Origin of the sequence: Facklamia hominis CCUG 36813, from assembly GCF_000301035.1 — a bacterium.
GTDB lineage: Bacteria > Bacillota > Bacilli > Lactobacillales > Aerococcaceae > Facklamia > Facklamia hominis.
In genome coordinates this window covers 1,609,708-1,692,043 of sequence record NZ_JH932292.1, presented here as the reverse complement: position 1 = coordinate 1,692,043, position 82,336 = coordinate 1,609,708, and the positions used below count along the sequence as shown (strand labels likewise).

The following is an 82,336-nucleotide window of genomic DNA, read 5'->3' as shown; positions in this document are numbered from 1 at the left end:
CTAAATTCTTATTTATTTCATTATTAAGTTCTATCTTTTCGTCAATTTCAGATAAAATTGATGCTATCTTTCTTTGTTCATCCAACGAAGGGATATCTACTTCAATTCCGCTAAATGTATCTCTTGTAATCGTATCAAAAACAGATCCATGCGTATTCTTCTTCAGAATGTAAACATTGTGCTTTATCAGGTAATACAAATAATCCGAAGTGACTACCTCTTCCTTTGCACGGAGTCCGTAGCAAGATTGATTAAATGCCATAGGAAATGGAATTGTTGCTATTTCCCCTACCGTTCCTCTTGCAGATATGATGATATCGCCTTCTTTAAGCAGTTTAGTTGAAGAATTATTTAATCCCAACTCTGTAATGCTTTTTTCAGTCTCATAAACATATCTAAAATCGTTATTAAAATCCTTTACGGAAAGCCATGGGATTTCGCCATTCCAGTATTCAACTTTCGATGTTTTAGGCGTTCCGCCTCCAATCAATTCCATTACATCAGACAATTTAAATTTCATATCCAATCGCCCCCAGCTTTCTTCTGATTTCATCTTCGAGTTCATGAGATTTTTCGAACATATCTGAAAGCTCTGATGTCAATCTTGCCATCTTTTCTTCGAATGGTTCTCCATCATCTTCTTGTTCTTCAATTCCCACATAGCGTCCAGGGGTAAGGATATAATCTTGTTTTGCAATATCCTCAAGTGATGCCACGGCACAGAAACCTTTGACATCTTCAAGTGTTCCATTTTGGAAAGCTGTGAAAGTATCTGCTAACTTTTGGATATCTTCTTCTTCAAAATCTCTATGCTTACGGTCAACCATGTGTCCCATCTTGCGAGCGTCAATGAAGAGGGTCTTTCCTTTTTGCTTCTTATTCTTTGAAATGAACCACAGAGTAACCGGAATTGTTACGCTATAGAACAGTTGGGTAGGCATCGCTACGATACCTTCAATTAAGTCATCCTCTATAATTTTCTTTCTAATTGCACCTTCACCTCTTGTCTGAGTTGATAAAGCACCATTAGCAAGCACCAGACCAATCTTTCCATTCGGTGCAAGGTGATGAATCATATGTTGAATCCATGCGTAGTTTGCATTACTTGCAGGTGGCAAGCCATACTTCCAACGTTTATCTTCCTGTAAAGCTTGTTGTCCCCATGGATGATAATTGAATGGTGGATTTGCAAGGATGAAATCCGCCTTTAAAGTTGGATGCAAATCATTTGAAAATGTATCCGCATTATAAGGACCAAAGTCTGCATCAATACCACGAATAGCCATGTTCATCTTGGCCATCTTCCAAGTATCCGGATTTGCTTCCTGACCATATACAGAGATAGCCCCTCTCTTAGCTCCATGTGATTCAAGGAACTTCTCACTTTGTACAAACATACCACCTGAACCACAGCAACAATCATATACTCGACAATTTTCAAAAGGTTTTAAAATAGATACAAGTGTTTTAACAACGCTTGATGGCGTATAGAATTCTCCACCACCTACACCTTCTTTTTCTGCAAACTGTGCAATGCAATATTCATATGTACGGCCAAGTAAATCTTCGCTTGCTTCTGTATCTGACATATCAATGTTATTGGTAAAGATATCAACAACATCTCCTAATACTTTTTTATCAAGATCAGGACTTCCATAATTTTTAGGAAGAACATTTTTAAGATTTTTGTTTTCAGCTTCGATTGCTCTCATAGCAGTGTCGATAACCGTTCCAATCTCAGGGCTATGAGCTGCAGCTGCAATTGTGCTCCATCTTGCTTCTTTTGGAACGAAGAATATATTCTCCATTGTATAAGCATCGCGATCATCTTCAAATCCATCGCCTTCTTCTACAAGCTCTTTATATCTATGCTCAAAAGCAGTAGAAATGTATCTTAAAAAGATAAGACCAATAATTACTTTTCTATATTCTGCTGCCGGAATATGTCCCCAAAGGACGCACGCTGCATCCCAGATTTGTTTTTCAAAGCCAATATTGGCATTTGTTTTATCTGCCATTTTTTCTCCTCCGATCAGTTATTCTTTCAGTATTTTTATTTTCATTATTAACCAGCACATGCTGTACATTATCTTATTTTAATGCTTCATATATACGAAGCAAAATATCAGTTGTAACATTTTCACATCTTCTCATAATAGACGGTGTAATATAATGACGTTTAATATCTTCTTCAGTCATTTGTTTTTTGTTTAATATTTTACCCATTTCATCACCACCATTAATCTTTGATTTGTGCAATTTATGTTAAATGTATACTTATATTATATAGCATACCTACTTGAATAAGATAGCCCTTGTAAAATAATTCAAAAACTAAGGGACTTTAATTGAGGTGCGCCCCAAAGTTAGACTTTTTTATTCCTAAATACTTTCTTATCTATGATTTGCCAAATAGTGTCTGTTAAATTACAAGTCTATGAGCCTATTTGATAAAATTTTCACAACAACAACTTATCATAAGTAAGATAGTCAATGTACTTATTTCACTGATATATACTTACCACAAGGATCTTAGATATGAATATTATTTTATTTCCTCGATTATTTCCTTATAGTTTTTTAATTGTAAAGATGTATAGATCGTAAAAATCTATCATTTTTATAATGCTACTTATATAAATCCGACTGTGAGCCAGTTCTTACTTGAGATAATATTAAAGCTCTTCTATTTTTTCATAGATCAACAAAAAATCGGGCTCTGTTGATAATTCTTTCAAAATCTTTGACAACCATATTATTTCCATTTCTCAATGATTCTTATAGGAGACTTTTCCGAGTAAAAATTGGGTACACAAAAAGGACAGGGCCTCTAAGCAACTGTCTGCGTACACACTAAGCCTTTTAAAAAGGCAGCCTGCTCAGATGTTAGTTAGAAATGACCCTGTCCTTTAGCTCGACTTTCTTATAGCAAGGGAATCATTCGATGCGAACCTCCTAGTGTCGAGAAAGGTTCTTCGTATTTTATGTTAAGTTATATCATTAATTTAAGGTATCTTACTTCCTCTTGCACATCATTAGACTTTCTATTATTTTTCTTTGATATGAATGGTGAATGAACAATCCCTTGCTATTCTGAAAGGAACTCTCCACTAATTTCTGATAGCTTTCAAAGGGATCCTATCGGCAGAAGTGGTCAATGGCCTTATTAACAAATACCGCTGTTCCTTCTCCTGCAAAATCATACCAAAAAGAGTGGCTTAGAAAGATACCATCTCTATTCTAAACTACGAATAAAATCGATCTGCAAGCATAACAAAAAAAGCAGAACCGATATTCTGCTTTGATGATGACATCTTTTATGATCAATGGTGAAAGAACAATCCCTTGCTATTCTGAGAGGTACTCTCCACTAATTTTTCGATAACTTTCAAAGGAATGCTATTGACAGAAGTGGTCCTGATTGGCTTTAGAAAACGCTCTGCCACATTTTTAACGAGGTTAGCTGATAGACTTTCCCCTTTTAAGTTTTTGGATGAATCAGAAAATTTTATTATTTCCACTCAAATGCCTGATAGTCGAAGGCGACCGAATAGCCAAACTTTTTGGAAAAGTCTCGTGAGATAGCTGTATGGGCATCCCAGGACGGGTACCATTCACGATCTAAACAGGCATTGATTAAATAACTCACCCCTATACTGGCTAATCCCTGCCCCTGGTAGCGAGGATGCGTGTCTACTTCAATCTCGATGCCATTTGCTAAGGGAAAGAAAGTACTGGCCCCAGAAATGATTTTTCCTTGATTAAGTATAACAAATCCCAACGCCTGCTGACAGAAATCCGAATAATTATCAAAATTACTGACTAAATCTTTAGACCAGGTCTCTTCTAAACATTGATTAAACAGCTGTTGATTGATGACAGAAATCGAATAGGAATCCGCTAAAGATTGCTTCATTTGATTAATTCTCTGCCCATTAAATTTTTGCGGTGCTTCCATAGCATAACGAATAAATGGTCTGACTTCGTGTTGCTTGATCGTCATTAAATAATTAGACCAGGCGGAACTTTGTGGCACCATGATCAAGTCGCCTTTCGGGAGATGCATCCATAAGTCCTCATTCACCTGTCCCCCCAAAAAAGCAAAGGGAGCCCCCTTTCCGACAATAGCAAGCGCCGATTGGGGTGAAGTCAACCGGTCTACCAAAACTCTACCTTGAAAACCACTTAAAACCGAATCTAAAATATGATTCCAAGGGGGATTAAATAAATTCTTGCACGCTTCATTTATGTCACTGGATTCCTGATAAATCATCTTTCCACCTCCTCAATAATTAATCATTTCCTTACAAACTTATTCCATCAATTACGTATTCGCTAAAGGCTTTCCTTCTACATCAAATCCATATATTTTAGTTGGGCTGAATCAGTGCATTTTTTCTTGTAACACATTCTTTAGTAGCATCTCTTGCTAAGATATATGTTCCCACTTACTGCTATTTTCTCTCAAATAATAAGGCTTACTCTAAGCTAACAATAAATTTTAACGATGGCCTATAAATAAGCCTTTATTATCTACATTTTATTTACTTCGTGGGTGCAACTCTTGTCATCAACACCACACGCTCAACATGTGTCGTGGATAAAGAATGGATTGATTTTGGTATAGTGGGTAGGGAAAATGGTTGTTTAATCATAAAGCGGATCTGCCCCAAACCACGTTTCTACATCTCTGTCTTCTCCATCAATAATCGGGTCATGAGCACCAACGTCGTCAATCCAAGCAACCGCAAATAAATATTCTGAAGTCTTAGTATCAGGAAAGATTCCAAATGCTAATCCATTATCCATATAGACATCATCATAATCATATGCACTGTAGCGTTTCCCATTGCTATAGTCTGTTTCACCTTCCAAACCTATCGATAGTTTTATTCGATTGTCACCGTAAAAGCTAATACAAGCCAATCGTTCGCCAGATTCATGATAGCCTCTTCCTAAACGTTCATCATTAATGGTACAAGATATCTGATGCTCCTTACCATCAGGAATATATTTGATGCGAATATGACACCTTCCTAAAAGAGGAAAGTGTCTTCCCCCAATTGGTCCCATCTCCTTATAATCATAAGGAACAGACTGGCCATCAATTTTAATGTCTATATCACCCAATGGCGTGCTTAATTTTTTTATCTTTTTCATTTTCTGATAATCATTCCGAAGTAATTTTTTGATTTTCAATAGGCACCCTAAGCGTCGCAATAAATGCGACAATTATTAAAACATGCAGTATAATATGCCATAAATCCGGCACATATCTTCCCGGTATGTTTATGAATTGGATACAATTTTCAAAATAAGCAATCTTGCCTTCAACGCTACCCATCAGTCCTTTTCCGAAAATGGTATACCATTCATGGGCAAGGAATTGTAATATAAACCAACCCAATAACCAACCCAATTGAATATATTTACCTAGCTTCCTAGTTAACAGAAAAATACAAAATACTACGGTTGAAATGACCATAAACATTCCATCTTCGTTCAAAGCCCCTTCAACTAAATACTTATCACCGATTTTTACTCCAAACATATCCAGTGAAAACCATACAAGTAATAAAAGATTAGCTACAATTGCAATTTGCCTTTTACTCATTATCTCTGCTCCTCTACTTTAAAACTAGGTTAATTTTCATTTTCAACTTACGAAAAGAAGTGGGCATTTTTATTGGTGCTTAGTTTGTACCTTCTTCCTAAAATCATCGATCAATTTCCCCATACACACACCTTCATTCTAACAGATTTATCCCATTTTCTCCTCTAAAAATCAAAAAGCGAGGTCCCTCTGAGCTTACATCTCAAGGAAACTCCGCTATTACCGCTTCTATTCATTGCTTCACTTTTCGTAAGGAATACCAGGGAATCGGCAGCCCATTGCATCCAGTCATTTCCTAGTTTCGCTCGTCGTTCTTGGGCAATCCGTGAGTGGGCAGGACAGCTGTTTCTTCAATCGCTAACGCGCCTTCAAAAGCAGTGTCACTTCCTCAATATGGCTTGAGTGGTCAATATGGATAAAACTTGGTAATTTTCAAAAGTCTCGTATATGGGAATATGTCAATTAGTTTAAATATTGGACAGATTAAATTGATCTTTTTTTCTATATATTAATCCAATACCTTCTTGTTGTAACATTTCCTCTTGGTAATCTATTTTTTACTTTATTTTCCAAAATTCCACCATTATTTTCTATCACTTTTATTGATCCGATATTGTCATCATCACATGTAATCAAAACCTTATGAAGGTTCAATGTCTCTTTACAATACATTAGTGCCATAGAGAGCATTTTTGTTCCATAGCCCTTCCTACATTCAGACTGTCTAATTTCGTACCCTATGTGACCATCATAGTTAATTAAAAAAGAATTTAATTCATGCCTAATACTAATTTCACCAATAAATTTTTCATTATCTATCAACCAAAATGTAGTCGCTCTAACATAATTTATTGGCAAATTTATACCATGTTCAAAATTATAAGCACGTTCTATAATTGTCTCAGGGTTATTAAAACGTCTTTCTACATGAGGCCTAAACATTTCATCTTCTTCATTTGCTTCAATATAACTTTGGATATACTTCCTATCTGGTCTAATTAGTTTCATAAGTTCTCCTATAATATAAATGTCTTTTTCAATGTAATGTACAATGCTTATAACTTAAATATGCTGTAACACTCTTTGCTCATTTATTTTTGAATAGATCCATAATAAATTATTAGCTGCGGTTATCATAATTATCTTTGTTTTCTATAAGTCATGACTCAGCTGCTCTCTTTTTTTTTTTTTAATCTTTACTCTATTTTCTTAACATCAATGCTACCGTCTCCACATGTGTCGACCTTAAGCTATGGATTAATTATAATATTATATTACCATCTCCTAAAGTCCGTTATAGAAAAAGCGCCTAAAATAATAGGCACTTTAAAAAAATTTGACTCAATCTTTTTATTCATATATGAATAATTCATCTATAGTGGTCTCAAGAGCAAGAGCTAGTTTAAAAGCAAGCTCGAGCGTCGGATCGTACTTATTGTTTTCAATTGCATTAACAGTTTGTCTACTATCTTCGCATATATCAGCTAATTCTTGTTGAAATAATCCTTTCTCGGTTCTAAGTTCTTTAATATGGTTTTTCATTTCTATTACCTATATTTCCTCATATTGATTAAGTAAGAAATATTAAAAGCTATTGATATGATACCGACATAAATAATCGGATTATCTTCAAATCCAATACTAGAATTTTGTTCAAAGAAAATATTCCAAATTATGTTTATAATTAAAAATATTATCCCTACTACTAATGCAGTTAATCCAGATTTTTTTACAATATATCCCTTTCTTTCATCTCCTTTTTTAATCAAGGTTACAATCATTATTAAGGTGCATATTAATGATGCGACAAGAAATAACCAGAGTAAACCTAAACCAAACATTTGATTTGTCTCAATAAATTTTGTTGTATTCATACTTACCTCCTAATGTCAAATACTTTTGACATAGGATGATGACATTAATTTATATAATCAGAAGTCCTCTATCGTCATAGACAAATTCACTTGTATTCTTTCTTAAAATAAAAAACGACTAGATTTTTATCTCTAATCGTTTTTAATTCAAACACATTGACTTTCTCTATTGCAATTTTACTTTATTTATTTTTCTCTTTATTATATTTACTTCCACACCCTATTCCAAAAAGCATAGAGCCAATTATCCATGCATACTCTGTTTTTCCTGTCTTATACGACATATATATTGATAATATGAGTGTAATAAATGCGATTATTGCCAATATAAGCCATAAGTTCTTTTTAACCATATAATTCCATCCTTATTTTTTTCATGTATTGTTATTACTTAAATAAATCAGAGTGTGAGCCAGTTCTTACTAGTGATAATACTAAAACTTCTTCTATTTTTTCATATATCAACAAAAAATCTGGCTCTATATGACATTCTCGAGTTCCTTTGTAATTCCCAACTAATGAATGATCTCTGTATATTTCATCAAGAGCTTCATCTTTTGCTATTTTTTCAATAACATCGAAGAGTTTTTCAATATCTTTTCCTTGTTTTTTAGCTTGCTTTAGATCTTTTTTAAATCTCTTTGTAAACTTTATTTTATACTTCAAGGGCTTTCCTCAAGTCATCCATATTGTCATAGGATTTCACATTCGTATCTTTAGCTATCATTCTTCCTTCTTCAATCGCTTTTATAGTTTCATCACTTGGAACATTAAGTTTTAAATCAAAAGGAATGCCGCTTTCTCTAATACTTGCCCTTAAAAACATATTAATTGCAGTCGTCATATTTAAACCTAAACTGGAGTAGATTTTTTCTGCGGCTTCTTTTATTTCCTTATCTGTTCTTATATTCAAATTTGTTGTAGCCATTTCCTCATCCCCTTTAATATAATTATATAGGCTTATTCGTGCAACGTCAATACATCGTCATTATTAAATACTTTTGCCTATTTTATATTTTATAAAAACATTTTAATACAATATTTACAGAACTTCTTGCGACTTTAGATTCTTCTTCTCTGCCAAATTTCTTATCTTGCGCTTTATACTCTCGATATTAATTACGATAATAACTCCATATATTTCCTAATTTCATCTTCTATTTTAAATAGTCTACTGTATTTTATGAGTCGTCTTAGATTTTTATTTTTTGGATGTAACGAATCCTTACTACATTCAATAAAAAAAGAGCAGCTTTTTAAGCTACTCCTATAGAAAGTACAAAATGAGTTAATTATATTTTTTGTGTTTCCTCATACTAGTTTTAAAACTAATCTTATGTCATGGATTTTTTTGAGTCTTTTTGACATATCCTTCTTCATCTTTTTCACATATAAAATGCTTATAAAACTGCTTAAAATGCAAGATTTATAAGATTGTATCTTTTGTATCAACGCCACCGTCTCCACATGGCTTGAGTGGTCAGTATGGATAAAATATGACTTATTTTTAACATATTACACAATTCTTGCTTCTTATATTTCTTGAGACAGATAAGATAATTCTAAATAAACAAAAAAGACCTACCAAAGATTTCCTTTAATAGGTCCTAAAATATAAAAATAGACTCTTAACTCGTGATTAGGGATATGAAATAAGTAATCGTTCCATTTTCAATCATTATATAGAGACCGAGTCCAATAAACACGACTGGTACAATTATTTTTTCGTACTTTTCTACAATCTCTCCGATAGCAGAAATTGAGGCGAGATTTTGAGATAATTTGCATAGAATCAATATCCCTAACGCAAATATTACTAAACTTATACCAATCTCAATCAAACTCTGTCCTGTAAAATAGGGAATATAAATTCCTAAATTATCTCCACCCATTGCTACTGTTAAACTTGTAAATGCTAATATTTTTGATCCATCTGCGGTAATTTTTCCCTCGATGTCTTCTTCATCAATATCTTCATCCACAAAGATTGCCCTTATACCAAGACCTAGTGGGATTAGACCAAGAAGTCCGATAATCCAATCTTGTGGGATAAAATTTAAAAAGTAAGCGGCAATTAGACTAATCAGTACAAGCAATCCTGTACCTAAATACTGTCCTGCATAAATTGATTTCAAGGCTTTCTTGCCTTGACTGGCGAATAAAATAGTCAAAACAACTAAGTAATCAATCGATGTAGAGACAAAAACTAATAAAGCGGATACTATTGTTTCCATTATTTCTCCTTTCAAAATGTTTAATTTTTTAGACAATCAAAAATTGACTGCAAATACATTGTGCTTTGGAAGTTGCCATTGGAGACATTTGAAGAAATAACTTCACAATTTTCCCACCTTTCCTTTAAATATTACTTAAACTTTAGTTAAATTGTCAGATTTTGTCAAGTTTGCTGATAGATATCCACTCAAACTACGAAGATTATATATACATAAGATTTGATAGAACAAACATTATTTATCTAATATTGAATCCTCTCATTCACTATTTTCAAAGCTGCGTAGTCTTGTAATAAAATATTAGTCAGATAATTATCTAGTTCAAACTTCATAAACTTATTAATTTCAAGCTGTTTCGAACCCTTAGACATCTATTCCCTTGGCCGTAGAATTCACTAATCGGTCCTCTTTTCACTTTTATCTTATCAACGAAACTTGATTCTATCACTTTTTCTTACATTGATATTTCAAGCTTTATAGTTATTGTGTGAAGATTTCTCCTATAACCTTTATATTTTAAATTTATTACTATATAATCTTCGAAACTTGCACAATAACCAATTGACATAAAATCACTTTTTAATTTTAGTCCTTGATTCCTAAAACCATCTCAAAGTTTTAGCCCATTAAATCCATTGGATAAGAGTACAGAATAAAAATCGGTTGTAAACCTTACATAGTCACTAATTTTTAAACAATAGCCCCTATATTCTTGTGAAAAACTTCTCCAGATTTTTCTTAATAAGATGAATCAATTGCACAACTTTCATTTAAATAAATCGACAAATTTTGAGTAAAGTTCCTAAAGTGAATTAAACAAACTATCACGAAAAATGAAAGGTAGAATTTGTGAAATTTATGACTATATATTTAGCCAAACAATAAATTCAGAAAAGATATCATCGTATTTATCATATTTGGAACATATTATTAAAAATAAGGAATTAAAAAAGCGATAAATGTAAATCAATGATAACCTTATAAATCGTACTGGGAATAAATTGAAAAACAAACGCATTAATCGTTGCTTACATTTATTAAAAAAACTTGACATATTTCGTTTACAATAGTAGACTTATTTTGAGCATGATTGTTTACATCTGTAAACGAAAAGGAGGGAAAGAAAATGGATGCAATAGTAAATAATACTCATATCACAGATGCTGAATGGGAAGTCATGCGTGTAGTTTGGGCAAATGATCGAGTAACTAGTAAAAAAGTCATCTCCATATTGAAAGAAAAAATGGACTGGACACAATCCACTATCAAAACGATCTTAGGTCGATTAGTTGAAAAAGGCGTACTAAATACAGAGCAAGAAGGTAGAAAGTTTATTTACACTGCAAATATTGAAGAAAAAGAAGCTGTAAGGGATTATGCAGAGGATATTTTTAACCGTATTTGCAAAAAGAAAGTCGGAAATGTAATAGGAAGCATCATTGAAGACCATGTCTTAAGCTTCGATGATATAGATCGACTAGAAAAAATATTAGAGATGAAAAAATCTTTCGCAGTAGAAGAAGTAGAATGCAATTGTCCAAAAGGACAATGCGAGTGTCATTTACATCATCATTAAGCATAAGGAGGAATTTAAAATGAAGAATAACAACAAACATATGTCTCACCGTCACCATAATCACGGCGAAATGGATCACTTGAAACACAACAATAGCAAAACGGAACAACATAGAGACCATAAACATCATGATCATCATGCTGGTCATGAACACGGCGGACACGGAGGGCATGAGCATCATCATCACGGTAACTTTAAGGAACTATTCTTAAAGTCATTACCACTAGGAATCATTATTATGCTCTTATCCCCTATGGCTGGGTTTGACCTACCATTCCAGTTTACTTTTCCATATTCTGATATTGTAGTAGTTATTTTATCTACTATATTAATTATTTATGGTGGACGTCCATTCTATCAAGGGGCAGTTGACGAATTTAAACAAAAAGAACCTGGAATGATGGCTCTCGTTTCTTTAGGTTTAAGTGTTTCATATTTATATAGTATTTATACTGTAATAGCAAACTACGTAACAGGTGAACAAATTATGGATTTTTTCTTTGAATTTGCTTCATTACTATTAATCATGTTATTAGGTCACTGGATTGAGATGAAAGCTATTGGAGAAGCAGGAGATGCACAAGAAGAACTGGCTAAGCTAGTACCAAAAGATGCTCATGTAGTATTAGATGACGATTCAATAGAAACACGACCAGTTGCTGACTTAAAGGTAGGTGATTTAATTCGTGTTCAAGCTGGAGAAAATGTGCCGGCAGATGGAACTATCGAGCGCGGAGAATCACGACTAAATGAAGCTCTTTTGACTGGGGAATCTAAATCAATTAAAAAAGGTCCTGGCGATGAAGTGATCGGGGGCTCAACAAATGGAGAAGGGGTTCTTTATATTAAAGTGCTTGAGACAGGTGATCAATCCTTCATCTCTCAAGTTCAGAATTTAATCAGCCAAGCTCAAAGTCAACCTTCTCGTGCAGAAAATATTGCTCAAAAAGTTGCGGGATGGCTGTTCTATATTGCGGTAACTGTCGCACTAATAGCTTTTATAGTATGGACGCTTATAGCGGATATCCCAACGGCAGTAAAATTTGCTATCACAACATTAGTTATAGCTTGTCCTCACGCTTTGGGTCTAGCTATTCCATTGGTCACCGCTCGTAGCACAAGCTTAGGGGCAAGTCGTGGCTTACTAGTAAAAGACCGAGAATCTTTAGAAATAGCTCAAGATGCAGATGTGATGATTTTAGATAAGACAGGTACTTTAACAACAGGTGAATTTAAAGTATTAGACGTTGAACTTTTTAATAACAAATATAATAAAGAGGAAATTATTGCCTTACTGGCAGGTATTGAAGGAGGATCTAGCCACCCGATAGCTCAATCAATTATAAGCTTCGCCGACCAAGAAGGTGTAAGTCCAGTATCCTTTGATTCCATTGATGTAATTTCCGGTGCTGGCGTAGAAGGTAAAGCCAATGGGCACCAATACCAATTAATCAGTCAAAAAGCATACGGACGTAATCTAGATATGGATATTCCAAAAGGAGCAACCCTCAGTGTCTTAGTAGAAAATGATGAAGCTATTGGTGCTGTAGCCTTAGGAGACGAATTAAAAGCAACCAGTAAAGAGTTAATAGAAGCTCTTAAAAAGAACAATATAGAGCCAATTATGGCAACAGGTGATAATGAAAAAGCGGCTCAAGGAGCGGCAGAAGATTTAGGGATTGAATATAGATCAAATCAATCTCCACAAGACAAATATGAGTTAGTTAAAACACTTAAAGATGAAGGAAAGAAAGTTATCATGGTAGGTGACGGTGTCAATGATGCTCCTTCTCTTGCCTTAGCAGATGTTGGTATAGCTGTAGGTGCTGGAACTCAAGTGGCGTTGGATTCAGCTGATGTCATATTGACTCAATCCGATCCAGGAGATATTGAATCATTCATTGAATTAGCACACAAAACAACTCGCAAAATGAAACAGAACCTCTTTTGGGGAGCTGGTTATAACTTTATAGCTATCCCTCTAGCTGCAGGAATTTTGGCTCCTATTGGCATCACATTAAGCCCTGCATTAGGAGCAATTCTAATGTCTGTATCAACAGTCATCGTCGCCATTAATGCTATTTTATTAAGTTTAGATTCAAAAAATAACGGTTAACAGATCGAATGATTGAAACTCCTTAAAGTATCAAGATACAATAGTTTTACAGGAGAAAAAGAGATGTAAGTACTGGCTCTTTGTAAAATCGTGTTGGTAGAAGTAAACGATTTTTCTACCAACACGATTTTTAATTTATTATAGAACTGATTTCTTTTAAAATCCTAAAAGCCACTTGTTTCAACAGCTTTATAACATATAATCTTATTTTCTCCCATCGACTTTTTACTAATTAAAGTAGTATACGTTTCCTTCTCCATCCACATTATCAAAATCTTTGTTGTATTTTAAACCTAATGATTCAGCAGTTTTTCTTGAAGGAATATTTTTATCTAAAGTTAAAGCGACTACTTTATATTCATTATTTAATTCATTAGTTACAATATCGATTATTTTGCTAGCTGCTTCTTTTACAAAACCTTTTCTCATTTTAGAAGGATCTATTCTATAATACAGATTTAAATAATTTTTATCTTTTATTGATGTAAACCTTAAACCACATAAACCAAAAACTCTATTGTCTGCTTTATCTATTAAAGAATAATATCCAAATCCATGCTTTTTATGATGTTCTATGATTTTATTTAAAGTATTTATAAACTCTTCCTTACTTGGCTTTTCCCATCCTGGATTAAAAATATTAGTTTCAGGATTTGCATGAACTGAATATAACTCATCAAAATCATCAAAAGTAGGAACTCTAAGTATTAAACGTTCTGTTTCTATTATTTTCATATTTAACTCCTTGGTAAAATTTAATTTATCTTACAACTTACTCAATCCGTACCTATGAATATGGCGCTCTAACTATACTTTACCGTTCATAAAGAATAGGAAAATATTAGTAAGTCTCATGTCACAAGTCTTCTTTTGAAATTATTCTTCGAATGACTTCACAAGCAAAGCAACTGCTTCTGCATGTGTCGACCTTTAGCTATGGATTGATTTTGGTAGGGTGGTAGGGTGGTTTTACTGATATTAACTACTCTCATCAGTCTACTGAAAAGTCACTCCAAACCGCTCTGAAGAATACATAAGATTCCAATTAAAAGTATTATAAATCCTTACTCTCATAGACCTTAACAGTCCAGAACAATAATAAAGCAGATACCACTAGAACGATTAAAGCAGAAGATAGGATTAGAGTGGCTGGTTTTATTGATGATAGCCACCTTAATGCTCCTTGAATAAATGCGCTATTTGCTAATGTCCACCCAAACGTTATCAACACTAGGAAAATTATGATTGTAACATAACTCATGAATACAGGACCAAAAATAATGTACAACAATTGATAACCTAAAATTAACAGGATAGCCATGGCTATAGTTAAGAAAATTTCTTTGATGCTATTGCCTTTTAAACTTGGAAGTATGCTGTTTAACAATATTATAAGTGATAAGTTAATACCGACTTGTAAGAAATGAAAAATAGTTTTACTTACTACTACTTCAAAGCGGCTCACTGGCATACTTTGAACGAGGGCGTGATATTCATTTTTGTCTTCCAGACCATCGATATTTCGCATATTAAACATGGACAGCAGTAAGCCTAAAATTAAAGGTAATTGATCATTACTCACTACAAAGGAGACTAAGATAAGAATAATCAATGATAAAATTAATAGTTTTCGACTTACTATCCAATCTTTAACTAGTAATGCTCGCATTTAATTATCTCCCTTCAAGTGATAAATCATAATATCTTCCAATGACGCTGGTTCAATTAAAACCTTGTCACCATAAATTTCTTGAAAAATTTTTGCATCTTCGCTCAAACCAGCAAAGCCAGACTCTCTCTCTGTATAACCTATTAATAAGTTTCGCATCTCTGAATCCAGCAATTGAAGTGGACCCTTGATTAGATTGTAATTTTCAAGCAAATAATTTTTAGAATCCTGAATTAATAATCTTCCATCATTAATAAAAATAATATAATCCGCAATTTTTTCCAAATCGGCTAGGATATGGGTGGAGAATAATATCGTCTTTTCTTGATCTTGGATAATATCATACAGTAAGTCTAGAATCTCCAACCTTACGACTGGATCTAATCCAGATGTTGGCTCATCCAAGATGATCAGATCCGCATTATGGCTTAAAGCAACGGCTAATGAAAGTTTAACCTTCATACCTGTAGATAAATCTTTTACTTTTTTCTGCAAAGGCAGCTTAAAATCTCGACAGAGAGAGTCGAATTTATCTTTATCCCATTTAGGATAAAAACTGTTAACTAAGTTGCCAATAGAACAAACATTCAAATTTTCATAATAAATATTTTCAGCATAAACAAAACCTATTCGCTCACGTGCGGCTTTTCCTTCATTTTCATGATCATAGCCTAAAAGATCTATTTGTCCTGTATCCGCCTTAATCAAATCCATTATCAATTTAATGGTTGTTGATTTCCCAGCTCCATTGGGCCCTATAAATCCCGTAATATAGCCTTTTGGTATCCGTAAATTCTTTAAATCAATTTTAAAGTCACCAAGTGATTTGGTAACATCTTTCATTTTTATCGCATATTGCATTTTTTATTCCTCCACTTTTTCACTGAACCGTTGAACTATTTCTTCAGAACTTAGGCCTATACTTTTTGCCTTTATAATAACTTGTTCGATACCCGCATCTATTTCTGCTAGAATTTTTCTTTCAATCAAATCAATATCCAAATCGGCTACATACGTTCCTTGACTTGGGATGGACATCAGAAATTTTTCTTGTTCTAAATTTTCGTATGCTTTTTTAACAGTAATAACACTGACTTCTAAATCTTTAGCCAACTGTCTAATAGATGGTAAACGTTCTTTTTCCTTTAATTCACCAGATATAATGTTACGCTTAATTTCTTTTATTATCTGTTCGTACAATGGGACTTTAGAAAATTTCGAAAGATTAATATTAATCATTTAACTTCTTTCCTTCACACTTTGTATATACACTATATACACAAAGTGTACAGGCTTGAGTTTCTTGTGTCAAGCATTTTATTAACAAATAACAGAATCAGAGGGCACCTTCCGCCTGAAAGAAAATTTACTAAAAGGTTAATACCTATTTGTCCTCGAATTACACAAATGATTTTATTATTTTTGTTCAATCTATTCATATAAGAAAAACTCGCTGTAGGTTTACACCAAATAAATTCAAAAAAGACTATTTCTGCATATCATAAAAAGAGAGACACAGAACTACACCATTCCCATTCTACGCATAGTTCTATGTCTCTTTTATTTTTCTATTGTATTGATTTCACCTGTCTTAAGTTTCACTTCAAGGCTATCTTCCTTAACACGCACTTCCTCCATCAACCGATTAACCAAGCTTTCATCATATTCCTCCAGCTTAATGTGCTGCCCTTTGAGGAAGGCTTTGATATCTGTTAATCTCCTACGCTTGTCTTCATTGGTCGCATTGGCAATTAACAAGACTTGTTTCTTCTCTCTTAAGTCATAGATTTGTTCCGCTAATCGTTCGTATTCATCTTTTTCGTTTCCATTTATGTACAGTTGCTTCTGCAATTCATGTAGCTAATCATCCACGTTCTCGACCGTTTCATCGTATTTTTGATTCAAGACTTCTTTGATGTTCTCTTCTAATGTATCTAAGTAGTCACTATCATCGATTAAGGAATTAATGACTTCAACAATCACTTCATGTAACAAATCTTCCTTTACTGTTCGAGCCTGGCACTTAGAGGGGCTATCCATTCGAGTGATGCATCGCCAGACCACTGATTTACTCCCTCGACTATTCCACTTGTGTTGAGGATAAGGGTTGGATTGATTTTGGTATGATGGATAGGGAATATGACTAGCAAAATTATTATTTACCTTCATTTTTGACCTCTTGCTCCAGCGCTTTAATCGTCTGCAAGTAGTCCTCTTCCACTGGAGACAAAGTATTCTTTTGATACTCACGATACTCTTTCTTCACTTTATCCATGGCCTGTTGGTGACTGATCTTACCTGCAGATTGCAGAACAGGTCGTCCAGTCACACTGAGGACACGATCCAAATGGTCAACGTAATCACTCATATGCATAGGATTATGTTGTATGGCTTGAACTTCAGCAAAATCAAAGTACCCAGAAACTAAGTTGTTCAAAATTTTTAATTCATCTTCCTTTAAGTAGTTCTTAGCCACTTGGATATCTTTCAGAGTTGGCATAGCCCCTGAAAAAGTAGTTAGTCCCATAAAAGGTTGGCTTGCATCTGCTCTTTGATAAATCACTTCAGCTGCCGTGTGTCCATGAGCTGCAAAATGCAATTTGTTTTGAACCATCTTGAAGAAAGCGATAGATTCTTGGCTCTAAGGTATACCTTAACTTATGAAATTATTCTAAAATTTTCGTATATATTTTTCTGTCTGTCCATAAATTATCTTCTTTTATAAAATTCTTTCTTATGCATTCAAATTCGAAACCACATTTTTCCAACAAATTAATGGATGCATGATTGTCAATTTTAACGTGAGCTTCACATCTATGAAAATCTAATTCATATTTTAATTTATGTAATAATATTTTTAACGATTTATAAGCATAGCCTTTTCTCCAATATTGATTATGAATAAAATATCCTATTTCACACCATTGAAAATTAGCCCTCTCTAAAGTTACAACATCAAAAAAGCCTAAATTCTCTCCCCGTCCGTTAAATACTCCGTAAATATACTGATAGTCATCCTTCATCATAATTTGATGTTTATCTACAAGCTCTTTAAACCATTCAAAAGTACAAATAGACATATCTAATTTTCCGTCATCAAATTTATTCTGAGAATCTCTTCTATTATTAAATCCTTTTAACCATGATTCGTAATCCTCATAATTTAATGGTCTGAGTATTATTTCGTTAATATTTATCTCCATTTTTCCCCTCATAAATTCAATTCTATCTTATCTAATACACCCTCTATACCGTTGACATAACTTACCAAAATATCTAAAGTGTTGCTACGACCTTTTCAGAATATTCATAGCGTTGCTACAAGTCAGTATTTGGGAGATATTATTGAACACTAATTCTAAAAATTAATCACACAATTATCTAGTTCACAATTCATAAATCTATTGATTTCAAACCTTACTCATTTCCCCTTGACATCAATACTACACACTCCACATGCAATTTTTTGGCTATTTTTCGTAAAGATAAATACTATTATCTCAACATTTCGTCTACAGTATAGTCTTGATAGATAATTAGGCTAATCTATCACTAAGAACTTTCCTAAAATCTAGTAACTTTCTAGACTTTATAATGATTCCTAGTCCATTAGGGATCCCTGTTAATATATTAGTAGAGGTCTCGACTAATTGTCCATCTGCTCTATGAATAAAAACTGCACTATTTATCCCCAATAATTTTACTTGAGGAGAACTATAAAATGTATATCTCCCAAAACCATCTGAAACCATTCCTTCAGAAGCTAAAAATACTGGTGATCCGCTAGATCCTGGAAATATTGCACAATCTATAATGAATTTTGGCTCACCCTTGAAATCAATTTTATAATCTGTAGCAGTTATACCTCTTCTCACCACAGGCCTATTATTTACATTATCCCAAATTCCATTTGGATACCCCACAACCAAAATATCCTCAATTGTTTTTATTTTCTTTATTTCTTCATCGGTTGGTATTAAGCCTTCATCAATACATACAATCTGTGGACGTGTTTGAATATTATTAATCACCTGTTCCCATAGATCTGCTATTGGCACAATTGCTAAATCAATACTAGTTTCTGGATGAAATATTACTGCTTCCTCAAGATTTTGGACTATAAAAGTAAAATTTTCAATTTCTTCCTCTATTCCAGGCTTTATATATGGTATTACTAATTTTAAAAATTTCGCCCCTTGAAGAACATGCCTATTTGTTACTAATACAGGAACAAAATTATTCTTAATATCAAACGAAAATACAAAGCCTGATCCAGTATTTTTCTCTGTTTCTATTCTCAAAGAATTAAGCACCAGTTGTTTTCCCATATCCATTTCAGTTGAATCCATACTAATCACTCCTTTTGTTACTTATTTTTAGAACAATATTTTTTGACAGATCGTTTTGCTTCACCATCCTGTCAGACAACATTGCTCCGTCTTGTTTTTTCTTCTTATACTGCTTTAAATTGCTCTCGCTATATGATACCTGAATGATTATCCTCGATCTTGCTATTCATTCCAGGCATGACCTCAATTTCTAGGATGACATCACCTATGTACTTTTCATTACTAAGCACGGTACAATAGTTCGCTTAGACCATGTATCTTTGCCTCTGGGGGAAAGTATTTGCTGATCCTGCAGCAGCTTTACATTCCCTATGACACTTTCTCCAGCCGAATACCATTCAAAAATTTGTCGAACCACTTCAGCTTGTATAGGATGAGGAATTAATTTTCCGTCCTTATCATGAGTCTAGCCATAGCACATATGGTCGTATAACTTAGAGGTCCACTCCAGTGCACGTTTCTGATGTCCTAACTTAATTATTTTCACTTCGAGATTTTTTTCAGCTTGAGCAATAAAAACAATCGTTGCAATCATGAATTCATCCGTTACTATGTCAGAATCCAAACCATCCATTTCGAAGATAACACGAACGCCTGCGTTTTTAATAGACCGATAGGCTTCAAGTATTTCCTAAGTATCTCGCCCTAGACGTGTCATATCTTTAATTAACACAATATCTAATTGATCATTCTGGCAATCACGAATCAGGCGGTCCAGCTCAAAACGTTTCGTACCACCTTTAGCAGATAGATATCTGCGATTCTCCAACCAGGAATATGAAATGTTTTTCGACATAACCCCAATAGCTGATTGGATAGACTATAAAGCTGTTCATACTTGCTTGTAGAGACACGGCAATACAAACCCACACGCTAAAAATGTTCAGGAAGAAAGGAATGGAAAAGATACGGAGATCAGTATCCATAGAAACTCCCTTCTTTAGAATACACATCTATTCTTTGACTTTGCAATATTTAAGTAGACTAATGAAGACAGAGGGAAAATCGATCCGATGTGTAAAAATCAAACATAGCATCCTATCAGTCTTTCAACAGTCGACCAGTTTCCCCATAGGCACACCTTTATTCTAGCAGATCTCACCCATTTTCTCCTCTAAAAACCCAAAAGCGAGGTTCCTAAGAAGTCACAACTTCTCAAGAACCTCGCTGTTATACAATTTAGAGCTTTTCTTTTCAATCACCTACGCTATCGCTACAGATCTGACGCTGTAACTCACTTCGTTCGAACAGCCTCAAGCAATACTACCGCCTCAGCAGCCGATTGCATCCAATCATTTTCTCGCTTCGCTCGTCATTCTTGAGCAATCCGTGCACGGGCAGGACAGCAGTTTCTTCAGTCGTTAACGTGCCTTCACAAGCAACGTCACTGCCTCGACATGGATTGAGTTGTCATTATGGATAAATTTCCAAGTTTTTCAAAATCCTCGTATGTGGGAATATATCAATCAAAGCTAATATTATTAAGGTTTTAAAGCCGTAATAGGTATTACGTAAACAGCATCATCTCTTTTATAAGCAAAAGGTGCTTGTCTTGTTTTAATTCAAGCATTTGGTCAATCAATGTTCTATACTTTTATCTTTACAATATAATATTTAATGAACAAGCCCTTGCCATACTGAACTGACCCCCTTAAGTTAGTTTCTAGATCTAACTTTTGGGGGTCACATTAAATTTTTATAGTCGCACTTTTTTCTAATGTCTTAACTTTATTTACTTCTTTCAAAGCTCGGGAAGGAGCTTTTTGTATTATTGACTATCCTTACTAAAAGTAGCATTACGGGAACTTCTGTAAGAACCCCGACAGTTGATGCAAGAACAACAGGAGAATCTACACCAAATAGGGCTATGCCTACAGCCACTGAAAGTTCAAAAAAGTCAGATGCTGCTATTAAAGAACATGGCGCTGCTATCTCATGAGGTAGTTTTCTTAATTTACTTACAAAATATGTTAGAGAGAATGAAATCACATTTTGAAGTATTAGTGGAACTGCTATTAAAGCTACATAAAGTGGATGTTCTACTATCATATCTCCTTGGAAAGTAAATATAATAATGAGGGTCAGAAGAAGTCCTATAGTAGTTACTCCGTCAAACTTTTTAATAAAGTTATTTTCCAGGTAATCTTCTCCCTTGTTTTTTATTATAAAGTACCTTGATAAAAACCCGCCCACTAAAGGAATAAGAACAAAAAGTACTAATGACATTAAGAGAACATCTGCTGGTAGACTTATTCCCTTTAAACCTAAAAGGATCTGTACAAGTGGTACAAATAGGAAGAGTATCAAGATGTCATTTACCGATACCTGTACAAGAGTTTGCGCTGGGTCTCCATTGGTAAGACTACTCCACACAAAGACCATGGCTGTACATGGGGCCGTACCTAAGAGTACTGCACCTATAACAAAATCATTGGCAAGATCAACGGGTATTAACTGGCTAAATACATAATGGAAGAAAAGAGTAGCCAGACCAAACATTAAAAATGGTTTGATTGCCCAGCTTGCTATTGTAGAAATAATTATACCTTGGGGATGTTTTCCAACATTTTTTAGTGAATTAAAGTCTATTCTAACCATCATAGGGTATATCATAAGCCACATTAAAACTGTTAAGACTATGTTTTGACCCTTAAATTCCAATGACTGTAAGAATGATTGGACAGATGGCATAAATCTAGCAATCAAAATACCGGCAGCCATGCAGAGTAAAACCCATATACTTAAATATCTTTCAAAAAAACTAATCTTTTCGTTTGTTTCTTTCACCAATTTCACCTCTTTTTTATCTGCTTATTCTTATAATAAGTCTTTTAAATTGTCTTCTTTTAAATCTTCTGGAATCCACTCAACAAGGGCTGTGTTAGATTGAAATGTTTCATCTATTGTCTTGATCCACTCTTTTTCTTGCTCGGCTCTAGCTTTTAAAATCTCGTTTTGGCTGCCACTTGCAAAGTAGCTTGAGTTGATAATCCACCATTTATTAAAGATTTCTGCCCTATCTAGGTCTTCCTTAAGTCTTTTTGCTTCATAGTAAGGAGTTGCTTCTGCTAGGGCTATAATTAGAACCTCTGTATAATCCTTGTCCTTAAGCCTTGGAAGTAGCTTCTTTACTGATTCAGGTACATCTCCCTGGCTTCTTGAAATTTCCCTATTATAGCTTTCAGTTGATTCTAAAAGAAGGATAGTATGACCAGTTGGAGCTGTGTCTATTACTACTATTTCATCTTCTGACTTGTCTACTATATCAGCAAATGCACGAAAAACTGCAATTTCTTGGGTACATGGACTTCTTAAATCTTCTTCGATATAGTCAATGTCTTCCTCACTTGCTCCATCTTCCTTTGCCTTTCCTAGGACTTCCTCTCTATAAGATTCAAGCTCCTTATCTTCATCTATATAGGAAATAGTCAAATTTTCTCTTTCGCTTATTATATATTTTAGATGGTCGGCTGGGTCTGTTGTTGCAAGATGAACTTTTTGACCTTTTTCATTAAGGGCTAGGGCAATAGCTGCTGCTATAGTTGTTTTTCCTACTCCTCCCTTACCCATGGTAAGGATAACTTTTTTATTGTTCTTATATAGGTCGTCAACAACATCTTCTAGCCTTGATATCTTGCTAGTGTCTATGGTAACTGAAGACTCCATTTTTTCTTCTATATCATCCGAGAAAAATTTTCTAAGATTTTCAATACTAGATGTGTTGTATGGTTTAAGTGGAATATAATAAGTTTCAAGGTCTTTTAGACCTTCTGGCATTGCTTCCAAATCTCTTTTTTGCATATTGTATATAGCTGTTGAAAGATCATCATCATAGGAAGCAAGCATACCATTTATTATGTGAATTTGGTTGTCTACGCCAATTTCGTGGAGTTCATTTGATGTCCTTGCCGCTTCCTCTAGGGCTGTTTCTATAGGTCTAGAAACTAGTATAAGGCTAGTTAGCTCACTGTCAGCTAGGTTTTCAACAGCTTTTTTATAAATACCTCTTTCTTCATCTAGCCCTGATAACTGCCCTAGACAAGATGCTCCATACTTGTTGTTATCTAAAAAGTTTGTCCACGCTGAAGGTAGTTCTAACATTCTTAGTGTATGACCTGTTGGAGCAGTATCAAATATTATGTGGTCATATTCAGCTGCAAGCTCTTCATCAGCTATAAAGCTTGTGAACTCCTTAAAAGCTGCCACTTCAGTTGTACATGATCCCGAAAGCTGCTCTTCCATGGCTTCTATAACCTCATCTGGAAGCTTTCCTCTTTGGGGTCCAACTACGCTTTCCTTATAGTCTTCTAGGGCTTTCTCTGGTTCAAAGTTAGCTAGCTTTAAATTCTTTACCTTATCTATATCTCTTATTTTATTGTCTAAGTCTGTGTCAAAAATATCCTGTAAGTTTGATGCTGGGTCAGTACTAACAAGGATAACTTTTTTACCTTGGTCTGCTAAGTTTATAGCAAGACTTGAAGCTATAGAAGTTTTACCTACACCACCCTTACCTGTAAAGAAAAGATACTTATTTAGCTTAATATTTTCTGGATTGAATATTGTATACACATTGATCTCCTATCTTATCTATTTGTTCTCTTCATTCTTTTTCATTTTTCGAATTGCTAAACCAGACATTATATATTCTTTTGGTATATCCAAAAATTCAACAAATTCATCATTTGTAGGGTATTCTCTTGTTTTGACTACTTCATCGTCAACCATTGTTATAGGAAGTACATCGACTCCTTCTTCATTTAACAGCTTGCTTACTTTATCATTTTCAGCGTATAGTTGTGGTTCTTCTTTTAGGTTGTGTCTTATTACTTCTATATTGTTTTTACTTAACCTAATAATCGCTGTGGATACCCTTAATAAGTTCTTGTCTACTGACGGTCCACATACACCTGTTGAGCAACACATTGCTGGGTCATAAATTACCATTTTTTTCATACTAACACTCCTTTAGCATTTACTTTTCCTTACGTTTTTTACAAATACAGTCTTCTTTATCTTCAGTAATATAATCTAGGAAGTCTTTAATCTCTCCTATTCTTTCAAGGTTTAGAGTATATCTCATCCAAGCCCCATCCCTTCTTGCGTTAACAAGGCCTGAATCCGTTAAATTTTTCATGTGATAACTTAGGGTTGATTGAGAAATACTCAAATCATCCAAAATATCACAGGCACAAATCTCGCCACATGAGAGCATATCAATTATTTTTAGCCTGGTTTCATCAGACAAAACCTTGAATATAGGTGCAAACTCTGCGTATGATTTTTTCATAATTACCCCTTTCTTCATTTGATATATCGATACACTTCAATGATATCGATAAGTTTCGATTTCATATTTATTATATACTCCATATCGATGATTGTCAATGTTGTTAAAAAACTAATTAGAGTTATTTTTAAGCTTCTAAAAACTAATCTTAAATCTAATGCTCAGAATTAAATACTTATTATTTAAATTTGCTTAATTTACTTAGGCTTGTTTTCCATACCTATTTTTATTTAATTGTCATTTGTTATTTTACTGTTGACTTCATATAGTTAGTCTATTACATTTAGCTAATCTGCAAACTTATTTATGTTTTTCAACTTATTAATCGATGTTTCAAGTCGTAATATCCATCCTGTTCACTCCACCTAAAATATCCATATGTCTACACATCCCTACGAATTTTACTATTAATATGTTCTCACAAGGTACTTTTTCAATAAAAAATAGCTTTTAGGATTTCTTCTAAAATCCTAAAAGCTATTGATTTCAGCACTTTTATAGCTTGTTATTCTATTTTCTTGACATCAATACTACACTCTCAGCAGCCGATTGCATCCAATCATTTTCTCGCTTCGCTCGTCATTCTTGGGCAATCCGTGCACGGACAGGACAGGTGCTTCTTCAGTCGCTAACGCGCCTTCACAAGCAGTGTCACTGCCTCGACACGGCTTGAGTGGTCAGTATGAATAAATTTTGAAACTTTTCAAAAGCTTCGCATGTGGGAATATATCCATAACGAATAAGTTAAGCTATTCATTATAAGTCTAAACTTTCCTTGTTTAACAAATTTGGAACTTAATCTAAGTATATTATGAAGAATAAAGTCATATAATTCAAATCTATTTAGAAATAATTCCATATCGAACATATTTATAAATTAGCGTTTTAACATTCCCATTATCATTTTACTTTACTAGTAAAACTTCAATTTCCTGTTTTCTTGTCGAACCCACAACAATTTTAATATTTATTAAGACTAACCTGATGATAGCATACATCGAAAAGTTGATTTTAACACTCCTTGCATGGTAGAAAATGCAAAAAAATATGTCCTAGGAGGTGTAAGTTAAAGTTCAATATCAACTAAATTTCGTCATCCTTTAAGTGACTTTAAATATTCTTTTTGTTTCGATGTAATGCGCTTACTTTCACGTGCTTTCTGTATTGCCTTATTATGAGCCCATGTGTCTAGGCGCTGATCTTCAATGTGTTTTATGGTTGCATCCCATTGCTTTGCCAAAGCCGTTGCAAAGAACCATGCAATCATCATCTTAACGTAATACTCATCGTTATTAACAGAAAGAGGTATCTCCAAATACTCAGGTTTAAAGTCATCATCAAGAAAGTGAGACATTAACATCTCAAGACCAAAACGGCAAGTATATTCTTCTTCCGATTTGGACCATTCTTTAATTTTTTCCAAAAGTGCTTTTTTATTTTTTTTGAAAATCTTTGGAGACATAATATCGCAAACAGCCCAATTATCTACATAAGGCAGAAATTCATCGACTGCCTCAATACAGGCATCATAGTCTTTCATTTCAGAAATTAGGAGTCCGTGAAGCATATTTTCATCATAATATTTATGGGGTAAATCTCTTAGAAATTTAAATGTTTCCGGCTCCCCTATAATTCTTTTAGCAAGCTTCCTAGCCTCCGGAACTCTAACCCCTATAAATAGGTCTCTCGGAATATTTGGTGTCAATTTCGCTTGAAAATCAGCATATGAAATATCCTGTAATGCCAATAATTCTTCTTTAATGTTCACCTCTTTCACTCTCCCTATAATTCTAATTTGTCGCTCTACTATGAATCTTTGTCATTAACGCTATAGTCTCCACATGGCTTGAGTGGTCAGTATGGATAAAATTGTAACTTTTTCAAAAGCCTTGTATGTGGGAACATATCTATCTCTGATTATACATCATAAAAAATTATTTCTTACAATCCTTGACTTTAAGTATAATTCTGCTATAATTTAGCTAAGGAACAAGCCCTTGCCATACGTGGCGGGGCGTTTTTTTATGAGGTGTGTATATGAGTAAACCGTTTAAAACTTATGATGAACAAATTGAAATACTCTCAAATAGAGGTTTAAACATTAATAATCCAGAATATGCTAAAATTATTTTATCACAAGTTAATTATTATAACCTTATCAATGGCTATAAAAATCCATTTTTAGACAATACATCTTCTAATGAGGTAGAAGATGTATATAAAGCTGGTAGTAGTTTTGAAGAAATTTATGCTCTTCATGAAATGGATCGTAAATTAAAAGAAGTGATTTTTTCTTCTCTACTCCGTTTTGAGAAACTTCTAAAAACATCCTGTGCTTATCATTTTTCAGACTTATACAGAGATGGACTATATCCTTACTTACAAATTGAAAATTATTCTGCATCAAAGCATCAGCTAAATTATGTTTTGAAAAATATAGGGACATTATCCAATGCCATAAGTAGAGAAAATAAAAATTCAAATGGCAAGAAACCTATTAAGCATTATATAAAAAAGCATGACCACATCCCTCTTTGGGTTCTTGTAAATTTCCTTACTTTAGGAAATATATCTTATTTTTATAATTCCCTAGATGAATCTCTTCAAAATAAAATTGCTAAAGATTTTGGTGAGAGATATAAAGAGAGTTACCAGTCTAAAGAAAAAATTAGTAAGACTGAACTTATAGATATAATTAAAATCTGTAATTTTTTCAGAAATGTTTGTGCCCATGATGAAGTCATGTATTCATTCTCATTGAATAAAGCTGGTCAAACCGCTATATTTGAAAAGTTTTTTGATGAGAATTATACTGGAAAAAATTTACATGATTTAATATTGGTCCTTAAACTAGTTATTCCTGAAAAAGAATACCAATCTTTAATCTCATCAATTAGCTCCATCAAAAATAAATATGAAGATAAATTTACTAGTATATCAATTGATTCCATATTTGCAATTTCAGGATTTCCTAATAAGTAGTTATTAACTTAACTACTTATTTTTTATTTGCTCACGATTATCCTCAATTGCTTATGATAATATTATACTAAATATATTTAAGCCTATTAAGTAAAATCAAAAGACCCGACTTGGTCCGCGTTGTTAAGAGGCGTGTCGGGTACTGTTAAGTATTATAATACACATTTATATCTATTTTTCAAATCTTCTATTTATCATATAAATTTTCCAAACTAATTATATATAATTAGTTCTCTATTTCGACGTCCTCAAAAATTAATAGATAGACAAAGGAGGAGGCATTTATTTAATGATTATCATGTAAATCCCAATTAAAATAAAGATAATGCCAATGATAAGTTCTACCAATCCTACCTTTTTAGCATAGTATTCTGTCTTTCTTCCAGATTTATAATCCGCCTCAAAACCGTTAATCAAATTATATTTTTCTTTAAAATAGATCAAATATCCAAATGTAGTAAAAACGACTCCCACTACTATAAGTATTATCTTTAGTAAATTCATTAAGTACCTCTCTCAAAACTTCCTATGTTAATAAATCTTATTATCACTTCTCAAAAATCAAATTGTAATTTACTTATATTTTGAAGATCTTTATTTTTCCCGATCTATATCCATAAAAATTTTACTGATTATTAGTTATATCCTATAAACTAACTATTCTATCACCCTAATCAACACCTATACTATTTTCTTAACAACAATACTATACACTCACAATGTATCAAGACTACCCTGATGATAACCATGAATCAAGAAGCCTGTCTGTACGCTCATTGCAGGAGGTAGGCCGGCAAGAGGAGTATCGCTGGAGAGTATGTGTCCAAGTGCGCTGCGAACTTGGATTTGTTAAGCTCTTTCATCTGTAATGATATGTTTAACTCCGATATGATCTAATTGGAGTTATTCTTGCATAAAAGATTGAAAAGCTTTGTAATTATAAAGTTCATCAATAGGTATCCAGTGCATAGTCTCTTATACGCTGCCCATAGTAACGCTCTGGCTGATAAGATTCTTATTGCCCTTCGGTTTCATCATGTAATAGAAGGCAATCTCATGGCAGTCGTAGCCCTTTAAGTCGGAACTTCCAGCAAAGAAATTATCGTGTACCACAGCAAGATAATCTACCTCATATTTGACCCCGGTTTCTTCAAATACTTTCCTTTTTACGTCCTCCTCAGATGTTTCCCCTAAAAGAACTCCTCCGCCTATGGAGTAGTAATAGTCATTGACTTTATTTCCTGCAAACAAGACGCAATTATCTTCGACTATAATTGCTGCTGCTCTATATCTAAACCACTTATCTCAATCTCTAAAACAACAGTCATGTTGCATCGCTATATTCCTTTAAATTCAAATAATTGTTCATACATAGGCTTTTGCAGTTTCAGCACATCCCATTTCGTTAAAAGTATACTTTTGAAACATCTTAATTACCGGATTATCGATAGCAATATCGTCATAAAGAACATCTACACCATTCTAGCGGTCTTCCAAAGACGGCGTATTATGCGTAATGAAGCCTGCCCATTCCTCTCTCGTCATCATATTGACGTGTCCCTTACGAAGTCCATCCATCTGCGGCACAGGTACTTCCTCGGTTGTCCATTGATACTTGAATCCAAGCTTCTCCTGCACACGTTTCGATTTCTCGTTGCCATCATAGTAGCCACACCACACCCGGGAAAGTTTCATATCTTCAAAGGCGTAGCGCAACAGTTCCCTTGCTGCTTCCGTAACAAGACCCTGGCCCCAGTAGGGTACACCCATCCAATATCCAAGCTCCGCCTCGTCATCCTTTTCAGCAAGGTCACTGTGAAAATGCAGACCAATGCTGCCAACAGGTAGTCCTGTCTCCTTCAGCGCGATGGCGTAAGTCTCGGGCACCATCAGCACATCCAGGATAACCTGACGACTGTTTTCCACGCTTGTATGCACCGGCCATCCGGCAATAGGACCTACACGTGGATCTTTTGCGTATTTATAACACTCTTCCGCATCCGCTTCTTTCCAAGGACGGAGAATCAGCCGCTCTGTCTGGAGCGGCTGTATAGGGCGAAGCTCAATGCCGACCACGCCGTACTTTTGCTGCTCGCCTTTTGTATAAAAAATGTCCATATCAGCCGGTGACGCCGTGCCGATATTCTGAGCTGTGTAGCCGCATTTCAGCAGAGGCAGCTCGTGATAAAGCTCTTCAAAAGACTTAAACACATGCAGGTCTGTCACCTGTGCATTCAAACGCTCTGAGGAGTTTCCCATCAAGACGAATTCGATCATGTCTCCGATTTTGACCGTTCTCCTTTTTTCGTCATACAGGCGAAGCTCTATCGTCTTTTCTCCGCTTTTTATCATCCGAAACGGAGCATCGTTAAGATTCATTCTATGCTTCATGTTTTTTATCCTCTCTCGTGGTTTATTCCTCCATGGACATCGAAACTACAGTTACAGTACTATTTGACAACAATCTGAGCGTTTCAAGCCGTTCATCCTGATTTCCTCGACATCAATACCACCGTCTCAACATGTGTTGTCTTTTGATTGGGACCATAATTTTTTATCCTCGTCATTCTTGTAGGAGCACAATTTATTAATATCATTATCTTTAGCATTTTTTCTTTTATCTTTGAAATTATTAGAATTTTGACTATCTTTAACTCCTGTTTTGAAATAGAATGTTAAGTCATAAGGATGAACTGTTCCGTCTTTATCAATTCTACCCACCACGACTTTATCAACTATGCTTTCAAATACTATTCTGTTAAATTCCTCTATAATTTCTCTATTCTCTAAGATCTTTTCAAATTGCTTTAATCTTTCTTTGATAGAGTTTTCATCTTTTATTGTTAGTTCCAGTGTTTTCTTTTCATCAAGTAATTCTTCTTTTTGCTTTGTAAGTTTTTTATACTTTTTAGCATAAACTTCTTCGTCTATACTATCTTCTAAATGAAGATCAACTAACTTTTTTCTTGACTAATGATTCTATTTAATTAGTTTTCTATCTTTTTCAGATCTTTAAATAAAGTGTTATCATTAATTTCTTCTTCAACAATTTTAAAAAGTCATCTATTATCGTTGAATCTGCATGGCATAATTGCCTATAGCTTTCAACAAAAGCTTTTTCTATTGCTGCTTCTTTTATTCCTTTCTTTCAAATTTTATTTTATAATCCAAGTAGAATCACTAGCCACGCTTCTACTATGGATGCGATTGGAATTAATAAAAATGGCACCAAGATAAAATGTTCCTTAATGGCCAAATGTTTCATCCAATTTCCAAATTCGTAGTCCTCATGTCCTTCTGTGCCCGGTATGACTATCCTATCCTTGTACTTTCCTTGGAACAAAAGTACATCCAATAAAAAGAAATCTCCCAAGTTTAATATTATCCACTGAATATAGCTCATCCAGAAAAGATCTCTAAGCTCTCTTATTCCCGTATGTAAAAGAGAGGTCACTCCATATATAAATACGATTCCTGAAATTATAATCGTAAGTATTGCATTTATTCTTTTTTCTTCTTTCGTCATCTTTTCTGGAGCCGAATTTTGTATTTCTTTTGGATAGGAATCGAAGAAAAACCTCGGGTTAATCAATACAAAAGCTGCCACTGCACCATTAAAGATAGCAGCCATTGCAATTCCATCTAATATTGCTCGTGTTATATCCATAATATGCTCCTTATTTGTTTTCCAAAAAGATCTTTAGCTTCTCAGCGTATTCTTTTGGATGTTCGTGGAGAAATTGTCCGTGGCCCATTCCTTCGAACACCTCTGTCTTCATTTGCGGAAGATACTCTCTTAAAATCTTTTCACTTTTTCCAGGGATAGGCTCTTCACTTCCTCGCCAAAACATTACCGGATTTGAAAAGTTGGTTAAAGTTTTTGGAACTTTGTAATGATAGATAAACTTGCAGACATTTTTAATCGTCTTTTTTGAAATTTGCGGATACATCATTTCTATTACGCTTAGATTATCCTTGCCCATAAGCTTATCTAATAAAAATTTAGGTAGAGGCTTTTTATTTTTAATTCTACTTGTCCCAATAATAAAAGCACAGGTAAATGGCCTTGCCATCAAGCCCAAGTCGGCAGTAATCGCCCCATCTAATAGGACTCTCAAAGCAGAAATATTTCCTCTTCCAATGAGTTCAACTGCGATGGTCGCTCCCATAGAAAATCCACATAGTCCATAGAGACTCCCGCTCATTTCATTTAATATGTAGCTCTCTATGGAATCTATGGTTTCTTTCATTGAAGTTAAATCTTTTGGATTACTTCCATAATGTCCGTCCAATTCACAGAAAATTACAAAATAATCTTGCAAATAAGGAAGCAACGGTTTGAAACATCGATCTGCAGTTGAAGCAAGGCCATGAATAAATAATATTGACTTATTATTTCTATTTCCATAGGTAATGATATTCATTTCTTTTCCCTTAATTAAAATTTTTTAAATCAAATAGACTAAAAATAATAAATTATCTATTACTCTTTGTCTCCTAGAATGAAGAAATCGCAGTAGTCTCCTCCCTTAGCGATGGTTTCTTTTCTATGTAAAACTCCATGTTGAAGTTTTATCATGACTTCATCTAGTTCACAAAAAAGAGGCATTAGTTCAAAAACTCCAAGCTTTTTTGTGTAAGCACAAATCGGACAACGGGTAATTCTATAATAACAAGCTCCATCATAAGGCTGGTCAACAAAGTCCACTTTAAAAGAAGTTGGATATTGTTTTTCCTTTTTTTCTGTGTACCACTTGTAATACTTAAGAATATTTTTCTTATTGGCCTCTTTTCCTCTCTTAGTATTTAGATTAATTAAGGAAAAAAACCATTTGACAGAATAAAGAGATTTGCGCATCATTTCTCGGATGGTTTCTGGCGGAATTTTTTTCTCACTTGCTAAATATGGAGATACAAATACTAGAGCAAACATTTCATTGTAAACCATTGGGTTATCAGCACCGATGTCATCCATATTCTCAACCAAATCTCTATAGACACCTTTGCTCTTTCTAATAATATCCGAAGCATATACTTTACCATACTTTTCTATAAGAACTTTTTTCATCGGACCTTTAAATAATAAGAAATAAAAACCCTTATATTTCATCTTACATACCCCATCAATTTTCCAAATTTTTATAGTAATTTATATACTATTTTATTTTTTTCCAATAATAAGAGTTGAGCCGTAAAGTCCTAACAATAAAGCTTCTTTGTGACCCATAAAAAGACCCTTTGTTGTATCAATTAATTGCACATCTTCGTAGCCATCTTTTTTAAGCCTTTCGATAAATTTATCCATATCTCCGTATCTTGATTTATTTGTCAAATCATGAATAACAAAAACGCCACCTTTTTTAAGTACACGAAATGTTTCTAGTAAAAGTTCTTGCTTATTATGTCCCATTATATTGTGATAAACGTAGTTGCTTGTCACCACATCGAAGCATTCATCTTCAAATGGAAGATTCACTGCATTGCCCTCTTCAAATCTCACATTAGAAACACCTTCAGCCTTTGCATTGTCCTCACAAATCTTTTTAGAAAACTCCCCTTTATATGAACCGCTCCAAATATCACAGCCCACCATGGTCGCTTTTGGATTTCTTTTTGCGCAAGCAATGGTAAGTGCACCGCTACCGCATCCTACATCTAGTCCAACGCCGCCGTCCGGGATCTTTACATAGTCAGCAGTCCCATCTATTATGACTTTAGCAAGCTTCCTCTTGCCCTTGTAATCAAAGGTTCGATACATAAAGGAAAGCATCATTGAAAAAAATAGAAGGATTAAGACTGCAATTCCTAAAATAATTCCACAGATAATCCTAGGAGTTCCACTGAGAACAAGGTCTGTCCCTGCGAAAATTATAAAGAGAATAAAAGTAATTATAGTCCCTCCGATGAAATTCCTAAGTAAACTTGCAGGAACCCAGTTTCTATAATCAGGTTTTGTACTCTTATCAATAAAATTTGACTGTTTCATAAAAAATTCTCCTTTAAATAATAAATTTTATAAAATTCCCCTGTATCAACTAAAATAATGATTCTAACCCTTTACTTTATAAGCTTATAAATTCATATTAGTATAGTTTATCAATAAAGATAAGTAGTAAACAAAATAAATTATGTTAAGCCAACCACCGCGAATAATCATATGCAGTCCCTTTGGCAATCTTCCAACAATTGGAGTAAAAATCAAAAGAAATATCGGTGTAAATAAGGCCTGCCATCTTGGAAATACGGTGAATCCAAATAAAATTAACACTGCTATTGCTATATTTGCTATAGCCATAATCCCAAAAACTATTTTTGCTTGAAGTTTTAAAAATTTTAAAAACTCATCAAAAACTTCTTTGTTTTCGTACCTAGATAATAAGCCTAAGTAGGCACATTGAATATGATAAGCTCCACCAAGTATCATTCCCAAGATATTTATTAAAAATACAAACCAAGCAAGATTTAAATAATTTTCCTGACATGATAAAACAATATGATAAAATCCAATGCAATATATAAAGGCAGCTATTGGACCTAAAAGACCACCAATGTATAATCTTTTTATGCTAACATTTTTCATTATGCCAATAATATTATTTATAGTATCCTTGCCATCGTAATCATTTGGATCATAATATAGGGTCATGTCTCCCAAAAACATTAGAAATGAACCCAAAATACCAATTAATATACTCTTGTATAAAGTCATAATTAAACGCCTCCTTACACTTGGATGATATTAATTATCAATTTAATTATAGCGTATAACGCTGATTTCTTTCAATTATATGATTTGCTGCGTTAAACTAAGCAAAAAGTTAAAGGTCATCCGAAGACTGCCGATATTTTTATCATATTGGAATAATCCATAACACTTTTGGGTTCTTCGAAATAGACAAACGGAGAATACTTCCACATAACAGATGCTATTGCAAGTCTTTGCTTCTGTCCTCCTAATAAATAAATTCTTCTGCCATTTTTGTTTTTTCTATTAAGTTCCTATAAACTTTTGATTTTTGTAAAAGCTCTTCATGTTTGCCTTCACTTTCTAATTTTCCGTTTTCAAGAACTACAATCTTGTCTGCATTTTCTATGGATTTCATTCTGTGTGAAATGATGACAACAGTTTTATCTTTAATTAGATTATTTAAAGACTCTTGAATTTTTTTCTCATTGTCAACATCAAGGCTTGCTGCTATCTCGTCTAAGATCAATATCGGTGCATCTTTTAAGAAGGCTCTGGCTATTGATAATCTTTGTCTTTCTCCGCCTGATAGTTCAGCACCGTTTTCACCAATAACTGTATCGAAACCCTTATCCAATTTTTCTATAAAATCTGTGCAATTTGCAAGTTTTGCTGCTCTTTTAACTTCTTCGTCACTTGCATCTTGCTTTCCGATCCTAACATTTTCCATAACGCTTTGATTAAATAGAACTACATCTTGGAAAACAATAGACACCTTATCAAAAAGGGATTCTGTTGATATTTCTTTTATATCTTTGCCATCGATTAAGATTTGTCCCTCGTCGTAATCATAAAGTCTTGATATAAGTTTCAATATAGTTGTTTTGCCGCAACCACTTGCTCCTACTAAAGCAGTTACCTCTCCCTGCTTAGCTTTAAAGCTTACACCATTTAAAACTTTTGTGTCTTTATTGTAGGCAAATTCAACATCTTTTAAATCAATGTCAAATTTTTTTAGTTCATAGTCATCGCCTTCTTGTAAATCTTGATTTTGAATTTCTTTTAATCTTTCAATTTTAGGCGATAAATAAAATATCTCCATCATTCCCTCTTTAGATGCATCAAGAGCGTCTTTTATCTTCATAGCCGCTAGTAAATATCCTATAAGGTAGAGGGCGCTTATCTCTTTATTAATAATTAGATTTACGCCAACAAATATTACAACTGCAAGGGAAATAAAGCTAAATATTGAAGATATAGACATAGTTAAAATAAGTCCTATTTCTGTCTTTAAGTGGACTTTTTCACTTTTCTCCATTTTTTCATACAGCTTTTCCTTCATTTCCTCTGATAAGCCATAGGCTTTAATCTCCATTTGCATTTCGATATTTTCCTGAAAACTTTCTGAGTTTTCTCTTAGAATATCATAATGTCTTTTTTGTCCCTTAACCTGATGTTTTTTAGATAGTGGTATAAATATAAAACTTAATATCGTTGGAATAATTACAGCTAAACCCATCTTTACATTGCCAACTAACATCATGATGGATATAAGTGGGAAGAAGAGTGCCATACCGCCCACTTTTGGTATCGAGTGGCTCATTGCATGCTCTATTCCTTCAATGTCAGCCATGATTGTTTGGGCTAGATCTGAAATATCATGTTTAGAAAAGTATGATAGAGGTAGTTTTGATAAATTCTCCGCTGTCCTTATTCTTAAGTCTGCACTTTCTTGATAGGTTGTGCTATATAATTTATCGTATTCGACTGAAAGCAAAATATACATTGCTATCAAGGTCAAGGCTGAGAATACTATATAAAATCCCTTGCTTTTATCCATATTTTCCAAAACTTCCTGAGCAAAAATCATTAGTAATATGGCAGGAAGCATGTTTATACAATAAACGAAAAATGAGGATAGTGTTGCTTTACTTAAATTTCTTGCTCCTTTATCTGTAAGAGCAAATCTTTTTTTATAAAACTCCTTCATTTGAAACCCTCCATTCATTCGCACTGTTAAACATCTCTTGCAGTCTCTTATAATTTGAATCTTTTGATATTAACTCTTGATCTGATCCTCTTTCTATTATCTTGCCATTATCCATTACAAGAATTTCATCAAGGTCTTTAATTGTAGAAAGCCTGTGAGCAATCATAATAACTGTTTTATCCTTCATAAGATTTTTGAAAGCTTTTTGTAATTCAAATTCGTTATCTGGGTCAATTGATGCCGATGCTTCATCCATAATAATAATTTTGGAATCCTTTAAAATTGCTCTGGCAATGGCAATTCTTTGTTTTTCGCCGCCAGATAAATAAACTCCCTTTGAGCCTATGATTGTATTTTCTCTTTCTGGGAATTTGTCTAATATCAAATCGCATCCTGCTAATTTTAAGGCTCTCATAACGTCATCTCTTGTCGCTTCTTTATTAGCTAAGGCTACATTTTCATAAATGCTTTTCTTGAATAATTTTGAATCTTGAAAGACAAAGGAAATGGCTTTAATTAAGGCTTCGTCAGAATATTCACTTATTGCTATCCCGCCTATCTTTATGTTTCCTTCATTAACATTGTAAAAACCTGATATAAGTTTTGCCACTGTTGATTTACCTGATCCAGATGAACCGACTAGTGCATAGGACTTTCCCTCTTCTAATTTAAAGGATAAATTTTCAATGACAGCTTTATCGTTATAAGCAAAGCTAACATTCTCAAAGTCTATATTATAGTTTTTAAAATTATTGACATTACCATGCACTAATTTGTCTTTTTGCATATCTTCATAAAGCGCCTCTAAAGTATCCACTGCATAATTGCCTTGAGAAATGTACATAGAGTACCACATCATTCTCATAAATGAAACAAAGAGAACTCCTGATAAAAATAAAATCATGATAAGTTCAAGTAAAATCACCTTGGTACTACCTAAGCTAGCCATAAAATAAATTATAGGAATAATTAAAATCGCAATCAGTCCAAAAAATAAGCATTGGTACAAAACATAAGGCTTTTTACAAGATAGGGAATAATCATAAGCGTATTTCGAGTAATCTTTTATCGCCTTGTAAAAACTTTTAAAGGACTCTACATTTGCTCTAAATATTTTTACAACTTGCATCCCTCTAACGTATTCAACAGTCTCAGCACTTAGTTTAGATAGGGCTTCTTGGTATATTTTCATAAATTCTTGCTCGCCCATCATCGCCCCTAAAATTAAGCCACCAATTATTGTAAGAGCAAGCAAGGTTATGCCAACTCTTATACTTACTATAAAGCCTAGTACAAGGACAAGTATGGGTGTAACTATTGCCTGAGAACTATCTGGAATCATGTGAGCTACTACCTGATGAGTTTGTGCGGCATTGTCATCTATGATTTTTCTAATTTGACCAGAAGGGTTCAAGTCAAAAAACCTAAAACTAGCTTTCTCTAAACCATCGATCCCTCTTTTTCTTAAATTTGTTTCAAGTCTAAATCCCAGGATGTGTGAAAACATTTCTGAAACAAAATAAAATATTGCTCCACTGGTTAGTGTAATAACAGATTTTAATGCTAAACTCTCTGCACCAGATAAATTTGAATTAATTATTAACTTATCTAGAAATTTGTAGATTATATAATATCCATATACCGTAAGTGCAGCAGATATAGCAGAAAAAACTATAGCTAAAACCCCAAGATATTTTTTATCCTGTACATAAGCAAATAGTTTTTTGTAAATCTTCATAATCATATCTCCTTTATTTAATATCCCTTTTAGATATAAATTTCCTTGTTTGATAATAAGTAACATTGCTTTCATATTATATAATATAGGTTATAATTGCTAATACAATAGTTTTGGATTAATAAAGCTAATTGGAATATTGTATAAAAGGGATAGGTGTATTATGTCATATTATGATTCTGTAAAAGAATATATGAAAGTAGATGAATGTAAAAACAATAAGAAGTATTCAAGTGCAGGGCACACTTTTTGTTGGAATAAAGAGGACTCTACTTCTGCAGAAGGGCTTTATTGGTTCTATGAAGGAGATGGATTTATTATTGATGTCCATGATTTTTATATCAGAGAAGAAGTAATTCAAAATAGCACTTATAGCATGACAGATTATGTTTCAATTTATTCAAGCTACATTGTCAGTGCAAACGGAGAAAAATTTAATCCCTATCAAACACTTACCGCAAATTCATTATGTACTTTTGACTTTAACAACATAAGAGATAATTTCGTTTTTTTATTACACGAGAATTGTTGTTATCTTGCTGTTTCCATTGGTTTTAAAAAAGAACTAATAGAAAAACATTTAGCATATATTAACATTAATCCAGAATCATTTTATTCAGCTTTACTTCAACCGAATCAAATAATTCTTACAAAATCCTTAGAAAAAGTGGCAATGGAAATATTAAATTGTAAGATGGACTCTCCTGCCGCTGATTTTTTCTTTAAAGCCAAAGCAAATGAATGGGTAAGCATTGTTATAGATACCTACTTAAATAGAAATAAATATAAAATTAAGTCCGATGATAATAAAGCACTTGAAGATGTAGCAAGATTTTTAGATGATCATTTCACTATGAATGTAAATCAAGAAACCCTTGAAAAAATATCTAAAATGAGCGGAACAAAATTAAAAAATTTGTTCAAAGAAAAATATGGTCAAAGCATTACAGAATACACCCAAAGAAAAAGAATGAATGTAGCTGAAACTCTTCTCTTAAATACCGAACTACCTATAAAGGAAATAGCAGAGTCTGTTGGATACACATCCCATAGCAAATTTTCCATTTATTACAAAAGATACAAGGGGAAACTTCCTAGTGAAGTTCGTAATTTAGCTTGCAAGGATCACAATTTAAAATGCGATTTTTGTGATTAAACTAATTTTTATATTTATACATCTTTATCTTATATGAGCTTATAGATGTTTGTATAGGTATATATAAATTTGATAAAAAGCAAAAAAAGAGCAGCCTTTTAAGCTACTCTTGTAGAAAGTACAAAACGAGTTAATTATATTTTTGTGTTTCCTCATACCAGCCCAAAAACTACTCTCACGTCCATATAGTTTTTTTGAGTCTTTTTGACGTATCCTTCTTCATCTTTTTCAAAGACAAAATGCTTATAAAACTACTTAAAATGCAAGATTTCTAAATTTACATCTTTTGTATCAACGCTATGGCTTCCACATGCACCGTCTGTGGGAATTGGTCAATGGGCTGGCATGAGACTAGCTCATAACCAAAGTCCTTCAACCATTGGAGGTCTTGGACCAGAGTCGCTGGGTTGCAGGAGACATAGATGATCTTGTCGGTTCCCAATCGGCCAATCCGGCGCATGACCTTACCACCGGCACCGCTACGAGGAGGATCCAATAGAACTAGATCTGGTTGCCCCCATTCTGCTTCAATGGTCTTCATACCACTACGGGCATCGGCCGTTAAGAAGTAGGTATTATCGATCCCATTATCCGCCGCATTCCGTCTAGCGGATTGAATCGAGCTGTCAACAATCTCAATACCGGCTAATTCCTTGGCCGCTTGAGCTAGCGGTAGAGAGAAGGTTCCCACGCCACAGAAGAGATCCATCACCCGCATGTCAGCATCGATCTGCGCTAAGTTCAAAGCAGTCTCGACCATTTTTTCTGCTTGTTGAGGGTTGGGTTGGAAGAAGGTATCGAACCAGATCCGATAACGAAAGCCAGCTAACTGGTCATAAATAAAATCACGCCCCGCTAGGACAGTCACTGCTTGAGCCTGAGTCCGATCGGCAATATCCGTATTCTCAATCCATAAAAGACTGGCTAATTGGGGACAAGCAGCTTGAAGTCGTTGAACCAGGTCTTTAGCTGCTTGGGTATAAGCGTCACTAGACTCGGTCGCAAAAACCGCCACCATCAATTCCTGGGTCGCAAAGCTCTGCCGCATCATCAAATGTCGCAAGAGTCCTTGTCGGCTCTCCTTATCATAAGTTGATAAATGATGGGCTTGCTGCCAGCTAGCGACAGTCTCCTTAACGGTCATCATGATTTCGGGGGCCAGCACATTATCCTGCCAATCATTGATCACCCGGAAATTCCCTGCTTGGTGCATCCCGATCGCTCCCGCTTTACCAAAAGTTAATTCCATCTTATTGCGGTAATGGTAAGGATTGTCCATCCCCAGGATAGGCTTTACGGCTTGCGGGTCAAAGCCTGCCTGACTAAAGAGGTCGCGCACTTTATTCTCCTTATAGGCCAACTGAGCTGAATAGTCCATATAGCGAAGAGGAGCCCCCGCTTCAGGAACTTGCCCTGGGGCTGCTTGACCGGTCCGATCAGGCGAAGGAGTCAAGATACTATCATAATTAACGGTGGCTCGGCGGCGTCCCTTAGCATTGGGAACAGTGACTTGGACCACATCCCCCGGATAGGCAAATGGAATCGTGAGCCTCAATTTTCGAGCCAGTTGACCGGCTTGGTCAACTGGGTGGTAATAGACGGCCATCCCCTGTCCCTTATCATTTAAATCTTGAATCTGGACCTGGAGGACCTCCGTTGGATACGTGTTTTTTGCCATAGTTAGTGTCCCTTCTAATGGATTTTTCGTAAGTGTTGATGAACAAATTGATAAAGTGCTTGCTTTTCCAAGCGTTTGACATAGTAATAGATCACGGTGACCGCCTCTAGCCAAAGCCCTATTCCTAATAGAATGGCTGGACCGAAAATACCAGAGGCTTGGGTTAGATTTTGCCAGGCTAAGATCGCTTGGGCAATCCCCAAGATCAAGCTGTTCCATGAGAATAAGCCTTCAGTATGGGCATAGTAGGCATTACGAGCTAGCCACCAAGCACTCGCCAGGGCTAGAAGGAGGCTCAAGAAGTGAGTATCTAACAATTTCCCTTGAATCAAAGTGATGAAGCCACAGCTTCCTACTAGCAGGAAGCCCAGCTGTAGGAAATGACGTCGGTAAGACCTGTCTTGCTGGACGGGTTGATTAGGTAGATAGTTCAGACCGCCTTTTAATAGAAAAAGCAGGGTTAAAACGGCTTGGCTTATCCACTGGCTACCGGGCTGAAAATAAAGCAGGCCGATTCCAGAAAGAGCTAAAAGACTTGTTAAAATAAGATGGAAGCTTGGATGAATGGAGGCCATTCGCTGCCAATACCAACGCGTCCGCCACCATAGGGGTTGACGCTTTTGATCGTGAGCCAAGTATTGACAGCTCACTTGTTCCTTAATTAAGAACAAATCCTCCACCATGGATAGAAGAAAACGACGATCTTTGACCTCCAACTGACGAATCTCTTGACTTAAAGCCGTTAAAAAAGTCCCTAGATCCATGGACACCTCTTCCCAACGATCAAAGCCTGTCTGATAGATCAAGGCAAAGACCTGTTCAAAAAACTGCTGGATCGCCTGCGGGGATTGCCAGGCTAACCACAAGTCAAGGGCCTGAGCACTAACCTGACTAGCCAAGGTCAAAGAGGAGACTCGCACAAACTGCTGGTCGGCAACTTCCCACAGTGAAAGCAAATGCTGCAAATACGAAAAGCCGGAGCTCTTAACAACTTGAACGGCTTCCCAGTCTCCCAGAATAATGCCCACCCGGCTATCTTGCGGCATATAAACTCGAATCCGGTCCTTAATTCGCTGATAACCAGGATCCTTCAAGGATTCTTCAATCAAGCCAGGACCATCAAAAGAATAGATCTGGTCAATCCGGTCCTGTAAGCTTGAAGGCTGGTGCAAAGCAGCTTCAATGACCAGATTGCCTCCTTTGGAATGACCGATCAAGGTATAGTTATAAGGATTAGCCTGCAAGAGATCTTTTAGGTAGCTGACGCCCAAGCCTTGCGAGGGCATGGCTTCCTGGGCGGCTAAGTTAAAATCTTCTTGCCAACCGACAATCTGTCCATCCGTTCCCCGCATCACGACCAGATGATGGCCTTCCCATTCCATGGCATAGGCGGCGAATTGTAGCCGTTGGCTCTGGCTACTCTCCCCGGTAAATGCATAAAATAATAGACTTTGGTAGCGTGGGGCCGTCATGACCTCTCGGAAAAGATCCTCGCGCGTCTTTTGAATCAGGTCTAAGTTACCAATCTCTTTAACGTGGTAGGCCTTAGTTAGACCCGGCAATGACAAAGCCTGGTTCACTTCTTTACTTTGAGGGATTAAGTCATCCACCGGCAAGTAGGATAGCTCGATTAAAACTGCCAAGTCCACTTCATTAAGGGGTAGCTGGCTTAGCTCTTTATCTTGGTTGGTTTTTACATAGTCCATTAATCGCATCAAAAATCCCTCCTTCATACTTATTGTATTAAAGGAGGGAAGCAACTGGCAAGCCTTAAATGATTAAATTATTATTTTTGCGAGGAAACTAAGGAACAGCCTGCTTCAAAGGTCGGAACTGGCAAGAGTACCCGGCCTTGGGATAGGTCCAACTGATCAAAGGTCAGATGATATAAGGAAGGATTAGTGTCCGTCCGTAAGAGCAGGTGTTGGTCATAGCTATCATAGGCCACGATGTATTGCGTAAAGGTGTAATCTTGATAGCGATCATTGGCAATAAAACCACGAGGTAGCGAGATGGCCTGCAAGGACTGGAAGAGATAGGCCATGGCTTCTTGATGGGTCTTAATCTCAGGTGTTAGTCGACTTTGATAATAAGCCTTCACAAAGCGCGACTTAGGATCGTAGGCTCCAGGTAGGTCTCTAGCTCCATTAAAAGCCCTTAACTGATCCAGGTCCATCTGTCTTTTCAGATGACGCAAGTGGGAGGGAAACTTGGGGGCATTGGTCATCACCCCATAGGGATTATCATAGGCTATGAGCTTACCCTTACTTGGTTCAATCACCACACACCGCCCTGTCTTATCCGCTAGCATCCAATGAAATAAAGGACTGATCACCTTGTGGCCTTGATGACTATGACGAGCTAGATGAAATTGATCTAAGTCCGCCAAGACCTCCGCCACACTGGCATAATGACTTAAGACATAATTCAAAAAATGAAAGCTCGACACATTGATCTTCCCATCTTGAACCTGGTCTGGAAATAAGTGATAACCAGAAAAATCATTGGTCACCCCAATCAAGCCCTGGTCATTCATCCCATCCTTGAGCGGATCCCATTCCCTAAAGCAGACTCCCAACATGGGATAAGGCCCCTCAAAATGGCCACCCATCAAATTCTCGCTAGTGGGATAACCACCCGCAAAAGCCAGCACATCAAAATCTACCTGAGCTTCCAAGTCCATAGTCCGCCCCATCACAATGCCTTGGGGGGAATCAATCTTTATACTGGTACACATAAATTCACCTATTCCTCAGTTTGACGATCGACGATCTCTTGGACTTGTTCTAGGATCTGTTGATTATCTGCCTTGGAGTCTTTCACTAATTGCTTGAGATTCTTAACATCCCGCCGAACCATGGTCTGATCAGGATCTTGCCGCTTGGTCAATAGATGGTAGACGGACTGGCGAATCTCTTCTTCCAGACTCATGGCTTGACGGTCTTTCCACCAAGCAATGATAATTAGCCCCACCAACACGATTCCGATATAACCTAAGATAGGATACATAATGGATACTAATTCACTAAACCCAGCAAAGGACAAGATAAAAGCCAAAGTACAAATAAGCGGCATCACCCAGGTCTTAAAGCGGCGTTCATTATCGCCAGCAATCCGCTTACCTAAGGCGTAAGCAACCGAAATCCCCGTATTAAAAATCATACCAAAAATTAACACAAACATGATAAAACCAAGAGCCGGATGGATCGCCTGCATCAAGGACTGCATCGGAACCGCCTCATAGCCTACCAGATCGACCTTAGTATATAAAAGAATCCCCACTAATAAAGAGACGAAACCAGCTAAGAAGCCGCCAATCGCTCCACCATACTTGGCATTTTCTAGCCCCATAACCTGTCCTCCTAAGACGAAGAACATGGAGATGGCTGTCACCAGACAGAGGGCAAAATAATTCAGGATGGATAACCAAATATTCGGAATCGCTGAGTGAAGCTCACGGGCCATCGCAAAGTTACTCGACCAATCAATGCCTCCTTGGAAAAGTGTCACGATCAATCCGAGACTGATCATCACCAACAAGATTGGCGTAAAAAACCCCAAGGCCGCAGTCACCTTATCAAAATCCAAATAAGATATACCTAGAATTAAAAGCGCACAGATCAAGGAACCCACCCAAGCCGGTGTTCCAAATTGTTGCTGAAAAGTGGATCCAGCTCCTGCGACCAAGACAAAACACATCACAAAGCAGGAAAAGCTCAAGATCCAATCCAGAACTTTAGCTAACCAAGGACTAGCAATCGACTCCAAACCTTCCACGTGGTTACTGGTTTGATGATAGGAAGCTAGGGATAATACCCAAGAACCGATCACCATATGAAGAATACTAATACAAACCAATCCGATTATACCGATTCTCCCGAAAGATACAAAATACTGTAAGATCTCCTGGCCAGTCGCTAAGCCTGCACCGGTAATAATACCGACATAGGCGAAAGCAATGGCCAGGGTTTTTTCTTTTGAAAATAAACTTTTTCTTTTCACAATAATCTCCTTTGCATTTGAATAGAATTTCCTTTACCTTATAATAGTAATGCTTCTGAATGAAAATGAAAAGTCTTAGCCCCTCGTTTCCAAAACTGGAAAGGTCCAAGGGGGCGTAGTATGAGAAATCAATGGACAAATAAATTAATAGGAATGATAACATGATCAAAAACAAATCGTCTTATAAGACAGCCCTGAAGATGGCTTGGCCTTCCGTCTTAGAGAGCTTTTTTATTGCTCTAGCCGCCATTATCGATACGATCATGGTGGGAAATCTCGGGGAATATGCCATTGCCGCTGTCGGCTTAACCAACCAACCGCGTTTAATTGGCTTGTCCCTCTTTTTTGCCATCAATATCGCCGTCTCCTCTTTGATAGCTAGACGACGGGGCCAAAATCAACAAGATGGAGCGAATGAAGTCTTTGTCACAGCCATGACCTTGAGTCTCATCCTCTGTGCGATCATTTCTGGCTTAATGATCTATTTCTCCCAAGATATTCTAAGACTGGCAGGCGCTCAGTCCGATACCCTCCAGCCTGCTACCCAATATTTCCGAATTATTATGGGGGGAATGATCTTTAATGTCATCGCCATGTGTATCAATGCTGCTCAAAGAGGTTCAGGGAACACCCGAATTGCCTTTAATACCAACTTGACCTCCTCCATCGTCAATATCTGCTTTAACTACTTATTGATTGATGGCCATTTTGGTTTTCCTGCATTGGGGATTCAGGGGGCTGCCCTTGCTACCGTCTTAGGGACGATCGTGGCGATGCTGATGAGCTTCCGGTCCCTCTTTTATGGCCATTCTTATATCCGCTTCAAACGCATCCTACAGAAAAAAATCCGTCTTCAATGGGATACCGCTAAAATCATCAGCCAACTCTCAGCCAATCTCTTTGTCGAGAACTTAGCTATGCGAATTGGTTTCCTTGCTACCGCTGTCACGGCTGCCGGCTTGGGAACACAAGTCTTTGCGGTTCATAATGCCGGTATGAACATCCTAAGCCTGGGCTTCTCCTTTGCGGATGGGATGCAAGTTGCCGCCGTTGCTCTTGCCGGACGTTCACTCGGTCAAAACGACCGTAAAGCTGCCATCAACTATGGTCAAGTCTGCCAACGCATCGGCTTCATCATGTCGATCTCTCTAGCGGTCATCCTCTTCCTATTTGGAACCCAGATCATGTCGATCTACTTCACCGACCCTTCATCCATTCAAATGGGTAAGATGATTATGGACTTTTCTAGCGTGATTGTCCTACTACAAATCTCACAACTCATTTATGCAGGTTGCCTTCGAGCTGGCGGTGACGTTCGCTACACCCTCTTTGCCGGAATCCTATCCGTGGCAATCATCCGAACCGCCGTCACCCTGATTGCCGTCCACACCTTCCACCTAGGACTCGCCGGAATCTGGATCGGAATCTTCTCCGACCAACTCACCCGCTTCATCCTAATGCACCACCGCTTCAAAAAAGGCTACTGGACAACCATTAGAATATAGAGTGCGAGCAATTGCGCCTAGCGCCGCAGCGGTAAGTGAGCCTCCGAAACACTCATAGAGTGTTCGAGAAGGGTCGCTTAACGTCCAGGCGCTGCAATTGCGAGCACGTTTTGATAGAGTGCGACAAAAGTTGTTACCTAACGGATGTGAGACTGTAAGTTGCTAAAGCAACAACAGTCTCAGCAAGCCCCATAGAGCTAAGCAAAAACACGAACATTTTCGCAGAAAATATTGAGGGTTTTAGCTTAGAGTCTAGGATCTGACTTTTGGAGCACGTTTTAACAGAGTGCGACAACTTGCGTTTATCCCCTGTAGGCTAAGCAAAGCATGGACAGGGCGATTAAAAATCGCACAGGACGTGATTTGCTTAGAACTCAGGGGATGCTCATCGGAGCACGTTTTAATAGAGTGCGAGCAGGCGCGGTTATCCCCTGAAGGCTAAGTAAGAAATCTTCCAAGTGACATCAGTCACGCGGAAGATTTTTGCTTAGACACAAGGGGATGCGACTGCGAACACATTTTAATAGAGTGCGACCACCTCTTAATAGAGCGCACCCCCTCTCCATACGATAGACACAAAAAGTGCGACACAGCTATTTTAGCTGTGTCGCACTTTTAATGTTTAATTAATCATTCGTATAATTATCAAAGTAACCTTGAATTAAAATAATCGGCGTTCCCTTATCACCAGAACCAGACGTTAAGTCACAAAGCGAACCTAACAAGTCTGTCAATTGTCTTGGAGTGGTTCCTTCCGACTCCATCTTACCAACTAGGCTTTGGTCTTTAGATTTGATCCGACTAGCGATAGCTTCTTTTAAAGCATCTCCAGAAAGATCTGAGAAATCATTATCAGCCAAGTATTTTAATTTCAATTCATTCGGAGTTCCTTCCAAGCCAGAAGTGTAGGCTGGTGAGACCACCGGATCTGCCAACTCCCAAATCTTACCTGCTGGGTCCTTAAAGGCACCATCCCCATACACCATCACTTCAATATGTTTACCCGTCTTTTCTTTTAAGACTGCTTGGATGGCATTCACCATTTCATTGGCATCGTGTGGGAATAACTTGACAGAATCTTCCGTTGATTTATTGGATCCTAATAGACCATATTCTGAATTATAACCCGATCCATCCACTGATTTGGCAAGGATTTGATCCAAGCTATAAACAGTCGCTCCTTTAGCTTCCAAGATCCGTTTGGTCCGTTTCCGACTATGTATATCACAATTTAATACATGGTCGGTATAGTCTAAGATAGCTTTAGCTTGGTTGGCAAAAATAATTTCCACTTCTGCCCCAGCTTCTTCAATAATCTCTTGATAGTAAGCGACATAGTCCACATCCGTGAAAGGATGACGGTTTTCACCAAACTTAGCCCGGTATTCTTCTAAACTTAAGACTTGTGCATAAGGATCGATTCCGGCTTCATCCAATTGATCTAAGGTAAGAAGTTCATTTCCCACCTCATCGCGTGGATAAGACAGCATCAAAACAATCTTCTTAGCCCCTTTAGCAATCCCTCTTAAGCAAACCGCAAAACGATTCCGTGAAAGGATAGGGAAAATCACACCAATGGTATGATCACCAAACTTTTCCTTAATATCTTGGCTAATGGCATCTGTACTAGCATAATTCCCTTGACTGCGAGCAACGATGGATTCAGTAATGCCCACCACATCGCGGTCATTAAAGTCAAAACCATCTGTCTGGCTTGCCTCCAATAAACTTTCAACAACAATGCTGGCTAAATCGTCACCTTGACGAATAATAGGACAACGCACACCGCGTGATACCGTTCCGATATTTCTTGCCATCTGTTATTCCCCACACTTTCTTTTTTTAAAATTTAAGTGGGATCTTCACCCAACGTTCCGATCCCTTGACCATCTTACTACAAAATACCCGCCTAGAAAAGCATCGATTTCAATTTTTTTATTAAAATCAAAAAAAATCTTTTCACTTAATTATAGCATCAATTTTAAGAAGATGGGCTATACTCCCCCCTTCTTTCGTTAAATGTTCGTGTTTTTGGGTAAAACCGAACGAAAGACCCTCCACTTCCGGCTTTTTTGCCTCAGTCCCCTTGCGGACTTTTTCCAAGCGTGCTATATTGGCAGATAAAATCACCAGAAAGTTGAGGGATGCACATGAATGCTTGGGACACTAAATTCGCCAAAGAAGGTTACACTTTTGACGATGTCCTTTTATTACCAGCTGCTTCAGACGTTGTACCAGACCAGGTGGAGTTACAAACTCAGTTAACACCCACCCTTAAATTGAACATTCCAATTATTTCTGCCGGTATGGATACCGTGACAGAATCCGCTATGGCAATTGCGATGGCCCAAAATGGCGGACTTGGCGTCATTCATAAGAATATGTCGATTGAAGCTCAAGCGCAAGAAGTTCTCCGAGTTAAGCGGTCAGAGAATGGCATTGTCCATGATCCTTACTTCTTAACACCCGACCAGTCGATCCAAGACGCTCAAAAAATGATGGCCCAGTACGATATTTCTGGTCTTCCTGTGGTCAAAAGCCAAGACGACCCTACCTTAGTAGGCATTATCACTGCTCGTGATGTCCGCTATACCAAAAATAAGGACAAACAAGTCAGCCAAGTTATGACTGGCAATGATATGATCGTCGGAAAGGCCAACACCAGCCTGGAAGAAGCGGAAGAAATCCTCTACCAACACCGGATTGAAAAGCTGCCATTGGTTGACGATCAAGGAAAATTAGTGGGCTTGATCACCAGTCGCGATATCGAAAAGAATTGTCATTTCCCAAATGCTGCCAAGGACCAAAATGGACAATTAATTGTCGCTGCAGCTATCGGAGTGACCAATGACACCTTCAAGCGTGCCCAAGCCTTGATCGATGCCGGTGTGGATGCCTTAGTCATTGATACAGCTCATGGCCATTCTGCTGGAGTCATCCGTAAAGTCAAAGAAATCCGTGACGCTTATCCAGATATTGCCATTATCGCCGGTAATGTGGCGACTGCTGAAGGCACCCGTGCTCTATTCGATGTGGGTGTCGATGTGGTTAAGGTTGGTATTGGCCCTGGTTCCATTTGTACCACTCGTGTGGTTGCCGGTGTAGGTGCTCCTCAACTAACTGCTATCTATGAAGCTGCCACCGCCGCCAAAGAATACAATAAGACCATAATCGCTGACGGTGGGATCAAATACTCCGGTGATATCGTCAAAGCCCTGGCTGCGGGTGGCCATGCAGTGATGCTTGGATCCATGCTTGCCGGAACCGATGAATCCCCAGGCGAATTCGAAATCTACCAAGGTCGCCGCTACAAGTCCTACCGAGGCATGGGATCCCTAGCAGCTATGAAACATGGATCCAGCGACCGCTATTTCCAAGAAAAGAAAGAAGCCAATAAGATGGTTCCGGAAGGAATCGAAGGACGGGTTGAATACAAGGGTAGCGTTGAAGATATGCTCTTCCAAATGATCGGAGGAATCCGGTCAGGAATGGGCTATACCGGCAGCCGAACCATTGAAGACCTCCGCCAAGAAGCTCAATTCATCCGCATGTCTAACGCCGGCCTCATCGAATCCCACCCACACGACGTCACCATCACTAAAGAAGCCCCCAACTACTCTAAAAAATAGAGTGCGAGCAGTCGCGGTTATCCCCTGAAGGCTAAGTAAGAAATCGATCGGTGTGATGTTAATCACGCTGAGCGATTTTTGCTTAGACACAAGGGGATGCGACTGCGAGCACGTTTAAATAGAGTGCGACCACGAGCGCTTACCTAACGAATGTGAGACTGTAAGTCGCTAAAGCAACAACAGTCTCAGCATGTGCCGCAGCGGTAAGTGAGCCTTCGAAACACTCCAAAGAGTGTTCGAGAAGGATCGCTTAACGTCCAGGCGCAGCGAGTGGGAGCACGTTTTAAATAGAGTGCGAGCAGTCGCGGTTATCCCCTGAAGGCTAAGTAAGAAATCGATCGGTGTGATATTAATCACGCTGAGCGATTTTTGCTTAGACACAAGGGGATGCGAGTGGGAGCACGTTTTAAAAAGCTCGATCTATCCAACAAAGGACCGAATCGAGCTTTTTAATATTAACCATCTTCCCTTTTTTTATATCTCACAAAGTTAATCACACCAAAAAAGCAGCTAAGCCCTTAGGCTTGCTGCTTTTTAAATTAACATTGACAAGCACTATCAGCTGGACGGCAAGTCCTAGCGGCTGCTACCGGATCCACTTCATGTCTGGCCTCACTGAAGTGTCCAAAGTGCTGACTGCGATCTCCGATTAACTCAAAATAATCCGCAAAGCGGGTCTTTTCCAACATGGCTGCTGTATTCCCACAGACTTGTTGAGGACGGTTGAGTTCAAAGCGGTGGTCTTGGTCTAATTCGAAGAGCTGAGACTGATCAGCCACACCACCCCGATAAATGGCGATTTGGCCATAGTCTTCACAAGCATCTTCTACCAATCCAGGTAACTTGAAGGCCCTAACCGTTACGGAATAAAAACCAATATTGCCCACTAATTGTTCAATCCGGCCATTGCCAATAGGCGCCGGACGACTGGTCATAAAACGCAGATCCAGCCACCCCGTCTTCATCATTATACGACGGAAATCTTCTAGATACATGGCGCCCCCTAGGCATTCCCCACGTAAGACTGGATCCTGGCTAATGGCCTCCGGAATCCGCCGGTCCGCAAAAATATCCGCAAAGTATAACTCGCCACCTGGTTTTAGAATCCGCCAGATCTCCTTAAAGACCGCTTCCTTATTCGGTGATAGATTCAGGACACAATTCGACACTACAATATCCACCGAATTATCCTCAATCCCGCAAGACTTTAAGTCTTCGATATAGCCTTGCTTAAAGTCTGTATTGGGCTTGGCATATTTATATTTACGGGTCATCTTATCCTGATATTTACGAGCAATTGCTAACTGATCCTCATTCATATCGACCCCAATCACATGACCACGCTCACCCACTAATTTAGACAGGGTATAGACATCCACCCCGGTCCCACAGCCCAAATCCAGAACCGTCTGTCCTTCAAGAACCGCTGGAATCGGTGAACCACAGCCATAATAACGTTCAATAATCTCTTGAGGAATTCCTGAACGAATTTTTTTAATGGACCGAGGCAAGCCCATTCCCGCTAAAGAACATACCTGCGTCGCCATCTGACCCTCATTTTCCAAGGACATCTTGGAATAATAAGCCTTTACTTCTTCACGTGTATCCATCTGCATGCTCCTCTCTTTGCTTCATCCTACCACACCCCTAGGCCAAATGCCAAAAGAACACTCACCCTCCGGGCAAGTGTTCCTTAGTCTTCCTTATCTTTAGTAATCATCGCTAACTGATAATCCAAGACTCGGTCTAGATCCTTGGGGCTGACTTGAACCGCGAAGCCCACTTTCCCCGCTGAAAAGAGAATCTGGTCAAAGGCCTCAATCGACTGATCAAAGACCGTCACAAACTGCTTCTTCATGCCAATGGGTGAACAACCCCCATGTACATAACCGGTCAAGGGTAACAAGTCTTTTTCCAACAACATATGAATATTTTTCTCACCCACTGCCTTAGCCGCTGCCTTGAGATCTAGGTATTTTTCGGTAGGAATGACAAAAACGTAATGATCTCCGGTCTTACCATAAGTCACCAAGGTCTTGTAAATAGGAAAATCCACCGACGCCTTCGGTACTTGATCCCATTCATAGGCTTGATAATCCACCTTTTTTTGTTCTAACACGCGCATCACATTGGTCTTATCTTTTTTGGACATGACTTTCCCCCTCCTTGCTCTTAAGCATCTTCTTGAATATGATCACGCACTTGCTTTAAGAGCGTGAAAATATGGCCATCATCCAAGGAATAATAATTCGACTTTCCTTGGCGGTTCGACTTAACAATTTTGGCGTCTTTTAGGACTTTAAGCTGGTGAGACACAGCCGACTGTTCCATGCCTAAGGCTTGAGCTAGTTCAGAGACATTTCGTGACTCCTCCTCCAACAAAAAAAGCAAGGACAAACGCGTCTTATCCCCTAAAACCTTAAAAAAACTAGATATTTCTTGTATCATAACCGCTTTTTGATCCATGCAGCGTCTCCCTTTCTCCTCGATTGCTCATTACTACCATCATACCACGCTGGATCCCACTTTTGAACGCTCAACGACCAATAATACGTTCTCAAAGTCTAGGACAATCTATTATTAATACTAATAGAAGCCTTCTTATATAAAATTTTTAAAATAAATCTTTTCAAGTGCATATCTTGTGTATTGATGAACAAAGTTTGCTATACTAGGATCATATTAAAGGAGGCTAACTCATATGAAAATTGTCATTATCGGAACGAACCATGCTGGTATTGCAGTCGCTAATACCCTTTTAGCCAGCCCTCAAAAACATGAAGTTGTCATGCTTGATCGAAATAGCAACCTATCCTATCTAGGCTGTGGAACCGCCCTATGGGTAGGCCGTCAAATCGATAGCAATCAAGGGCTCTTTTATACCAATAAGGAAGATTTCCAGAAAAAAGGGGCTCGGATCTCCTTAGAAACCGAGGTCACCCATATTGATTACCCAGCTAAAAAAGTCTATGCCAAAACCAAAGACGGCCAAGAGCTGGAAGAATCCTACGACAAGCTCGTCCTAGCAACCGGATCCCTTCCTATCCAACTACCTATTCCTGGATCCGACCTTGAAGGCATTCATTTCCTCAAGCTCTTCCAAGAAGGAGAAGCAGTCGACCAAGAATTCACTAAAGATTCTGTCAAAACTGCGGCCGTCATCGGTGCTGGTTATATCGGAACAGAACTAGCCGAGGCAGCCATTCGCCGCGGCAAGAAAGTCTTGTTATTTGATGGACAAGACCACTCCCTACCTGGCTATTATGATCCTGACTTCTCGGCTCAAATGGACCAAAACTTAGAAGAGCTTGGCATTGAACTCCATTTTAAGGAATTAGCCACCGAATTTGTTGGCGATGACCAAGGACGGGTGTGTGAATTGGTGACGGATAAAGGCCGCTACCAAGTCGATACCATTATCTCAGCGGTCGGCTTTATCCCCAATGTCCAACTCGCCCAAGACCATTTGGAATTAGGCCCTTGTCATGCCATCCATGTTGACCGCCATCAACAAACTTCCGATCCGGATGTCTATGCGGTGGGAGACTGTGCAACCATCTACTCCAATGCCCTCCAAGCAGAAACCTATATTGCCTTAGCTTCTAATGCTGTTCGCTCTGGCTTAGTGGCAGGTTATAATATTGATGGTCGGGTGATCGAAGCCAATGGAGTTCAGGGATCAAATGGAATATCCATCAATGGCTTAAACTTTGTATCAACCGGATTAACCCAACAAGCCGCTAAAGATGCCGGCTTCGAGATTGAATTTGTCGACTTCCAAGATACCCAATTCCCAGGCTTTATGCCAGAAAATGAAGAAGTCAAAATCCGAATCATTTATGACAAGAAGAGTCACCGAATCTTAGGGGCCCAACTCGCCTCGCGCTACGACATCTCGGCGAATATCCATCTCTTCTCCTTGGCTATCCAAGAACAAGTCACGATCGATCGCCTAGCCTTTACCGACCTCTTCTTCCTACCTCACTTTAACCAACCTTATAACTATATTACTCAAGCCGCTCTTAAAAGCTTTGACAAGGAATAAGAAGACGAATCTCTCATCCAAATAGCAAGCCTCTCCCCAGCGATAGCCATCGTCTGGGGAGATTTTTTATTTCAAGCTAATGGCAAAATATCATAATAACCCTCGCCTTAAAATGGAGCGTCAGATGGAAATCCTAATTTTTTTGCTTAAAAGCTTGACTCTTTTGATCAAGGATATATAATGAATATATATTCATATGAATTTATATTCATTTAATCGTAGTGATTATCATTAGGAGGGATTATTATGAGTCATTGTCATCATCACGCTTCCAACCGACCCCTGTTCGCTTATATTGCGGCTCTGGGTGTCAGCGCGGTTGCTTTTTATCTAAAGGAAGGGCTTATCGCTAATAGCTTATTCGTCCTAGCCTGTCTATTAGCGGGTTACCATGCTATCATCAAAGAAGGGATTGAAGAAACCATCGAAGCAAGTCAAGAAAGGGGTTTTTTCGCGCCCAATGCCCATATTCTTATGGGACTGGCCGCTATCGGAACCTCTTTACTGGGTGAATTTGCGGAAGCCAGTCTATTATGTTTAATTTTTGCGGGCGCTCATTTCTTAGAACATGCCGCATCAGACCGGTCAAAACGCGAAATCTCTAAATTGTTAGCCTTGAACCCCCTTAAGGCTCGGCGGATCAAATCGGACGGATCAACGGAGATCATCGCCGTCGACCAAGTTCAAATCGGTGACCAAATCCAAGTCTTAGCGGGTGATCAGGTTCCCTGTGACGGCACGATTATCAGTGGTGCCAGCCAGATCAACCAGGCTGCCATTACGGGCGAATCGCTCCCTCAAAGCAAACAAGTGGGAGACCCGGTCTATGCCTCCAGTCTTAATGGTGAAGGATCATTCGTCATGGAAGTGACCAAGAGTAAAGAAGATTCCGTCTTTGGCCGTATTCTTGAATTCGTCCAACAAAATCAAGCCAACCAAACCCGCATCGCTGGCCTCATCGACCACTACGAACCCTACTATGTGAATGGGGTTATCTTATTCGTGATCGCCATTTCCCTGCTGGGTCCCTTGTTAACGAACCTTCCTTTAAGTGACAGTCTAAATAAGGGCTTAAATGTCTTAGTCGCAGCCTCCCCCTGTGCCCTAGCTGCAGCAACTGTTTCAGCCAGTCTATCTGCCACTTCCTTCCTAGCCAAACGTGGCATCCTGGTGAAGGGCAGTCACTACTTATCCGCCCTAGCCAAAGTTCAAGCCATGGCCTTTGATAAGACGGGGACTTTGACCCATGGTCAACCCCAGGTAACGGATCATTATTTTGTGGATGAAGCTCATTCCCAAGCCAGCATTGACCTGCTGGTTGCTATGGAAAGTCAGGCCAACCATCCCCTTGCCCAAGCGATCTTAGATTACTTCACCCCCCAAGACAAACTTGAACTCACCGTCCAAACTCAAGTAGGTCAAGGTCTGATCAGTGATTACCAAGGCCATCAATATCGGATCGGTAAGGCATCTTCCTATCCAAATGTCCCCCAAAAGATCCAAGCTTTGACCCATGACTGGGCCCAAGCGGGTAAAACAGTGGTTTATTTCTCAGAAGACGAAGAGATTCTAGCAACCATTGCCTTAATGGATACAGTCCGTGAAGATGCTAAAGCTGCCCTGGAATATCTCCGTCAACAAGGCATCCACACCCAGCTGATTACTGGAGATGCTAAAGAAACCGGTCAAGCCATCGGTCAATTATTAGGCATCGAGCGAGTGGCTGCCAATGTCTTGCCCGAGGATAAGACTAGCCAGATTCAAGCATTGCAAAAAGCCTTTGGTTACACCGCTATGGTTGGTGACGGGGTCAATGATGCCCCTGCCTTGGTTCAGGCTGATGTTGGAATTGCGATGGGGCAAGGAACAGACATTGCCATCGAAGTCTCCGACCTCGTTCTCTTAGAAAATCAACTGAAAAAAATTGTCCTGTCCCATCAAGTCGCCCGTAAAATGAACCGCGTGATCTGGCAAAATATCTTTTTCTCCTTAGCCGTTGTTGTCTACCTGGTCTTGGCTTCATTCATGGGTTGGCACGCCATGCCATTGACCGTCTTGTTGCATGAAGGATCAACCTTGTTGGTCATTCTGAATGGGTTAAGATTACTCAAAGCTCCTAAAAATTAAGCCATTCAGCATCATCGAGTAAACAACTTATACCTAGCATCCAATCCGACAATTAACTTCAAATTAAAACCCTCCCATCTGCTGTGGTGGACCGCAGAGAGCTTCCTTTAGACGAGGAAGAAAGAGCCTTTTCACTGGCTGATAAAAATTAAATCCAATCCCACAGCTGTGGTGGACCGCCAGGAGCCTTCTAAAGAAGTCTCCTTGGCTCAGCTGGCTACTCAAAGCGTAAGCGCTAAAGCGCCAAGCCTTTGATGTGTGCCAACTATCCTTTGACCACGGCTGCGGGATTGGTTTATTTTTATCGCCTGTTTCAAGGCTATCGCTTAACTACTTAATAGATGACATAACCGTATGATTAAAGAAAGTCAATTCTGAGGTATTTTTATAAATATCTAAAATGAATAGTACCCAGTTTAATCAATTGGATAAATCTTTTATTATCTTAAAAATTTAAGATCAGGATTGTCAAATTAAGGCTAGCTTTTATAAACTACCCTAACAAATGGAATTATTTATATCGATTTCATTCTTTAAAAGAGAGTTGTTAAATATATTCAATCATTAATGAGACCCATTTCCATAAATTCTTGTCTCGATTATAGAGACTGCCTATCTTTAATGCGCTATGCTTACTCTCTCAAAAATAATTAACCAAATCTTAAATCAAATCGGAAAATTTATGGAAAAGAACCCTTCCTCTGCCGTGGCATTTGGACAAGGGACACACATCAAAGGCTTGGCGCTTTAGCGCTTAGCCTTTGAGTAGTCCCTTGAGCTGGCAAGACTCTGAAAGAGGCTCTAGGCGGTCCGCCACAGCAGAGGGAAGGGTTCAGTTTTTGAAATAAATTTTCGAATTAGTAAATCACAACTGTTGCTTTATTTTTATAGGCAAGCGAAAAGGCCATCGCCTCCCCAACAAAGCTAGCGTTTATATAATCATTCAGCTTGCTTAGATTCCATATTCCTGTTGAATAGCTTGGATTCGGTCAAGACCTGCTGGGGTCAAGCGATAGACTTGCTTGCTAGTATCGACCGTCACATAGTCCGCCTTAAATAAGACCGTCAAGGCCTTATCCACTTCTTTTTTCGACCATTTGAAGTGTTCATCCAAACAATCCGTCCGCAATTCTTCCTTCTCTTGCCCTTGCAGGGTATGACTATAAATATGCAAGAGCACCAAATCATAGCGCAACTGCTTGGATTGACGGTAACGAAGCCATAAAGCTGTTAAAAGCCCTTGACGGTGGAATAAGAAGGTTAAGAAGAAGGTCACGCCCGTCATGACCGCTGCCATTCCACCGATCGATACGTTCCATGCAATCCCGATAAAATAACCTAAAGTCGCATTAATAATTCCATAAAGCATGGCTACAACAAGCATTTGCTTCAAATCTTTACAGAAGAGATAGGCCGAAGCACCCGGACCTACGAGAAAAGCGACAACAAGAATCGCCCCAACCGCATCGAAGGCCAAAACCGTGGTCACCGAATTAAGGGTCATCAAAACATAGAATAAGAGTCCTGCATTAAAGCCTAAGAGATGACCGTATTGATTATCAAAAGTGGTCAACTTCAAATCTTTAAAGAAGATCACAATAAATAAAGCATTCACGCCCAAAAGCAGGCTCATTTGGAACAAAGCCGTCGGCAGTGAAAAACCAAAAAGCTCCACTCGATCGAGCGGTGTTAAAATCACTTCTCCGGTTAAAACCACATCGGTATCCAAGTGGACATTCGAGGCAAAGCGAGTAATTAAGATGACCGCTAAGGCAAAGAACAAGGGATAAACAATCCCGACCGCATCATCACTTTCCACCAGCCCCGTTTTACTGAGGGTTTCGGTCGACCAAACGGTCACCACGCCCAGAGCAGCCGCTCCAAAAATCAACCAAGGTGAGTCTAAGTCTCCCGCAATAAAAAAGCCGAGGATAATCCCCAATAACACCGAGTGTGAAATCGCATCGGCAATCATAGACAGGTTGCGCAAGACCAAAAAGCTTCCGATCAGAGCACAAGTCACTGCAGTCACCAATAAAACCAACCAGGATTCATAGGACGCCATCAATAAATTAATCATATCTGAAAAAGTCATCATTACATGGCCCTCCTTTTTCTAAGGGTGGATAAAATCCCTCGCGGTCCAATCAACAAGGAGATCAAAGCTAAAGAAGTCATGACGACAATAATCATGGGCCCGGTCGATAAACCGCGGTAAATCGTAGAATAATAAGTTCCAATCACCGCCGAAATGCCGCCCACAAAAGCAGCAATCAAACAAACCGGCAAAAATCGATTCGACCACTGGAGAGCGGTCACCGCTGGTACAATCAATAAGGAAGCAATCAGAATTGTCCCCACTAACTTCAAGCCCACTCCAATAATCGACATGGTCATCAACATCATCAAGGCATAGATCCAACTAGAACGAATGCCAATCGTCTGGGCATACACCTCATCAAAGACAAAGACCTTAATTTCCTTGTAAAAGAGACCAAACAAGCACAAAGAAACGATGGCCACCCATAAAATAATTCGAACATCTTTTTCCATAATATAGGCCGCTTGACCAAAGATATAATTATTCAAGCCCGACTGGGATTGTCCCGCAAAAGCCGGATGCCCCTGGATCCAGGATTTTAAGACCATCCCTAGACCGAAGAAAGCCGAAAGCACAATCGCTAGAATGGCATCCAGATTGACCTTTGAATAATGATGGATCAACTGAATCAAGAAAAAGGCACAGGCGCCAGAGATCAAGGCACCGATGAGTAAGGCCGTTGGATCCTTGGAGACCACCACCATAAAGGCCATAATAATCCCCGGATAAGCCGCATGGCCGATCGCATCTCCAATCAAGGATTGCCCCTTTAAGACGGAGACCGTCCCAATGATTCCTGCCGCTGAAGCCAATAAAAAGGTCCCTAGGGCGATCAATAAGAAGGAATAAGAAGTCAGAACTTGACTATCCAAATGAAACATCCCTAATCCTCCTTTCTAACCGTTGAATGATCCTGTAAAACAACTTGACTGGCTAACATGTCGGCTTTGGATAAATTATCGGCTGTAAAGCAGGACTCAACGGGGCCAGCTGCTACTATTTGTTTATTTAAGATCACCAAGTAATCAAAATAAGCCTTAATGGTATTCAAATCATGGTGAACCACGATCGAGGTCTTGCCTTCCTTTTGCGATCGAGTCAAGAAATCAATAATGACTCCCTCCGTCTTCTTATCTACCCCAGCCAGAGGCTCGTCCATAAAATAAATATCCGCCTGCTGGGCAATCGCTCGGGCGATGAAGACCCGTTGCCGCTGTCCACCGGATAGTTGGGCAATCTGTCGTGATTTAAAATCCAACATACCAATCTCTTCCAGGGCTGCTAAGGCAATCGTTCGGTCGGTCGAAGTGGGCCGCTTTAGCCATCCCAGATGACCATAACGCCCCATCAAGACAACATCTTCGACGGTCGTTGGAAAATTCCAATTGACGGAAGAAGCTTGTGGAATATAAGCAATCCGCTTAAAAACCGACTTCACCGGTTGATCAAAGACCTTGACCGAACCTGACAAGGTGGATTCTAGTCCCAATACCCCCTTTATCAGGGTCGACTTACCGGCACCATTAGGGCCAATAATCGCTGTCCGTGATCCTTTAGGAATATCTAAATCCACATCCCATAATACTGGCTTATCATGGTAAGCCATGGTCAAATCGCGTACTTGTACGATGTTTTCTGTCATACGATCCTCTCCTTTTTCATTCGTAATGATTACTCTTATATAACTAAAAGCCGCTTGTAAGGTAGTTAGGGCCCTTACAAGCGTGCTCTTCAATCATCAATTTATTCAGGCCCAGCATTCATTATTTTAAGTGGCTGGTAATTAAATCCACATTATGACGAACCATATCAATATAATTATCGCCATCTTGTCCTTCTGGAGCTAAGGAATCGGAGAAGAGTTCTTGACCTTCACCCGATACCACTTCTACGTCAAAACCTTTAGCCTTGCAGGCTTCTTTTAGTTTTTCCATCCGTGCTGGGTCAGTTGTTGACTCCGCAAAGATCGCTTTAACTTGATGGTCAACGATGAAATTAACCGTTTCTTCCACATCCGCATTGGCAACTTCCGAATCAGTAGACACTCCTTGAGGGGCCTTGACAGGAATATGATAGCGTCTTGAGAAATAGTTAAAGGCATCATGAGGAGTAATCAAATAGCGTTGATCTTCTGGAATGGATTCGATTTGTTCCTTCACATATTGATCCAAGTCGTCTAATTCCTTCAAGTAAGCCTGGGTATTGGCTTCGATCTCATCTTTGCTATCGGGCAATAACTCGATCAATTTTTTGCTAGCATTTTGAGTCGCTTCCTTATAAAGGTCGATATCAAACCAGAAGTGAGGGTCGATCACTTTCTTGCCATCTTGATCCATCTCACCGATCTTAGATTCATCAAAAGTTTCGGATACAGGGTAGCCCACTTTTTCTAAAGCTTCTACCATCCGTCCTTCAAAATGTAAACCATGGTATAAGACCAAGTCAGCCTTTTCCAATTTGATTAAATCTTGTGGTTTAGCAACGTAAACGTGAGGGTCTTCTCCCGCTGGAATCACTAACTCTCGGTTGACTTTATCGCCAGCCAATTGATTGACCATATCATATAAGAAGGATGTGGTTGTCGTCACCGTTGGCTTGTCTGCTGCTTTTACTTGACCTACCGTCAACAATCCAATACTTGCTAATAAGAAGAAGGCCATTAAGCCTTTTAGTTTTTTCATAAGATCTTCCTCCTAAATGGGTTAAATTTATTGTCCTAACTTTGATATTTTTAGGATAGCCTAAACCTTTAAAGGTGTCAAGTGCTTTTTTAGTTATTTTTATAAAATATTTTTAGATATACCTAAACCTTTTCTAAATAGATCTCTTGTTCTAAATAGATCTCTTGGATTTATCAGAAAAGCTCATAGTGACTAACTTGTCCTGATGAGAGCCCTATGCTAGGATGGGTGTAGCTTGTAACCTCCTAATAAGAAAGGTAGTTCCCATCATGCGTCAACTATGGGCTTTACTTGCCCATATTTGTCTCTTAATGCCCCAGTCTCTATTTGCCAAAGAAAGTGAGGAAACGATGACCCCATTTGTTAGTACCCAATGGTTAGCCGATCATCTCGATGATCCAGACCTCCTAGTGATTGATGCCAGTGTGCTATTCAACGACCCTGATGGTGAATTTCTCGCCTCAGGCTTGGAAGATTATCAAAAAGAACATATCCCTGGTGCTGTTTTTGCCGATCAATTCCAATTAGCTAAAGAAGATGCTCCGATTCCTTTTACCGCGATTGATCACGATGTCTTTGTCGCCTATATGGAAAGCCTAGGCATGACCAATGAAAGCCGGGTCGTTGTCTATGATGGCGGACCTGAAGTGGCTGCTGAATTCAAGGCGGATAGTTGGGCTTCACGCTTGGCTTGGCAACTTCAATATGAAGGCAAGGACCAAGTCGCCGTTTTAGAAGGTGGCTTGGCTAAATGGAAAGCCGACGGCTATGAAGTAACCGATGAAGAAACAAGCATTAGCCCAGGTCAATTAGACCTAACGCGTCAAGAAGCTCTTTATACCGACTTAGAAGGCATGAAAGCCCTTGTCGACCAAGAAGATCCTCAAACCGTCATAATTGATGTCCTTAGTCCCGATCAATTTTCAGGCGCTTTCGCGTCCTTTGGGGATGATCGTAATGGCCACATTCCTGGTGCCTTCAATGTTCCTTATATGAAGCTAGAAGATCCGGAAACGGGCGAGCTTTTACCTGCTGACCAATTAAAAGAAATCTTTGCGGAAAGCGATGCCTTGAATCCAGATAAAGAAGTCGTTGTCTACTGCGGTTTTGGGGTAGCGGCCTCCTACGTTCGCAATGTCTTGAACCAATTAGGACAAGACCAAGTGAAGGTCTACGATGGATCCTTGATGGAATGGGCAACCCAGTCCGATTACCCACTGGAAGCCACTGAAGACCCTCAAAACACTCAAGAATAACTTCTATTGCGGCCTAGGGGCCGCTTTTTTGGTTTAAGCCTTTAACTGTTCTTTAAGCGGAATTTTCATTATAATGAAGGAAAGAACACACGATGAAATGAGGAAAACAAAATGAAATGGGATAATTTGCGACGAAGCGACAATGTGGAGGATCGGCGCGGACAACGAAATCGTATTCCGACCGGTCGAGGCTATGGCAGACGAGGCTATGGTGGCGGTGGCTTAGGAAGTTTACTTAACTTGCTGCTACTCACTCGAGGCTTACCTAAATGGGTCGTCCTATTGATCCTTGCCTTCCTCTTTTTCTCAGGGGGCAATTTCTTGATGGGACCAACAAGTAACCCATCCAACTCCTATCCCCCAGCCAGCCAACAAATCAACCAATCCAAGGAAGCAAGTTCCGAGGAAAAAGAATTTCTAGCGGCTGTTTTGGGATCCACCGAAGATTTCTGGCAAGAAGAACTCCAAAAAGCGGGCATTGACTACCGACCTGCTAAGTTGGTTCTTTATACCGATACCGTACAAACCTCAGGCTGTGGCTTTGGCTCAGCCCAAGCGGGGCCTTTCTACTGTTCCGGTGACCGATCGGTCTATATCGACCTTTCTTTCTATCGGGATTTACAATATAAATATAAGGCACCGGGAGACTTTGCCATGGCCTATGTTCTGGCTCATGAAGTGGGTCACCATATCCAAACCCTCGTCGGCACCATGGATCAATACCAGGCTGCCGCACGCCGAGCCAGCTCCAGCCAGCAAAAGGCTCTGTCGGTCCGCTTAGAACTCCAGGCAGATTACTATGCTGGAGCTTGGGCTCGCTATGCCGAAGAACAAGGACTCCTCGATGCCGGCGACCTAGAAGAAGCCATGGGAGCCGCTGAAGCGGTCGGTGATGACACCCTACAAAAAGAAACCTATGGCCGAGTCGTCCCAGATTCCTTCACCCACGGATCTGCAAAACAGCGTCAAGCCTGGTTCAAACGCGGCTACCAATACGCCGACCTCCAACACGGAGACACCTTCAACACCATCCTCCCCGAAGAAAAATAGAGTGCGACAAAAGTCGTTAACCTAACGGATGTGAGACTGTAAGTCGCTAAAGCAACAACAGTCTCAGCAAGCGCCGCAGCGATAAGTGAGCCTTCGAAACACTCAAAGAGTGTTCGAGAAGGATCGCTTAACGTCCAGGCGCTGCAATTGTGAGCACGTTTTAAATAGAGTGCGCCGATGAGCGGTAATCCCCTGTAGGCTAAGTAAGAAATCGAGCGGAGTGACGCTAGTCACGCAGAGCGATTTTTGCTTAGACATAAGGGGATGCTCATCGAAGCGCGTTTTGATAGAGTATGACTAAAGTCGTTAACCTAACGGAAGCAAGACTTTAAATTGCTACACGAAACTAAACAAAAAGGACACCCCACTGGGTGTCCTTTTTCATTATTATCGACGGCTCAATCAAGCATCTATTTTCTTAAGTTACCTTTCTTGACATGGTCATCCAAAACTTGCTGGGTATAATCAAAAAGCACCTTTGATCCAGCTTCAGTCCTGGATTGACGTTGAAAGACCTGATCATACGTCACCTGATGATCAATCCAGTCCTTACCCCCATTCGAGTGGTTCAAGATCAAGGGTTGGAGATTATCCATCGCATTCGCAAAACGTGCTTCCGGACTTTTCCCTTCATCAAATTCATCAAATAAGCCAGCTAGTTCTGCAGCTTGGTCTGCTGGTAACATGCCAAACAACTTATCCCGTGCCGCTGCTTCTCGCTCTGCTTGAGTCTTCTTACCAGCCTCATCATAAGCATAGGTGTCTCCCGCTTCAATCTCTACAATATCATGGATCAAGCACATAATTAAGAGCTTACCCACATCGACTGGCTCGTTGGCATAGTCGCGCAAGACATAGGCCATCACCGCCATATGCCAAGCATGTTCGGCATCATTTTCCCGTCGGCCATGCTGACTCAAATGCGTCTGCCGTAAGATATTCTTAGCCTCATCTAACTTCAAACAAAATTCCAATTGTTTTTGTAATCGTTGATCCATCTCCATCCCTCCTGCCTTTCTATTATAGAAAAGCCCCTCTTTAGGATCAAGTTATGGCTCAAGATCTATGCTATAATGGGATCAAAAGCCCTGAAAGCGAGGTCAATCATGAATCCTTACTACGACGATTTTAGCCAATTAAACCTAACGACCCATATCATTGATCAAAAAGATGACTACTACGCCTTTGAAGCGACCGTTTTTTATGGTGAAAAAGGAGGCATGCCAAGTGATCGTGGCTGGATCAACGGACAGCCTGTCCTTGACTTAAAATACATCGGCGACACCCTCTACCACCAAGTTCAAACTCAGCTTGAAGATCCCATCCAATTAGAAGTTGAACCCAAAACACGCTGGTTCAATACAGCCGTTCAATCAAGTTTCCATCTACTCGATGGTTTTTACCGGCAAAAAGGACTGGAACTCATTGCGATTGGTACAGATCCCGACCACCTCTGGTATGAAGTCAATCAAAAGGATCTCTCGACGGACTTGTTAGACGAATGCCAGGCCTTCATGCAAGCGATTATCCGCCAGGAAATTCCTTGTGAGATTCGTTATATCAAGGGAGCCGGCTATCCAGATCCTGCCTACCAACACCATGACACCCTGCGGCTAGTTCGTTTTGGTGACGTCGACTGTCAACCCTGTGCCACCCTCCACGTCAACCATACCGGTCAAATTGGTTCCTACTGCCACTTGAGTACTCGTAACTCTTCCCGTGGCAGCAAGGTCTCCTTGACCCTCAACCAAGCCACCGAAAAAGCCCTAGAGACCTACTACCAACAAGCCAACCACTTGAGCCAAATCCTCAACGCACCGGTCGATCAATTAGACCAAGCAGTCCAAGACCTCATTCACAAGGAAAAAGCCAGTGCTAAAGTAGCTGCTGACCTTAAGACACAGGTGATCTCCTATCAAGCCCAAGCCTTAGCTCAAACTAAGCAACCAGTCTATGCCCTGAGTGACTCTGAAAGCCAGGACTTACGGCAACTTTCCCAAGCCTTGGTTAAATTCATCGACCAGGACTGCCTACTCTATCATCAAGACTCCGACAAGCTACAATTCGCCCTCTTGTCCCCTCAAGGAAGCGCACGGGACCTTTTAAAGATACTCCAGAGTTCAATCCCCTCAATTAAGGGTGGCGGGTCTCCTCAATTAGTTAGTGGGCGCATGGAAGGTCAAGCCCAATCACTCATCGATCACTTCCAAACCCTAATCCAGCCTGAAAATTAAGGAGATACTAAAAAGACTACGACCAAAAGCTGTTATGGACCTTTCAATTAGATAGTTCAATAAATAAATTATTTTATACCATGTACGATGTCTATCGCACATGGTTTTTTATAAGGAACAATTATTTTAATTCACGATTCAACATATTCTCTGCCATATGGTAAGAAGAACCCATTATATAGTAGTTTCGTTTACAACGAACAACTGGTTTTAACCCCATGATTTTCATTAATCGATAGATACATTTATCGTTGACCTTGATGTGGTTAAAGTAGTTGAGATGATTCATTCGACGATTTATGGTTATCATAGCTTTCTTAAATCTCTCAATCAAATGTTCTAATCACGATTCTTTTCGGCAAGATTTACAATTGAGCCTCTCATATAACCAGACCAACAATCTATTTTACGAGAAGCTGAATTAATATAATTTACTTGCTAAACAACAGTAATGCCATATTATTTCAATTATTTGCTCTTCTAAACTGACTATAGAAAAAATATAAATGAGGCCTTAATCATTTATATTTGTATGTTCTTCTTTTCATAACTATCTTCTCTATTATGATATCCCTTATTAATTTGATCTCTAACTAAAATATTGTTTATTTGCTGAGCTAGTATTTCTAAACTATGGGTTAACTGATCAATTTTCTTTTCGAATCTAGCCAAAAAATAGATAACCAGTGCAATAGGAAACCCAAAATTACCAACTAAATTAATAAATTCCTCCATCGGACTCCCTCTTTCTAAAATAAAGCTAGTCATAAATATAGCGAAAATATCAGTTAAATAATTAATGTTTATAAAGCAATCATAATAACTACTTTTTTCATTACAGAAATCTCCTGATCTACTCAAAATATATAAATTAGAAACAAAGAAAAGAGGCTGTGACACAAGTCTCAAAAATATCCAGAAATTTTATCCAATAGGAGTAAAATTTCTGGGTTCTTTCTTTTTCTGTCTTTCTTAATCGCAATTTTCTTAGGTTAGCTGCCATTAGAGCTAATCCCATCTCATTATTCACGGCCTGTTTCCCTCGAACATGAAATCGAGTGAATCCCAAACAAGCCTTCAGATGACCAAATGTTGGTTCAACATCGATCTTCCGCTGGCTATAAATTGGACGATATTTCGGATCTTTTAAGAGCCCCCTTTGCTTGGCTTTGAAGTAGTCATACGAAGGATTAACCGTAATTTTTCGGACATATCCTTTCTGAGTAAGGGCTGCTTCAATTTCTTGTTGATTCTCATCGATCCGTTCTGCTTGATACTCTTTAAAATTTCTTTCAAAACCATACTTATCCGTTCGGGTGCGATAAGCGACGAAATTAAATCGTACCCCTTGAGGATCGACGTAACAGTCTTCTTTTTCATCATAGTCCCAATTCATGACTTTTGAGTCGTCACTTCGCCATTTTCGACTCTGTTCTTTAAGATACGTGCCATAAGGAATTAATGCGGTGATTTCGGGAAAGCTTTCTTCAAGATAAGTATAGTTACTTTCAGAGCCATATCCTGCATCCATACTCACCACTGAAAAGGAGCGAAACAGTGCTTGATGACTCTCAAAGAAAGGTCTTAATGTCCGCGTATCTGTCGGGTTTGAAAAAAGTTCATAAGCTAAAACAAACTGATGAGAGGTGGCAATCTGTAAATTATAGCCCGGTTTCAACTGACCATTCTTCATGGGATCTTCTTTCATTCGCATAAAGGTCGCATCGGGGTCCGTTTTTGAATACGAATGACGTTCACCTAAGATGGCTCGTTGCGTTTGATAGTGTTGATGCTTGGAATGACAATGTTTCATGCGCCTCAATTGACTCTTGACTTTTCGCCGCTCCTTTTTGTGAGGATTCGGTGACAACCGAGGAGACTCTTCGATGGTTTCCTCTAAGTCTTCTAAGCGAACTTCAAGCTGGGTAATGGTTTCTTCAAGCCCTTCAAGCGTTAGTGGGGTCTCTTCTGGAATCAACCCCATTTGATAATACTGACGCATTTCATTGACGAGTTCGGTCATCTTTTGTCGATTCATTGCTTCAAAGCGGATCGTGTTCTTTTTCCAGACAAAGCTGTACTTATTGGCATCCGCTAAGATTTTTGTCCCATCAATAAAGAGATGATCATCGATAAGTCGTTGTTGTCTTAAATACCGCACAAATTCATCATAACTTTGTTTAAGAATGTCAGCTAATTCATCGGACTGTCTAAATCGACAAATTGTACGGTAAGAAGGTACTTCATTTTGACACAACCAGATAGCGGGCAGATTTTCGCGAGCCAATTGTTCCATCGAGCGACTGGTGAAGACACCGCGAGAATAAGCATATAATAATAACTTGAGTAACATCGAGAAGTCATATTTACGAGGACGACCAAAGAGATAGGGATAATGAATCTCTAGAGAGTCCACAAATTGATGAATATAGTAGCTGATGTGATCTTCTTGAGGGCGGTATTGATAAGAGACTTCCAAATAAAGTTGATTTAGGTTATAATGAGTATGCATTTTTTGGTCCTTTCTAGGATTGAAATGGAAACAGAGGGGTGAGGTCCTCTGTTTTTTTATTGATTAACTTAATTATAACATAAAAACCGGCTGAATCGTTGTAATATCAACGATTCAGCCGGTTTTTTGGTGGACTTATGTCACAGCCTCTTTTTAATAATCTAGTGACAGATGTGCATCTTTAACATAATTGTATGTTCACCATAATGTTAATTAAAAGGACTTCGAAAAGAGGAAAATTTCATGATTGAACCTGCAAAAAACAGACTTAAAGAAATAAGAAAAGTTAAAGGTCTCACTATGGAACAAGTTTGTTTAGGAATTTGTTCTAAAAGACATTATATCCGTTTAGAAAAAAATGAATGTGAAATAAACATAACTTATCTTTGCCATTTTTCAAATAGGCTAGGAGTTTCTATAGAAAAACTAATCAAAGAACCGAGTAGATATCAAAGCTTTTCTAATATTCTTAAAGAAATATACTAAATAAAATTTTTATCATAGAAAGGATATAGCTATGAAAAAAGAAAAAATAACTTACATCTCAAATCAACAAAAACAAGAGTGTAAACAGTTGCTAGCCTATTTAAAACAAAAAATTAGCTATCTTAAAATTGATCTGTTAAGAAAATATCGCAAAACCACAACAAGAGAATATTTATTAAAAGAAGATGACAATATTGAAGACATTGCCTATCGATGTAATGAAGACTATATACTAAACGATTATGAAAGAATAATTAATAATAAAAACCTCGAAGTCGCATTCACTACCTTATCTCCTTTACAAAAGAAAATTATATGGCTTAATTTCTTTAAAGGATATTCTCAACAAGAAATATCAAAACTCATGAACACATCCCCCTCCGCTATAAGTCAAATAAAAAATAGGGCACTCAAAAAAATGAAAAAAGAAATTAAGGATCTCTAAATATGGACGAACAGTTAATACGAGCGATCTTGAACAAAGAATATGAGTATATATTTCAAAAATTACAGCCTCTCTTCTTAAGCAACCTCATTGGTGTCCCATCAGAGCTTCACGATGACTTTTTGCAAGAGTACAAATTATTATGTTTCAAAATAATTTCCGAAAGAAATTTCAGTCAATAAAGTACAATACTGGCAATTTATAATCATAGTTTGTTTTGAAACAATAAGTTACAAATGCTATAATTAACTTATCATTGAATGAAGGGATTTGAAGATATGTTTAAAAGGTATATTGTGACATCAAGTTTAACTATGTTAGCCCTCACGTCTGTATTTTGCAATAATGTTGTCATTGCCGAGGAAAATAATTCGACGACCGAAGAACTTGAACCGATGCATAGAACTGCAATGCATCCAATCAAAGCACAAGAACTCATAGATGCAGGATATGTTGAAACTTATAGAGGAATTTTACACAGTGCTGGTGTTAGTGATGAAATGTTAAACAAAGTTTCGTTAGAAACGCTCAAAAAAGCTGCATTCAACTATTTAATTACGGTAGGCAATGAAACCGTTAATCCAGAAGAAGCTGGACAATGTCTCTTATATCTTGTTCCTGATCTCTTAGATACTTCTATTCCTGAAAATAATACTTCTAGTGAAAATCCGATTAAGCAAGAGAATACTCATCAAAACTCAAAACTATCAATGCCAATGTCTAATGAAGAAGCTATTGCTTATACCAATAATGGCTTTTACAACACTTACATGAATTCTCTAAAAACTTACGGTATTACAGATGATATGTTAGCAAAACTACCTAAAGATGCCGTATTTAATGCTGCAATCAATTACTTGACTACACGAGATTTACTAGGTGATATTAAGATGCCATTTCGTCACTTCACCAATCTCTATCCAGAAGTATTGTCTAAGACAAGCGATCAAAAAACATCCTTAAGTGAAGAAGATCGTAAGAAAAATAGTCAGAAATCATTAAAGAAACAACAACAGATCTCTACCCATATTCAAAATAATCTAAAAAACCAACAAGAAGACCTTGAAAATCTTCCAAAAGATTTTACCTTTAATACTGATAGTGGTGAATATAAAATAAAATATCTAGCCACCCTTGCACCAGGAGAAGCCGGCAATCAAAGTCAGGACAAATATATGTTAGTAATCAAATATCAATTTAATAATAGTTCTGATCAAAGCACTACCACTTACACCAATGAATTTGAAGATCATGTTCAGGTATCTCAAAATATCAATGGCTCTCCAACTATACTTGATACAGCAGTTTATCAATTAGAAAACCAAGAATATGCTCATGAAATAGAAGAAATCGCACCTGGACAATCAATCATGGCAACAGCTTATTACCAATTAGAGAACCTCGATTCACCAGCAATCGCCTCTATTTTAATTGATAATGAAGTTTCTGACTATGATTTAGATTTAAACTCCCTTATAAAATTCCCGCTTCAAAGCGCTATTTACCAAGATGAATCTGAACATGGCTATATCTTTGATTTTAATACTATCTATTTACTTTACCCTCAATCAGAACAAATTACTAATTGGGAAAACAATGTTAATGTAGAAATAAATAATTTAGACTCATTTGAACTTTCACCTGAAGCAACACTTCAAGCAAATAAACTAGAGACTCCCGCAACCGCTGTTTGTCTAAAAAATATCACTTACATTTTGGGTGAAAATAATAAAATAAAAGTGACCGATGATGCCGGCAATGTTTTATTGACCATACAATCTGATGATGAATGGCAAAGTTTTTATGATGATAAAGGCAATATTTTCAATATTGTTAAATAGACTTTATATACATTTAGAGCCTTGTTCCTGATAAATTGTCAGGAGCAAGGCTCTTATTTGACTAGCTCTATTTATTGAAAATCAAAACTTATCCAATTGTCCCTGAAATTGATCCTTTTACTCCATTGATATATGTACAAATTGGCACATAGCGACGAACTCCTGAATAAGAAACATAGCTAATATACATATATTTATTAGTAATATATACAGAATCATAATATACTGAGTCTCCAGAATTTAATATCGCAGCCACTGCAGATGATTTTGAGCAAGAATTATGAATATTTACTACTTGATTAGCAGTAAAACGTCCGGTTTCCGCATATGATTTAACTAAATGCTCAGTTCCTTCATTTCCTGAATTAGGTAATGGTGATGGCTGTGGAGATGAATTGTTAGCTCCACGCAAACGATAACAATGTAAAGGAAGTCCATATCCATAGTTTCCTTCTAATGGTGTTTCAACGATACCATTATATGATGATGTACAGTGAATAATACGTTCTGGAGCTACAAATACCCCTGTATGACCTCCACCATAGAGAGACTGACCCTTCACCCCTGCTACAAAAATATCACCAAACTTTGCTTCTGCTCTGCTGATAGGAATTAGTAATGTACCCTCCATTTGAAATAATGTTTCTGTTGTACCTGGCCAAGTGTCCTGTGAAACAAAGCCTCCTGCCTTCAAAGCATTAAACACTGCACTGGAGCAGTCATAAGAGTTTGGACCTAGACGATTATCCATGCTATAAGTAACCTTCCCTTGACGACTTCTAAACCAATTCACTACCGCTTCCAAATTAGTTTGCGTTGAAGGTGTTGGAGCTGGCGAAGGTTCTTTTTCACTACTATATCCAACAATTAATCGGTCACCTGGATGAATAATATGATTAGCAGAAAAATTATTCATTTCTAACAATTGATCTACTGTTAATCCAAATTTTCGAGAAATTCCCCAATAAGAATCTCCTGCTTGTACAGTATAATATTGAATACTTTCACCACTTGGTGGAGTGGGAATTGGACGCGACACTTCTTTTTTTACAATGAGTCGATCACCTGGATGAATAATATGATTAGCATCAAAATTGTTCATTTCTAACAATTGATCTACTGTTAATCCAAATTTTCGAGAAATTGCCCAGTAAGAATCCCCTGCTTGTACAGTATAATATTGAATATTGTCAGTGCTTTTTGAAGTAGATGGGACGTAACTAGACCCTCCACTAAATTTATCATACCAACGACGCGCAGCTGCTTGACGCTTCTCTAATTTCATACCTTCATTTGAAGGGCGTTCATAATTTATTACAAAAATTCTTGCCATTTCCTCTGGCGATTTTCTAAGTTTAGTAAAGTCTCTGAAATTGCCCACTCCCAATTTATCTATATACGGATTTATTGATGAGATGTGGCAATTCTCTACTTCGAACTCCAAACGTTTAAGCTGAGTATAAATATTAGAAGGATCCAATCCATTTTGATGCGCCCAATTAATTAGTCTAGTACCAGGGGTCCACTGTACTAATCCATAACCAGTTCCTCCACCATATTCATGAAGATTTGGTTCGATTCCAGTCTCCACCTCCATATTTCCTAGGATACCAGCCACTGCTTCTTGGCTCCACCCATGACTAGTTAAATAATCCCATATAATTTTTGCATTGCTATCCATAATAATCTTCCTTTCATTTTTAATAGTCACTTATTAAATAGCTATTTTAATGACTACTAATAAAGCGAAAGATCATTGATAAAAATTAATATGATTAATAAAATATTTTCGACTATTTTATATCCTATCACAACTATACTAAGATAAAGTCATCTAATTTAATAAATTTTAACTTTATAAGCAAACATATCACGTTCTCATTCAAGCCCTGATTAAATTCATCGACCAAGACTGCCTAGTCTATCATCAAGACTCCGACAAGCTACAATTCGCCCTCTTGTCCCCTCAAGGAAGAGCTCGAGACTTGTTAAAGGCACTTCAGAGTTCAAGCCCTTCAATTAAGGGCGGTGGGTCTCCTCAATTAGTGAGTGGGCGCATGGAAGGTCAAGCCCAGTCACTCATCGATCACTTCCAAACCCTAATCCGACCTGAAAATTAACGGGATACTAAAAAGACTACGACCAATGTACCGACCCCCAAAAGTTAGACCAAAAATCTAACGATTGGGAGGTCGGTACAAAAAGCTGTCGTAGTCCTTTTTGATGAATGTATCACTAGTGCGAGTGCACTCTGTCAAAACGTGCTTGCGGACGCACTTAAGCCTGTAAGCATTGAAAATGCTACAGGGGATTGCTGAGACTGTTGTTGCTTTAGCAACTTACAGTCTTACATCCGTTAGGTAAACGCTTTTGTTCGCACTCTGTTTTAAAATGCCCAGTTTCCTTCTTTAAAGATTTGGAAAGCTTGATCGTTTTTGTAGCCGGTGATGTTTAAATCAGCGGTTCCGACCATGAAGTCTTCGTGGATCAAGGAATCGTTTAGACCTGCTTGGTGTACTTGATCGTCTTCTAAATCAGTGCCACCCTCAACACAAGTTGGATAGGCCTTACCTAGGGCAAAGTGACAAGAAGCATTCTCATCAAAGAGTGTATTATAGAACAAAATATTAGAATTAGAAATCGGGGAATCATAAGGCACTAATGCAATTTCTCCTAAGAAGCGAGCGCCTGGATCGCTTTCCAACATTTCAGCGAGGGTGTCGTAACCTTCTTGAGCCTTAAAGTCAACCACCTTACCGTCTTTGAAGGTAAATTCAAAGTGATTGATGACAACCCCGTTATAAACTAACGGCTTGGAAGCTACTAAACGGCCATTAACTCCATCATATTGAGGAGCGGTAAAGACTTCTTCTGTTGGCATGTTCGGAATGAAATGATCGCCCTTAGCGTTAGAAGAACCGGCAGACATCCATAAGTGATTCTTAGGTAACTTCACTCGTAAGTCCGTTCCATTGCTGGCTTGATAGTGAACTTCCTCAAATTGTTGCTCATTGAGGAAGTGGGCTTTTTCATTCAGTGTCTTAATGTGTTGATCCCAATTGGCCTTGGTATCTTCCCAAGATTCCGATACTCGACAAACATCAAGAATCACTTCCCATAACTTGTCATAGGCCTCTTCAGGACTAAGATCTGGGAAAATCTTATGAGCCCACTTCAAGGTTGGCACCGAGATCACCAACCAGGATACGATATCATTCATGGTATATTTAACAAAATCCTTCATCTTCAAAGAGCGATTACGGACCGCTTCTGAGATCTTGGCTTGATCAAGTCCCGATAAAAGATCAGGATCTTCTGCATAGATCGAGATCCGATTAGACCGCTTGTCAGCAATTTGATATTGCATCTTAGCTACTTCCCAATCCGCCACTTCGTTCAAGGTCTCTTGGGCTTGATATTCATAATTGCAACGCGTCACATAGTCGTCCACCCAATTAATCGCTACCTTACGTGCCCCTTTTTCATAGGCTACCTTGGTGATTAAGCGCGCTAATTCTGGACTTTCCACTGGTGTCGTGATTAAAACATCTTCGCCTGCTTGTACATTAACCCCATATTCTACCGCTAAACGGGCAAAATTTTCAATTCGTTTCTTCATACAAACTTCCTTTCTGACTGTGATTGAATAACTACCTCTAGTATACCATGATCTAAAGCGCTTTTAAAAGAGGGGCTTTATTGTTCTTGAATCAGGGCCTCCAATGCCGATCGATCATTCAGGTGGACGCTGCGACCTTTTTTCTGAATATAGCCCAAGCCTTCAAAGTTCTTAATTTCTTGATTCAAGGAAGAGCGATTCACTAAGAGCCGATCGGCAAATAACTGCTGTGTGCCTGGAATTTGGTAGTCTCCTTGGCAATCTACTGAAGCCAATAACCAAAAAGCCAAACGCTGGGCCACCTTGGGATAGGAGGCTGCTTGGATCACCATCTTGTTCTTCACACAATACTTAGATACAAAGACCAAGATATTCTCCATCAGCTTAGCATCTTTGGCAATAATCTCTTTGAAGCCTTGAATAGGCAGGGCATAGACCTTGGCTTTTTTATGACAACAAACATTATAAGGATAAGTCTGCCTTCCGCCATAAACTAAATAAAAAGGAAAGGCATCTTTGGCAAAATAATAGGATGAGACCACTTCTTTACCACTCATCAGATATTCATTGGTCTTAAGACAGCCTTCGATAATAATATAAATATATTCCAAGCAGTCACCAAAAAAATTAACGATTTCCCCGCTTTCAAAGTTTTTAATACGAATGGGTAATTGGTCAATTGCTTCCATCGTTCGATCATCAATCCCCTGAAAAAACTCCAAGTCTAACAATTTCGGATGCTGTAACTGTTTCATATTTTATAGCCTCCATTCTTTTTAAAAGCACACAGCGCTCCTTTCACAGCTTTTCAAACCGTGAAAACATTCCCTCTTTTCTAACTATATTAAGTGTAACATACTCGAAGTATTTTGTATGCCCTTACAAAAAAGAATAGTTTTGACAAAGCTTTATCGCCATTAGCATAAAAAACAAGCAGAGCTAATCACCTCTGCTTGTTGGTTACTTTAATGCCTTTATTCTTTTTTAAAGACGGTCGGCGATGCAACTTCCGTCTTCAAAGCCCGGATGGCTCGGTCGACTAATTCATCTCGTACGGCATCTTCCTTTTCAGCCAGGTCTGGATTACCAACAGGATAAGGAATGGCAACCGTTGGAACGATCCGATTGGCTCCAACTGATTCAGAAATCGTTGTAATCGTCGCCATATGCACAATTGGAATACCATAGCGTTCAATTTCTTTGACCATTGTTGCTCCGCAACGTGTACAGGTCCCTCAAGTAGAGGTTAGAATAACGCCGTCTACCTTAGCATCAGCCAATTCTTGACCAATCTCCCGGCCGAAGGTCTCTGAGTTACCGACAGAGGTCCCTGTTCCGGTTGTTGAATAGAAGTAAGGGAAAATATCACCGATGATCCCTTTTTCTTTAAGCCGAGTTAATTCATCCAATGGAGCCACCCGGTCTGCCTTTTCATTGGCATAGACGGGATCAAATCCACCGTGAATGGTCACGAAGCGACCCGCTAACTCTTTTAGGTCAGAGATATCATACTTCACCCACTTTTGAGCAGAAGCGGACTGAAGGTGGTCAGGGTTCCCCTCAGGTACAATCCCCCCTGTTGTCACTAAAGCAATTGTGGCATTTGCCATATCAGAAATCGGTAGGGCAGCGTCCACATAGTCGAATTCTGGCATGGGTAATTCGGTTTCGAAGTCTTGCCCTTTTAAGCGTTTAAGCAACATCTCCGTCGCCCGCAAGGCCCCGATCTTATCGGAAATGACCGTCAAACGACGACCTTGTACCATGAAGCCATCTTCCTCGGCAGAGACCTCCTGGCCTGCCAATAGCTTATTAGCTAATTCGACCATCTTCGGCATAGCCTTACGCATGTCTGCGGCCGAGTCTCCAGTCGGAATAATATAGGCGTGAGTGCGACATTGTTCAACCGCTGGGTTCTCATGATACATCCCAGTTAAGACAGTAGTCTTATCCTTCAGGGTATTCACAACCCCCGCACAAGCCATCCCATAACGCCCCGCATTAAAGGCAGGTCCTGCTACCACCAAGTCTGGCTTGATCTGGTCATAAGCCTCCATCACAAATTGTTGAGCTAATTCCAAGTTCTCATTGAAATAGTTATCCCCACAAATCAAGGTATAGGTCACTTCTCCTCCTTGAACGAGGTTATTAAAAGCGAGAGCCGGACCCACCGGTCCCTCCACTAGGCGGGGTTCAATATCAGCCTTATCTTCGCCTCCGATTTGGCCAAAGAACTGGTTCACATAATAAAGTATTTTTTTCATGAATCTGCCTCCCCCTTCCTAATGTAATTCCACGGCTAGGTTGTGGTAACCAATTTCAGAGGTTGATCCAATAATGGCATTTAATTCACAAGTAATCCGTCCCTGATCATCCAAGCTGCCCTCCCAGCCTCCTGATAGGTTGGCAATAGCCTTGGCATCACCCAAGACCTGGTCGGCTGGCTCTAAATGCACCAAGTGAGACACGTTTCCAGTGGAAACTACCGCCTTAGCCTCTTCCTTGGCATCCGCCAGAGGTTGTGAATCTCCGTCCCATCCCGAACATTCATCGGTGATTAAGACCGCTTTAATACCAGACTGCTCCAAACCTTGGGCAATCATGACTAAATCTGAGTCTGGGTTTCCATAGCCTTCTTCCGATACAATCACGCCATCGACGCCCAACATTTGACAAAGCTTGACCGTATAGTCAGTTGTACGGAACTTACCATCGAGAATGGTTAATTCCGGCACCATGATTGAAGCCACAAAGTTCAGCTCTTTTCCGTGAAGCTTCAAGAGTTCTAGAATAACTGCATTGTTTTGATGTTGATAGGTTGTGATTTTATCACAGGCCGCGACACAGTTTCCCGAGATGACGGCACCATCGAGCTCTTCCAATGGATTCAATAAGGTCGGTAGAATCTGCTTGACATCAACCCCATAGATATAACCATCATGCAACAAGCCTTGAGCAATTAGCATTTCTGCATAGGCAACTCGTGGAAGATCTGGATATTTTTCAAGACTGGTCTTCACATCTTCAATCTCATAGACCTCCGTCTCATCCGCTGTCAGATCAGCCAGAGCTTCGCCAAGGTATTCACTGGCTTTAAGTCCGACCATCCGGCAAGTCGCTTCATGTTCATGGGGTTCCAAGCCCTCAATCGGGGTAATATCAACTACCACATTAAAGGTCTGCGAGAAAGGTGTCCACTTGGCCCCTTCGCCCCACATATCAATAATTCCTTCTTGAAAACCAACAATATCCCCTACCGTGACAACGGCTACCCCCTGCATCTTTTTAGTGATACCGTCACCGAGCTGCTCAATATCTCCAGTCACTCCTGGAAATTGATTCCCTCGGTCAACGCGATAACGCGGTTCGATGACGTCTTTCACGGGAATAATCCGTTTTTTTTCGCCGGGCCTTGCCAAGGCAATGCTGGCTTTTTTAACATTTTCTATTTCTTCAATAAAGGCTAACATCTCGGCCTCATTGATGATCAATCGATGGTCTTGTATGCACGTTTGGTCGCCAAAATCAATGGCGTCAATCCGAATTTTTTGCATTTCTAATCTCACATTAGGACCCCCTTTACTCGATATTTGTTGTTAAGTCTGCTATGCAAGCTTGCAGTAATTCGAAATCAATCGTCTGATAGTCGGCCAAATTTCGATAATCTGGTTGTCGTTGCCCCATGGTCCGTAGGTAGGAATCGATAGACTGCTCGATCAATAAAGTCGCACTCGAATGAGGCTCCTTGGCCAGGATAATTGACCGTATCGGAGAATACATCATTCGAATCGATGCAGGCAATGGGTGCGATACCAAGCGCCAACCTCGATGAATTCTGTCTCTTGCCACGATTAAAACCTGGTAAAAATCTCCCTCAACAAACTGAAGGGACTGATATTTCGCTTTGACGAATGCATTATTGCTGACAATGAGATATTCCATACCTATTCACTCTTTCTAGATAAGACCCCTTTTATAAAAAATGCCTCACATTCTTAAAAAAGAACGTGAGACATCCAAATAAACCCTACATACGATGGTTGGCCTATTTTTCTGACATTACTACCAGTCTTTTTTATCCGTAAAGCTATTAAACTGTATGCCTTAAAAAGTCAAGACGCTTTTTTATTCCGCCTTTTTTTGATGATAATTGCTGTAACATACGGTATAAGGCTGTGGCTTAACATATTGCCCCTGGCCTTTCTCGCCGACTAACTTACCACGTTCTGCCATCAGATGTCCGCGAAGAAAGACCTTATCCGCAATCCCTTTTTGAGGGAAGCCTTCAAAGGTATTGTAGTCAGTTCCTTCATAGGAATTCTCAACAGAAATCGTTCCTTCATAGTTCGGATCCCAGATCAAGACATCCGCATCCGAACCTGGCAATAAGGCACCTTTTTGAGGATAGATACCACAGACCTTGGCTGGATTTTCCATACATAGACGAACAAAGTCTTGACGGTTGATCCGTCCTTTTTCTACCCCTTGGGTCCAGACCATATTCAAGCGATCTTGCATACCTGGAACCCCATTTGGAATCTTAGTAAAGTCATCGATACCGCGTTTCTTAGCCTTCTCAAAACCACCCACACAAGCAGCGTGGTCCGATCCAATTCCCATTAAGGTACCATCCTTAACCGCTTTCCAAACAGCTTCTAAGTGCTCTTTAGGCCGGATAGCTGGACCGCAAACCCATTTGGCCCCTTCGAAGTTTTCCTTTTCTAAGAAGGAAGTATCGATCGTGAGATAGTGGGTACACGTCTCACCATAGACCGGTTGACCCTGATCTTGGGCACGTTTGATATTTTCGCAGGCTCCTTCCGTCGTATTATGAACAATAAAGACTGGGCAATCAGCTAACTTAGCTAGGTAGATTAGACGTTGCACCGCCTCATCTTCCACCGTTGGTGGTGAAGATAGATAGTGGCCGATCGGTTTTGTGACACCATTCTTAACGGCTTCTTCCTTGAGAACTTCGATCATGTCCCCATTCTCACAGTGAACCCAAGGCGTAATTCCATAATCTTTACATATCTGCATGGCCTTAAAAATGAGGTCATCTTCCACATGGAAAGGTGTCCCATTATAAGCCATAAAGAATTTTAAGTTAACAATGCCATTTTCAACCATCTTTGGAATCTCATCCAATAAGGCTTCGGACGTGTCCATAACCATACCATGGAAGGAGAAGTCCGGTGAGGCAATTCCCTTGGCTTTTTCATCCTTATGCCGGTGGAATGAATTGATCACCGTATCTCCTTGATCTTGTGGCGCAAAATCAACGATCGTCGTTGTTCCACCTACTAAGGCAGCATGTGAGGTCTCAAAACCATATGAATCAAAAGGTCCCATATGCACGTGCTCATCGACGCCCCCTGGGAAGATATACTTACCTGCTGCATCCACCACCTCATGGTCGCCTTCTGGAATATTGACGGCTATTTCTTTGATTTTTTCGTCTTCTATTAATAGATCCGCTTGGTACTCAGCTGTTGAAGAGACGATCGTCCCATTCTTAATTAATAGTCCCATTATTTCCCTCCTTGTCTCAAGCTAGCTACTTACTAATGATGAAAACCCGCCAGTCTAGATTAACTGGACTTGACGGGTTTATATTTTACTAATATTTATTCGATAAAATACTTAATTATTTATCAAGTTTACGTTCGTGCTTACGGTAAACGGAATTGTCAATACCTTCTAGATACTTAACAACTTCGTCAACTTCCCAAACATCACAGAACTTCGCTTCCATGTCGAACATGTTCCATTCGATAACCCCTGGAACCCGGTCGCCGACTGTTCCTCGAGGAACTAAGGTCTTGAAGCCATATCCCGTTGAGTCCATTACTGTATGGCGAACACATGCACATGAAGTAGCACCCATAACGATTAAGGTATCTACCCCTAAGAAGTTCAAGGTTTGTGCTAAGTGTGTTCCAAAGAAGTTAGATGCATATTTTTTGTGGATTACTGGTTCTTCAGGTTGTGGATCTAATTTTGGATCGATAGCCATCCAATACTCATCATCAATATCTAAAGTATGCATTGGAATCTTTTCATCCCAACGTGGAAGATCCCATTGTTTTTCTCCCCAATATCCTGTTGTCGTATGGAAGATTGGAACCCCTGCTTTACGTCCAGCATTTAGTACTTTTAAGGCATTGGCACAGACTTCTTCAGAGTGGTCACAAGTGAATGGGTGACCTTCTGTCATCCAAGCTCTAGCCATGTCAACAGTTGTAATGGCTGGTGCTTTACCAACACCCATTTCGCGCATGAAGCCACGCTCTTTATAGATCTTACGTGCCTCTTCAAAGGCTTCTTTTAATCGTGCTTCATCGAAACCGTACTCATCAACATATTTAAATTCTGGATTTTGCTTTTCAGTCATTTCATTTCCTCCTAGAAATTTATTCGTTAGCGACAAGTCGAACATACTTTCAATACCCTACTCTATCTTCGTCGATTAATCGGCCGATTAATTTTTTTGTAAGCTTGTAAGGTTGAGTCATTTATTTGACACCCTAATTAAACCATAGCTTCAGCCAAAAAGATGTTAGCGCTCCAACATTTTATTAAAAAAGTTAATAATTCATGCTATTTTTCTTATTATAAAAGCGAATTCCAATAAAAACACACGCAAAAATGCAATGATATCCGCTTTCATTCAATCGATCTTTCATTAATAAATCTCTTTCAGATTGGCTGTTCCTCAAATGATCTTTTGTATCAAATCCTCTCATCGAAAAATTCGTTCTTTTACAAAAAAAAGAACCAAGCAATCGAGGTTACTTGGTTCCTTAAACAAAGCCTTCATTCCTACTCATAAACATAAAAGTCCTTGGATATTGAGGGAATCCAAAGATCTTAGGATCATTCACAGATACAATATTGGTAGGTATTCTATTATAGGAGACTATGAATGATTATTATAATGTTTAATTTATACAGCGGATAATATCAACTTTATTCATCAATAATATAACATATTTCGGCTTAACTTTCCATATTTTTTTAGAAATATTCCGATTAAACTATCGACTATTTTACATTCATTAAACTTATATAATATTGCACAACTCAATCAGATTAGTCGTAAGTCATTTTATAAAAGCTAACTATTTATCATTAAATAAAATCAAGGAGCAAATAATTAAAAGTTTATTTGCTCCCTAATAAAACTATATTAACACCAATTAACTACAATGTTAAATTAATTAACTCCTAAAATTCTTCCTTTTTACGACGAGCAGCTAGCAATCCTAAACCAGCAAGAATAGATAAACTTGCAACACTATAGACTAATTTATCATCATTTTCTCCCGTTTGAGGAAGCACGGATGCTGTTTGAACTTCTGGAGTTGGTGCTTCAGGCTCAGATGGTTTCTCTGGTTCAGATGGTTTTTCTGGTTCAGATGGTACTTCTGGTTCAGATGGTTTTTCTGGTTCAGATGGTTTTTCTGGTTCAGATGGTACTTCTGGTTCAGATGGTACTTCTGGTTCAGTTGGTTTTTCTGGTTCAGAAGGTACTTCTGGTTCAGTTGGTTTTTCTGGTTCAGAAGGTACTTCTACTTTTTCGTAAACATAAGTAATCTCTTGTTTTTTACCTGGTACGAATTTACCTGTAGTTTCTTTTCCGTCCTTATCGTAACTTGGATTTTCTTTTGGATCTTGTGTTTCCACAAATTTGAAACCGTCTTTGTCCTTCTTACCAGTGGTGTAAGTCATCTTGCTTGTACCACCCTTAACATCACCGTCTACGACTTCACGACTGATTTCCTTACCGTCTTTATCTTTGACGATATAGATGTGGTGTTCTTGGAACTTACCAGTTTCTTCGATTGGTGTCCAT

The 82,336-nt window shown here is 38.4% G+C and carries 78 protein-coding genes and 2 pseudogenes; 15 read left to right on the top strand and 65 right to left on the bottom strand.

Annotated elements, in window-relative coordinates; all coding sequences use genetic code 11:
• From HMPREF9706_RS07905 to HMPREF9706_RS07850, 14 genes and pseudogenes are all read right to left on the bottom strand, one after another.
• The coding region (locus HMPREF9706_RS07905; protein WP_006908848.1) for a restriction endonuclease subunit S at nt 1–520 on the bottom strand (520 nt) is incomplete at its 3' end.
• Nucleotides 510–2,018 carry a type I restriction-modification system subunit M gene (locus tag HMPREF9706_RS07900; protein WP_006908847.1) on the bottom strand — a complete coding sequence of 503 codons (1,509 nt, stop codon included), beginning with the start codon at nt 2,016–2,018 and terminating at the stop codon, nt 510–512. The genes HMPREF9706_RS07905 and HMPREF9706_RS07900, both read right to left, overlap by 11 nt.
• Before the next feature lie 73 nt (nt 2,019–2,091).
• Nucleotides 2,092–2,226 carry a hypothetical protein gene (locus HMPREF9706_RS09380; protein WP_006908846.1) on the bottom strand — a complete coding sequence of 45 codons (135 nt, stop codon included), beginning with the start codon at nt 2,224–2,226 and terminating at the stop codon, nt 2,092–2,094.
• Between the two features lie 1,285 nt (nt 2,227–3,511).
• Complete coding sequence (locus HMPREF9706_RS07895) at nt 3,512–4,273, bottom strand: GNAT family N-acetyltransferase (RefSeq protein WP_006908845.1); 762 nt, start codon at nt 4,271–4,273, stop codon at nt 3,512–3,514.
• Nucleotides 4,274–4,647: 374 nt separating this feature from the next.
• Complete coding sequence (locus HMPREF9706_RS07890; protein WP_006908844.1) at nt 4,648–5,199, bottom strand: hypothetical protein; 552 nt, start codon at nt 5,197–5,199, stop codon at nt 4,648–4,650.
• On the bottom strand, nt 5,171–5,614 hold the full coding sequence (locus tag HMPREF9706_RS07885; protein WP_006908843.1) for a hypothetical protein: 444 nt from the start codon (nt 5,612–5,614) through the stop codon (nt 5,171–5,173). Before HMPREF9706_RS07885 ends, HMPREF9706_RS07890 begins: the two co-directional genes overlap by 29 nt.
• A gap of 501 nt (nt 5,615–6,115) precedes the next feature.
• Nucleotides 6,116–6,622 (bottom strand): GNAT family N-acetyltransferase, encoded by a 507-nt coding sequence (locus HMPREF9706_RS07880; RefSeq protein ID WP_006908842.1) that lies wholly within the window; start codon nt 6,620–6,622, stop codon nt 6,116–6,118.
• Between the two features lie 342 nt (nt 6,623–6,964).
• Nucleotides 6,965–7,156 (bottom strand): helix-turn-helix transcriptional regulator, encoded by a 192-nt coding sequence (locus tag HMPREF9706_RS07875; RefSeq protein ID WP_006908841.1) that lies wholly within the window; start codon nt 7,154–7,156, stop codon nt 6,965–6,967.
• A gap of 5 nt (nt 7,157–7,161) precedes the next feature.
• On the bottom strand, nt 7,162–7,488 hold the full coding sequence (locus HMPREF9706_RS07870) for a hypothetical protein (RefSeq protein ID WP_006908840.1): 327 nt from the start codon (nt 7,486–7,488) through the stop codon (nt 7,162–7,164).
• A gap of 182 nt (nt 7,489–7,670) precedes the next feature.
• A complete protein-coding gene (locus HMPREF9706_RS09225) occupies nt 7,671–7,841 on the bottom strand; it encodes a hypothetical protein (RefSeq protein ID WP_006908839.1) in 171 nt (56 codons plus the stop codon).
• Between the two features lie 34 nt (nt 7,842–7,875).
• Nucleotides 7,876–8,154 (bottom strand): type II toxin-antitoxin system YafQ family toxin, encoded by a 279-nt coding sequence (locus HMPREF9706_RS07860; RefSeq protein WP_006908838.1) that lies wholly within the window; start codon nt 8,152–8,154, stop codon nt 7,876–7,878.
• Complete coding sequence (locus HMPREF9706_RS07855; protein WP_004812197.1) at nt 8,144–8,416, bottom strand: type II toxin-antitoxin system RelB/DinJ family antitoxin; 273 nt, start codon at nt 8,414–8,416, stop codon at nt 8,144–8,146. The genes HMPREF9706_RS07860 and HMPREF9706_RS07855 overlap by 11 nt, the downstream gene beginning before the upstream one ends.
• Nucleotides 8,417–8,607: 191 nt before the next feature.
• Nucleotides 8,608–8,697 (bottom strand): annotated as a pseudogene (locus HMPREF9706_RS09135) (type IV toxin-antitoxin system AbiEi family antitoxin domain-containing protein); the annotation flags it as partial.
• Between the two features lie 419 nt (nt 8,698–9,116).
• Nucleotides 9,117–9,722, bottom strand: a complete 606-nt coding sequence (locus HMPREF9706_RS07850) for a CadD family cadmium resistance transporter (protein ID WP_006908837.1) — start codon at nt 9,720–9,722, stop codon at nt 9,117–9,119.
• Between the two features lie 1,126 nt (nt 9,723–10,848).
• Between HMPREF9706_RS07850 and HMPREF9706_RS07845 the strand changes: the two genes are divergently transcribed.
• Together HMPREF9706_RS07845 and HMPREF9706_RS07840 are read left to right on the top strand one after the other, a co-directional pair.
• Nucleotides 10,849–11,298 carry a CopY/TcrY family copper transport repressor gene (locus HMPREF9706_RS07845; protein WP_006908836.1) on the top strand — a complete coding sequence of 150 codons (450 nt, stop codon included), beginning with the start codon at nt 10,849–10,851 and terminating at the stop codon, nt 11,296–11,298.
• 19 nt (nt 11,299–11,317) lie between these two features.
• On the top strand, nt 11,318–13,414 hold the full coding sequence (locus tag HMPREF9706_RS07840; RefSeq protein WP_006908835.1) for a heavy metal translocating P-type ATPase: 2,097 nt from the start codon (nt 11,318–11,320) through the stop codon (nt 13,412–13,414).
• Nucleotides 13,415–13,642: 228 nt separating this feature from the next.
• Here HMPREF9706_RS07840 and HMPREF9706_RS07835 read toward each other — a convergent pair whose 3' ends face one another.
• The 16 genes from HMPREF9706_RS07835 to HMPREF9706_RS07770 all read right to left on the bottom strand — a co-directional run bounded on the left by HMPREF9706_RS07835 (nt 13,643) and on the right by HMPREF9706_RS07770 (nt 26,487).
• Entirely contained in the window at nt 13,643–14,149 is a 507-nt protein-coding gene (locus tag HMPREF9706_RS07835) for a GNAT family N-acetyltransferase (protein WP_006908834.1), read from the bottom strand.
• A 319-nt stretch (nt 14,150–14,468) separates the two neighbouring features.
• Nucleotides 14,469–15,083, bottom strand: a complete 615-nt coding sequence (locus HMPREF9706_RS07830; RefSeq protein ID WP_006908833.1) for an ABC-2 transporter permease — start codon at nt 15,081–15,083, stop codon at nt 14,469–14,471.
• Nucleotides 15,084–15,944, bottom strand: a complete 861-nt coding sequence (locus HMPREF9706_RS07825; protein WP_006908832.1) for an ABC transporter ATP-binding protein — start codon at nt 15,942–15,944, stop codon at nt 15,084–15,086. It lies immediately after the preceding gene.
• A 3-nt stretch (nt 15,945–15,947) separates the two neighbouring features.
• Complete coding sequence (locus HMPREF9706_RS07820) at nt 15,948–16,322, bottom strand: GntR family transcriptional regulator (RefSeq protein WP_006309247.1); 375 nt, start codon at nt 16,320–16,322, stop codon at nt 15,948–15,950.
• A 321-nt stretch (nt 16,323–16,643) separates the two neighbouring features.
• Entirely contained in the window at nt 16,644–16,934 is a 291-nt protein-coding gene (locus HMPREF9706_RS07815) for a hypothetical protein (protein ID WP_006908831.1), read from the bottom strand.
• A gap of 9 nt (nt 16,935–16,943) precedes the next feature.
• Nucleotides 16,944–17,252: a zinc ribbon domain-containing protein gene (locus HMPREF9706_RS07810; RefSeq protein ID WP_006908830.1), complete on the bottom strand. Its 309-nt coding sequence runs from the start codon at nt 17,250–17,252 to the stop codon at nt 16,944–16,946.
• Nucleotides 17,239–17,712: a RhuM family protein gene (gene rhuM / locus HMPREF9706_RS07805; RefSeq protein ID WP_269208133.1), complete on the bottom strand. Its 474-nt coding sequence runs from the start codon at nt 17,710–17,712 to the stop codon at nt 17,239–17,241. The genes HMPREF9706_RS07810 and rhuM overlap by 14 nt, the downstream gene beginning before the upstream one ends.
• Before the next feature lie 37 nt (nt 17,713–17,749).
• Nucleotides 17,750–18,286, bottom strand: coding sequence for a GNAT family N-acetyltransferase (locus HMPREF9706_RS07800; RefSeq protein ID WP_006908828.1), 537 nt, complete (start codon nt 18,284–18,286; stop codon nt 17,750–17,752).
• 333 nt (nt 18,287–18,619) lie between these two features.
• A complete protein-coding gene (locus HMPREF9706_RS07795; protein WP_006908827.1) occupies nt 18,620–19,432 on the bottom strand; it encodes a S1 family peptidase in 813 nt (270 codons plus the stop codon).
• A gap of 205 nt (nt 19,433–19,637) precedes the next feature.
• Nucleotides 19,638–19,802 (bottom strand): recombinase family protein, encoded by a 165-nt coding sequence (locus HMPREF9706_RS09450; protein ID WP_407918970.1) that lies wholly within the window; start codon nt 19,800–19,802, stop codon nt 19,638–19,640.
• A 261-nt stretch (nt 19,803–20,063) separates the two neighbouring features.
• Nucleotides 20,064–20,228 carry a recombinase family protein gene (locus HMPREF9706_RS09130; RefSeq protein WP_155949080.1) on the bottom strand — a complete coding sequence of 55 codons (165 nt, stop codon included), beginning with the start codon at nt 20,226–20,228 and terminating at the stop codon, nt 20,064–20,066.
• Between the two features lie 932 nt (nt 20,229–21,160).
• Nucleotides 21,161–22,219 (bottom strand): ACR3 family arsenite efflux transporter, encoded by a 1,059-nt coding sequence (arsB, locus tag HMPREF9706_RS07790; RefSeq protein WP_006908826.1) that lies wholly within the window; start codon nt 22,217–22,219, stop codon nt 21,161–21,163.
• Nucleotides 22,220–22,249: 30 nt separating this feature from the next.
• On the bottom strand, nt 22,250–24,001 hold the full coding sequence (arsA, locus tag HMPREF9706_RS07785; RefSeq protein WP_006908825.1) for an arsenical pump-driving ATPase: 1,752 nt from the start codon (nt 23,999–24,001) through the stop codon (nt 22,250–22,252).
• 18 nt (nt 24,002–24,019) lie between these two features.
• Nucleotides 24,020–24,385, bottom strand: coding sequence for an arsenite efflux transporter metallochaperone ArsD (arsD, locus tag HMPREF9706_RS07780; protein WP_006908824.1), 366 nt, complete (start codon nt 24,383–24,385; stop codon nt 24,020–24,022).
• A gap of 19 nt (nt 24,386–24,404) precedes the next feature.
• The gene (locus HMPREF9706_RS07775; RefSeq protein WP_006908823.1) at nt 24,405–24,719 is read right to left on the bottom strand and encodes an ArsR/SmtB family transcription factor; all 315 of its coding nucleotides are present in this window, start codon (nt 24,717–24,719) and stop codon (nt 24,405–24,407) included.
• Nucleotides 24,720–25,812: 1,093 nt separating this feature from the next.
• Nucleotides 25,813–26,487, bottom strand: a complete 675-nt coding sequence (locus HMPREF9706_RS07770) for a DNA alkylation repair protein (protein ID WP_006908822.1) — start codon at nt 26,485–26,487, stop codon at nt 25,813–25,815.
• Nucleotides 26,488–26,756: 269 nt separating this feature from the next.
• Here HMPREF9706_RS07770 and HMPREF9706_RS07765 point away from each other — a divergent pair, with 269 nt between their 5' ends.
• Complete coding sequence (locus HMPREF9706_RS07765; protein WP_006908821.1) at nt 26,757–27,701, top strand: Abi family protein; 945 nt, start codon at nt 26,757–26,759, stop codon at nt 27,699–27,701.
• Between the two features lie 282 nt (nt 27,702–27,983).
• Here the strand turns inward: HMPREF9706_RS07765 and HMPREF9706_RS07760 are convergent, their stop codons facing one another.
• The 10 genes and pseudogenes from HMPREF9706_RS07760 to HMPREF9706_RS07715 form a co-directional block, all read right to left on the bottom strand.
• The gene (locus HMPREF9706_RS07760) at nt 27,984–28,205 is read right to left on the bottom strand and encodes a DUF3784 domain-containing protein (RefSeq protein ID WP_006908820.1); all 222 of its coding nucleotides are present in this window, start codon (nt 28,203–28,205) and stop codon (nt 27,984–27,986) included.
• Between the two features lie 399 nt (nt 28,206–28,604).
• Nucleotides 28,605–28,976, bottom strand: a pseudogene (locus HMPREF9706_RS09320) (NUDIX hydrolase).
• Nucleotides 28,977–29,183: 207 nt separating this feature from the next.
• A complete protein-coding gene (locus tag HMPREF9706_RS09410; RefSeq protein WP_006908819.1) occupies nt 29,184–30,092 on the bottom strand; it encodes a GNAT family N-acetyltransferase in 909 nt (302 codons plus the stop codon).
• Nucleotides 30,093–30,861: 769 nt separating this feature from the next.
• Nucleotides 30,862–31,368 carry a hypothetical protein gene (locus HMPREF9706_RS07745; RefSeq protein ID WP_006908818.1) on the bottom strand — a complete coding sequence of 169 codons (507 nt, stop codon included), beginning with the start codon at nt 31,366–31,368 and terminating at the stop codon, nt 30,862–30,864.
• A 10-nt stretch (nt 31,369–31,378) separates the two neighbouring features.
• A complete protein-coding gene (locus tag HMPREF9706_RS07740) occupies nt 31,379–32,125 on the bottom strand; it encodes an alpha/beta fold hydrolase (RefSeq protein WP_006908817.1) in 747 nt (248 codons plus the stop codon).
• Nucleotides 32,126–32,184: 59 nt separating this feature from the next.
• Nucleotides 32,185–32,811: an L-2-amino-thiazoline-4-carboxylic acid hydrolase gene (locus tag HMPREF9706_RS07735; RefSeq protein ID WP_006908816.1), complete on the bottom strand. Its 627-nt coding sequence runs from the start codon at nt 32,809–32,811 to the stop codon at nt 32,185–32,187.
• Between the two features lie 51 nt (nt 32,812–32,862).
• A complete protein-coding gene (locus HMPREF9706_RS07730; protein ID WP_006908815.1) occupies nt 32,863–33,687 on the bottom strand; it encodes a class I SAM-dependent methyltransferase in 825 nt (274 codons plus the stop codon).
• An 84-nt stretch (nt 33,688–33,771) separates the two neighbouring features.
• A complete protein-coding gene (locus tag HMPREF9706_RS07725; protein ID WP_006908814.1) occupies nt 33,772–34,410 on the bottom strand; it encodes a DUF6796 family protein in 639 nt (212 codons plus the stop codon).
• 244 nt (nt 34,411–34,654) lie between these two features.
• A complete protein-coding gene (locus HMPREF9706_RS07720) occupies nt 34,655–36,376 on the bottom strand; it encodes an ABC transporter ATP-binding protein (protein ID WP_006908813.1) in 1,722 nt (573 codons plus the stop codon).
• The gene (locus HMPREF9706_RS07715) at nt 36,360–38,114 is read right to left on the bottom strand and encodes an ABC transporter ATP-binding protein (RefSeq protein WP_006908812.1); all 1,755 of its coding nucleotides are present in this window, start codon (nt 38,112–38,114) and stop codon (nt 36,360–36,362) included. The genes HMPREF9706_RS07720 and HMPREF9706_RS07715 overlap by 17 nt, the downstream gene beginning before the upstream one ends.
• Nucleotides 38,115–38,277: 163 nt before the next feature.
• Here HMPREF9706_RS07715 and HMPREF9706_RS07710 point away from each other — a divergent pair, with 163 nt between their 5' ends.
• Complete coding sequence (locus tag HMPREF9706_RS07710; RefSeq protein WP_006908811.1) at nt 38,278–39,270, top strand: helix-turn-helix domain-containing protein; 993 nt, start codon at nt 38,278–38,280, stop codon at nt 39,268–39,270.
• A gap of 277 nt (nt 39,271–39,547) precedes the next feature.
• Here the strand turns inward: HMPREF9706_RS07710 and rlmD are convergent, their stop codons facing one another.
• The 4 genes from rlmD to HMPREF9706_RS07690 all read right to left on the bottom strand — a co-directional run bounded on the left by rlmD (nt 39,548) and on the right by HMPREF9706_RS07690 (nt 44,950).
• Nucleotides 39,548–40,948, bottom strand: coding sequence for a 23S rRNA (uracil(1939)-C(5))-methyltransferase RlmD (gene rlmD, locus HMPREF9706_RS07705; protein WP_006908810.1), 1,401 nt, complete (start codon nt 40,946–40,948; stop codon nt 39,548–39,550).
• Nucleotides 40,949–40,962: 14 nt separating this feature from the next.
• Entirely contained in the window at nt 40,963–42,663 is a 1,701-nt protein-coding gene (locus HMPREF9706_RS07700; RefSeq protein ID WP_006908809.1) for an Mbeg1-like protein, read from the bottom strand.
• A 71-nt stretch (nt 42,664–42,734) separates the two neighbouring features.
• Entirely contained in the window at nt 42,735–43,685 is a 951-nt protein-coding gene (locus tag HMPREF9706_RS07695; RefSeq protein ID WP_006908808.1) for a linear amide C-N hydrolase, read from the bottom strand.
• Between the two features lie 8 nt (nt 43,686–43,693).
• The gene (locus HMPREF9706_RS07690; protein WP_006908807.1) at nt 43,694–44,950 is read right to left on the bottom strand and encodes a YkvI family membrane protein; all 1,257 of its coding nucleotides are present in this window, start codon (nt 44,948–44,950) and stop codon (nt 43,694–43,696) included.
• A gap of 161 nt (nt 44,951–45,111) precedes the next feature.
• On the opposite strand from HMPREF9706_RS07690, the gene HMPREF9706_RS07685 reads away from it, so the two are divergent.
• Nucleotides 45,112–46,455 (top strand): MATE family efflux transporter, encoded by a 1,344-nt coding sequence (locus tag HMPREF9706_RS07685; protein WP_006908806.1) that lies wholly within the window; start codon nt 45,112–45,114, stop codon nt 46,453–46,455.
• Nucleotides 46,456–47,081: 626 nt separating this feature from the next.
• Here the strand turns inward: HMPREF9706_RS07685 and HMPREF9706_RS07680 are convergent.
• Nucleotides 47,082–48,272 (bottom strand): coenzyme F420-0:L-glutamate ligase, encoded by a 1,191-nt coding sequence (locus tag HMPREF9706_RS07680; protein WP_006908805.1) that lies wholly within the window; start codon nt 48,270–48,272, stop codon nt 47,082–47,084.
• A gap of 333 nt (nt 48,273–48,605) precedes the next feature.
• Here HMPREF9706_RS07680 and guaB point away from each other — a divergent pair, with 333 nt between their 5' ends.
• Complete coding sequence (guaB, locus tag HMPREF9706_RS07675) at nt 48,606–50,084, top strand: IMP dehydrogenase (RefSeq protein WP_006908804.1); 1,479 nt, start codon at nt 48,606–48,608, stop codon at nt 50,082–50,084.
• A gap of 539 nt (nt 50,085–50,623) precedes the next feature.
• Here guaB and HMPREF9706_RS07670 read toward each other — a convergent pair.
• From HMPREF9706_RS07670 to HMPREF9706_RS07660, 3 genes are all read right to left on the bottom strand, one after another.
• Complete coding sequence (locus tag HMPREF9706_RS07670; RefSeq protein WP_006908803.1) at nt 50,624–51,694, bottom strand: methyltransferase domain-containing protein; 1,071 nt, start codon at nt 51,692–51,694, stop codon at nt 50,624–50,626.
• A gap of 83 nt (nt 51,695–51,777) precedes the next feature.
• Nucleotides 51,778–52,236, bottom strand: a complete 459-nt coding sequence (locus HMPREF9706_RS07665; RefSeq protein ID WP_006908802.1) for an aminoacyl-tRNA deacylase — start codon at nt 52,234–52,236, stop codon at nt 51,778–51,780.
• A gap of 20 nt (nt 52,237–52,256) precedes the next feature.
• Nucleotides 52,257–52,550 carry an ArsR/SmtB family transcription factor gene (locus HMPREF9706_RS07660; protein WP_006908801.1) on the bottom strand — a complete coding sequence of 98 codons (294 nt, stop codon included), beginning with the start codon at nt 52,548–52,550 and terminating at the stop codon, nt 52,257–52,259.
• A gap of 235 nt (nt 52,551–52,785) precedes the next feature.
• Here HMPREF9706_RS07660 and nox point away from each other — a divergent pair, with 235 nt between their 5' ends.
• A complete protein-coding gene (gene nox / locus HMPREF9706_RS07655) occupies nt 52,786–54,129 on the top strand; it encodes a H2O-forming NADH oxidase (protein ID WP_006908800.1) in 1,344 nt (447 codons plus the stop codon).
• Between the two features lie 246 nt (nt 54,130–54,375).
• Nucleotides 54,376–56,256 (top strand): heavy metal translocating P-type ATPase, encoded by a 1,881-nt coding sequence (locus HMPREF9706_RS07650; RefSeq protein WP_006908799.1) that lies wholly within the window; start codon nt 54,376–54,378, stop codon nt 56,254–56,256.
• A 952-nt stretch (nt 56,257–57,208) separates the two neighbouring features.
• Here HMPREF9706_RS07650 and HMPREF9706_RS07645 read toward each other — a convergent pair.
• The 4 genes from HMPREF9706_RS07645 to HMPREF9706_RS07630 all read right to left on the bottom strand — a co-directional run bounded on the left by HMPREF9706_RS07645 (nt 57,209) and on the right by HMPREF9706_RS07630 (nt 61,038).
• Entirely contained in the window at nt 57,209–58,354 is a 1,146-nt protein-coding gene (locus HMPREF9706_RS07645; protein WP_006908798.1) for a metal ABC transporter permease, read from the bottom strand.
• Complete coding sequence (locus HMPREF9706_RS07640) at nt 58,354–59,238, bottom strand: metal ABC transporter permease (RefSeq protein WP_006908797.1); 885 nt, start codon at nt 59,236–59,238, stop codon at nt 58,354–58,356. The genes HMPREF9706_RS07645 and HMPREF9706_RS07640 overlap by 1 nt, the downstream gene beginning before the upstream one ends.
• Nucleotides 59,239–59,240: 2 nt before the next feature.
• Nucleotides 59,241–59,999: a metal ABC transporter ATP-binding protein gene (locus HMPREF9706_RS07635; protein ID WP_006908796.1), complete on the bottom strand. Its 759-nt coding sequence runs from the start codon at nt 59,997–59,999 to the stop codon at nt 59,241–59,243.
• A gap of 121 nt (nt 60,000–60,120) precedes the next feature.
• Nucleotides 60,121–61,038: a metal ABC transporter solute-binding protein, Zn/Mn family gene (locus HMPREF9706_RS07630; RefSeq protein WP_006908795.1), complete on the bottom strand. Its 918-nt coding sequence runs from the start codon at nt 61,036–61,038 to the stop codon at nt 60,121–60,123.
• Nucleotides 61,039–61,307: 269 nt separating this feature from the next.
• On the opposite strand from HMPREF9706_RS07630, the gene HMPREF9706_RS07625 reads away from it, so the two are divergent.
• Nucleotides 61,308–62,294 carry a sulfurtransferase gene (locus HMPREF9706_RS07625; protein WP_006908794.1) on the top strand — a complete coding sequence of 329 codons (987 nt, stop codon included), beginning with the start codon at nt 61,308–61,310 and terminating at the stop codon, nt 62,292–62,294.
• A gap of 111 nt (nt 62,295–62,405) precedes the next feature.
• On the top strand, nt 62,406–63,344 hold the full coding sequence (gene ypfJ, locus HMPREF9706_RS07620) for a KPN_02809 family neutral zinc metallopeptidase (RefSeq protein WP_006908793.1): 939 nt from the start codon (nt 62,406–62,408) through the stop codon (nt 63,342–63,344).
• Between the two features lie 410 nt (nt 63,345–63,754).
• On the opposite strand, the gene HMPREF9706_RS07615 is transcribed toward ypfJ, so the two are convergent.
• Nucleotides 63,755–64,342: an HD domain-containing protein gene (locus HMPREF9706_RS07615; RefSeq protein WP_006908792.1), complete on the bottom strand. Its 588-nt coding sequence runs from the start codon at nt 64,340–64,342 to the stop codon at nt 63,755–63,757.
• 108 nt (nt 64,343–64,450) lie between these two features.
• Between HMPREF9706_RS07615 and HMPREF9706_RS07610 the strand changes: the two genes are divergently transcribed.
• On the top strand, nt 64,451–65,578 hold the full coding sequence (locus HMPREF9706_RS07610) for an alanyl-tRNA editing protein (protein ID WP_006908791.1): 1,128 nt from the start codon (nt 64,451–64,453) through the stop codon (nt 65,576–65,578).
• 121 nt (nt 65,579–65,699) lie between these two features.
• Here HMPREF9706_RS07610 and HMPREF9706_RS09120 read toward each other — a convergent pair whose 3' ends face one another.
• The 3 genes from HMPREF9706_RS09120 to HMPREF9706_RS07600 all read right to left on the bottom strand — a co-directional run bounded on the left by HMPREF9706_RS09120 (nt 65,700) and on the right by HMPREF9706_RS07600 (nt 68,090).
• Nucleotides 65,700–65,888 carry a hypothetical protein gene (locus HMPREF9706_RS09120; protein ID WP_155949079.1) on the bottom strand — a complete coding sequence of 63 codons (189 nt, stop codon included), beginning with the start codon at nt 65,886–65,888 and terminating at the stop codon, nt 65,700–65,702.
• Between the two features lie 212 nt (nt 65,889–66,100).
• The gene (locus HMPREF9706_RS07605) at nt 66,101–66,313 is read right to left on the bottom strand and encodes a YvrJ family protein (protein WP_006908790.1); all 213 of its coding nucleotides are present in this window, start codon (nt 66,311–66,313) and stop codon (nt 66,101–66,103) included.
• 136 nt (nt 66,314–66,449) lie between these two features.
• The gene (locus HMPREF9706_RS07600) at nt 66,450–68,090 is read right to left on the bottom strand and encodes an IS1182 family transposase (protein WP_006908789.1); all 1,641 of its coding nucleotides are present in this window, start codon (nt 68,088–68,090) and stop codon (nt 66,450–66,452) included.
• A 243-nt stretch (nt 68,091–68,333) separates the two neighbouring features.
• Between HMPREF9706_RS07600 and HMPREF9706_RS07595 the strand changes: the two genes are divergently transcribed.
• The 3 genes from HMPREF9706_RS07595 to HMPREF9706_RS07580 all read left to right on the top strand — a co-directional run bounded on the left by HMPREF9706_RS07595 (nt 68,334) and on the right by HMPREF9706_RS07580 (nt 70,862).
• The gene (locus tag HMPREF9706_RS07595) at nt 68,334–68,576 is read left to right on the top strand and encodes a helix-turn-helix domain-containing protein (protein ID WP_006908788.1); all 243 of its coding nucleotides are present in this window, start codon (nt 68,334–68,336) and stop codon (nt 68,574–68,576) included.
• Nucleotides 68,577–68,607: 31 nt separating this feature from the next.
• On the top strand, nt 68,608–69,021 hold the full coding sequence (locus HMPREF9706_RS07590) for a sigma-70 family RNA polymerase sigma factor (protein WP_006908787.1): 414 nt from the start codon (nt 68,608–68,610) through the stop codon (nt 69,019–69,021).
• 296 nt (nt 69,022–69,317) lie between these two features.
• A complete protein-coding gene (locus HMPREF9706_RS07580) occupies nt 69,318–70,862 on the top strand; it encodes a DUF5067 domain-containing protein (protein ID WP_231285865.1) in 1,545 nt (514 codons plus the stop codon).
• 88 nt (nt 70,863–70,950) lie between these two features.
• Here the strand turns inward: HMPREF9706_RS07580 and HMPREF9706_RS07575 are convergent, their stop codons facing one another.
• Nucleotides 70,951–72,543, bottom strand: a complete 1,593-nt coding sequence (locus HMPREF9706_RS07575; protein WP_006908784.1) for a phage tail tip lysozyme — start codon at nt 72,541–72,543, stop codon at nt 70,951–70,953.
• 304 nt (nt 72,544–72,847) lie between these two features.
• Between HMPREF9706_RS07575 and HMPREF9706_RS09375 the strand changes: the two genes are divergently transcribed.
• Nucleotides 72,848–72,982, top strand: a complete 135-nt coding sequence (locus tag HMPREF9706_RS09375; protein WP_269208128.1) for a hypothetical protein — start codon at nt 72,848–72,850, stop codon at nt 72,980–72,982.
• A 266-nt stretch (nt 72,983–73,248) separates the two neighbouring features.
• On the opposite strand, the gene HMPREF9706_RS07570 is transcribed toward HMPREF9706_RS09375, so the two are convergent.
• From HMPREF9706_RS07570 to HMPREF9706_RS07530, 8 genes are all read right to left on the bottom strand, one after another.
• Complete coding sequence (locus HMPREF9706_RS07570; RefSeq protein WP_006908783.1) at nt 73,249–74,481, bottom strand: aminopeptidase; 1,233 nt, start codon at nt 74,479–74,481, stop codon at nt 73,249–73,251.
• Nucleotides 74,482–74,558: 77 nt separating this feature from the next.
• Nucleotides 74,559–75,236 carry a Crp/Fnr family transcriptional regulator gene (locus tag HMPREF9706_RS07565; protein WP_006908782.1) on the bottom strand — a complete coding sequence of 226 codons (678 nt, stop codon included), beginning with the start codon at nt 75,234–75,236 and terminating at the stop codon, nt 74,559–74,561.
• 219 nt (nt 75,237–75,455) lie between these two features.
• Entirely contained in the window at nt 75,456–76,745 is a 1,290-nt protein-coding gene (locus HMPREF9706_RS07555; protein WP_081580751.1) for a glycine/betaine/sarcosine/D-proline family reductase selenoprotein B, read from the bottom strand.
• 18 nt (nt 76,746–76,763) lie between these two features.
• Nucleotides 76,764–78,047, bottom strand: a complete 1,284-nt coding sequence (locus HMPREF9706_RS07550) for a glycine/sarcosine/betaine reductase component B subunit (RefSeq protein WP_006908779.1) — start codon at nt 78,045–78,047, stop codon at nt 76,764–76,766.
• A 13-nt stretch (nt 78,048–78,060) separates the two neighbouring features.
• On the bottom strand, nt 78,061–78,423 hold the full coding sequence (locus HMPREF9706_RS07545) for a GrdX family protein (protein WP_006908778.1): 363 nt from the start codon (nt 78,421–78,423) through the stop codon (nt 78,061–78,063).
• 183 nt (nt 78,424–78,606) lie between these two features.
• A complete protein-coding gene (gene hydA / locus HMPREF9706_RS07540; RefSeq protein ID WP_006908777.1) occupies nt 78,607–80,013 on the bottom strand; it encodes a dihydropyrimidinase in 1,407 nt (468 codons plus the stop codon).
• A gap of 115 nt (nt 80,014–80,128) precedes the next feature.
• The gene (locus HMPREF9706_RS07535) at nt 80,129–80,875 is read right to left on the bottom strand and encodes an isochorismatase family protein (protein ID WP_180947357.1); all 747 of its coding nucleotides are present in this window, start codon (nt 80,873–80,875) and stop codon (nt 80,129–80,131) included.
• Between the two features lie 833 nt (nt 80,876–81,708).
• A partial coding sequence (locus tag HMPREF9706_RS07530) for an LPXTG cell wall anchor domain-containing protein (RefSeq protein ID WP_006908775.1) occupies nt 81,709–82,336 on the bottom strand: 628 nt, incomplete at its 5' end.

Coding starts and splice junctions, on each gene's coding strand:
- HMPREF9706_RS07900 (WP_006908847.1), bottom strand. CDS start 2,018: ATGGCAGATAAAACAAATGCCAATATTGGCTTTGAAAAACAAATCTGG.
- HMPREF9706_RS09380 (WP_006908846.1), bottom strand. CDS start 2,226: ATGGGTAAAATATTAAACAAAAAACAAATGACTGAAGAAGATATTAAA.
- HMPREF9706_RS07895 (WP_006908845.1), bottom strand. CDS start 4,273: ATGATTTATCAGGAATCCAGTGACATAAATGAAGCGTGCAAGAATTTA.
- HMPREF9706_RS07885 (WP_006908843.1), bottom strand. CDS start 5,614: ATGAGTAAAAGGCAAATTGCAATTGTAGCTAATCTTTTATTACTTGTA.
- HMPREF9706_RS07880 (WP_006908842.1), bottom strand. CDS start 6,622: ATGAAACTAATTAGACCAGATAGGAAGTATATCCAAAGTTATATTGAA.
- HMPREF9706_RS07875 (WP_006908841.1), bottom strand. CDS start 7,156: ATGAAAAACCATATTAAAGAACTTAGAACCGAGAAAGGATTATTTCAA.
- HMPREF9706_RS07870 (WP_006908840.1), bottom strand. CDS start 7,488: ATGAATACAACAAAATTTATTGAGACAAATCAAATGTTTGGTTTAGGT.
- HMPREF9706_RS09225 (WP_006908839.1), bottom strand. CDS start 7,841: ATGGTTAAAAAGAACTTATGGCTTATATTGGCAATAATCGCATTTATT.
- HMPREF9706_RS07855 (WP_004812197.1), bottom strand. CDS start 8,416: ATGGCTACAACAAATTTGAATATAAGAACAGATAAGGAAATAAAAGAA.
- HMPREF9706_RS07850 (WP_006908837.1), bottom strand. CDS start 9,722: ATGGAAACAATAGTATCCGCTTTATTAGTTTTTGTCTCTACATCGATT.
- HMPREF9706_RS07845 (WP_006908836.1), top strand. CDS start 10,849: ATGGATGCAATAGTAAATAATACTCATATCACAGATGCTGAATGGGAA.
- HMPREF9706_RS07840 (WP_006908835.1), top strand. CDS start 11,318: ATGAAGAATAACAACAAACATATGTCTCACCGTCACCATAATCACGGC.
- HMPREF9706_RS07835 (WP_006908834.1), bottom strand. CDS start 14,149: ATGAAAATAATAGAAACAGAACGTTTAATACTTAGAGTTCCTACTTTT.
- HMPREF9706_RS07830 (WP_006908833.1), bottom strand. CDS start 15,083: ATGCGAGCATTACTAGTTAAAGATTGGATAGTAAGTCGAAAACTATTA.
- HMPREF9706_RS07825 (WP_006908832.1), bottom strand. CDS start 15,944: ATGCAATATGCGATAAAAATGAAAGATGTTACCAAATCACTTGGTGAC.
- HMPREF9706_RS07820 (WP_006309247.1), bottom strand. CDS start 16,322: ATGATTAATATTAATCTTTCGAAATTTTCTAAAGTCCCATTGTACGAA.
- HMPREF9706_RS07810 (WP_006908830.1), bottom strand. CDS start 17,252: ATGAAGGTAAATAATAATTTTGCTAGTCATATTCCCTATCCATCATAC.
- HMPREF9706_RS07800 (WP_006908828.1), bottom strand. CDS start 18,286: ATGGAGATAAATATTAACGAAATAATACTCAGACCATTAAATTATGAG.
- HMPREF9706_RS07795 (WP_006908827.1), bottom strand. CDS start 19,432: ATGGATTCAACTGAAATGGATATGGGAAAACAACTGGTGCTTAATTCT.
- HMPREF9706_RS09130 (WP_155949080.1), bottom strand. CDS start 20,228: ATGTCGAAAAACATTTCATATTCCTGGTTGGAGAATCGCAGATATCTA.
- arsD (WP_006908824.1), bottom strand. CDS start 24,385: ATGAAAAAAATGGTAATTTATGACCCAGCAATGTGTTGCTCAACAGGT.
- HMPREF9706_RS07775 (WP_006908823.1), bottom strand. CDS start 24,719: ATGAAAAAATCATACGCAGAGTTTGCACCTATATTCAAGGTTTTGTCT.
- HMPREF9706_RS07765 (WP_006908821.1), top strand. CDS start 26,757: ATGAGTAAACCGTTTAAAACTTATGATGAACAAATTGAAATACTCTCA.
- HMPREF9706_RS07760 (WP_006908820.1), bottom strand. CDS start 28,205: ATGAATTTACTAAAGATAATACTTATAGTAGTGGGAGTCGTTTTTACT.
- HMPREF9706_RS09410 (WP_006908819.1), bottom strand. CDS start 30,092: ATGAAGCATAGAATGAATCTTAACGATGCTCCGTTTCGGATGATAAAA.
- HMPREF9706_RS07745 (WP_006908818.1), bottom strand. CDS start 31,368: ATGGATATAACACGAGCAATATTAGATGGAATTGCAATGGCTGCTATC.
- HMPREF9706_RS07740 (WP_006908817.1), bottom strand. CDS start 32,125: ATGAATATCATTACCTATGGAAATAGAAATAATAAGTCAATATTATTT.
- HMPREF9706_RS07735 (WP_006908816.1), bottom strand. CDS start 32,811: ATGAAATATAAGGGTTTTTATTTCTTATTATTTAAAGGTCCGATGAAA.
- HMPREF9706_RS07730 (WP_006908815.1), bottom strand. CDS start 33,687: ATGAAACAGTCAAATTTTATTGATAAGAGTACAAAACCTGATTATAGA.
- HMPREF9706_RS07725 (WP_006908814.1), bottom strand. CDS start 34,410: ATGACTTTATACAAGAGTATATTAATTGGTATTTTGGGTTCATTTCTA.
- HMPREF9706_RS07720 (WP_006908813.1), bottom strand. CDS start 36,376: ATGAAGGAGTTTTATAAAAAAAGATTTGCTCTTACAGATAAAGGAGCA.
- HMPREF9706_RS07715 (WP_006908812.1), bottom strand. CDS start 38,114: ATGAAGATTTACAAAAAACTATTTGCTTATGTACAGGATAAAAAATAT.
- HMPREF9706_RS07710 (WP_006908811.1), top strand. CDS start 38,278: ATGTCATATTATGATTCTGTAAAAGAATATATGAAAGTAGATGAATGT.
- rlmD (WP_006908810.1), bottom strand. CDS start 40,948: ATGGCAAAAAACACGTATCCAACGGAGGTCCTCCAGGTCCAGATTCAA.
- HMPREF9706_RS07700 (WP_006908809.1), bottom strand. CDS start 42,663: ATGCGATTAATGGACTATGTAAAAACCAACCAAGATAAAGAGCTAAGC.
- HMPREF9706_RS07695 (WP_006908808.1), bottom strand. CDS start 43,685: ATGTGTACCAGTATAAAGATTGATTCCCCCCAAGGCATTGTGATGGGG.
- HMPREF9706_RS07685 (WP_006908806.1), top strand. CDS start 45,112: ATGATCAAAAACAAATCGTCTTATAAGACAGCCCTGAAGATGGCTTGG.
- HMPREF9706_RS07680 (WP_006908805.1), bottom strand. CDS start 48,272: ATGGCAAGAAATATCGGAACGGTATCACGCGGTGTGCGTTGTCCTATT.
- guaB (WP_006908804.1), top strand. CDS start 48,606: ATGAATGCTTGGGACACTAAATTCGCCAAAGAAGGTTACACTTTTGAC.
- HMPREF9706_RS07670 (WP_006908803.1), bottom strand. CDS start 51,694: ATGGATACACGTGAAGAAGTAAAGGCTTATTATTCCAAGATGTCCTTG.
- HMPREF9706_RS07665 (WP_006908802.1), bottom strand. CDS start 52,236: ATGTCCAAAAAAGATAAGACCAATGTGATGCGCGTGTTAGAACAAAAA.
- HMPREF9706_RS07660 (WP_006908801.1), bottom strand. CDS start 52,550: ATGGATCAAAAAGCGGTTATGATACAAGAAATATCTAGTTTTTTTAAG.
- nox (WP_006908800.1), top strand. CDS start 52,786: ATGAAAATTGTCATTATCGGAACGAACCATGCTGGTATTGCAGTCGCT.
- HMPREF9706_RS07650 (WP_006908799.1), top strand. CDS start 54,376: ATGAGTCATTGTCATCATCACGCTTCCAACCGACCCCTGTTCGCTTAT.
- HMPREF9706_RS07645 (WP_006908798.1), bottom strand. CDS start 58,354: ATGATGACTTTTTCAGATATGATTAATTTATTGATGGCGTCCTATGAA.
- HMPREF9706_RS07640 (WP_006908797.1), bottom strand. CDS start 59,238: ATGTTTCATTTGGATAGTCAAGTTCTGACTTCTTATTCCTTCTTATTG.
- HMPREF9706_RS07635 (WP_006908796.1), bottom strand. CDS start 59,999: ATGACAGAAAACATCGTACAAGTACGCGATTTGACCATGGCTTACCAT.
- HMPREF9706_RS07630 (WP_006908795.1), bottom strand. CDS start 61,038: ATGAAAAAACTAAAAGGCTTAATGGCCTTCTTCTTATTAGCAAGTATT.
- HMPREF9706_RS07625 (WP_006908794.1), top strand. CDS start 61,308: ATGCGTCAACTATGGGCTTTACTTGCCCATATTTGTCTCTTAATGCCC.
- ypfJ (WP_006908793.1), top strand. CDS start 62,406: ATGAAATGGGATAATTTGCGACGAAGCGACAATGTGGAGGATCGGCGC.
- HMPREF9706_RS07615 (WP_006908792.1), bottom strand. CDS start 64,342: ATGGATCAACGATTACAAAAACAATTGGAATTTTGTTTGAAGTTAGAT.
- HMPREF9706_RS07610 (WP_006908791.1), top strand. CDS start 64,451: ATGAATCCTTACTACGACGATTTTAGCCAATTAAACCTAACGACCCAT.
- HMPREF9706_RS09120 (WP_155949079.1), bottom strand. CDS start 65,888: ATGATAACCATAAATCGTCGAATGAATCATCTCAACTACTTTAACCAC.
- HMPREF9706_RS07605 (WP_006908790.1), bottom strand. CDS start 66,313: ATGGAGGAATTTATTAATTTAGTTGGTAATTTTGGGTTTCCTATTGCA.
- HMPREF9706_RS07600 (WP_006908789.1), bottom strand. CDS start 68,090: ATGCATACTCATTATAACCTAAATCAACTTTATTTGGAAGTCTCTTAT.
- HMPREF9706_RS07595 (WP_006908788.1), top strand. CDS start 68,334: ATGATTGAACCTGCAAAAAACAGACTTAAAGAAATAAGAAAAGTTAAA.
- HMPREF9706_RS07590 (WP_006908787.1), top strand. CDS start 68,608: ATGAAAAAAGAAAAAATAACTTACATCTCAAATCAACAAAAACAAGAG.
- HMPREF9706_RS07575 (WP_006908784.1), bottom strand. CDS start 72,543: ATGGATAGCAATGCAAAAATTATATGGGATTATTTAACTAGTCATGGG.
- HMPREF9706_RS07570 (WP_006908783.1), bottom strand. CDS start 74,481: ATGAAGAAACGAATTGAAAATTTTGCCCGTTTAGCGGTAGAATATGGG.
- HMPREF9706_RS07565 (WP_006908782.1), bottom strand. CDS start 75,236: ATGAAACAGTTACAGCATCCGAAATTGTTAGACTTGGAGTTTTTTCAG.
- HMPREF9706_RS07545 (WP_006908778.1), bottom strand. CDS start 78,423: ATGGAATATCTCATTGTCAGCAATAATGCATTCGTCAAAGCGAAATAT.
- hydA (WP_006908777.1), bottom strand. CDS start 80,013: ATGGGACTATTAATTAAGAATGGGACGATCGTCTCTTCAACAGCTGAG.
- HMPREF9706_RS07535 (WP_180947357.1), bottom strand. CDS start 80,875: ATGACTGAAAAGCAAAATCCAGAATTTAAATATGTTGATGAGTACGGT.